The following is a 111,191-nucleotide window of genomic DNA, read 5'->3' as shown; positions in this document are numbered from 1 at the left end:
GACGCCTGCACCGTTCCAGGGCGAGCGCGAGCGCCACGGCGCAGTTCTGGGCGGACGTTGACCCGCTGCAGGAATTCTGGGCGGACGTGGGCCGTGAGGCATTCGCGCTGAACGGCATGAAGGCCGGGGAACTGCGGGCGCTGTATCTGGCCTGGGCGGAACAGGTGGGCGTCCGCCCCTACGCCATGAAGAAATGGGGGCAGGCCTGCGCGGCCGTCGGATTGGAAAACGTGAAGCGGGCGGGCGGCTTGCGCTTCTGGACGCTAAAAAACCCTGATCTGTTCCCCGTTGACGGGGCGGCCCAGGGTGCGGAAGCGGGGGGCAGTGGCGCAAGTGGCGCAACTGCACCTATTTCCAATTCCTTTCACGAGAAAACCCCTATAGAAAATTCTCCCTTAGAAGAATTGGAAAATAGCTCTGTTGCGCCACTTGCGCCACTCGCCCCGGCAAGCGGTGAACTGTGACCCTCTCAGAGCTGCGGGCGGCACTCGCCCAGGCGGGCGTTCACCTGGGATGCACAGAGGCCGGACGCCTGCGGTATGACGCGCCGGGGCCGCTGCCCGTGGCCTTGGTCGAAGGCATGAAGGCGCACCGCGCGGCCCTACTGCGGCAGGTCGAACAGGGCCGCACCGCTGACGGCCGGCTGAACGTGGCAGCCCTCGCGGCCCAGCGGGGGCACTGCGGATGCTGCGCCCGGTGGAACGGCCCAGATGCCTACGGGGACGGCCTGTGCAGCCTGGGCCGCGCCGCGCATGGCTGGCTGGACGGCAACCCCAGAGCGCCCGTGCTCACCGTTTCACACCACGCCTGCGCGGCCCAGGCTGGCAAGGGCTGGAAGGCCCGCACACATGGAGGGAATGACCATGCCTGAATGGATCTTGGAGACTCGCCCGCCCACCGTCAGCCGGGAACGCTGGCACACCCTGAGCACGCCCCAGCGCCACGCCGCCGTGCGCGGGTACTGGCGAGGCCTGAGCCTGAGCACACGGCAGATGTTGGCCCTCAAGGGCGACTGAAGGCCCCCAGCACGACGAAAAGCCCCCCAGTCTCGGGGGGCTTTCTCGCGTGGATTTTCGGCTTTCTACGGGGTGCCGCCGCGCGGATGATGTCTTTTGCTGTCATCCCCACTGGTCAGGCCCAGGTGCGGGCACGTCGACCGCCTGGGCGTGGGGAAGCGCGGCGCGTACCTCGCTGACCAGTTCGGGGGGGATGAAGTACGCGCGGCGCGTTCCTCCCCAGTCGACCAACTGGGCCGCGCCGCTCCAGTGCAGGTACAGGCGGGGCGCGGTGAGGCTGCCCGCCCGGACGGCTTCACGGTTGCCGCGCTGGCCTTCCACGATCAGCACGGGCGGCTGCGCGGCGGTCACGGCCTGCACTGCGGGCATGGGCTTCAGCGGGTGGTGTTCGCTCAGGAGTTCCCGCGCGATGACCTGCAGGGCGGGCGAGTCGCTGGGGGCGCTGAACGTGTGTAGGTGCGTGCCGCTGGGCGTGCTCAGGTGCACGTCGACTTCCGGCCCGCGTTCCTGCAGGCTGACCAGGAGGGGCACAGCGAAGGTCAGCGTGCGTCCGGCGTGGGTGCTGAAGTGCGCGAGGTCAGGACTGACGTGCACGGCGGTCAGGGTGGGGTGCATGGGCGTGTTCATGGTGTTCCTCCGGGTGGCTCAGTCGTTGAAGTAGGGCAAGAGGTCCGGCAGCAGCGCGTCCGGCACTGCGTAGGCAGGTGCGCCCGGACGCGCCCACAGGGACAGCACGCTCAGTTCACCGTGTGGCGCTGCGAGCAGCCATTGACTGGGCAGGAGCACAGCCCGCGTGCCTTCATCCAGGGTGAGCGTGTCCCCGCTGGTCAGTTCCAGGCTCAGGCGCTGCGGGGTGCTACCCGGCAGGATGCGTTCAACCCTGGGCAGGGCGGCGGGGGTGAAGGTTGATTCTTGGGTCATAGGTTCCTCGCAGTGGGGGGCCTGTCGCGGCCCCCCGGTGGGCGTTAGGCGGCGTGGGGGTGGGTGTAGGTCAGGAAGGCCCAGACGGCGCGGGCTTCCGCTTCCGTGAGGGCAGCGAGGCTGAACACGGGGCGGTCCAGGGCAGCCCCGGCGAAGGCGTAGTGCTCACCGCTGGGGACTCCGGCGCGGCCCATGAGGCGGTGCAGTTGGGCCGCGCGGGGCTTGCCGATCACGGGCGCGGGGGTGGGGGTGCGGTACTCGCTGACCAGTTCCACGCGGGCGGCGCGGTTCAGGATGCTCACGGCGTGCGCGACCGTGGCGGGCTGCCCGTCGACCTGGGCGGTCTGGTTGCCGTGCTGGTCAGCCGTGAGGGTCACGGTGTTCAGGGTGTCGCCCCAGTGCTCACCGTAGGGGCGGTGTTCGGTGGTGGTGTTCCAGGTGCGCGTGATGTTGCGGGGCTTGGTAGTCTGCATGTCGATTCCTTCCTGTCTTGGGTGGAGTCAGCCGGGGCGGTCATTTCTTCGCGGGAGTGCCGCCCCTTCTGCTGTCTTGAAATATATCAGTTTATGATCTAGTATGTCAACGGGTGATATACAGATGACTGGAATGAACGACCAAGTACGGCAGGCAGTCAGGGAACGCATGAAGGCCCAGGGCATGACCCAGACAGAGCTAGGGGACGCGGTGGGCATGGCCCAGCCAAACATTCAGCGCCTACTCGCTGGGCGCGTGGGTGCCGTCCCCGAAAGCTGGCAGAAAGTCCTAGACGCGCTGGGCCTCGAGCTGCAGGCCGTCCCCAAGCGGGAAGGCTAGGCCGTGGCACGGGCCAAAGCGAAGGCAGATCAGAAGGCCGGGAACGGGCGCGGCAGTATCGACCCGCTACCCAGCGGGAAGTACCGCTGGCGTATCACGGTGGGTCTGAAACCCGACGGGACGCCCATCCGCAAGACCGGCACGGCCCCCAGCGAGCGGGAAGCCTGGGCGGCCATGACTCAGGCCCAGGCGGACCACCTGCGCGGCGGCGTGGCTGCCCCGGACCGCGTGACGCTGCGCGAGTGGCTGGACAGGTGGCTTGAAGGCAAGCGGCCCAGCCTCGCGGCGAAGACACACCACAACTACCGCAAGCTGATCGACCTGCACATCTCCCCCACCCTGGGCCGGAAGCGGCTGCAGGAGGTGCGGCCCGCTGACCTGCGTGCGCTGTATACGGCCCTTGGGGCGGCTGGCCTGACCGACACGCAGCGGCAGACGCACAACATCTTGCACGGGGCCTTCAGTGAGGCACTACGGCTTGAGCTGGTCATGCGCGACCCGACCGCCGTAGTCCGGCCCCAGCCGGTCAGGCGGGACGCGCCCCAGGAAGAGAAGGCCCTGACTGCTGAAGAGGTTGCCGCGCTCCTGCCCGCGCTTCAGTCGAGCCGCTGGGGGCTGATCTTCGAATTCATGCTGCACACCGGCCTACGCCGTGGCGAGGCGTGCGGGCTGAAGTGGGCGCACGTCGACCTGGAAGCCGGGACAATCCGCATCACTGAGAACCTAGTCACGGTGGGCGGGAAGTCTCAGATCAGCACGCCCAAGACAGCGAAGAGTGCGCGGCGCGTGCACCTGTCCCGCGAGGCTCTGGACTGCCTGAACCGTCAGAAGGCCCTGCAGGACTTTGAACGGGCCGCACTCGCCCCTGGGCAGCCCGTGCCGGGGCACCCCAAGGGGTATGAGCGTAAGCGGGTGTGGAAAGACACCGGGTACGTGTTCACGGGCCTGTCTGGCGTGCCGTTCCTGCCGGACAAACTGAAGCGGTACCTCACGGCCTTCTGCACTCAGGCAGGCGTGCGGGAAGTCACGGTGCACGGGCTGCGGCACACGCACGCCTCGCTGATGCTGCGCCGGGGCGTGCCGCTGGAAGTGGTGAGTGAGAAGCTGGGGCACTCGCGGCCCAGCTTCACGGCTGACGTCTACCGGACGGTCTACCAGAGCGAGCATGAAGAGTGGGCCGTGAACCTGTCCGACCTGGTCAAGGCGCGGCCCAGGGTGGTGAATTAATCTCCGCCGCGTCAGGCACGCGTGACAACAAAAAAGGTAATAGTGAAGCTATGAAAAAATTTCTGGCCATCGCAGCGTTTCTGATGTTGGGAAATGCCATTGCCGCCGAACGGGTATCCGTATGCGCGAAATACCGCACAAATAGCGGATGGTCGAAGGGTTATAAGGTTGACGCGGTTCTTTACAAGGGAACCGAACTGAACCAAGCAACCAAAAGCTTCGATTACAGCGCTTTCTCTAGCTACGTAGTCATTTTCTGGTCAAAAACCAATGCGTCGATTATTGAGATGGATTTCCCTTGGCTCTCTGTGATCGGCAGTTCAGGCAAGGAGCGCGACGGAACCAAGTGGGAAATATCCAAGAGCACGACACTTTGCTATTGACGCCGGTTGGTCACGCGTTGGTCACGCGCCCCGCCGGGCGGACTCACAGAAAAACAGAACCCCGCGCTGAGCGGGGTTTTTTCTGGTGCACTCGCCGCGATTCGAACGCGGGGCCTGCCCCTTAGGAGGGGGCCGCTCTATCCAGCTGAGCTACGAGTGCGTGGGGCGCAACTGGCGGCTGGAAGTATAGCAGGGGCGCTGCGGAACGTTCACGCCCGCTCGGATGAGATAATCATGTAAGTCCGGTGTACCTATACTGGCTTGAGGTCCCTCATGACGAACGCTGTGTACACCATGACCGTCCGCGCCCTGGCTGGCGTGGTCTCTGAGCGGGCGGCTGAAACGATGGTGCGGTCGGTGCTGCGCGAGCAGAACCTGCTGCCGGAAACCGTGAGTGCCCAGGAGATGCAGCGCCTGCTCTCCGGGCCGCTGCTGTCGCGCCTGAGTGCCGTGATGCCGGCCGCCCGGGCGCGGCGGGAACTGCTGAGCCTGTCCGGCCAGATGGCCGAGAAATACCCCAAGGCCCCCACCCTGTTCATCGAGAGTGGTCCGCACGCCACCTGGGACGACCCGCAGGACACCGGCGGGTGGGATGACCTGGGCCTGGGTGCAGACGATTTCGAGTTCGACGATCCGGAGTTCGCGACCGGCCTGACCGGACGCTCGTACGACCTGGCCACCACGCTCGATCAGGACACCCTGATTCAGACGCTGGGCCGACTGGCGGGCGTGCAGGGCGTGATGGTCTGCCGCGCCAACGGCGAGGTGCTGCGCGTGCGGGCCGTGAAGGACGCCAACGGCCTGGCGGGTGTGGTGGCGGCCAGCGCCATGCTGTTCCAGAAGCGGGCGCTGCGGCTGCTGTCGGCCGACCTGGGCGGGCAGACCGTGTGCGTGTGCCCGCTCGGCGAGTACTGCGTGGCCGTGATCGCGAACTCGCAGGCGAACGTGGGCCGGCTGCTCGTGGAGCTGCAGCAGATCAAGGTGGCGGCGTGAACCTGCGCCGGGCAGGACTGGCCTGGGTCGTCACGGCGCTGCTGGGCGCGGCCGGCGCGCAGAACCTCACCGCGTACGGCGCGCTGGCCTCCAACCTGGACGGCGCGGTGCAGGCGCGCGCCCAGTCGGCCGAGGCGGCCCTGAACCGCCTGGACGCGGCGGGCAAGGCGCTGGATGACCTGGCCCCCACGCTGCGCAATCAGCAGATCGTCAGTGGCCTGCGGGACGCGCTGAGCCGCAGCCGCGCGGCCCTGGCCCGCACCCCGGCGGAACTGGAAGCGCAGGTGCAGCTGGCCCGCGGCCTGATGCGCAAGGCGCTGTACGACCAGAGTCTGGTGGCCCTGGGCGAGCAGCCCGCCAATGCCGACGCGCAGTTGCGGGTCCTGTCGCGTGAGTTCGGCCTGACGGGCGAGGCGGCGCAGGCCCTGGCCACCGACGCCCGGGCCGGCCGCCTGGAACGCACCGCGTGGCGGTTGCAGCGCGCGGCGGTGCAGAAGGTCAGCGCGTCCCTGCAGGCCACGCAGGCCACGCAGACGACCGCGTCGTACGTGAACCTGGCCCGCGCGACCGGGTGGTTCACGGTGGTGCAGGATTCCAGCAGCGCGGGCACCCTGAAACTCTCGCAGTTCGGGGACGCCCTGCGTCAGCTGACAGGGGGCGATACGGCGGCCCTGGGCACCTCGCTGACGACCCTGCGGCAGGGAACGCGGACCTTCGCGCAGGCGCTGACCACGCCACCCAGCGCGACCGGCACGCCCCCGGCGACCCCCGCACCAGCCCAGCCGAGCCCGCCCAGCACCAGCCAGAACCCGGCCACCACGCCGGGCACGGCAGGCACCGGGACCGGCAGCACCACGCCCCCCACCTCCGGGGCCGGGACCACGCGGTCCAGCGGGACCGAAGCGGTGTACGCCGCCCTGGGCCGCGCGCTGGCCGCCACCGGCCACGCGGATGGCGCCCGCGCCCGCACCGCGCTGCAGGAGGCGGCGACGCTGCTGGGCCGGACCGGCACGCCCCTGCGGGACACCACGGCATTCCAGGCGTTGCAGGGCGGACTGGAGTCCGCGCAGAACCGCGCCGCGCTGCGCCCCAGCGACGTGCAGGCCCTGATCTCCGGGCTGGCGAACGCCGAGCAGGCCGCGCAGGGCGAGCCGGTCAGCGCTCTGGACCGCACGTCGCTGGGAACGGCCGGCTGGTTCAGCGGCTGGCTGCGCGCCCTGGTGTTCCTGCTGCTGGGCCTGGGTGTGGCTGCCCCGCTGTACCTGCTGAACCTGGCGTTCGGGGGCCGTAACGTGTACTGGCGCGCCATCACGGGCGGGCTGATCCTCCTGCTGCTGCCGCTGTTCCTGGAGGGCGTGTTCGGCTTCCTGGGGGCCATCGGGGACGCCACGAGCGCCGGTGCGCTGGCCGGCCTGACCAACGTGACCCTCTCGCAGGGAGCGTACGCGCTGCCGTTCTGGGCGCTGCTGGCGGCCGGGGCGCTGGGCCTGCTCGCGTTCGGGTTCCGGGGGCTGTGCGTGCAGTTTGGCCTGATGGGCAGCGCGGGCGGCAGCGGTCACACCACCGTTCATCACACTGTGATTGACTGGGACGAGGACGTCTAATGGCCAGCTTGCACCGTTTACCTGTTCAGATGCTGGGGGACCTCGTGTCACCCCGCGCGCTGGAGCGCATTCTCCAGGAAGCCGCCCAGTCGCGCGGGTCCACGCTGGAACTGCTGGACGTGGCCGCACTCGAGGACATCCTCAAGAAGGAAGTCTTCAAACGACTGCAGCTGAGCGTACCCGCACCACTGGCGAAAAAACGCGTCTCCGAGGTGCTGGGCGAACTCATCAAGGCCACCCAGGAACGCATGCTGCCCGCGCAGGGCAGTCAGATCCCGGCGCTGGAGGAAGCCGCGCGGCGCTTCTCGCTGTACTTCGACTGGCCGGAAACGCAGCGCCTGCGCGGCGTGCTGACCGTCGCCCGGCAGGAGGAGAAAGACGGCCGGGACGTCGGGGATCTCGTCACCGAGGCGCAGAACCTGATCGACACCATGGACCGCCGCCTGCAGGAGGGCCTGATCGAGCAGGGGCAGGACCTCGCGGAACTGAAAGCGGCGTTCGAGCGGGTGCAGGGCATGGGCGGCAAGGACGTCCGCCGCCTGGACACCCTGATCAGCCAGATTGACGAGGCGCAGAAGCAGGGGACCCTGCTGCCCGGCGAGGTCGACCGCGCCCGGACCATCACCTTCAACCTCCGCAAGATGCTCGAATCGTCCGTCGTGCAGACCGTGCAGGCGGATCAGACCGTCATCCCGACCTCCGCCACGATCCTCGACCCGGACGCGCAGGCCCGCGTGCTGGCGCTGGAACAGGAACACGCCGCGCAGCAGCTGAGCCTGACCGAACGCGAATTCCTGCCCCTGCTGCACAGCCGACCGACCCTGCGCGAACAGCACGACCGCCTGCGCGGCCTGCAGGGCCAGGGCCAGCTGACCGCCGAACTCGTCGAGGAATGGCGCGCCCAGCTGAAAGTTGAGCGGGAACGCCTGCTCAGTGAACAGCGCGCCCAGCTGACCCAGCTGGAAACGGCACTCGCCCAGGCGACCGCCACGGCCGACATGCGCATCGCGCTGGACTCCGCCCGCCACCTGCTCGACAGCGGCAGCCTGGCCACCGACGAACTGCAGGAACTGCAGGGCATGCAGGCCGCCCTGGCCGCCGGCGTGAACGCCAGCGCGCAGCTCGAGGCGCAGCGGGAACTGCTGGACATCGAACGCTCGGCCCGCAACGTGCCCGGCGCCAGCGAGGCGCTCGCACCCATGATCGCGCAGGCCCGCACGGCCCTCACGCAGGGCGCCAGCATGGACCTCGCGGACCTGTGGACGCACCTGGAACGCCGCATGGGCGCCGCCGCGCAGGAACGCGAGGACTTCGACGCCCGCGCCGACCGGGTCGTGCGCGAGTACGACATGGTCCGCGGGCTGGCCGGGGAAACCACCCAGCGCCTGGGCCGCCTGGCCGACACCCTGCGCGCCCAGCGCCACCTGGGCCGCATGAGCGCCCAGGCCCGCGAACGCTACGAGCAGACCCTGCACGACGCCGAAGCGCTCCTCACCGAGGCGCACGCCGAGTACCGCGCCGCTCAGGAAGTGACCGCCACCTTCGGTCAGGACGCCCTGAGCGGCCTGCTGGACGTGTTCGACTTCCAGGACAGCACCGTCCCGGACACCGACCCCGGCCCGGCCATCGCGGCCCGCACCGACCCCTTCGGATTCGGCGGCAATGGTCCGGGACCCGCCAGCCCGTCGGCACCCGTCACGGCCCCGCCCACCCCAGCCCCCGCCGCGAACGCCTCGGCCCTGTTCGACACGCTCCTCTCCGGCGGCAGCGCCCCGACCCCCGCCGCCGCACCGGCTCCCGCGGCCACCCCGGCCACCCCCACCAGTCCGTTCGCCTTCAACCTGACCGCCCCAGCGGCCGAACCGGTGGAAACCTGGCTGTTCACGAACGGACAGATCCAGCACGGCGCGCACACCCTGGCCGCGCAGGGCATGGGCGCCCTGCTGCAACAGGCGAGCGCGCTGGGCCTGCAACGCCTGGACATGGGTGACGCCACGCACGTGTGGTCCGCGCGCAGCACCACGCCCGGCGAGTGGCGCCTGGGCCGCGCGCTGAACTGGACGGACCTCGACGAGCAGGTCGGCCCCTGGCTGGACACCGGCCAGAGCTAAACCCCACCCCTGATTTTCGGCCTTCACCCGACGTGAAGGCCGTTTCTCATGCGCGGTGCCGCGCGTCACTGTGTCCACTGTCAGAATGGGCGCATGTGGACTCTGGTGCTGAATTGCGGGTCGAGCAGCGTGAAGTTCGCGTTGCTCGACGTGCAGGGTGGGCAGGTGCGGCTGTCGGGGCTGGCGGAGCGGCTGGGGTCGGCGGGCGCGTCGGCGCGCCTTGAGGTGGACGGTGTGCGGCGCGCGGTGGATCTGCGGGGCGGCAGTTACGCGGAGGCGTTCGCGGTGATCGCGGGCGCGCTGGATGAAGTGGGCGTGCGCGCGGGGGTGGGCGCGGTGGGGCACCGGGTGGTGCACGGCGGGGAGCGCTTCAGTGCTCCGGCGCTGATCACGCCGGAGGTGCTGGCGGAGATCCGGGCGTGCGTGCCGCTGGCGCCGCTGCACAATCCGGCGAACATCGCGGGGATCGAGGCGGCGCAGGCGGCGTTCCCGGACGCGGCGCACGTGGCGGTGTTCGACACGGCGTTCCATCAGAGCATGCCGGAGGTCGCGTTCCGGTACGCGGTGCCGGGGGACTGGTACCGGCAGCACGGGGTGCGCCGGTATGGGTTTCACGGGACGAGTCACGCGTTCGTGGCGGCCCGCGCGGCTGATCTGCTGGGGCGGCCGATCTCGGAGTTGAATCTGGTGACGGCGCACCTGGGGAACGGGTGCAGCGTGTGCGCGGTGCAGGGTGGCCGCAGCGTGGATACCAGCATGGGCCTGACGCCGCTGGAGGGGCTGGTCATGGGCACCCGCAGCGGGGACGTGGACCCGGGCCTGCATGATTACATCGCGCGGCAGGCGGGCCTGAGCCTGTCGGAGGTGACGGCCGCGCTGAACCGCGAGAGTGGCCTGCTGGGCCTGTCGGGTCTGAGCAACGACATGCGTGAGCTGGAGGAAGCGGCGGGGCGTGGGCATCCGGGGGCGCGGCTGGCGCTGGACGTGTTCGTGCACCGTCTCGCCAAGCAGATGGCGGGGATGGCGGCGGCGATGGGCCGGTTGGATGGGCTGGTGTTCACGGGCGGCATCGGGGAGAACAGCGCCTGGGTGCGCGGCGCGGTGCTCGCGCGGCTGGCGGTGCTGGGCGCGCGGGTGGACGAGGCGGCGAACGCGGCGGCGGTGCGCGGGCAGTCGGGCGTGATCAGCGCGCCGGGCGCTCTGGCGGCGCTGGTCGTGAACACGAACGAGGAACTGATGATCGCGCAGCAGACCCAGGACCTGCTGGCCGAGCAGAAGGGAGCCCAGGCATGAAAACCCTCTTCGTCGCCCCGACCCGCAACGGCGTGGGCCTGAGCAGCACGGCGCTGGGCCTCACGCGGGCGCTGGAACGGCAGGGATTGAAGGTCGCGTTCCTGAAACCGATCGCGCAGACGCACGAGCTGAGCACCGACGACAGCGTGCATTTCGCGCGGGCGCTGGCGCACCTGAGCGTGCCCGACCCGATCGCGCTGGCGCTGGCCGAGGAGCAGCTCAGTCACGGGGGCGAGGAGGACCTGATGGAGAGCGTCGTGGCCCTCGCGCAGGAGGTCACGCAGGGTGGCGCGGACGTCCTGATCGCCGAGGGGCTGGCGCTGAACGAACGGAACACCTACGCCGGGGCGCTGAACGCCAGCCTCGCGCGGAACCTCCAGGCGGACACGGTCCTGGTGTCGAGTCTGGCGGGCGTCACGCCGGGCGAACTGGCGGACGAGCTGGAGATCGCCGCGCAGGCGTACCGGCGCAGCGACGGCTCGGGCCTCAGCGGGTACGTGCTGAACTTCGCCCCGCCGGGCCTGGACTACGGCACGCTGATGGCGGAGTTGCGCTCGCGCAGTCGCGTGCTGGCCAGCGGGGAGCTGCCGCTGCTGGGCGTGGTGTCGCAGTCGGCGGGCCTGAACGCGCCGCGCACGCTGGATATCGCCCGGCACCTGCGGGCCGACGTGGTGAACGAGGGCGAGGCCGCCGTGCGCCGCGTGACGAGCACCGTCGTGACGGCCCGCACCGTGCCGCGCATGGCGCACCTGTTCGTGCCGGGCGCGCTGGTCGTCACGCCCGGCGACCGAGAGGACGTCATCATGGCCGCCGCGCTGTCGCACCTCAGCGGCGTGCCGCTGGCGGGGCTGATGTTCACGTCCGGCAGCGGCCCCGAGGACAGCATCGAGCGGCTGTGCCGCGCCGCGCTGGGCAGCACCCTGCCGGTCCTGCGGGTGAACACGAACTCCTTCGAGACCGCCTCGCGCCTCTCGCGGCTGGACGCGCGCGTGCCGCACGACGACCCGCAGCGCATGGACCGCATGCTGGACTTCATCGCGGACCGGCTGGACACCGTGCCGCTCGGCACGCGCCTGCGCGCCCCGCTGAACGGCGAGCGCCGCCTGCCACCCAGCGCGTTCCGGTACGAACTCATCCAGAAGGCCCGCGCGGCCGCCAAACGCATCGTGCTGCCCGAGGGGGACGAGCCACGCACCGTGAAGGCCGCGATCCGCTGCGTCGAGAAGGGCATCGCGCGCCCCGTCCTGCTCGCCAAGCCCGAGCGGGTGCGGCAGGTGGCCGAGGGACAGGGCCTCACGCTGCCCGACGGGCTGGAAGTCCTCGACCCCGACACCGTCCGCGCGCTGTACGTCGCCCCGATGGTCGAACTGAGAAAGAGCAAGGGCCTGACCGCCCCGCAGGCCGAGGCGCAACTGGAGGACACCGTCGTCCTGGGCACCATGATGCTCGCGCTGGGCGAGGTGGACGGCCTCGTGTCCGGCGCGATCCACACGACCGCGAACACCGTGCGGCCCGCGCTGCAACTCATCAAGACCGCGCCCGGCTCGAAACTCGTCAGCAGCGTGTTCTTCATGCTGATGCCCGAACAGGTCCTCGTGTACGGCGACGCCGCCATCAACCCCAACCCGAACGCCGAGGAACTCGCCGACATCGCCATCCAGAGCGCCGACAGCGCCCGCGCGTTCGGCATCACCCCCCGGGTCGCCATGCTGTCCTACTCCACCGGGGAATCCGGCAGCGGCGAGGACGTCGAGAAGGTCAAGGCCGCCACCGCCCTGGTCCGCCAGCGCCGCCCGGACCTGCTGGTCGACGGCCCCATGCAGTACGACGCCGCCAGCGTCCTGTCGGTCGGGCAGCAGAAAGCCCCCGGCAGCCCCGTCGCGGGCCGCGCCACCGTGTTCATCTTCCCCGACCTGAACACCGGCAACACCACCTACAAGGCCGTGCAGCGCGCCGCTGGCGTCGTCGCCGTCGGCCCCATGCTCCAGGGCCTGCGTAAACCCGTCAACGACCTCAGTCGCGGCGCGCTCGTGGACGACATCGTGTACACCATCGCCCTGACCGCCATTCAGGCCACGCAGGTGGAAGGCACACTCTCGCCTTGACGGGGTCGTTCACTCGCCGGCGCACTGCCCGCCCCCTGGCTGATCAGGCTGGGGGTCAACTGTGGTGAGTCCTGCATCTGCGCGGCATCAGCGAGCCTCGCTGGTCGTCGCGCCCGGCGGGCTGCCGGGGTACGTGCTGGACGGCGTGCCGTATGGCCTGCCCCGTTCGCGTGATGTGGCGGCGCTGGCCGCGCGGCATGCCGGGGCGCTGGGGTTCCTGGAGTGGCATGACATCGCCGATTCAGCCGACCGGGCTGTGCAGGAGGGCCGTGCGGTGCGGGCGGCGCTGGTGGCCCGCGCGCTGACCGATCTGGCCGCCGGGGGTGAGCCCGACACGGCTGGGCTGGCGGCCCTGCGGGCCGATCTGCCGGGGGTGGGGGTAGTGCGCGTCCGGACGGACGGCAGCGCCGACAAGACCGACGGGCACCTGAGCCTGGGGTACCTGCTGGGTGACCGGCCGTATGCGCTGAACCTGCCGGACACGGCGGGGCATGAGGGGCTGGCGGAACGCGAGGCCATCCGCGTGGCGCTTACGCACGCGCGGGCGCTGGGCTTCACGGGCTTTCACGTGCAGAGTGACCACAAGTTCCACGTGCGGCGGTATGATGAGGACCTGATCCACCGGGGCCGCCGCAAGTCCGATTCGCTGGAACGGCTGGACGCGCTGGTGGACGATCTGGGGGGCGCGGTGACGTTCGAGTACGTGGGCACGCTGGATACCGACGCGCCGCACCGCATGGCGCTGCACGCGCGGGCGCTCGCCCGGCTGGACGGCGGGCTGCCACTGTCACGCGCGCAGGCGGTGGCGCTGCGCCGCGTGCACTTCGCCCTGAAGGCGGGCGGCTCGGTGCTGTACTGATCCCGGTCGACCTACCGGCGGGCGCTGAGCCAGAGCAGCAGGCTACCCGCGAGGACGGCGACGAGGTCGGGGGCGTACGCGGCGACGGCGCCAGGCAGCGCGCCTTTTTCGCCCATGACGTTGAAGACGCTGTACGTGGCGTAGTACGCGAAGGTCAGCATGAGGGCCCAGACGAAGCCGACGTTGCGGCCACTGCGGAAGCTGAACACGGCGAGGCTGACGCCGAAGAACGCCAGGGCAAGTGCGGCGAGGGGCGCGGCGAACTTCTGGTGCAGCGCGGTGAATTCGGCGGGCGCCTGGACGCCCTGGGTGCGGTAGGTGTTCACGCGTGCCCACAGGGTCGGGAGGGGGTCGTTGACGGGGCGGGCCTGCGCGGCGCTGCCGAGGTCGGTGCCGGTGTCCTGCAGGGGCAGGGTGCCTTCCCTGAAGCTGAGGATGGTGACGGGGCGGGCGTCCTGGTACGTGACGCGCTGTCCGTCTTTCAGCGTCAGGGTGGTGCTGCCGGGCACGAGGCGGCCCTCGCGGGCGGTGATGACCTCGCGGGGGGGGAGGCTGTCCTGCATGGTGACGATGCGCAGGTCGCGGAGTTCCCCGCCGGGGAGGATCTGGCCGATGCTGATGGCGCGGCCCAGTGCGTCGCGCAGGACGACGTTCTGCTCGCCGAGGCCGAGGACGCGGGGGTTGGCGAGGACGATCTGCCGCTGCACTTCCCCGATCTGCGTCTGCGCGCGGGGGACGAGGCCCTCGCCGAGCGCGAACGCGAGGGTGGTGACGGCAGCGGCGAGGATCAGGACGGGGCGGTAGAGGCGCGTGGCGGGAATCCCGGCGGCCAGGGCGCTCTTGATCTCGCTGTCGGCGGCCAGCCGGGAGAGGCCGAGCAGCACGGCGAACATCAGGGCGATGGGCAGGGCGCGCGCGGCGGCCTCGGGGACGTTCAGCGCGAGGAGGCGCGCGACGAGCAGGGGTGGGGCGCCCTTGGCGAGCAGCGGCGCGAGGTAGCGTTCCAGGCTGGCGACGACCAGCAGGGCGATCACGGCGGCCAGCGCGCCGAACAGCAGCGGCGCGATCTCCGCGAGGACGTACCGTTCGAAGGTCTTCAGGCGCGGCGCGGCTCGTGGGGCGCGCGGGGTGGCGGGGCGGGTCACCGGAGCCTCCAGGCCAGCGCCGCGGCGAGGATCAGGAACGCGATGTTCGGCGTCCAGGCGGCCAGGTCGGGCTGCACCGCCCCGGCGCGCGCCAGGCCGGGCATGGTCGTCCACAGGGCGTAGAAGCCCACCAGGAACACCAGCACGGCGCCGAACGCGGCGGCGCGGTTGCGCAGCAGCAGGCCCAGCGCCCCGGCGGCCAGCGCGAAGATGATGGGCGTGACGGGGTCGGCGGTGCGCTGAGCGACGGTGAACGCGGCCTCGCGTCGGTCGGTGCCGGGCAGGCCGGGGTCGGCGGCGCGCCCCCGCAGGACCGGGGTGGTGGTCTGTTCCACCTCGATGATGGCGGGGCGCAGGCGGTCGGTCTGCGGCACGGTGACCGGTCCGGTCAGGGCGCGGGGGGGCTGGCCGGGGCGGGTTTCCCAGGGCGCCAGCAGCGTCCAGGTGCGCGTGCGGGTGTTCCAGGTGCCGGTGCTGGCGGTCAGGATGGTCTGACCGCGCTGCACCATGACGCCCTGCAGCTGCGCCTCGTCGCTGCCGGGCGGCGTGATGACCTTCCCGGCGTAGTACAGCGCGCCGGGCGGGGCGTAGGTGTAGCGCAGCTGTTCGGGGGGTGGGGGGGTCATGTTGTACACGCCGTACCAGGTGTTCCACCAGCGGGCCATCCCCTGCGGCGCGAACTGGTTGGCGTTCGCGTACGTGACGGCCGCGACGAGCAGGAACGGCAGCGCGAGGGGCCACACCAGCCGCAGCGGCGGCACGCCCCCGGCGCTGATGGCCTTGAGTTCGTTGTCGCTCTGCATGCGTGCCAGCGCGAGCAGGATCGCGAAGGGCACGGCCAGCACGAGGCTGCGGTTCAGGAAGCTGGGCGCGAGGCTCAGGAAGGCGGCGGCGGCGGTGCCGAACGCGGGTTTGTACGTGATGAGGTTCGCGACGGTGCTGCTCAGGGCGTCCGTGAGTTGCAGCGCGAGGAACAGCGCGACGCCCGCCGCGTACCAGCGCGTGACCTCGGCCAGAACGAGGCGGATCAGGAGTGACGGCACGTGCCGGATTCTAGCGGGCCAGCATGAGGGCAGCGGACAGAGAAACCCGCCGCCCCTGGGTGGACGTCAGCCTGCCTGGGGTGGCTGGGTGCTGCTCCAGCCCTGCCGTTCGTGCCGCGCGAGGTGCTCGTGCAGCCGCAGGATGGCGGCGTTGCCGTGCGCGCCGCGGTCCTGGATGGCGCGGGTGGTGGCGGCGTCGAGGTACGCGAGGCGCAGGAGTTCGGTGCTGCTCAGGCCGTCGCGGGTGTGTTTCACGCCGCGTTCCCGGCGGATGGTGGCGCTGTCGGTGCCCAGGACGCTGCGGTTGCTGATGCTGCCCAGCTGCCCGTACACGTTCCCGGCGCCGCCGTGCCGGGCGACGGTGCTCATGAGTTCCCGGCGGGCGTGGGTGCTGTCCAGGCGCGCGGCCAGCCAGCGGCGCGCTTCGGGGTCCGGGTTGCGTTCGGCGATGCTCGCGGCGAGGCGCACGTCGCCCTGTAGCGCGCGGGCCAGCAGGTCCTGCGCCCGCCTGCGCCAGCGGCGGGCCTGGGTGGTGTCCAGCGCGAAGCACAGCGTGGTGAATGCGGGAACGCTCAGGGCGTCCTCCGGTCCGGCGCCGAAGTCGGCGGTGTCGGGGGTCAGGTCGTGCGTGGCGAGGGTGAGGCCGTGAGCATCTTCGGGGACGCCCAGCTGCGTCAGGGCCGCCGCCGCGTGGAGGAGGCCGTCCGCGCTGACAGGCAGCCGCACGGTGCCGAAATCGAGGGTCAGGGGCACGTTCTTCACAAGAAAAGTATAGCACGAATTATGCTTAAGACATAAAGACCGATGGGCGATCAGACGGTGAAGTGAGTAGGAAGTCGGGAGTGGGGAGTGGATCCGGTGGTCCACCCAGACCACCCGGCGGAAGGTTTTCGGAGGCGACAGCCTCCGCTGCCTTTTCCACTTCCTCCTCCCCACTCCCCACTTCCCAATTACACTGAGTGACACGCACAACCCGACGCCGCTCCCCCACGGAGGTTCCACCCATGACGGATGCCCATCGCCCTGACCGCTGGTCTGTTCCCGAGTCCGTGCTGCGCCGCCTGCGGAGCGACCCGGATGCGGATATCGAGGCGGCCCGCCGTGACCCGGACGCGTTCTGGCTGGCGCAGGCCCGGCAGTTCGAGTGGACGAAAACGCCCACGACGGGCCTGACCTGGAACCGCCCGCACATGCAGTGGTTCGCGGACGGCGAGACGAACATCACCCTGAGTGCCCTGGACCGCCACGCGCGGGGCGAGGCGCGGACGCGCGCGGCGCTGATCTGGCTGTCGGAGACCGAGGAGGCGCAGGTCATCACGTACGGCATGCTGCACGAACGGGTCGAGCGGGCCGCCGCTGGCCTGCGCGCGCTGGGCGTCAAGGCGGGCGACCGCGTGGTGATCTACCTGCCCCTGACCCCGGAGGGCGTGGTCGCCATGCTGGCCTGCGCGCGCCTGGGCGCGGTGCATTCGGTCGTGTACGCGGGCCTGGGCGTGGGCGCGCTGCGTGACCGCATCACGGACGCCGGGGCGCGCGTGGTCATCACGGCGGACGTCGGGTACCGGCGTGGGAAACTCGTGGACCTGTACGCCATCGCCTCGGAAGCCATCGCGGAACTGGGCGGCGTGGAGCACCTCGTGCTGTGGGAACGCATCAAGACGTATCAGCGGGAGCACGACGCCCGCACCGTCCCCTGGGAGAGCCTGTTCACGCACGGCCGTGCCGGGGCGGTACCCGTGAACGCTGAGCACCCGCTGTACGTGCTGTACACGTCCGGCAGCACCGGGAAACCCAAGGGGGTCATTCACACGCACGGCGGGTACATGGTCGCCAGCACCTACCACCTTGGGCAACTGTTCGACGTCCGGGCCGGGGACGTGTTCTTCTGCACCAGCGACATCGGCTGGATCGTCGGGCACAGTTACATCGTGTACGCGCCGCTGGCCGCCGGGGCGACCGTCCTCTTCCGCGAGGGCGCGCCGGACTTCCCGGACCCCGGCGTGTTCTGGCGCGCCGTCGAACGCTACGGCGTGAACGTGCTGTTCACCGCGCCCACCGCGCTTCGCCTGTTCATGAAACTCGGCCCCGACGTGCTGAAGGGGCACGACCTGAGCAGCCTGCGCGTGATCGCCTGCGCGGGCGAGGCCCTGAACCCGGAGGCGTGGCGCTGGGCGCAGCAGCACCTCGCCGGGGGGCTGGAGGAGGGCGCGCACGCGGTCGTCATCGACCACTGGTGGCAGACGGAACTGGGCGCGCCGATCCTGGGCACCCACCCGCGCTGGCCCGCCCGGCCCGGCTTCGTGGGCCGCCCCCTGGCGGGCGTGGACGCCGACGTGGTCGACGAGCAGGGACAGCGCCTCCCGGACGGCGTGCAGGGGCACCTCGTGCTGCGCCGCCCCACGCCCGGCATGATGCGCGGCATTCACGGCAACCCCGACAAGTACGCGCAGGTCTGGACCGAGAACCCCGCCGGGTACCTGTCCGGGGACCTCGCCGTGCGGGACGAGCGCGGGTACATCAGCATCCTGGGCCGCGCGGACGACGTGCTGAACGTCGCCGGGCACCGCATCGGCAGCGCCGACGTCGAGGACGCCCTGGTGTCCCACCCCGCCGTCGTGGAGGCCGCCGTGATCGGCGTTCCCGACGACCTGAAAGGCGAGAGCATCGTCGCGCACGTCATCCTCCGGCGCGGGTACGAGGATCAGGTGGGGCGGGGCCTGCGCGCCAGCATCAGCGAACACGTCCGGCGCGAACTCGGCCCCATCGCCACGCCCGGCGAGATCCGCGTCGTCACGGCGCTGCCCAAGACCCGCAGCGGGAAGATCATGCGCCGCGTCCTGCGCGCCCAGGCGCTCGGGCAGGACCCCGGCGACCTCACCACCCTGGAAAGCTAGGCGGGAACAGCAATAAAAAATCCGCCTCGTGGGCGGTGATGTCCAAAACTATAGCGCGGTATGCAGGGGCGGTCAAGGCTATTCATCCGAATCCGCCCTGCCCCGGTTCACGTGTTGGGGCCTTCGCGGCGCAGGATCTCCAGCCAGTTCCCGGCGACCAGCCACGGCAGGAACGCCAGCCCCGCCGAAACGATGTTCCAGAGCACCATCAGGACGCTGCCCCTCAGGCCTCCCGAGCTGGGAAAGAGGAGTTGCGGCACGCTCCACATGACGATCATGGGAAGCAGACCGCCCAGCAGGACCGCCACCATGACACCCATGGCCGCCCGAAGGCCCAGATCACGGCGGCCCAGCCACACGCCGTACGCGAAAATCAGGCCTGCCGCGAGGATGCCGGTACTCGCGCCCAGACTGCCCAGGTTCAGGGTGGTGTTCACACCTGCACGCTACGCGACCCGGACCGCCGGGGTTGCCGCACCTGCGGCACGCACAGGGCATCAACCAGGGGCTCAAAACGAAAAATCCGCCCTTCTCGGACGGTGATAGAAACAGGATAACGCGGTATGCGGCGCGCGTCAACTCATGCGCATATATCAGAAAAACGCGTGCAGCACGCCCCCCCAATCCATGCCCCACCGGGCGGTATGCAGCGATCATGGGGCGATCACGGCCCCCCACGTACCCTCTGGGCACATTACCCAGGAGGGCACACCCATGAAGACACTGCTGATCCGCGCCGCCACCCTCACCCTCAGCCTCGCCGCCCTGAACGGCACCCCCGCGCAGGCCCTGTGCGCCGCGCCGCCCGACCTGAACGGCACGTGGCGCGCCAACGACGGCGGCACGTACCACGTCCGGCAGATCGGCACGCAGGTCTGGTGGGTCGGCCTGAGCAGCGACGGTGGGAAAAGCTGGACGAACGTCTTCCACGGCACCCGCAGCGGCAACACCGTCACCGGCAGCTGGGCCGACACGCCCCGCGGCGCGGCGCGCAGCAGCGGCACCCTGACTCTGAAACTCAGCGGCGTGAACGCCGTCCTGGGCTTCAAACGCGCGGCCGCGACCGGCGGATTCGGCGGCAGCACGTGGTTCATGCCCTGCGACGACACCGTCCTGAACCCCAGCAACTGACCCCACCGGCGTCAAACGTTCGCTCCGCACCGACGCCCGCACGGCCCGGTGCGGTAGACTCGTCTGTCGCAGGCCCCCTCACCGTGAGGCGCAGGCCGTTTCGGCGGAACCCCCCAGACGCCCGGGGTGGAACCGACACCGTACAAGGAGCGTCACCATGCATAAAGTCGCCATCGTCGGCCGACCCAACGTCGGCAAGTCCAGCCTGTTCAACCGCCTCATCGGCCGCCGCGAGGCCGTCGTCGCCGACTTCCCCGGCGTGACCCGCGACGCCAAGGAAGGCCTGATGCTGTACCACAACCACCGCATCACCCTGATCGACACCGGGGGCCTCTGGAGCGGAGACGAGTGGGAAGAAGCCATCCGCCAGAAGGCCGAGTGGGCCATGGAAGGCGCGCAGGCCATCATCTTCGTCCTCGACCCCCGCGAAGGCCTCAGTGCCGCCGACTACGAGGTCACCGACTGGCTGCGCCGCCTCGGGAAACCCGTCATCATCGCCGCGAACAAGATCGACAGCCCCAAGCACGAGGTCTACATGGCCGAACTGTGGGGCCTGGGCTTCGGGGAACCCATCGCCATCAGCGCCGAGCACGCCCGCGGCCTCGACGACCTCATGGACCGCGTCCTGACGCACATGCCCGAGGACACCGAGGACGTCCCCGAAATCGCGCCCATCCGCATCAGCCTGATCGGCCGCCCCAACGTCGGCAAGAGCAGCCTCCTGAACGCCATCACCCAGACCGACCGCGCCATCGTCGCCGACCAGCCCGGCACCACCCGCGACAGCCTGGACGTCGAATGGGACTACGGCGGGCAGCGCTTCGTGCTCGTGGACACCGCCGGGATCCGCAAGAAACCCGACACCGCCATCGAGGACTACGCCATCCAGCGCTCCCAGGCCGCCATCGAACGCAGCGACCTGATCTGGCTGGTACTGAACGCCGGGGAACTCGGCGATCACGAACTGAAACTCGCGAACCTCGCGTACGACAGCGGCAAACCCGTCATCGTCGTCGTGAACAAATGGGACCTCGTGCCCGACGAGGAACTCAAACGCGTCGAGAAGGACCTCAACCAGAAACTCAACCACATCAGCTACGCGCCGCGCGTGTACACCAGCGCCATCAACGAGTACGGCATTCACGACATGCTCGCCGAAGCCATGAAACTCCACGAGAAATGGCAGAGCCGCATCCCCACCAGCGAACTCAACCGCTGGCTGGAAGTCTGGCAGATGCGCCAGGCCGTCCCGAACTTCCACGGGAAGAAACTCAAGATGTACTTCATGACCCAGGTCGAAACCGCGCCCCCCACGTTTGCGATCTTCTGCAACCGCGCCGACTTCGTCACCCGCGCGTACGAGGGCTTCCTGCAGAACCGCATCCGCGAGGACCTGCAACTCGCCGGGATTCCCGTCCGCCTGAAATGGAAGGAAAAAGGCCCCTACAAACGCGAGAAGAAAAACGAAACCGACGAATAACCACACAGCCCCCGCCCCGCGCGGGGGTTTTCCGTGATGCCCTGCCCCCCGACGCTATTTCTTGAGGTGGTCCTGAACCATCACGTACAGCGCACTCTGGAGGTCCACCATGTCGTCCAGTTTCAGGCCAGCATCCCTGAATTCCCGCAACAGGAAGGCGCAGCGGCATCCATAGTCATGAAGCAGGGCTCCCGGGGACGCCCGGTCCAGTGCTTCTGTCCGGTCGTACAGGTACTCAATCGCCTTCCCGCCGAAGCTGGGGCGGTAGAACGGGAACTTCTGCGGGTCGGCCAGAAACAGGAAATAGGAGGCCACGCTGGCCCGCGTCCCCAGACCGTTGAAATGCTTGGAGATGTCCGGGGAGATGCTGTCCAGCGCCGGGTCGATGGCCGCCCAGAACCGGTCGGCATTCCTGGGGCTCAGCGGTGCTGTCCAGATGGCGTCCAGCGCCTGACGGAAGGCGTGGGCGTCTGCGGCTGCCATCTGGTTCAGCCCATCCACGACACGCCAATCGAGAATGTCCAGGGTATTGCCCTGGTTGACGTCCACCTTCGTCGTCTCCCCCGCGCGGAAGGCTTGCAGATGCACTCTGATCTTCTCTGCGCCGGGAATCTTGTAGTTGCGTTCTCGACGGTGAATCTTCGCGTTGTGCTCCGGGATGGAGAGAAAATCCACCGCTGCCTCGAACCGCTTTCGCTGCATGTTGACCCCTTCTGGACCGAATGACGCTGACCACATCATTCTTTCAGCCGCAACGACAAAGAGACCGCTCACCTGTGGCAGGTCAGGTGCCTCTGTGCAGATTCAGCCCCAGGAAGGTGTTGAGGTTGCGGGACAGGGAGAGGGTTCCGGCGGGCTGCGCGGGATCGGTGAAGGTCAGCACGGCCAGTGTGCAGGGTTCGCCCGTCTCGCTGTGGCCCTCAGCGGCGGCGCGGGTCAGGACGTCGCTCAGGTCGCGGGCCAGCCGCGCGTAGCGTTCCGGCGTGAGGCGCAGCGTCAGGCGGTCCAGGTGGGCGGGGAAGGGCACGGGGATGGGGTCGGTCACGTCGTCCAGGGGCTCGGCAGGATGCTCCGTGTTCCCGAAGCCGACCACGTCCTCCTCGCCGTCGCGCATGAACGCCCAGCAGCGCTCGTACGCCGCCATGAACCGGCCCGTGAGGTCACGCAGGTCACCCCGCCCGTTGCCGTCCGGGTCCTGCGGGGGCAGCAGGTCGCTGGGCACCCGGAAGGTGCGGGCGCGCAGCTGGTAGTACACGCGTCCGGCCTCGCGCCGCTGCTCGAACAGCAGGCCCAGGGCCGCCAGTCGCCGCGCGTGGTGATGCACGAGATTCGCGGGCATGTCCACACGGGTCGCCACGTCGCTGGGCGAGGCGGGGCTCAGGAACAAACCCAGCAGGTGGGTGTCCTGCCGCAGGGCGCGGGCGGCGGGTTCGTCGGTGACGCGCAGGCTCTCCAGCTGGGTGGGTTCGGGCATGGGCGCAGCATGCCCCGAGAGGCTTTCAGTGCGCGACAGGCCCCGCTGAAACAGCGTTTGCAGACATGAAAAAACCCCTCCGGGTGGAGGGGTCTACTCTGGTGGAGCTGAGGGGATTCGAACCCCTGACCTTCTGAATGCCATTCAGACGCGCTCCCAACTGCGCCACAGCCCCTGATTGCCTCAGGGCTCAGGGAATGTATCACTCCGTGGGGCGCGTGTCCAGTGGGGGCGTGTGTGGGGTCGGTCCTGCGCGGTGGGGGTCGTCCGCGCTACGCTGTGGGGATGTCGGACGCATTGCTTACGCTGGAAATCGAGAAACTTGTAGCCGGGGGGCTGGGGCTGGCCCGGGACGAGTCCGGCGTGGTGCTGGTCCGGGGGGCGCTGCCGGGTGAGCAGGTCACGGCGCGGGTGCGCAGCGGGAAGGGCGTGCGTCAGGGCGTGACGGTGGAGGTGCTGCGCCGCAGCCCGGACCGCGTGGACGGCCCGGACCTGCCTACGGCGGATCTGGCGCACGCGAGTTACGAGGCGCAGCTGGGCTTCAAGCGGGCGTTCGTGGAGGAGGCCCTGAGCCGCATCGCGAAGGTGCGGCACGGGGTGGCGGCGACCGTGCCGAGCCCGCAGGCGTGGGGGTACCGGAATACCGCGCAGTACCTCGTGACGCCGCAGGGTCTGGCGTACCGTGAGCGGCGTGGCAGTGATCCGCTGGTGGTGCGCGCAGACCCGCTGGTGATGCCGCAGATTCAGGCGGTGCTGGACCGCATCGATCCGGAGCGGCTGGACCCGGCGACCGAGGTGGCGTTCCGCGCCAGTCGCCTGACGGGTGAGGTGGTGGCGGCGGTGATCGGTGCGGGGGAACCGAAGGCGTTCCTGCGGGCCAGTGATCACCTGATGGAGGCCGGGGTGGTGGGCGTGAGCCTGGCGCAGCCGGCGGGGCGGCGGTTCAGTGCGGGCGTGCGACTCATCGCGGGTGAGGGTGAGATCACCGAGCAGTTCGGGGAGGTGCAGGTGCGGGTGTCCGCGACGGGGTTCGCGCAGGTGAACCCGGAGGCGGCGGGGCTCGCGTACCGCCGGGCGACGCAGCTGGCCGGTGAGGGCGAGCACGCGGTGGACCTGTACGGCGGGGCGGGCGCGATCGGTCGTCATCTCGCGAAGCACTTCCGGCGGGTGACGGTGCTGGACTCGTCTGCGGAGGCGCTGGCGCGTGGGCGGCAGGACGTGGCGAACACCGGCGAGGGGAACGTCACGTTCCGCAACGGGGACGCGGCGCGCTTCAGTGAGCTGGGCACGGACGTGATCGTGGTGGACCCGCCCCGGGCGGGACTGGAGGAGGCGGCGCGGGATCACATTCACGCGAGCACGGCGGACCGGCTGGTGTACGTGTCGTGCGATCCGGCGACGTGGGCGCGGGACGTCGGCGATCTGGTGCGGCGCGGCTGGAAGCTGGGCGAGGTGGTCCCGCATGACTTCTACCCGCAGACGAGTCACGTGGAGATCGTGAGTGTCCTGAACCGCTGACGCGCCCGCCCCTGCTCGCCCTGCCCAGACCATCAGAGTGGCTGGGCGGGGCGACCTTCATGAAGCCCTTCGTGAGCGGACTCTGATCTGGGCTTCCCCCGCAGGCGGTAGGCTGCCGCGCGTGAAGGCGTTTCCCCTGCTGCTCTGTTCCGTTCTCCTGTGCGGCTGTCAGGACCGCGAGGCCCGCGCGGAGAACGCGGCGCTCCAGGCGCGCGTGACGGAACTGGAGGCGCAGGTGAAGGCCATGCAGGCCGAGCAGGAAACCGCCCTGCCGTCGGACGCGCAGAGCGTCACGGTGCGCGCGGCGGGGCAGACCTGCGCGAACGCCCTGACGCGCACGCTGGAAACGTTCCGGGAGGACAGCCTGGATGACCGCTACCCGTCGGCGGCGCAGACGCAGCTCCCGGCGGAGTGTGTGGACCTGCGCGTGAACTGGGTGGCGCGCAGCGAACGCGGGTACACGTTCACCGTGACGGACGACGCAGGGCGCGAACTGGCCCGCCAGAGCGGCGGAGCGACCCCTCCAGCCCCGGTCAGCGGAGGCTGAACGCGACTGGGTCGTTCCCGGTCTCCCCTTCCCGCAGGATCACGAAGGTGCTCACGCGGGTGCCCGTGAAGCCGATGATCAGCGCCCAGACGGTCGTCGGGTCGCGCTGGAAGGTGGCGCTGCGGATGTAGAACGTCTCGCCGTCCTGGGTCAGGGTGCGTTCACTGACCTGCTCGCGTTGCGCGCCGAAGGTCTGCACGCCCGCCTCGCGGTACGCGCGGAAGTCCGCCAGGGTGCCCCACTGCGCGCGGACCTCCGGCGTGAAGGCCTGCCACAGGGCGTCGAGTTTCACGGCGTAGAAGTCCGCCAGCAGGGCGCGGCCACGGGTCAGGGCGGTCTGTTCGGCGGCGACCCGGATGCTGGGAACCGCAGGGCGACTGGGGGCCTGGGGTGTGCCCTGGGCCAGGGCGGGGGTCGCCACCAGCAGGCAGAGGCTCAGGCCGACCCGGCGGCCCACGTTCTGGAAGGTGGCGTTCATGCTCCAGCGTACGCCCGGCCGGGCGGGACGCGCTGTCAGCGGGCGGACAGTTCCGGCAGCGTCTCGATCACGGCCGCCACGCCGTCCTCGTCGTTGCCCAGCGTGACCTCGTCGGCGGCGTTCAGGGCGTCGGGGTGGGCATGGGCCATCGCGACGCCGCACCCGGCCCAGGCGAGCATCTCGGCGTCGTTGGGCGCGTCCCCGAACGCCAGCACCTCGTCCTGACGGACACCCAGATGGGCGCACAGGCGTGACAGGCCCCAGGCCTTGCTGACGCCCGCCGCGAGGATCTCGATGAACGGCGCGCCGCTGTGCGTGACCGCCACTCCAGGATGGTCCAGCGCGCGGGCCTCGCGCAGCAGCTCGTCAGGGCTGAGTTCAGGGTGTCGGACGATCAGTTTCAGGCTGGGCGCGGCCAGCACGTCCGCAAGGGGCAGGGCCTGCATCTCGTGCGGGTGCCGCTTGTGGTCCTCGAAGTGCGCCAGTTCGGCGTACCCGGCCTGAGCGGCGAACACCTCGCCCCGCTCGCGGACCGACACGAACAGCAGCCCCCCGATCCGCTCGGTCAGGGCGGCCGCGACCGCCTGTTGGGCGAATGGCTCCACGTGAGCCTCGAACAGCGTCTCCCCGGTGCCCAGGTGCACGCCGTGCGCGCCGTTTCCGCACAGCGCCCAGCCGGTGAAGCCCGCCTGCGCCGCGATCAAGCCCAGACCACGCGGCTGCCGCGCCGTGACCGGCACCACCTCGATCCCGGCCGCGCGGGCCGCGTCCAGGGCCGCGCGGGTGCGGGCCCTCACCTGCAGGCCGGAGTCCAGCAGCGTGCCGTCCAGGTCCGTGGCGATCAGGCGAATCGACATGCCGGGCAGCCTACCAGTCGGCGTGCGTCCATCGGCTCAGGTCTCCAGTAGTGGCGCGTTCTCAAGCCCCAGCTGCGCCAAGCGTGTGGGCCACTGCTCGCGGGCCTGTGGATTGGTCACCATCGCCCACAGTTCAGTCAGTGGCGTGAGGGTCTGGCCGTTGCGCGTGACCGCCCAGGAATGGCCGGGTTGCGCGGCGGCCCAGGCTCCCTGCTTCAACGCGCTGAGCAGCACCCCGACCGCCAGCCAGGACACGAGCGCGTGCCGTTCGTCCCCGCCCACACCCTCATACTGCATCTGAGGGAAACGGGCCCGCAGGTGCGCGTTCAGATCAGCGCACACGCCGGGCAGGTCATGCAGGTTCAGGTGCCGCAGCGCCACGCGCAGGTCGTCGTTCTGCGCGAGTTGCTGCCAGTGGCTGGGCCAGTGCAGGTCGTTCAGTTCAGCCCAGGTCACGCCCGTCAGAGTCTTGCGCGCCCTGGGCTGATAGACCTTCTCCCCGAGCGCGTCTGCGTCCCGGAGAAGGTCGGTCGGGTGTTCGTCCCGGGGCTCGCGCGCGTCCGGCGCGGGCACGAGGTTCTCGGGAATGGTGAGAGCGCCCAGGCGGGTCCGCAGGGATGGATGGGACAGGCTGGCCTCGTGATCGGCGAGACGCTGGGACGTCCAGCCGCGCAGGCGCTCCGCCCACTCGCCGCGCAGAAAGATCCGGAATCCGTCCGCCAGCGGGACGCGGTACCCGGCCGCGGCCAGTGGGAGCACGTCCTGCTGAATGAAGGCGTCGAACAGCCACGCCTCGCGGGTGATGCGTTGCAACGCGGTCCGGGCTGCTTCGGGACCGGCGACCTGCTGCGCGGCGTGGTCGGCGGCCAGTTCCTGCGCGTGGTTCAGCCGGGCGCTCACCCGCAGGAACGCAGTGGCGATGGCGGTCATGGGCAGCGCGATCAGGTTGCCCAGCAGCAGGTACAGCACCGCGATGGTCGATACGCCCTGGGGGAGTAGCTCCACCAGGCGTTCCGGATTGCCCTGTCGGAGGCTGAGCGTGGTGCGGAACAGTCCACCGACCAGACCGGACAGCCGCCATGCCCGCGCCGAGTCGCCGCCGCCCAGATGGCCGAGTTCGTGCGCGACCACCGCGCGGACCTCTGGCTCCGGCAGGGACAGCAGCAGGGGCAGGCCCAGGCCCAGCGTCGAGCGGGCCCCACGCACTGACATGTACGCGTTCATGTCGGGCAGCAGTCGCACCTCGTCTGGCCGGTTCACCTGAAGTTGCCGGGCCACCTCGTCAATCAGGGACCGCAGGTCCGGCTGGTCGTTCAGGTTGATGACCTCCCCGAACGGTTTCGGGCGCCGTCTGGGGGCGGAAGTCCACAACAGGTGGAGCAGCAGTCCTGCTGGGAGGAGCAGCAGAAGCCAGCGGAACAGGGGGAGGAGGTCGGCCGTCCTGACCCACCAGATACACCAGAGCAGACCGGCGCACAGGGCAGCGAAATACACCCAGTACAGGGTCAGCAGGATCAGGGCCTGGCGGTAGTCACGGTTGATCCCGGGAGTGGCAGGTACGGCAGTCACGCCCTCACTCTAGAGACCACTGCAGCCCACTGTTGCCCCAGTTAACGCGCTTCCAGGATGACCACGGCCGACGCGTGTTCCTTGGTGTGCGTCAGGGTCAGGTGTGCCACCCAGCCGCGCTCGGCGAGTTCGGCGGCGATGTCGGGCGCGAAGCCCAGCACGGGCGGCGCGAACGGGAAGGGGCCGCCTGGGGTGCGGTCGCGCTGCACCCACACGTCCCGCCAGCCGTGGGGGCGCGGCCAGACCTTCTGGAAGGCTTCCTTCGCGGCGAAGCGCGCGGCGAGGCTGGGGGCGGGGTCGGTCAGGCGGGCGCAGTACTCCAGTTCGGTGGGCGCGAAGAGCTTCTCGGCGCGTTTCCCTTCACGCTCGAGCATGCGCCGGATGCGGCTGATCTCGATCAGGTCATGCCCCACGGCGACGATCATGAGGGTCAGCATAGCGGCTCGCCCGCGCCGCGCGCCCTATCCTGGGGCGCATGCCTGCCGTCGAGCCGCTGTTCCCGGACCTGCGCCTGCCGACCATCGCGGCGGCGCTGCGGGAGGCGCGGCCCGCGTGGGAGGCGCTGGGCGTGGCGCACGTGCGGGTGTTCGGGTCGGTGGCGCGCGGCGAGGCCGGGCCGGACAGTGACATCGACATCCTGATCGACTTCCGGCCCGGTCCGGCGCGGGGCCTGCTGGACCTGATGCGGGTGCGCGACCTTTTCGAGGACGTCCTGAAGCGCCGCGTGGACGTCATGACGCCCGGCGCGCTGCGCCCACCACTGCGGCGCGAGGTGCTGGAGGACGCCGTGGACGTCCTGGCGGTGCCGGAGCCTGCGCCGCGCTCGCACCGGCCGAAGCGGTGGCGCTGGCGGGTGTTCGACCTGCTGGGCACCGTCGACCGGATCGTGGCGTTCACGGACGGGCACTCCCTGACGACCTTCGAACGGGACGAGGTGGTGCGGGACGCCGTGCTGCACAACCTGACGCGGCTGGGCGAGACGACGAAGTTCATCCCGCAGAGCGTGCAGGACACCCACCCGGAGATTCCCTGGGTGCTGCTGCGCGACATTCGGAACACGGTCGCGCACGATTACTTCGGGATTGAGCCGGGCCTGATCTGGCACACGGCGCGCGTGGACCTCCCGGCGCTGCGGCCCGCGCTGCAGGCCTTGGCGGACGGCCACGAAGACACGCCCGGCGAATGACCGGGCGCGCTCTGATTCCTGGGGCAAGGTCGGTTACGCGCCCAGGGCTCGCAGGATCCGTCCGGCTTCCTCGGCGCCGCGTGGCGTGACGAAGTAGAACGCCAGTGCCAGGGCGATGTACACCGCGATCAGGAGCACGCCCTCGAACCAGGTGGTCTCGCCGTCCTTGGTGACGCTCGTGACGATCAGCGCGACGGCGATGATGGCGATGAGTTCCAGCGGGGAGCTGAACACGAGGTTCATGGGGTGCCCGAGCAGCGCCCCGATGAGGACCAGCAGCGGCGCGGTGAGCAGGGCGACCTGGATGGTGGCCCCCAGGCCGATGTTCACGGCGAGGTCCATCTGGCCCTTGCGGGCGAAGTACACGGCGGCGAGGTACTCGGCGAAGTTCCCGACGATGGCCAGCACGATGATCCCCAGGAAGAACTCGCTGAGACCCAGGGTGCTCGCGGTGGCTTCCAGCGCGCCGGAGAGCATCTCGGATTCCAGGGCGATCAGGGCGGTGCCGCCCAGCAGAACGCCCAGCGCGACCGGCAGCGACCAGGGTTTCTCCGGGCCGTGCCCGTGCCCGGCCTCGCCCTCGGGCGCGGCGAACACGTCCTTGTGGGTGACCAGGGTGTACACGAGGTTCAGGAGGTACACGACGATCAGCAGGATCGCCACGCCGATGCTCAGGCGCTCGTCGAGGTTCGCGCGGATGCCGGCCTCTGCGGCGAAGGCGGGGAGCTGCTCGGTGTAGTCGAAGATCGCCGGGAGGGTCAGGGTGATGACCGTCAGGAACAGCATGGCGGACAGCTGCCCGGCGTTCGCGGCGTTGAACTTCTGCCGCCCCCCGCCCTTCACGAAGCCCGCCGCGACGATGGCGAGGCCCAGACCCAGCAGCGCGTTCCCGATGATCGACCCGGTGATCTGTGCCTTGACGACCTGAGTGTTCCCGCTGATCAGGATGAAGATCGCGATGATGAGTTCCGCCATGTTCCCGAAGGTGACGTTCAGCAGGCCGCCGATGGTGGGTCCGGCGTGCACGGCGACGTGCTCGGTGGCCTTGCGCAGCCAGTCGGCCAGCGGCACAATCGCCAGCACGGCCGTGAAGAAGATCCACATGGGCGGGGCGTGCACGCCGTACTTCAGCAGCAGACTGACCGGGATGAACGCCAGCAGGGCTTTCATGAACATGAGCGCAGTGTAAGCGGGGGCTGCGGGCCGGGCCCCACGCAATCTTGAGGTCCCGGGCTGAAGTTCGGGGTTGAGGTTCGGCGCTACTGCCAGGGCAGCGCGGAGCGGGCCGACCAGTACTGTGCCGGAGGTTGCTTCAGGTCGCGCAGCGCGTCCGCCGGGAGGGTCAAGCGCAGCGCGGCGAGGTTCTGCGCCAGCTGCCCGGTGGTGCTCGCCCCGCTGAGCACCACGTCCGCCCAGGGCTGCGCCAGGACCGCCGCGAGGGCCACGGCGTCCGGCGTGACCCCGTGCTCGTGGGCCAGTTCGGCCAGGGGCGCGGGCACGTCGCCCTGACCGGTCAGGCCGTGGGCGGTCAGGCGGCCGTTCGCCACGCCCTCCTTCACGACGACCGTCCAGCCCGCCGCGTGCGCCTCGGCGAGGGCCGCACCCGCCGAGGATTCCAGCGCGTTCCAGGTGGCCTGCACCACGCTGAAGGGGTTCACGCCGTCCACCTGAGCCGCCAGCGCGCGGCGCAGCGTGTCCGCCTGCGCGGGGCCACTGGTGGACAGGCCCACCCGCACGCCCGACGCAGCCAGTTCCGCCAGTCGCCCCAGCACCCCGGCGTTCTCCAGTACGCCGGAGTCCAGCGTCGCCGAGTGGATCAGGTACGCGTCCGGCGCTCGCCCCAGCGCCGCCAGGGTCTCCGGCCACTGCCGGGTCAGCGTGGGGAGGTCGTGGGTCTTGACCTCGTGCGTCTGGGCGTCCACGCGCCAGTCCGCGACGTACGTGTACCCCCACTTGCTGCCCACCCGCATGTCCGCCTCCGGCCCGAGCCCGCGCGCGGTCAGCCAGTCGCCCAGGAACGCCTCTCCCAGCCCGTAACTGCGGGCCGTGTCGAAATACCGCACGCCCGCCGCCCAAGCCTCGTCCAGCACCGCCCACGCCTGCGCGCGCAGCCCATCCACGCTGCGGTCCGCGAGGTCCGCGCCGTGCCCCAGGTTGATGTACCCGGGCCGCCCCAGCGCGGCCAGTCCCAGCCCCAGTCGGGGCGCCTCAGCAGGAAGGAAGGTCATGCGTCCAGTCTGCCGCGCCGCAGCTCCTGCGCCAGCCGGTCATCCAGCGTGAGCCCCAGCCCCGCCGCCAGTTCCAGCGCCCAGTCGACCGCCGCCGCGTACCGGCGTTCCAGCTCGTCCAGCGGGCCGGTCAGCGCCGCGAAGCGCGCCAGGGCGTCTGGACTGAGTTCCTGCTCCGCGCGGCGGGTCGCGTTGCCCCAGTGCCCGGTCGCGCCCTCGTGAAGGCGTGCCAGTCGCAGCAGGCCACCCTCGACCCACCACAGCGTCTCATGGGCACGCAGCCGCTCACCGCGCGCCAGGACGTTCAGGCCCAGCACCAGCCAGTTCACGATTCGTTCCAGGGTGGCCTGCGCCTCGGCGGCCGGGTCGGGCGACCGGGCGGCCAGCGCGAGCAGGTGGCCCATCAGCTGCCCGCCTTTGTCCCGGACGCACATGGCTTCCGGGCGGACGTGCTGCGGCGTCCACGTCTCGACCTCAGGCAGGCGGGAGGCAGGGGCGACGTGCAGTTCCACGCGGCGCAGGCCGGGCAGCACCGCGACCGCCCCGCCGAACTCGGTCGTCAGGACCAGCAGGGGGTCGAGGTGCCCGCGCAGCCAGTCGGCGGCGTCCACGGCCGCGCCGGGCTTCAGGAACGCCCAGAACTCTAGTTCGCTGAACGCGTCCGCACGGCCCTGCGGCACGCTGCCGTACGCCGCCACGTGCGAGAAGCGCGCGTCGGCCCGCAGCGCGGCGCGCAGCCGGTCGTCCAGCCGCCGAAGCTCATCCAGGGCACCCTCGGTCATGCGTCCAGTCTGCCGCACCCGCTCAGGGGAGGATCGCCTCGGCCTCGATCTCCACGAGGTGCAGCGGGTCGATCAGCGCGGCGACCTGCACCATGGTCGTGGCGGGGCGGATGTCGCCGAAGACCTCGCCGTGCGCGAGGCCGATCTCCTCCCACTGGCGGATGTTCGTCACGTAGATGCGGGTGCGCACCACATCCTCCAGGCGCGCCCCGGCGGTTTCCAGGGCGCGGCGGATGATCCCGAGGATCGCGCGGGTCTGCTCGGCGGGGTCGCCCTCGCCGACGACCTCGCCGTTCACGGTGGCGGTCGTCCCGCTGACGTGCACCACGTTCCCGATCTTGACGGCGCGGGCGTAGCCGATCTTCGCTTCCCAGGGGCTGCCGCTGCTGATGTTCTGCCTCATGCCCCAGGGTAGGGGCGGGCCCGGCGCGTGGGCGGCGCACTCGTCTGCACGGGCGCTGTCACCGCGCGCGGCACAGCCGGAGCGGTTACCCCAGCGCCTTGACCTCGCCCTGCAGGGCGTCCAGTTCGGCGCGCAGTTCCCCGGAGCGGGTGTGGGCCGCGTCCAGCCGCGCCTGCTCCTGCCGGGTGAAGCGCGTGAAGGGACTGATCGCGTCGTGCAGGCGCGTGTCGGCGCGGTCCTGCTCGCGTTCGAACTCGCGCCGCACGATGCGCTCCAGGGCCTCGCGCAGTTCCGCCACGCGGTTTCGCAGCTGCCGGTGGGCCTGGATGCGTTTGTTCGGCAGGACGAACAGGCCCAGGCTGCCCAGCGTCAGGCCCGCCAGGATGCCCCCGGTGAAGTCCAGCGCGCTGGCGCCCACGAGCGCGCCGATGCCCGCACCGATCCCGACGCCGCCCGCTAGGCCGCCGATCACGCCCTTCATCGCGTCCTCCGCATCCCGCGAGAGGTTCCGGGCGAGTTCCTGCTCGGTCGTCGTCGCGAGGTGCTCGCGGGCCGACCCGGCGATGCCCTCGAGCAGCGCGGCGCGGTCGTACGAGAAGCGGGTGCGGGCCACCTCCTGGCTGGGCTGGCGGCGGATCAGGAACGCCTGCACGTCCTCCCAGAAGTGCAGGTTCGCCTCCACGAAGCGGTCGATCATCGTGCCGAACTGCCGGTCGATCGCCTCGGGCAGGTCCGCGACCGCCTCGCGCCGGAAGTCCTCCTCCAGCTCGCGGCTGTTCAGCAGGCCCCGCAGGTTCGAGAAACGCAGCCGCGCGTCGATGAAGCGGTCGGCGCGGACCTCGAACTCACTCAGGAGGCGCGCCACGCGGTTCAGCTGCCCGTCCAGTTCGCCCAGCATCGTCTCGCCGTGCGTGGCCCGCTGCGCCTCCAGATCGCCCAGGACGCGCAGGTCCTCAGTCAGGGTGGTGCGGGCCGCCTCGGCGCGGGCGGCCTCGCCGCTCAGGAGTTGCGAGACCGTGTTCAGTGGACTCAGGAGCTTCAGGCGGGTGCGTTCCGTCTCCGACAGGCGCTCCTGCAACAGGGTGCGCAGCGCCGCGAAGCCCGCGTCCCCGCCGCGCTGCTCCGCCCGTGCACTGATCAGCAGCACGGGTGGGGTCAGGCCCAGCACGCCGCGCGCGCCCGTCTCCACGAACGCGCGGACCTGCTCGCGCTGCTCGGAGGTTTCCAGCAGGTCGGCCTTGTTCACGACCATGATCACGCCACGCCCCCAGCGGGCCGCGAGCTCCAGGAACTGCCGTTCGGACTCCGTGAACGGCCGGTCCGCCGACGTCAGGAACAGCACGAGGTCCGCGCGCGGCAGGAAGCCCTCGGTCAGCGCCTGGTGCTGCCGGATGATCGCGTTCGTGCCCGGCGTGTCCACCAGCGCCACCCCCTCCAGGCTCTGTAAGGGATACGTCAGGCGACTCACGAAGGGATCGGCCGTGGGTTCCATCTGCCCCGGTTGCTCCCCGTGCACCAGCACGTAGATGCGGTCCGTGGTGGGCGTCACGCCCTCCGGCAGCACCGCCGCGCCCAGCAGGGCGTTCACGAAGGAACTCTTGCCCGCGTTGAACTCGCCCACGACCACCAGCAGGAACGCCTCGTCGAGATTCCGGAGCGCCTGCCGGGCGTGCGTGACCACCTCGGGCGGCGCGCCCTGCGCCTCCAGAAACCCCTGCACGTCCCCCAGAAGGCCCCGCTCACGCGACAGCAGTCCCTGCACCCGATCCGATACCAGCATGAGACGTAGCGTACGCGGCCGGACTGCCCACGACCTTCAGAAAATCCCCCCGGCACCTGCCATCTACCGCTGCCCCTGATGGGGGGCATCACGCCCCTGGCCAGGCAATGGGGGTATTTTTGAAAAAGTTCACAGTCTCGCTATCACGCGTGCCAGAAACTTGCAAGAGCGAATACGCGATATTTTCCACAATGACCTGGGGTCAGGCCCACCCGCCGACCGCCACAAGGAGAATCGACAGAATGATCCGTCACCTGCTTCCCGAACCGACCTCACGGCTGTCATACACATGAAGCCCCATCACACACGCCAGGGGTTTACCCTTCTGGAACTTCTGATCACCTTGGCCTTCCTGGGTATCTTGGCCAGTATTGCCGGCCTGACGTTGGTTCCCTGGATACAGAAACAACAGTTGCGTTCTGATCTGACCGATCTCACGGCCGACTTCAACTTGTACCGCACCAAAAGTATGAGCCAGGGCACGCCCTATTGCATCACTCTGGCCAGCAACCAGTACACCGTCAGCACTGGATGTGACAGTACAAAGACAGTGAAGACACAGGTCTTCCGTCGCGCACAGCTGCAACTGACGAACGTCGCCACGGTCTATGCCTTCAGCACCAAGGGCCTAGTCGAAGCGACCTCCTCAGGAGGAGCCAGGATGTCGAACACAACCATCGTGGGCAAACAGGGGACCAACAGTGGCACCGTTCTTGTCACCGCACTGGGCTTTGCGAGGTTGCTGTGAACCGAGACTCCGGGCTGACTATCGTCGAGATTCTGGTAGCCATCGTCATTGTCGGCGTGATCACCGTGGCGGTCATGCCGCTCCTGACCACATCCATGACCAGCAACTCTAGCTCACGCACCCGAACTCAGGCTGTCAGCGCCGCTGAAACATGGATGGAACGGTACCGCGACGGCCGTGAGCCTGTGCAGGCAGTGGGCAGTTGCACCGAAGGCAGCACCGACGTCATCACCTGCACCTATCCCAAAGACTTCAACTATGCCAACGACACGGCTATCACCTCACACGCGGCGGATGGAGCGTCCATGAATACGCAATTCCAGCCCTTCAAAACCGTCCTTGTGGCGACTCCAGTCAGCTCCGGCGTCAACATCACCCTCTGGGAGCTGAAAGTCACAGTCTCTTGGACCGAGAAGGAGGAAAAGAGTGTCACGGCATACACCCGCTTCACCCGCTAACACGCAGGGATTCACGCTGTTGGAGTTGCTGATTGCCGCTGCTCTAGCCTTGGTGATCCTGGGAACTGCGGGGGCCCTGCTCACCACCACCGCCAAAATTCAAACCATAGAACAGGAGCGCGTCCCACTGCAGGAAACCGTTCGCAGCAGCGTGGAAGTCATCGCGCAGGACCTGCGACAGGCGACCGGAACCCGCGTGCTGTACAGCGGGGCGAATCTGCCCAGTTCATTGCTGACTAACCTCACCACTTCACAGCAACTGAGCGTAACCATTGCAGACAACAAAGGGTACTTCACGATTCCCCAGCCTGGCGGTTACCCAAATAGCAAATCGTTTTCAAATAACGCAGTCACCGATGTCAACAGCCCCAACGCCGCTGGTAAGACCTGCGATAACCAGTTCATAGGAAATGATTGGGCTCTGGTCACCGTAGGCACATCCGTACGTTGGGTCAGGACTCACGCCACCAATCCATGCACCGGCAGTGATAAAAACGGAAACGGCAACGTCAAGCTACAGCACGCCGGCTATACACTTGACGATCTTTCCTGGTCTCCGGACAGTGCTATCATGAAAGTCAACGTCGTGCGCTACTACATCGGCACGGCCACATTAAACGGCTCAGGCGTACCTACTCTTTACCGGCAAGTGGATGACCAAGACCCGCAGGTTGTTGCCTACTACATCTCTGACCTTGCATTGGCCTACTCCCAGGATGGAATAAACTTCATCTCTACTCCTTCTGGCGTACCCCAAGCGGTGAGGATCACCCTCACTGGTCGTGAAACCAGGGCCCGAAAGGCAGGTACGCAACCCGCCACGTTCACAGTCACCAATACCGTCTCTATGCGGAGGGTTAACTTCAATGCCACGCCCTGAATCCACGATGCCGCGAACTGATGGCTTTGCGCTCGTCAGTGCCCTCACCGTCATGATCCTTGTTACTCTGATTACTTTCATGCTCGTCACAACTTCAACGAGTGAGCTGATGCAGACCAACTCCAGCCAGGGTCTGATGCGCGCCCGCGCCCTCGCTGAAGCCAGCGTAGCCGAATCGTATTCCACAGTCATGAACGACGGCGTGACGAAAGCCAATCAGGTACTGCTGCCCTACGTAGACACCTTCGCAGCCGGTAGCCAGGATGCCGCAACGACTGCCATCATCCCTACAGGTTCGTATAACACCGTCCTGTCACAACTCAACACCGTGGTACAGACCAGTACGTCTATCACCGCCCCAAACGCCATAGGCACTTCCAGCGGCACACTCACCTTCAAAAACTTCCGGGTGGATCTGGGAAGCTTCTCGAAGGCGGGCCAAACCTACTACGTCGACTACGTCCTCAATGGACAGGGGAACAGCGGCAGCTTCAAACGCAACATTGAAACCAGCGGCACCTTGCGCTTGATTTTGGGCCGCACCTACCTCAACCAGTACGTCCTGCTTGCTGATGACGGCGGCTTCACGGAAAGGAGTTGCATCACCAAGAATGGCAAGAAGTACTGCAGCGGAGGCGGCTACTTCGGGACCGGCTCAGTTTTCGACGGGCCGGTGCACTTCAACAAGAACCTGGCCCTGGCGGGCTCACCCGTCTTCCAGTACGGCCTGACCGTCGCGTCACCCACGACCTACATGTGGGACTGCCAAGCACAAGCCTGGGCCGTCACCACTGCCCAAAGCACAGACTGCGCCAAACCGGATTACGGCGGCTATGGCCAGCAGCATGTTAGTGACGCGGTAACGCTCCCCCCAAATGCCTTCTCCCAGGGTCGCGCCGCGCTGGGAGGCGATGAGAACAACCAGACTGCCCTCACCACCAAGGAGATCTGCCTGGCCACCGGGAAAGTTCAGAACTGCACTCCGACCAACGGTGTCTACGTACCCAACAGCAGTGGGACTGTGAGTGGCGGCATTTACATTCAAGGAAATGCTCAGGACGTTCAACTGTCTGTAGAAGGTCAAAATCAGGTCTACAGGATCACAGATGAAGCAGGTGTTGTCACAGTCATCAAGGTCAATGTGACCGCAAAGACGACGAGCGTTAAGACAGGCAGTGGACAGGTAGTTAACCTGACTGGCGTACCCAATGGGCAGTTTTACGTGAACGGCAATATTCAGTCACTGCGCGGCCCCGCACGCAATGGTTCTCTACCGAATCCAGCGCCCAGCACGCCAGACAGCTCTGTGGTGCCTCCAGCCATTGCCGAACAGACTCAGTTAAATGTAGCTTCTAGCGGGGACATTCGTATTCAAGGTGACCTCACCTATGAGAAGAACCCCAATCAGAATCCTGATGCGAAGAACGTGCTGGGGATTATCAGTGGCGGTGGACAAGTTCTCGTCGGGCAGGGCGCACCGAACGATGTGTATGTCATGGGCTCCATCCTGGCTGGAGCGACAGGTAAGGGTCTGAAAGTCGAGGGAATTGACGACGCCAAAGCCGTATACGGCTACCGTGGAAAAGTACATCTGCTGGGAAGTCTGGCAGAAGCGACGGACCAGTTGCGTGGTATTGGCAGCGTCACAGGTGGCCTGGTGAAGGGATACGACGACGACTTCAAATACGACAAGCGCTTCCTCAACGGTGGTGTCGTTCCCCCATACTTCCCGGCGACCACCAAGTTCGGTGTCACGGCTTTCATTCCACAGCAGAGAACCTGGGAAGAGAAATAAGCGGATGATTTCCGGAAGGAGAGGGAAACCTCTCCTTCCTTTTACTGCCTTCAATGCCCGGCGTGGAACATCGAACAGAGTCACTTATGCACACGTCTTCCGGTTCAGGCCGGTCAGCCACAGTTGATGCGGAGGTCGATTCATGCCCGCCACTTTGTTTTTCACTGTAGGTGGTAGCCTGTAGGGGTGACGTGGCTCAAGCCGGTGGAGATTGGTCAGGACGCGCAGGCGACCTACAACGAGTTCCTGCGTGATCTGGACGCGCGCCTGTCGGATCCGGGTACGGACCGCTTTGAGCTGGCGGCGGGGGTGCTCGCGGAGATCCTGTATGGGCGGCCTCTGGAGCAGCTGAGGGCGGAGGCGCCGCTGGCGGCACTGAACGTGGATGCGCGGAACGTGACGTTTGAGGCGGAGTACTACATGGCGACGGACGCGGAGGCGTTCACGCGGGTGAAGCCGCTGCTGTGGCTGTGGAAGAACGCGGACCTGACGCCGGTGGGGCAGAACCCGGTGCTGGGGATTCCGCTGCGGCGGGTGCTGGCCGGGCACGTGTTCCGGCGGGTGGGGCGGGATTTCAAGTGCTGGCAGAACGTGGAGTTCAGCGTCGGGTACAACATGGAGGTCGGGGACGACGTGGTCGTGCACCGGCACGTGCTGCTGGACGATATCGGTGGGATCGAGCTGCACGACAACGCGAGTATCAGCGATTACGTGAACGTGTACAGTCACACGCACAGCGTGCTGGACGGTCCGGACGTGACGTTGCGGCGCACGGTGATCGGGCGGGGCGCGCGGGTGACGTACCATTCGACGGTGCTGGCGGGCAGCGTGATCAGTGATGACGCGATGCTGGCGACGCACGCGCTGCTGCGTGGGGATATTCCGCCGCACGGGATCGCGATGGGCGTTCCGGCGCGCACGACGCGCTTCAAGGTGCGTGACCCCCAGGAACTGCACGTGGATTCGCGGTCATTCGTTCGCGTGCCGGACCGCAAGGCGAACCCGGAGTTCCCGGAGGCCACCCCGAACCAGACGCGCCTGCCGGAACAGGATGGGGCAGAGCGACCCCTGGTGACCGGGCAGGGCTGACGCCGAGCAGCACAGGAGGGGGCGACCAGGGTGGATTCCCGGTCGCCCCCTCTCCCCTGCCGGGCCCGGCTGCGCCCTTACAGCGTGGTGTGCTCGCCGGGTTTGAGGACGCGCACGTCCACGCCTCGTGCCTCGCCCTCACGCTGAAAGACGGTGGGGTCGCCGGTCAGCGGGGGGAAGGTGCCGTAGTGCATGGGAATCGCCACCCTGGGCTTGAGCAGGTCGAGGGTGCGGGCGGCTTCCTCGGGGCCCATGGTGTAGTGGTCCCCGATGGGCAGCAGGGCGGCGTCCAGGCCGCGCTGGCCGATCAGGCTCATGTCGCTGAACAGGGTGGTGTCGCCCGCGAAGTACACCCGTTGGCCGCCCAGTTCGATGATCAGGCCGGTGGGCATGCCGCCGTAGGTGCCGTCCGGGAAGGACGAGGAGTGCCACGCGGGCGTCAGGGTGACGCTGCCCCACGCGGCGTGGTACGTCCCGCCGATGTTCATGCCGACCGGCTGGGTCGCGCCGTGCTTCTGGGCATACCCGGCGATCTCGGCGGTGGCGATCAGGGGCACGCCGGCACGGGCGAAGTCCAGGGCGTTGCCCCAGTGGTCGCCGTGCGCGTGGCTGATCAGCACGGCGCTGAGCTTCCAGTCCAGCGCTACTTGCAGGGTGACGCTCGCCTGCGGGTTGCCCTCAATGAACGGGTCGATGAGCAGGCGGTGCTCACCGCTCTCGAGGAGGAAGGTGCTGTGGCCGATGAAGTGGATGTTCATGTCAAACCTCCGGTGAGCGTCAGCTTCACCCGCGCGGCGGGCTGGGAACTGTAGGCCGGGTGGCCTTCGTGTCCTCTGCCGTGGACGTCAGTGCGGGCACCGTGGGGTTCTCATGGCGTGCAGACCGTATAGTGGGCGCGACTTCGCCCGCCTCACCCGCCCTCAGCCGTTGAAAGGAGTCCCTACCCTGATGCCCCCGCTTGGACTCGATGTCCGGGACGTTCTGGACATCCTGCTGGTCACGTTCCTGGTGTATCAGGGGTACCTGCTCGTGTCCGGCACGCGCGCCGTGAACGTCGTGCGAGGCATTCTGGTGTTCGCGGCGGTGTGGGTGGCGGCGCAGCTGCTGAACCTGACCACCCTGTCGTACCTGCTCGGCCGGGCGGGCACAGTGGGGATCTTCGCGCTGATCGTGCTGTTCCAGCCGGAACTGCGCGCGGTGCTGGAACGCGTGGGGCGCCCGCGCGGGCGGGACACCGGGGCGAGCGGCGCGGCGCTGCAGGACCTCGCGCGGGCCATGGAGCGCCTCGCGGAACGGAAGACGGGCGCGCTGATCGCCATCGAGCGGCGCACTCCGCTGGGGGAGTACGCCGCGACGGGCGTGTCCCTGGACGCGCTGGTCAGCGTGCCGTTCCTCGAGGCGCTGTTCGCGCGGAACGCGCCGCTGCACGACGGGGGCGTGATCATCCAGGGCTCGCGGGTGATCGCGGCCGGGTGCCTGTTCCCGCTGCAGTCCAGTGACGGCACGTACCGCCGCTACGGCACGCGGCACCGCGCGGCGATCGGCCTGTCGGAACTGACAGACGCGGTGGTGCTGGTCGTCAGCGAGGAGCGCGGCAGCATGCGCGTGGCCCTTCAGGGGCGGCTGGGACCGGACCTGACCGGCGCGGAGTTGCGTGAGCACCTGCGGACGCTGGTGTACGATCCGGCCGGGTACCGTCCACCTGATGCGCGCACGGCGGATGAGACGCCGGACGCGGCCGAGTCCCACTCCACGGAGGGCCGCGCGTGAGGGCGGGCGGGACGCCGTGGCTGCGGCGCTGGCTGAGCCCCCGGTACGTCTGGTCGCGGGCGACGCACAATCTGCTGCTCAAGCTGCTGGCGCTGGCCGTGTCGGTCACCCTGTGGCTGGTGGCGACCGCGGATCGCCGCGCGAACGTCGAGCAGGGGTTCGACGTGCCGGTGGCGGTGCGCGACACGACCGGGAACGGGGAGGAGAAGCGCGCGACGAGCAACCTGAATCCGGCGTCGGTGCGGGTGATCCTCTCGGGGCGGCCCGAGCGGCTGCGGGATCTGCAGCCCGACAGTATCGAGGCGGTCGTGGACGTCACGGACGCGCCGGAGGGTAGTTTCACGCGGGTGGTGACGGTGACCGCGCCGGGCGGCACCACCCTGCAGCGCGTGACCCCCACGCGCGTGCAGGGGTTCGTGGACACGCAGGTGGCGCGCACGCTGCCCGTGACGCTCAGTGTGACCTCGCCGCCGGACTCGAGTCTGCCCCGCTATCAGGTCACGCCGGCCGAGGCGACCGTGACGGGCGCCGGTCAGGTCGTGGTGACGGTGGCGCGGCTGGTGACCAGCCCGGTTGCGCTGAACGCCAACGCTGAGCGGGAGGTGCCGCTGGTGGCGCTGGACGCGGCCGGGCAGCCGGTGACGGCCGTGACCATGCGGCCCAGCACCGTCACGGTCCGGCGACTGGATACCGGTGAGCTCCCGGTCAAGACCCTGCGGGTGGTTCTGAACGATCCCCCTCCGGGGCTGGAGGTCACGTCGGTCAGCGTGCAGCCGGGTACGGTGCGCGTGGTGGCGTCCCCGGAGCTGCTGGGGCGCCTGCGGGAGGTGGCGGGTCAGGTCACCTACCGTGAGGGCACGTACACGTCGCCGGTCCGCCTGACCATACCGGCCGGCGCGCAGGCGCTGGAGACCGTCAGTGTCCGCCTGACGGTCATCCGCCGGAGCCAACCTTAATGCACTGGGCGACCTGTGGGCAGCGGGCCGGTGGAAAGCGCGGCTGGCACACCGATCAGCCGACCGTCAGAAAGTGACCGGGGTGTCAGCTGTTCCGGAGCCAGGGGCGTATAGTCGACGTCATGATGTGGAGAAGCGGCCACATATCCGCGTGATCGCCCAGGTGCTGCCCCCGCCCCACGGCGTGGCCGCCTGGACCGGCTGGGAGGAGCGGGTGCGGCTGATGGTCAAGCCGCGCCGCTACGAACACGTGCTGCGCGTGGCGGAACTCGCCGCGCAGATCGCCCGCGCCAACGGCCTGGACGACATGCGCGCTTACGCCGCCGGGGTGCTGCACGACATCGCCCGCGACCTGCCCGACCATGAACTGCTGCGCCTCGCGCCGCCCGAATGCGACATCGACGCGGCGCACCCGCTGGCCCTGCACGGCCGCGCCGCCCGCACCCTGCTCGAACGCTGGGGGTACCAGGACCGCGTCGTGCTGGACGCCGTCGAGGACCACACCACCGGCCCGCGCGGCGGGAACCCGGTCGCGTCATGCGTGTACATCGCCGACGTGTCGGAACCCGGCCGGGGCGTGAACGCCGACATCCGCGAACTGGCCCTGACCGACCTGACCGCCGCGCTGGAACGCGCCATCGTCTCGAAGGTCACGTACCTCCAGGGACGCGGCATTCAGGTGCACCCCCGCACCCTGAAGGCCTACCACGCCCTGCCCTGCAACGCCCACCTCTCCTGCCCCACGTGACACTGTGACCCAATCCCCTGCACCCCGCATCGCCGGGCTGCGCGCCCTGCAGGCGTTCGGCCTCTCCCTCTCCGCCCTGTCCCTGGGGGGTTTTGCGCTGCTCAGCGGCGCCGGACCCACCGCCGCCGCCGCCGTCATGCCCGGACAGGCCCCCAGTTTCACCCTGCTGATCGCCGGGCGGGACATCGTGTACTGCTACTACCGCCAGCCCTGCAAGGACCAGGACCAGCGCACCGGACTGGCGCAGCCGCCCAACACCGACACCGTCATGGTCGTCAAGGTGCAGGGGACCACCGTGCACGCCCTGAACATCCCCCGCGACACGAACGTCGGCCCCTTCGACCGATATAGATCCGTGGCGCTGCAGAAGATCAACAGTCAGTACTTCGCGGGCGGCCCCGAGGCGCTCGTGAAGGCCGCCGAGACCATCACCGGTGAACACATCGACGCGCACGTGATCGTCCGCACCGACTACGTCGAGCGGGTCATCGACGCGCTGGGCGGCCTGGACGTCACGGTGCCCGAACCCGGCATCGAATGGATCGACAACGCCGCGGGCGTGAACCTGAAACTCGCGCCCGGCGCGCACCACCTGGACGGCAAGGACGGCGTGCTGTACCTGCGGGTCCGCAAGGGCTTCGGGGACGACTACGGCCGCATCGACCACCAGAAGCAGGCGCTGACGCAGCTGGCCGGGAAGCTCCGCACCCCGCAGGGTCTCGCGGCGCTCCCGACCATCCTGGGCGGCATCGGCAACGGCGTGGAGACCGACGTGAACCCCGCCACCATCGCCGCGCTGCGCCCCTACCTAGGCCAGATGAAACTCAGCTTCGCGACGCTGCCCACCGACGAGATCCCCGGCACGTTCAACCTCGCCGTGAACCGCGAACGCCTCGCGCAGGTGTGGGGCGACGTGCCCGCCACGCCCCCCAACCCGGACCTGAAGGTCATGGTCGTGGACGCCAGCGGCGAGAACCTCGGTCCGGCCCTGACCCGCGCCCTGAACGCCCTGGGGTACCGCGACGTGCAGGTCACCCCCGCCCCCCGCAGCGGCGAGGCCAGCCAGGTGTTCACGCAGCAGGACGTGTCCGACGCCGCGCAACTGGCCGACACCCTGAACCTCGCCCGGCTGCAGGGCGAACGCTTCCCGGTCAGTTCCGGCGAGGTCGGCATCCTGCTCGGCGCGGACGCCGCCGAGAGCCTCGCCGGACTGAAAGGCCTGGGCGCACCCACCACACCCGGACCCGCGAGCCCCTGACCCGCGAAATGAAGTCACGGCAGGGGCGTGTCCCGCCCCGCGCCCTGTAGACTGACCCATTGCAGCGCGCCCCGGCCCGCTCAGGCCACCCCAGGCCCGCCGCGCCGCGCGCCAGAACACCCACCGCCCCCACTCAACACCCGGAGCCCCCATGACCCCCGACACCAACACCATGAACCAGCTGCGCGCCATCGTGGACGCCGCCCGCGAACGCCGCGCCGAAGACGTCACCGTGCTCGACCTGACCGACGTCAGCAGCACCCTCGAGTACTTCGTGATCTGCACCGCCAGCGCCGGACTGCAGTTGAACGCCGTGCAGGAGAACATCCGCGAGAAAGCCCAGGCGACCGGCCTGCCCCGCCCCAGCGTCGAAGGCCCCAGCGAACGCTGGCTGCTCCTCGCGTTCGGCGGCAGCGTCGTCGTGCACATCATGACCAAGGACGCCCGCGAGTACTACGACCTCGAAGGCCTCTGGAGCGACGCGCGCGTCCTCGACTTCCCCGAACCCGAAGTCAAAGCCTGAGGATGTCATGACTCAGATCGGCCTCGGAAGACTATTTCCGAGGCCGATCTGATTGGACTTCCACGCTTAGTTGGATCGTCCAGTTCAACATAGTATTAAAGGTTGCATATGAGTTATCCAAATTCGGCAAAGCTCACTACTTCATTAAAACTACCCTTAAATCCGGCGATAGCAGCCGAATTGGATGACATCGCGAGCAAATTAACATCTCTTCGCCAATGATTCAAATATCTATGGCACGTAATTATAACTTATCGAGACATTCACGTTATTTAAGCCATCATATATAAGCGCTTCTAGTATTAAAAATTGTTTTTCTCCTATGTTTACGCACAGCAATACAAGCCTGCGGACCGATTGAGGGAACCAAAATGACAGATGACGTAAATAATTATATAGATAAATATGTATCTTCCTATCAAAATCGTGCTTACGATTTTGACAAAGACGAGATAATCAAATTGAAAAGCATATATGGCGATAATTTACCCAAATATTTAACAGCTGCTTATAAAATCAGCAAGCCATCTGCGGCCAGAATTTTAATGATTCTGCTTTTACATATGTATCCCCATTTAGCAGCTTCTTTAATTTATAAAGAATATGAATCATGCCCAGATGCCGAAAAAACTTGGTATATAACGATATTATCAGAAGTCAACTGCGCGCCAGCAATAAGAATGCTGGAGGCGATTGCCACAAAAGAGGCAAATGAAACAATAAGAGCAGAAGCCGTCCAGGAGCTCATGCACTATGGAGACAGGCAATCCATTAAAGCATTGGAGAAAGTTCGTGAAGAAGATAATGGTAGCAGTTTCGACGGTATCCCGATTTCACATTTAGCCGATGTGGCTTTGGAGATAATTCGGCAAAGAATCACCTCTTGAATCTATTTTCTGTGGTTTGACCGACCCTTAAATATTGAGGGATATATCGGCACTCTTCCGCAGGTCCCTTGAAGTGAGTAACCGTTCCGCTCCAGCTCAGTGAGCTTCCAACTCACGGTCACATCTACTGCTCTGACACGCCACTTCAACTCAGGTTTCCATCACTTGCGCGGCCTGGGCGATTCCGGCGGGCAGTTCGCGGGCCACGCGCTCCAGGGTGCGTCCGGCGGCGGCGCGGATCATCTTCTCGAAGGCCGCGCCGCCCCAGCCCTGCGCGTCCGGCGTGGCGAGGTGCGCGCGGAACTGGAACGCGAAGTGCAGCGCGCCCCCGTCCAGGCGGGCCTGCCCGGCGACCTCCACCCACGCGCGCTCGCCGCTGATGGGCTGCGGGGAGAGCGTCCCACCGTCCGGCGTGGGGGTCAGGACGCTGTGGAACGGCAGGTCCACCTCGCCCAGACCGGGCAGCGGCACGAGCAGTTCGCCACGCACGCCGCCTGCGTCGGCGCGCAGGTCGCGCAGGAAGCGCACGCGGGCCAGCGCGCGGGCCGGGTCGCGCACGAACGCCAGCGCCGCCGCGTCGCCCCCGGTCCAGGGCAGCGTGAAGTCCTGCGTCGCCTCGACGATCACGCGAGCACCGGAATCAGTCGACCCACTCGATCACCACGCGGTTCTCCGCCAGCGCCGCCTGCAACTCGGCGTCCCCGGCGCTGCGCAGCCGGGGCAGGTGCGCGAAGCGCGGCGTGGCGGACGCGAAGCCCAGGCGGACCACGACGTCGTCGCTGGCCTCGTCCTTCCCGATGCGCCACACGAGCTGCCCGCCCAGCGCGTCCAGCGCGCGCGCCAGTTCCGGCGAGGCGGACTCCAGTGCCCTGGAGTCCGGCAGCGGGTCGCCCGGCAGATCGGTCATGCCCGCCATTGTACGCGGCCCATCGCACGGCGTAGAACGGGTGGCATGACGAGCATCAGCTGGCGCGCCCTGGAAACCCACGTGGGCCTTGACGACCTGCCCGCCTTTCACCGCGCGTTCCTGACGTGGCGCGGCGTGGAGGGCGCGGAAGGCATGCCGCTGCGGCGCGTGCAACAGCGTGTGGAGGCGGAACTGAACCGCCTCGTGCAGGCCGGGCAGGCCACGCGGGACGGCGAGGACTGGCAGCTCCAGCCCGGCGCGCTGGACGGCTTCGACGCCGCCGCGCCGCACCTGGGCTGAGCCGGGTCAAGTGCAGCGTGCTCTATCCTGAAGGGATGACGTTCCCCTCCCCCACCCACCTCCGCAGGGGCCAGCCATGAGCCTGCGCATCCTGGGCGGCACCGCGAAGGGCCGCAGCCTGCAGGTGCCCGACAGCGCCCGGCCCAGCGGCGCGCGCGTCCGCAAGAGCCTGTTCGACCTGCTCGCCGCCCGCGCACCCGCCGGACGCTACCCGGAGTTCATCGACCTGCACGGTGGGAGCGGCGCGATCGGGCTGGAGGCCGCCAGTCGCGGGTACCGCGTGACGCTGGTCGAGAAGGACGCGCGCGCCGTGCGGGCACTGGAGACGAACGCCCGCGCGCTGGACCTGCGGGTGCGGATCGTGAAGGGGGACGCCGGGGCACTCCTGAAGCGCCTGGGGCAGTTCGACGTGGTGTTCAGCGACCCGCCGTACGAGGCGGACATCCCGAAACTGACCGCGCAGATTCTCGCCAGCGGCGTCCTCGCACCCGGCGGGCTGCTGGTGTGCCAGCATCCGGACCGGCTGCACCTGCCCGAGCACGCGGGCTTCACGCGGGAGGAACGCGAGTACGGCAGCAACACTTTGACGCTGTACTGGCACCCGGACGCCCCGGAACCGGACGCGGACGGCGACGATGACGGCGAAATCGGGTAAGGTGGCGGGGTTATGAACGCCGTTTTCCCGGGCTCGTTCGACCCGATCACCAGCGGGCACATGGACGTGCTGACGCGCGCCGCGCGAATCTTCGACCACGTGACCGTGACGGTCATGCACAACGCCCGCAAGCAGGGCCGCCACCTCTTCACGCTGGACGAACGCCTGGAGATCCTGCGCGAGGCGACCGCACACTTCCCGAACGTCAGCGTGGACTCCTTCGGGGGGCTGCTGGTGGACTACATGGCCCGGCAGGAGACCGGCAGCGTCATCGTGCGTGGCCTGCGCGCCGTGTCCGACTACGAGTACGAGCTGCAGATCGCGCACCTGAACCGCCAGATCGGGGACGCGGAGACGGTGTTCATCATGGCCGCCACCCGCTGGAGCTTCGTGAGCAGTTCCATGGTGCGCGAGATCGCCAGTTACGGCGGGAACGTCAGCGAGATGGTCCCCCGCGCCAGCGCCAGCGCCCTGCGCCGCAAGCACGCGGACGTGTACGCGGAACGCGAGGCGGAACTGCAGGCGCAGACCGCAGGCAGCTGAAGCAGAAGAACGCGCCGCCCCCAGCCTGAACCGGGGGCGGCGCGTCCATGTGGTTGGGTCAGTCCTGCTGCGCGGCGGCTTTCAGGGCCTCGGCCTTGTGGGTCTGTTCCCAGGGGAATTCGGGGCGGCCGAAGTGGCCGTACGCGGCGGTCTGCGCGTAGATCGGGCGGCGCAGGTCGAGTTCCGCGATGATCGCCTGGGGGCGCGCGTCGAAGTGCTCGGCGACGATCGTGGCGAGGCGGTCGTCGCTGACGGTGCCGGTGCCGTAGGTGTCGACGCGCAGGCTGACGGGGTTGGCGCGGCCGATGGCGTACGCGACCTCGACCAGCGCGCGCCGGGCGAGGCCAGCGGCGACGATGTTCTTGGCGATGAAGCGGGCGTAGTACGCCGCGCTGCGGTCCACCTTGGTGGGGTCCTTGCCGCTGAACGCGCCGCCACCGTGGGGCACGGCGCCGCCGTAGGTGTCCACGATGATCTTGCGCCCGGTCAGGCCGGTGTCGCCGTGGGGGCCGCCGATGACGAAGCGCCCCGACGGGTTGATGAAGTATTTCGTGCCTTCGGTGAGGTACTCGGCGGGGATCACGGCCCTGATCACGTGCTCGATCATGTCGGCGCGGATCTGTTCCTGGCTCACGTCCTCGCTGTGCTGGGTGCTGATGACGACGGTGTCGACCAGGGTTTCGGTGGCCTCGTGGGGTTCGCCGTCGCGGACGACCGTGACCTGCGCCTTCGCGTCGGGGCGCAGGTAGGGCAGCGTGCCGTCCTTGCGCAGCTGCGCGATGCGCCGCGTCAGCTTGTGCGCGAGGCTGATGGGCAGCGGCATGAGTTCCGGCGTCTCGTCGGTGGCGTAGCCGAACATCAGGCCCTGGTCGCCCGCGCCGACCATCGAGTGCGCGTTGCCGGGCTGGGCGCGCTGCTCTTCGGTCATGCCGCGCCACTCCTCGCTGTGGTTCACGCCGCCCGCGATCTCGGGGCTCTGCTCGTGCAGGCTGACCAGCACGGCGCTGTATTCGGCGTCGAAGCCGTAGTTCGCGCGGGTGTAGCCGACCTGCTTGACGGCGTCACGGACGGTCTTCTGGACGTCCACGTGGGCGGTCTCGGCGGTGACCTCGCCCGCCACGACGGCCATGCCGGTGGTGAGCAGCGTCTCCACCGCGACGCGACTGCCGGGTTCCTGGCGCAGGAACTCGTCGAGAATGCTGTCCGAGATGAAGTCGGCCAGCTTGTCGGGGTGCCCTTCGGACACCGATTCCGAGGTGTAGTACTTCCGCATGTTCGCTCCTTGCGTGCGGGGGGGCGTCTCACAGAACCACCTGGAGAGGGATGTCGCTGCGGTCCCTGCACGGCTCCCAGCGCCGGGAATGGCGCGCGGTTGCACCCAGCAGCGTACCGCAGGCCGCCATGAGGTGACAGGGGCGAACGCCACCGATGTCCAGCCTGCGCGGCCCGGCGAGGGGCACCCCGATTCCATGCGGGTCGAGTGTAGGGCCGGTCAACTGTGGGGCGGAGCTGACACTCGCCTGACCTGACCCCTAAGAATGAAGGGACATGAGCCACGTCGTTGTCATCGAAGACGAGGGGACGGTCCGGGACGTCCTGCGCTTTCACCTGGAGCGGGCGGGGCTACGGGTCACCGCGCTGGAGTCCGCCAGCGGGGCGCTGGACGTGCTGCCCGGCGCGGACGCCCTCGTGCTGGACTGGATGCTGCCCGGCGAGAGCGGCCTGAGCTTCCTGCGCCGCCTGCGGGCCGACGCGGAACTGCGCCGCATGCCGGTCCTGATGCTCACCGCCCGCGCCGCCGAGGCCGAACGGGTCGAGGGCCTGGAGTCCGGCGCGGACGACTACCTGACCAAGCCGTTCAGCGCGGCGGAACTCGTGGCGCGGGTGCGGGCGCTGCTGCGCCGCTCGCTGCCGGACGTGCCGGCCGTCATGACGAACGGCCCGCTGAGCGTGGACGTCGGCTCGGCCGAGGCGAAGGTGGGCGGGCGGCGCATGAACCTCACGCGGCGCGAGTTCGACCTGCTGGCCTTCATGACGCAGCACGTCGGGCGCGTGTACTCCCGCACGGAACTGCTCGACCGGGTGTGGGGCGCGGACTTCCTGGGCGGCGAGCGCACCGTGGACCAGCACGTCACGCAGCTGCGCGCCCACCTGGGCGACGACCCCGGTAAGCCGGGCTTCCTGGAGACGGTGCGCGGCAAGGGCTACCGCATGCGCCCCTGGACGGACGGCGCGTGACGGCCCCGGACGCCACCGGCAGCGCCGTGGAAGCGCCTGATCACTGGATCGACTCGCTGCCGCAGGCGGTTCTGCTGACGCGTGAGGGGCTGGTCACGCGCGTGAACGCCGCCGCCGCGCGCCTGTGGGGCGTCCCGCAGGAGCGCGCGTCGGGCCGCCCGGTGCTGGAGGTCGTGCGCCGCCACACCCTGGAGACCCTGCTGGAACGCGGCGGGGAGCTGGAACTGGAAGTCACGGGCCGCACGCTGCGCTGCACCGCCACCCGCGACGGCGCGTGCGGCGCGCTGATCGTCGAGGACGTCACCGAGCACCGCCGCCGCGAGGCGGAACTGCGCGAGGCGACGGCGGTGCTCTCGCACGAGTTCCGCACGCCCGTCGCGGCGCTGCGCGGCGTGCTGGAGGCCCTGGAGTACGACATGCCCCGCGACCTCGCGCAGAACTTCGTGCGGCAGGGCCTCCAGGAAACCGAGCGTCTCGCCCGGCTCGCGGAGGACCTCGCCGTGGGGTTCCGGCCCACCCGCGCCCGCACCCTGCCACTCGCGGAGGCCTTCGCGCGCGCCGAGCGGCTGCTGACCGCCGACCTGAACGCCCGCCGGGCCAGCGTCACGTTCGGGCAGGATCACCTCGTGCGGGCCGACCCGGACAAGCTGCTGCAGGTGCTGCTGAACCTCATCGAGAACGCCCTGAAGTACGGCCCGCCCGCCGCTCAGGTCGAGGTGCAGACCCATGAGCGCGGCACCTGGATCGAGGTGAGCGTCCTCGACCGGGGCACGCCCATTCCCGACACCGAGAGTCTGTTCAAGGCGCACACGCGGGGCCGCGCCGCGACCGGGCAGGGCAGCGGCATGGGCCTGTACATCGTCCGGAGCATCGTGCACGGCTGGGGCGGGCAGGCGTGGGCCGAGCGGCGCGGCGACGCGAACGCCTTCTGCTTCACCCTCCCCGGCGTGGGCGGGATCGGATAACGTCCTCTTCAGCTGACCGTTCCCTGACACTCCCCCGCCGTGCGGGGTGCTACGTTCAACACAGGAGTCCCCATGCGTGAAGCCCTCGAAAACGACCTGCGTGCCGTCCTGAACGGCGCACTGAACATGCTCGGCACCGTCGAGCGCATGCTCCCCGTTGCCGGGGACGTCCTGCTGCGCGAGAACGTCGAACGTCTCGCGGAGGTCAAGGCCCTCGACCGCGAGGTGGACGCCCAGGAAGCGCAGATCGAGGCCGAATGCCTGCGCATCATCGCGCTGCACCAGCCGGTCGCGCGGGACCTGCGGATGGTCGCCCTGATCCTCAAGAGCCTCAGCGACATCGAACGCATGGGCGACTACGTCGTGCACGTCGCCGAGGACGGCGCGGAACTCGCGCAGGCCCCCGCACTGAAACGCTACGTGAACCTCGCCCGGATGCTCGAACGGCTGGGCGAGATGAGCCAGAACCTCCGCACCGCCATCGCCGACCGCGACGTCGCCCGCGCCGAGGCGACCGTCCAGATGGACGACGAGGTCGACGACCTGTACGAGCAGATCCAGCGTGAACTCGTGACGTACATGCTCGAAGACCCCCGCAACATCAGCAAGGCGCTGATGCTCATGCGGGTGGGCCGCAGCCTGGAACGCGTCGGGGATCACATGGAGAACATCTCCGAACGCGTCCGCTACTGGGTGACCGGCCAACGCGAAGGCTGAACCCAGAAGACGCGACGCCGCCCTGCCGGGAACGGGGGGCGGTTTTTCATCGGTTAGGGCGTCTGCAACGGGTCATCGTCGGTCGCCTGTGAATAACCAAGGTGATTCAATAGTGGGGTGTATCCACTCCGCAGCCCCTGGTTGACCCTGTCCCATCTGATGCTGGCAGTCATGCTGGCAGTTGGTGTCCAGTTGGTCCTGTATGCAGTGGACGCCTCACCACCTGAAATCGCCGCGATCGGTGTCCTGACTATCCCATCCTTGATCGTCTCTTTACTCGTTCAACGATGGGTTCATTCAGTCGGCACAGGAAATCTCAGGCATCTGCCTGCTCGGGCGCGACTCGCCCATCAGATGTTGAAATGGTTGCCTGTCATCCCAGCGGTCTCGGTGCTCACTTTGGGCGTGGCGAGCTGGGTGACGCAGCTGCCCAACCTGCCAGCGCCGCCCACAGCCCTGCGCGCGGTTCTGGTAGTGATCTTGTCACCTGTCCTGCCGACGATCATCTACAGATTTTTCTGTGGTGCATTACGGGAATGGCTGGTTGATGCCACTGGCGTGCTGACCGGACTTGAGAAATACAGTTCATATCCGACGCGGGAGCGACTGCTGATCTGGTTGTCCTGGGGCAAATGGCTCTCTGTCATCGCGGCCATCAACTCGCTGGGCATGATCCTGCTCGTGGCTTTCGAAGTGACGGAGATGGAGGGCACCGCACTGGCACTGCTCTGGAATGGCTTGGCAGACGTTCTGATCGCCAGCATGCTGTGGATCGCCCACCGCTGCGTCAGCTTGCCCCTCTCCCCTGGAGGCGAGACGCCGGCTCCCGGTTTCACTGCCGCCTGACGCCTCACCCCCTATCCTGTACCTGTGAGAACGGCTGATGAGCGTCCGTGCGTGCTGGTGATCGTGGGGGGGAGCATGGCGGCGGTGAAGGCCCCGTCGGTGCTGCGCCGGTTGCGGGAGCGTGGCGCGGAGGTACGGGTGATTGCGTCCCGCTCGGCGCTGGCGTTCATCACGGAACTGAGCCTGAGCACGGCGGCGGACGGGCCGGTGGGGACGGACGCGCACTGGTTCGAGGCGCGGCCGGACGCGCTGCACCTGACGCACGCGCGGGTGGACGCAGCAGTGGTGGTGGGCGCGTCGGCGGAGTTGCTGGCCGGGGCGGCGCATGGGCACGCGGGGGATCTGGCGCTGGCGACGCTCCTGAGCGTGCGCGCCCCCGTATTATGGGTGCCCGCGATGAACGAGCTGATGTGGACGCACCCGGCGGTGCAGGCGAACGCGGACGTGCTGCGCGGCTGGGGGCACCGCTTCCTGGGGCCGGAGGTGGGGGCGTTCGGCACGCGCGGTGAGGGGCGCGGCGTGGGCCGCATGAGCGAGCCGGAGGACATCGCGGACGCCACGCTGGCCCTGCTGAACGGGGAGGCCTCCCCTGCTCCGGTGCGGGATCTGGCGGGCGTGCGGGTGGTCGTGTCGGCCGGTCCGACGCGGGAGTACCTGGACCCGGTGCGGTTCATCAGCAACCCGTCGAGCGGGAAGATGGGCTTCGCGGTCGCGGAGGCCGCCCGGGACCGGGGCGCGGACGTGACGCTCGTGACCGGCCCGGTGACGCTGCCGGATCCGGCGGGCGTGCGGGTGGTGCGGATCGAGTCGGCGCTGGAGTTGCGGGACGCGGTGGTGGACGCCGCGCAGGACGCAGGGATCGTGGTGATGACGGCGGCGGTCGCGGACTACCGCGCGGCCACGCAGAGCGGCGAGAAGCAGGCGAAGGTGGCGGGCGACGTGACGGTTCACCTGACGCCGAATCCGGACATCCTGGCGGAGCTGGGCCGCGAGAAGGGGGACCGGGTGCTGGTGGGCTTCGCGATGGAGACGCACGCGGGCGTGGAGCGCGCGGCGGGCAAGGCGCAGCGGAAGAACGCGGATTTCATCCTGCTGAACTACCCGACGCGGGAGGGCACGGCGTTCGGCGGGGACGACAATCAGGTGACCCTGGTCCGCGCGGACGGGTCGCATGAGGACTGGCCGCGCGTGAGCAAGCGCGAGGTGGCCGAGCGCCTGCTGACCGAGGCGGCACGCCTCCTCCCCACAGCCCGCTGAAGCTGTGTCTGCTCCTCCCCCTTGAGGGGGGAGGCCGGGTGGGGGTGAGCACGCAGTGAGGGGCTGGGTGGGGTTCTGCTCGTCGGGACGCCCGTCATTGAATTATGCAGTGCATATGCATATGCTGTGTGGAATGGCGGGTACGCTCAGCAAGGAACAACGTCAGAAACGCATTCAGGACATCATCGCCCGCGAAAGTGTCAGCACCCAGGGAGAACTCGTCGAGCGCCTCCAGGCCGAGGGCATCCGGGTCACTCAGGCGACCGTCAGTCGTGACATCAACGAGCTGCGGCTGGTGCGCCTTCCCGTCGGGAAGGGCCGCCACCGCTACGCCCTGGCGCAGACGGCGGGGCACGTGGGCGCGCAGGAGGAACTGGCGCGGCTCTTCCAGAATTTCGTGCATGACATCGACCGGGGCGAGAACATGCTCGTGATCCGCACGGCGGACGGGCACGCGACCGGCGTGGCGCTGGTGCTGGACCGGGTGCGGCGGGATGACATCATCGGGACGCTGGCGGGCGAGGACACGATCTTCGTGGTGGCGCGGACCACGGCGGACGCGGAGAACATCATGGAAGAGTTCCACGCGCTGATGCTGGGGTAAGTCTTGCGGTGAGTCGTAGACGAGGGTCGACCGAAGGGAGTGGCAATGAGAAACGGTCTTCAGGAGATGGAACCGCGCAGCGTCCAGAGCCCTTCCTGGACGCGCTTTCGGCGCGGTTATCCGGTGTGGTTCTGGATAACCGGGAATCGGATGAATCCGTGATGGGGACGCACGAACAGGCCCTGCTGACCGCCGCCGAGGCGTTCGCGGGGCCGTTCTACGCCGAACCGGGCCGGGCGTACCACACCGGGGCGCATGTGCGGGCGCTGCTGGAGGGGCGGGGGGTGTGGACGCCCGCGCTGGCGCTTGCCGCGTGGGGGCATGACCTGATCTACGATCCGCGCGCGGCGGACAACGAGGTGCGCAGCGCGGATGTGTTCGGGGCGTGGCTGGCCGCGCAGGGAGCGTCCGGGGAGCTTCAGGCGGAGGTGCGGGCGTTGATCCTCGCGACCCGGCACACCGTTCCCGTGACCACGCGGGCGGAGGCGCTGTTCGTAGACGCCGACCTGAGTGTCCTGGGGGCCGATCCGGAGGCGTTCGACGCGTACGACCGGGCCATCCACGTGGAGTACGCCCATGTGCCCGGGGACGCGTACCGTGCCGGGGGGGCGGCGGTCCTGCGGGGCTTCCTGAACCGTGAGCGGTTGTACCTCACGCCGGAGTTCGCGGAGTTGGAGGGGCAGGCGCGGGTCAATCTGGCGCGGGCACTGGATCGGCTGAGCTGATCTCGGGGCTGAGGCCCAGTTCCGCCATCACCTCGCGGGTGTGCTGCCCAGGTGTGGGGGGCGCGCGGCGCACGGGGAGGGCCTCGCCGCCGAAGCGCCAGGGGGGGCTGGTGACGGTCGTCTCGCCCAGGGTGGGGTGCGGGACGGGGACGGCGACGCCGCGCGCCTGCACGTGCGGGTCGTTGAAGACGTCGGACAGGTCGTTCACGGGGCCGCAGGGGACGCCCGCGACCTCCAGGCGGGTCATCAGGTCGGCGCGGGTGTGGCGGGCCAGAGCAGGCAGCAGCAGATGGTCGAGGTCGGCGCGGTGCGTGACGCGGCCCTCGTTCGTCGCGAAGCGGGCGTCCGCGCCCAGGTCAGGGTCGTCCAGCGCCGCGCAGAAGCGTCGCCACAGGGCGTCGTTGCCCACGGCGATGTTCACGAACCCGTCCGCGCAGGGGAAGGTGCCGTACGGGACGATGGACCGGTGGTCGTTCCCGGTGGGCACAGGGACTTCCCCGGTGGCGAGGTAACGGCCCACCTGCGAGGACCCCAGCGCGATCACGCTTTCGAGGAGGTTCACGTCCACCCGCGTGCCGCGTCCGGTGCGTTCACGGGCGTACAGCGCAGCGAGGATCGCCTGGGTGATCAGCGCGCCGCTGTACACGTCCGCGACCGCCACCCCGACCCGCAGGGGCTCGCCGCCCGCCTCGCCGTTGTAGCTCATGAGGCCGCCCATCCCCTGCGCGATGACGTCGTACCCGGCGCGGTCACGGTACGGGCCGCTCAGGCCGAAGCCCGTGATGCTGGCGTAGATCAGGCGGGGGTGCGCGGCGTGCAGGTCCTCCCAGCCCAGTCCCAGGCGCTCCAGCGTGCCGGGCCGGAAGTTCTCGACGAGCACGTCGCTGCCCGCGATCAGGCGGCGGGCGGCCTCCAGCCCCTCCCCAGCCTTGAGGTCCAGGGTGACGCTGCGCTTGTTGCGGTTCACGCTCAGGAAGTAACTGCTCTCGCGCGCCCCGTCCGGCCCGGTCTGGAAGGGGGGCCCCCAGGCGCGGGTGTCGTCCCCGCCGGGCGGTTCGACCTTGATCACGTCCGCGCCGAGGTCGCCGAGGAGCATGGTGCACAGCGGGCCGGTCAGGACGCGGGTGAAGTCCGCGACGCGCACGCCGCTCAGGGGCAGGTCTGGGGTCATGTGCCCGGATGCTAGCGCGGGCGTAGACTCCGGAAGTTCCAAGCTCTCCCCTCTCCCCCTTCTTCTGGAGGTTTCACCTGTGACACGGATTCCGTCTGTTTCGTTCACAACCCGGAACATCGCCGGGTTGCCAACTCCACGCCCGGAACCCGTTCTGCTCCTGCTCGCATCCGCTCGGATGGAACGGTGTGGGCACACCATTCCATCGGAGTCCGTATGACCACGCCACCTTCCCCGGCCCGCACCCACCTGGGTCGTCCGCGCAAGATTATCGACGGTCTGGAGAAACTCGTGGGCCGCGCGCCGTACGTCGCGGACCGGCGGGTGCCGGGGCTGCTGCATGCCCGCGTGGTGCTGTCGCCGTACCCGCACGCACGGATTCGCGGTGTGGACCGCGCAGCGGCGCTGGCCGCGCCGGGCGTGCACTCGGTGCTGCTGGGCGAGGACCTGAACGTGAAGCCCATGCACTCGCGGCCCAGCCTGCTGCTGGCGGGGGACACGGTGGTGTTCGCGGGGCAGCCGGTCGCGCTGATCCTGGCGGACACCGAGGCGCAGGCGGCGGACGCGGCGGCCCTGCTGGACGTGGACTACGAGGCGCTGGACGCCGTAGAGGACGCCGAGGCGGCCCTGGCGGGCGGGACGCTGGTGTGGCCGGAGGGCGTCCCGAAGGCCGACGGCGGCATGGCCGGACTGCACGGCGGCGAGGCGGGCGCGCAGGCGGCGCGCGAGCCGAGCAACGTGGACGAGGACCGCACCTTCGGGCGTGGGGACGTGGACGCGGCGCTGGCCGGGGCGGCGTTCACGGCGGGCGGGACGTTCCGGGTGGCGGGCGTGCATCAGGGGTACCTGGAGCCGCACGCGGTGGTCGCGGAGCCCGGCGCGCGGCCCGGCGAGGTCACGGTGTACACGAGCACGCAGGGGCAGTACGTGGTGCGCGGCGAGGTCGCGGGCGCGCTGGGGCTGCGCGAGCGGGACGTGCACGTGGTGCCGCTGACGGTGGGTGGGGGGTTCGGCGCGAAGTACGGGATCATGGACGCGCTGGTCGCGGCGGCGGCGCTGCACGCGCGGCAGCCGGTGCGGCTGGTCCTGACCCGCAGCGAGGACATGCTGACGACCATGCCCGCCCCGGCCATTCAGGTGACGCTGCGGCTCGGCGCGGACGCGGACGGGACCCTGACGGCCTTGGACGCGGACGTGCTGATCGAGAACGGGGCGTTCAGGTTCGGGCACGGGGGGATCATCGCGACGATGCTGGGCGGCCTGTACCGCTGCGAGAACGTGCGGGTGCGGGCCCGGGAGCTGCTGCTGAACCGCGCGCCGGTCGGGGCGTACCGCGCGCCGGGCGTGCCGCAGGCGCTGTTCGCGCTGGAGTCCGCCGTGGACGACCTGACCCGTCAGCTGGGCGCGGACCCGCTGGAGTGGCGACTGCGGCACGCCGTGCAGGCGGGCGACCCGATGGGCACCGGGCGGTCCTGGCCGGACATCGGGCTGCGCGACTGCCTGGAGGCCGCCCGCGCGCACCCGCTGTGGCAGTCGCGTCACGACCTGCCCAAGCATGAGGGCGTGGGGCTCGCGGTGGGCGGCTGGCCGGGGGCGTTCTCCCCGGCGGGCGCGGTGTGCCGCGTGGACACGGACGGCACGGTGCGGCTGCACGTAGGCAGCGTGGATATCAGCGGCGTGCATTCCAGCATGGTCCTGATCGCTGCCGAGACGCTGGGCGTCCACCCGGACGACGTGGAGATCGTGCAGGGCACGACGGACAGCGGGCCGTACGCACCGAACTCCGGCGGGTCGCAGGTGACGATCAGTCTGTCGGGCGCGGTGCTGGATGCCAGCACGCAGGTACGCGACCAGCTGCTGGACCTCGCGGCGCGGCATTTCGAGGCGCACCGGGACGACCTGGAACTCGCGGGGGGGCAGGTGCTGGTGCGGGGTATTCCGGACCGCGCCATTCCCATCGGGAAGCTGGCGGCGCAGGCGCAGCGCGCGCCGGGCGGGCCGGGCCCGTTGGTCGCCGAGGGGCGCGCGGCGCTGAAGGCAGGCGCGCCAGGATTCATCGCGCAGCTGGTGCACGCGCGGGTGGACCCCGGCACGGGCGCGGTGACGCTGCTGCGGTCGGTGGCGGCGCAGGACGTGGGCTTCGCGCTGAACCCGCTGCTGGTCGAGGGTCAGATTCACGGCGGCAGCGCGCAGGCGCTGGGCCTGGGGCTGCTGGAGGGTCTGGACTACGCGGGCGGCACGCTGGCGAATCCGAACTTCCTGGAGTACGCCTTCCCCACGAGTACGGACGTGCCGCCGCTGGAGGCGCTGCTGGTGCAGCGGCCCAGTGAGCATGGGCCGTTCGGCGCGCGGGTGGTGGGGGAGCCGCCGGTCACGGCGGGCGCGGCGGCGCTGGCGAACGCGGTGCGGGAGGCGGCGGGCGTGCGCGTGACCGAGCTGCCGGTGACGGCGGAGGCAGTGTGGCGGTTGCGGCAGGCGCAGGGTGGGGCCTGACCGGGGGACACTCCACCAAACGTGCCCTGACGGGTAAACCGGTTTAAGTTCTAAAGTTATGGTGTGGCTCATGTCCACGCCTGCCCCCTCCCCCACCGCGCCCGGTCAGGCCCCACCCGACCGGGTCACGCAGGCCACCCTGCTACTCCTGTCGGCCCTGACGGTCATGTCCGGCGCGACCATCGCCCCGGCGCTGCCCGCCATGCAGGCACACTTCGCGGACACCCCGAACGCCGCCCTGCTCGTGAAACTGGCCCTGACCATCCTGGGCATCGTCATCGCCGTCACTGCCCCGCTGTTCGGTGTGCTGGCCGACCGCTACGGCCGCCGCCCGGTGCTGCTCGCGGCGCTGGCGCTGTACGTGATCGGCGGCGGCAGCGGCCTGATCGCGCAGAGCCTCGGGCAGGTCCTGCTGGGGCGCATCGTCCTGGGCCTCGCCGTGGCGGGCACCATGACGGCCGCCGGGGCACTCGTGAACGACCTGTTCAGCGGCGCCGAGCGCGGCCGCTTCCTGAGTCAACAGGCGGCGTTCACCAGTTTCGGCGGCGCGGTCCTCCTTCCGCTGGGCGGCGTGCTGGCCGCCGTGGGCTGGCGCGCCCCGTTCTTCCTGTACCTCGCGGCGGCGCTGCTGCTCCCGCTGCTCCTGCGTCTCCCGCGCGGCATTCCCGGCGTCGCGCCGGACCTCACCGGCCCGGTGCAGGCTCCTCGCTGGGGCGCGGTCACGCTGGTGTACGCGCTGGCGCTGGGGTACATGGTCGTGTTCTACCTGATGCCCGCCCAGGGTCCCTTCCTGCTGCGCGCCCTGGACGCCAGCCCCGGTCTGACCGGCCTGATGCTGGGCAGCTCCACCCTGATGGCCGCCGTGACCTCACTGGTGTTCTCCCGCTTCGCCGGGCGGTTCGATCCGCGCCGCCTGGCGGGGCTGGGCATGGTCGTCGTGGCGCTGGGCTGGCTGCTGGTGTTCCGCGCGCCGGGCCTGGCGGTCGTGGAGGCGGGCCTGCTCGTGGCGGGCCTGGGCGGCGGGCTGATCTTCCCCAACCTGTACGCGTGGCTGGCGGACCTGACGCCGCCCGCGTGGCGGGGCCGTGTGACGGCGGGCATGAGCAGCGCCGTGTTCCTCGGGCAGTTCCTCAGCCCGCTGCTGCTGGCCGCGCCTGCCGGGCACGAGGCGCAGGGCTTCGCGGCGGGCGCGGCGCTGGCCGCCGGGATGGGCGCGCTGCTGCTGGTCCTGAGCGTGTGGGGCCGCCGCACCCCGGTCGCCCCGATACCCCAGCAGGGCTGACCGCAACCACAGGCAAGGCCATCAAAAAACCGCCCTCCGGCTGGGGGGCGGTTGCTGTGTCGGGGCTTCAGTCGGCGGCGCTGCCGTGGCTCTGCGCGTTCTGCGCTTCGCGGGCGGCCTTGGCTTTCGCCTCGATCTTCGCCTTGATCTTCTTCTGGGTGAATCCGGCCTCGCGTTCGCGCTGGTCGAGCACGCTGCGGATGAAGCGGATGTCGTCCTGAATGCCGGGAATCACGACCTGCTCGAGCGCGTTGACGCGGCGGCTGGTCTTCTTGATTTCCTCGCCGATGCGGCGCAGTTTCGTCTCGGTCGCGGCGACCTTGACGATCGCCTCGAGGACGCCGCCGAAGTCGGTGGCGGCCTGGATGGTGCGCGCGCCGACGTTGATCGGACTGAAGTTCGCCTGCGCGGCGCGTTCGGGCACGCTGATGCGCGGGACCTTCACGCCGTACAGGTTGTCGATCTGCATGTCGATCTGGTAGTCGCCGCTGCCGGCCAGCGAGAGGCTCTCGACGGCTTCGGGGCTGTCCCAGGCTTTCGCGCTGAAGAGGCTGGTGTACGCGCCCTTGCTGACGCCGCTGAGCTGCTCGCGCGCAGCGAGCGCGTCCTTGACGAGCGCGAAGAATTCGCCGATGAGGGCGTCACGCTTGCGCTTGAGGAGGTCCGCGCCGCCGGAGGCGGTCTTCAGGCTGGCCTTGCTGGCCAGCAGGGCGCTGCGGGTGGGGCTGATCTGTTCTGCCATGTGTGTTCACCTCCTGACGTTCTGGCGTTCATGGTCGGGGGTTGAAGGGCGCGCCGACTAGCGGCGGGGTCACCCTTCAGCCCCTCAGGGGGTTACTTGGTGGAGCGGCTGCCCTTCCACATCTCGTCCATCTTCGTGCCGTAGTACTTGTCGATGGAGTCCTTGCCGATGCGGGTCAGCTGGCTCTGGGGGAGTTTGCTCAGGATGCCCCACGCGACGGTCAGGCTGTCCTCGATGCTGCGGTCCTGGTCGCCCTGGCCGATGAAGTACGTCTCGAAGTCGTTGGCGAACTTCAGGTACAGCTTGTCGGTTTCGGTCAGCGCGTCTTCACCGGTGATGGCCACCAGTTTGCGCAGGTCCAGGCCGTTGGCGTACGCGGCGAACAGCTGGTCGCTGATGTTCTTGTGGTCGGCGCGGGTCTTGCCCTTGCCGATGCCGTTGCCCTGCAGGCGGGACAGCGAAGGCAGGGGGTTGATCGGGGGGAACACGCCCTTGGAGTTCAGGGTGCGGTCGACCACGATCTGACCTTCGGTGATGTAGCCGGTCAGGTCGGGGATGGGGTGGGTGATGTCGTCGTCGGGCATCGACAGGATCGGCACCTGGGTGACCGAGCCGGGCTTGCCGTCCACGACGCCCGCACGCTCGTACAGCGAGGCGAGGTCGGTGTACATGTAGCCGGGGAAGCCGCGGCGACCGGGGATCTCCTCGCGCGCGCCGCCGATTTCACGGAGGGCCTCGCAGTAGTTCGTCAGGTCGGTCAGGATCACCAGCACGTGGTAGCCGTGCTCGAAGGCCAGGTACTCGGCGGTGGTCAGGGCCATGCGGGGGGTCAGCAGACGCTCGACCGCGGGGTCGTCGGCCTTGTTCAGGAACAGCACGCTGCGGGCCAGAGCGCCGGTGCGTTCGAATTCCTGCGTGAAGAAGCTGACTTCGCGCTGGGTCAGGCCCATCGCGGCGAACACCACGGCGAAGTCACCCTCGTGGCCGGGCACCTTGGCCTGGCGGGCGATCTGCGCAGCGAGTTCGTTGTGCGGGAGGCCCGAGCCGCTGAAGATCGGCAGCTTCTGGCCGCGGATCAGGCTGGTCTGCACATCGATGGTGCTGATGCCGGTCTGGATGAACTCCTCGGGCTTGGCGCGCGCGGCGGGGTTCATGGGCTGGCCGTTGATGCTCAGGCGCTTCTCGGCGACCACGGCGGGCAGCCCGTCGATGGGGCGGCCCAAGCCGTCGAAGCGGCGGCCGATCATTTCCTTGCTGACGCCCAGGCGGGCCACGTCTTCGACGAGGCTGACGCTGGCGGTCGCGAGGTCCAGACCGCGGGTCTCTTCGAACACCTGAATGACGGCGTTCTGGTCGGTCACGGAGATGACCTGACCGCCGCGGAGCTTACCGCTCGCGTCCTTGATGTTCACGATGGCGCCGTACGCGAGGTCGCTGGCGGCATTCACGAACAGCAGAGGGCCGGAGATGTACGCGACGTCGTTGTATTCCTTCTGGAGGAGGGTCACGCTTTCACCGCCTTGAAGCTGCTGTCGAGCTCGCCGAGGACGCTGTCGGTGTACGCGGCGAAGTCACCTTCGGGCGTGTAGCGGGCGCGGGCGAGTCGCTCGATGATGGGGCTCTGGATGATGTCGTCGATGGTGCTGCCGTTCTTGAGGGCCACGTCGGCCTGGTCGTAGAACTTCAGGAACATGCGCATCAGACCGTAGTTCTTGGGCATGCTGGCGCTGGCGTCGACGGGGTCGAAGCCGTTCTGCTGCAGGAAGTCCTGGCGGAGCATGCGGCCGGTCTCGATGATCAGGCGCTCGTTGTCCTGCAGGGCGTCGGGGCCGACGAGCTGCACGACTTCCTGCAGCGCGGCCTCTTCCTGGAGGATCGTGCCGATGCGCTGGCGCAGTTCCGGGAAGTCCTCGCCGACGTTGGCGCGGTACCAGGAGTCCAGGATCGGGGTGAACAGGCTGTAGGAGCCGTTCCAGTTGATCGCGGGGAAGTGGCGGCGGCGGGCGAGGCCGGCGTCCAGACGCCAGAAGGCGCCGGTGATGCGCAGGGTGGCCTGCGTGACGGGCTCGGACATGTCGCCGCCCGCGGGGCTGACGGCGCCGATCACGGACACCGCGCCGTCTTCACCGGCGAGGGTCTTGACGGCCCCGGCGCGCTCGTAGAACGCGGCCAGCTTGGCGCCCAGGTAGGGCGGGTAGCCTTCTTCGGCGGGCATCTCTTCCAGGCGGGAAGAGATTTCACGAAGGGCCTCGGCCCAGCGGCTGGTGCTGTCGGCCATCAGGGAGACGCTGTAGCCCTGGTCGCGGAAGTACTCGGCCAGCGTGATGCCGGTGTAGACGCTCGCTTCGCGGGCGGCCACGGGCATGTTGGACGTGTTGGCGATCAGGATGGTGCGGTGCATCAGGGGCCCGCCGGTCTTGGGGTCTTCCAGTTCGGGGAATTCCACGAGCACGTCGGTCATCTCGTTGCCGCGTTCACCGCAGCCGACGTACACGACGATGTCGGCGTTGCCGTACTTCGCCACGGACTGCTGGGTCACGGTCTTGCCGGAACCGAAGGGGCCGGGGATGGCGGCGGCGCCACCCATGACCAGGGGGAACAGGACGTCCAGGATGCGCATGCCCGTGAGGAACGGCAGGCTGGGGTCGAGTTTCTTGGTGACGGGGCGCGGGGCGCGCACGGGCCAGTAGTGGGCCATGCGCAGCTCGGTGCCGTCTTCCAGTTTGGCGATGGTCTGGTCGATGTTGTACTGACCGGCCGGGGCGATCCACGCGATCTTGCCACCCTTGTCGGGGGGCGTCAGGACCTTGTGCGTGAAGCTGAACTCGGGCACGGTCCCCAGGATGGCGCTGCCGCCGATGGTGTCGCCGACCTGCACGCTGGGCGTGAAGTCCCACAGCTGGGTGCGGTCCAGGGAGGAGACCTCGATGCCGCGCGCGATGAAGTCGCCGCTGGCCTCGCGGATCTTGCCCAGGGGGCGCTGGATGCCGTCGTAGATGCCGTTGAGCATGCCGGGCCCCAGTTCGACGCTCAGGGGGAGGTTGGTGGTCACGACGGGTTCACCGACGGTCAGGCCGCTGGTGTCCTCGTATACCTGGACGAAGGCGGTGTTGCCGTCCAGTCGGATGATCTCGCCCACGAGGCGTTCATCGCCCACGCGGACGATGTCGTACATTTTCGCGCCGTACATCCCGTCCGCGATGACGGCGGGTCCGGCGATGCTCTTCACGACGCCGCTCTTGTTCTGCGTCATTACGTTCTCCTTCGGAGAGGTTGATGGTGGAAAGTGGATGGTTGACGGGTCAAGCGTTCAGTCCCTGAAAGTCCTGTGTACCATCATCCAGCTGCTCCCGACCATCAACTCCTTACAGTTTGATATCGAAGCCGATGGTGTCGCGCACCAGTTTGCCCATGTAGGCCTTCGCGTCGACGGTGTCCGGGTTGAACGCGTCGCGCAGGCTGGGGATGGGCAGCAGGATCGGCAGGTCCCGGCCGCGCATGACGCGGGCGGTGGCGGTGGCCGGGTCCGGGATCAGGCCGGTGTCGACGGCGACGAGGCCGTACTGACCTTCGGTGATCAGGCGTTCCAGGGTGGCGAGGGCCGTGTCGGGGGTGGCCTCGATCACGGCGGCTCCGGCGAGGCGGTAGCCGGTGGCGGTCTCGGCGTCACTCAGCACCGCGACGCGTTGCGTGTTGGGCTGGGTCATGCCTGCACCTCGCGGCGGATCTGGTCGGTGGGCAGGTCGTAGAACTTGCCACGCCCGATCAGGCGGAGTTTGGCGATCTCGATTTCCTTGCGGCGCAGGAAGTCCAGGATCACGCCGACACCTTCCGGGTCACCGGCCGCGACGTTGCGGGTGGCGGTGTCCAGGGCGGTGCGGGCGGCGACCTCGGCGTCTTCGAGGCCGGGGGCGTCGAGGATCGCGCTGACGTCACTCAGGCCGCCGGCGTCGCCGCCGCTCAGGCGGGCGTATCCGGCCGCGTCGAGCTTGCCGCCGGCGACGAACAGACTGGAGTCCAGGGGCTGTCCGGCGCCTGCGCGGGCGATCAGGGCGTTGGTGATGTCGATCTCGCGGCTGAGGTAGCGGCGCAGGCTGGTGTTGCGGGCCACGCTCAGCGCGTGACGGTAGTAGCCCTGGTCGAGCGCGACTTCCAGGTCCAGCATGCGGTTGCTGCTGGCGTAGGCCTGGACGGCGGCGCGCATCGCGGCGGCCAGCGGGTGGCCGCTCAGGGCGATGGCGGCCGCCGCGCCGGACAGGTCGGTGCTCTGTGCGGCGGCCTGCAGCGCGGCGGGTTTCAGGGTGCCGCCGGGGATCAGGTTCGCCAGGATCGCGTCGGTGCCGCGGCCGGTGATAATGCCACGGGCGACGGTCTTGAGGTTCACGAGGTCCCATTTCATGAGCAGGGCCTGGATTTCGCGTTTGGCGTCGCCGTCGGCGAAGCTCAGGACCTTGCGGGCGGTGTCGAACAGGTTGCGGCTCAAGGCCTGGTCCAGTTCGGCGAGGCCCGCCTGCTCGGTGGTGGTGTCGCGCAGGTTCGCGGCGAGGTCCGTTTCGGTCAGGACCCGCAGGAACTCCTGGTAGCTGCCCGCGGCGAGCGCCGAGTCAAGCGAGCGTCCGTCGAGCAGTTTGGTCCGCATGATGCGGACGCGCGTGTTGATGTAAGCGTAGTCGTCGGGCATGTCGGTCCTTACTCGGCCAGCAGTCGGCTGATCTGCGGGGCGAGGTCGCCGCGCACGCGGTTCAGTCGACCCACGAGCGTGTTCTGAATGCTGGCCTTGCCGCCCTTGCCGACCAGGCGCACGCCGGTCTTGATCTGCTCGTTGGCGCGCACGTCGAGGTGGCGGCCCAGCTGGGCCAGGGCCTGACGGACGGCGTCGTGCTCGGCGGGGGCCGCCTCGACCGCTTCGGCGTCGGGCAGCACCTGCAGGGCTTCCTGCAGGAGCTTGGCGACGATCATGGGGTACTCGGCGGTGGTGGTCACGGCGTGCAGGTACTGCTCGGAGACCGTGAACGCCTGCGACTGGAGGCTGTCGGCGGCGGCGAGACGCTGGGCGCTGCTGTCGAGGTCAGCGGCGCTGCGGGCGCGGACCAGTTCGGCCTGACGCGCGCCTTCCAGCTGGCGGGTGCGGGAGTCGATCAGGGCCTGGGCCTGTTCGTGGGCCTGGGCGACGATCTGCTCGGCGCGGCCCTGGGCTTCGGCGCGGATGCGCTCGATGTCCTGTTGGGCTTCGTTCTCGAGGAGCTTGTCGAGCGCCATATCAGTTCAGGATGAACAGCGCGAGGAAGCCGAAGATCACGAGGGTTTCGGGCAGCAGGAAGTACAGCAGCAGGCTGCCGGCCTTGCTGGGGTCCTCGGCGACGGCGCCGACCAGGCTGGAGCCGATGCGGGCCTGGGCGATGCCGGTGCCGATGGCGCCGAGGCCCAGGGCCAGGCCGGCGCCGACGGCGCGCAGACCCTGGTACAGACCGTCGTTGTTGGCGGCGCCGGCTTCAGCGGCGAGGCCGGTGCTGACGAGGGCGAAGGCGAGGGAGGCGAGGACGATCTTGTTGTACTTGGTCATGGTGAACACTCCTGGGTTATTTAACCTGCCCCTGGGCGGGGCTGAGGCGGCGAAGGGGGTTGTAGCGGGGGCTGGAGTCGGCGTTGAATCCGGTGGGGTTGAGGAACTCCACCATGTGAAGACGCAGCGGCTGCAGCACGTGGCCGATCAGGGTCAGTGCCAGCACCAGGAAGTGCAGGACCACGCCCAGCAGGATGCCGATGATGATGCCGAGGAACCCGATGTTCTCGTACAGACTCCAGCCGAGGTCGGTGCAGAGCTTGGCGAGAATCGCGGAGACGAGGCCCACGGCGAAGATACGGGCGTAGCTGACGACCGCGCCGCCCTGAGAGAGCAGTTCGATGGGCAGCAGCGGATAGTGCTTGATGACGCGCAGCCAGCCGACCACGAACGCGGCGAATCCGACGTACATGAGCAGCACGCGGGGGTCGCTGAAGTTCGTGAAGGCGCTGAAGTCCTTGCCCGCCTTGGTGGCGAAGGCCATCAGGATCAGGGCCCCGACGCCGCCGAACAGCGCGATGCCTTCCCAGGTGTGGACGGGGTCCTTGTGCTTGACGCCCTGCTGCACGCGGATGGCCCAGCCCCACAGAACCTGCAGGATGCCGAAGCACAGCGCGAAGACCAGCGCGACGTTGCTGAAGTACCCGGTTTCCAGGCGCGGGAAGACGATCGGGATCAGGCCGTAGTGCTTGACGCCTTCCTCGATCGGGTAGCGGACGCCGGTCCAGCTCCAGAGGCTGTTCAGCAGCTCCGGGTTGATGTAGAAGACGTGCAGGTGCTCCAGGAAGGTCCCGAAGAACTCGCCGGTCAGGACGCCCCACAGGATGGTCCAGGCGGCCATGACGTTCGTCACGAAGCCCAGGTCGCGCAGGGTCGCGGGGGGCACGTACGCGCCGAAGAAGCTGAGATCCCAGCCCTCGTTGCGTTTGGCCTTGCCGAGCAGCCACATGCCGAACCACAGGAACAGCAGGCCGTAGCCGATGTCGGCCATGATGATCCCGAAGAACAGCGGGAAGAACAGCGCCACGACCCAGGTGGGGTCGAAGGTGCCGTACTTGGGCGGCGTCATGAGGCCCATCACGGTCTGGAAGGGCTTGACGTACCCGTTGTTCTTCAGTTCGACCGGCACGAGGTGGTCGTGGTGGTCGTCGGCAGCGTGAAGTTCGTAGTTCACGGCGCTGCCGAAGCGGTCCAGGGCGCTCTTGAGGGCCGCGATCCGGTCCTCGGGCACGTAGCCCTGCAGCGCGAGGCTGTACTTGCCGCGTGCCGACACCGCCCGGACGTCATGGACGGCCACGCGGTCTTTCAGGGCGTCGCGGATGGCGTACAGCGCGGGAGCGTGCGCCTGGGCCAGGCGGTCGCGTTCGCTGTTCAGCTGCCCGAGTCCGGCGCTGCCGGCGCGGGCTACGCGGTCCATCTCGGCAGCGGCTTCACTCAGCGGCATGCCGTCGAAGCGGCCCGGCAGGCGCAGTTCGCCCAGACGGACCTTGCCCAGCGCGGCGCGCGCGACGTCGCGTTCGCTGCGGCGGGTAGCGATCAGTCCGACGCGGTTCTGCCCAACGGTCTCGGTGGCCAGGACGTAGCGGTCGGCCAGTTCGGCCTTCAGCGCGGCGTCCAGTTCGCCGAGGTTGTCGGCGGGCTGCAGCACGAAGGGCAGCAGGGCCACGCGCTGGCTGCGGTCCAGGGTGCCGGCCATGCGGCCCAGGGCGCGCACGGCGTCGCCGTAGGCGCTCTCGGCGTCCAGGTCGGCCTGGAGGTCCTGACGTTGACGGGCCAGGGCGGCGGTGGGCTGCGCGGCCTGTTCGATCAGGTCGGCCCAGCTGTCCGCAGCGGGAAGGGAGACGGGCGCGGGTCGGTAACTGCCGAGTTCCGCGAGGGTGCTTTCCGCGCGGGCGAGCAGACGCTCGTCCTCGCGGCGGCTCTGGGCGTCGGCGCCGGCGAGGCTGCCGGTGCTCAGCGGGCCGCCCGTGATGGGCTTGAGGTGCAGCACCCCCGCGTCCTGCAGCGCCGTAATGACCGCTTCACTGTCGCGTTTGCGCGTGGCGATCACGACCTGCTGCATGGGGTTGATCACGGGAGCACCGCCCTCATGATGGTGTCCACGGCCTCATCCAGTTTCGCCTGGGCGCGGGCGCGGATCGTCTGGGCCTGCGTCTGGGCCGAGACGCTGGCATCCTCGCGGACCTGCTGCACGTCGCGTGACAGCTGCTGGTCCTGCTGGGCCTGCATGGCTTTCACGCGGTTCTGCGCGTCGCGGAGGATGCTCGCGGCCTGCGCCTGGGCAGCGTCGATCGTTTCCTGCGCCTGCGCGCGGGCCGTTTCGATCTGCGCGTCCAGCGCCGCCTCGCGGCTGGCCAGTTCACTTAAGACTCGACTTGAGACGTCCAAAACTCACTCCTCCTTTCCCTTCGTGACTCAAGCACCCCGGTCAAGCGCCCCATGAACGTCATGGGGTGTGGCGGGGGTGCGGTGAGTTTTTCGGTGGCCCGACCCTGGTAATGGTGATGTCAGACTCGCCGAGCATCCTAACACACCGCCTTTATCGTTCAGGCAGGGCAAGCGTCCCTTCGCTTGACAACGCAAACCCCCCAGCGTAGGGACCGGGAGGCAAGTGCGCGGGATTTCACAGCGGTGTTCAGCTCGGGGGCCGTGGGGCTCATCCTCATGGCCCCCGAGGTCTGCGGTCAGTCGTTCCCGACGAACACCGGGGCGGCCAGCGGGCTCTGCGCTTCCTGGTACCCCTCTTCCTGGTGTTCGCTGAGGTCCACCCCGCGCACCTCCTGCTGCTGGGTCAGGCGCAGCGGGGTGATGAGCGCCGTGAGTTTCAGCAGGACGAAGGTGCCGGCGCCCGCCAGGGCCGCGGCGGCCAGCACGCCGATCAGCTGCTTGCCGACCTGCGCGGGGTTCCCGGCGAGCAGGCCCGTCCCGGCGGGGTTGATGGCCGGGCTGGCGAGCACGCCGGTCAGGAGCGTGCCCACGATCCCGGCGGTGCCGTGGCAGGCGAAGACGTCCAGCGCGTCGTCGGGCAGCAGGCGGTGCTTGTTGGCGACCAGGAACCACGAGACGGTGCTGGCGACCGCGCCGATCAGCAGCGCGCCGCCGGGCGTGACGAAGCCGCAGGCGGGCGTGATGGCGACCAGCCCGACGACCGCGCCGGTCGCGGCGCCGATGGCGGTGGGTTTCCCGCCGCGCAGCTGGTCCCACAGCAGCCACACGAGCAGCGCGGCGGCGGCGGCGGTGTTGGTGTTCAGCAGGGCGTACGCGGCGGTCTGCCCGGCGGCCAGGGCGCTGCCCGCGTTGAAGCCCAGCCAGCCGAACCACAGCAGGCCGGTGCCCAGCAGCACCAGCGGGACGTTGTGCGGCACACTGACCATGCGCGGGAAGCCCAGGCGCGGCCCGAGGACCAGCGCGGCGACGAGACCGCTGACGCCGGACGCGACCTCGACGACGGTGCCGCCCGCGAAGTCCAGCAGGCCCAGCTTGAACAGCCAGCCGTCACTGCTCCAGACCCAGTGGGCCAGCGGGGCGTAGATCAGCAGCACCCACAGCGTTCCGAACAGCACGAACGCCGGGAAGCGCATGCGCTCGACGACGCTGCCGCTGACGACCGCCAGGGTGATGACCGCGAAGAGGATCTGGAAGACCGCGAACAGCGGGGTGGGGATGGTGCCGGTCAGTTCACCGGCCATGTTCCCCAGGCCCGCGTGGCTCAGGCCGCCGATTAGGGCGTTCCCGCCGGGGCCGAAGGCCAGGGTGTAGCCGACGGCGACCCAGGCAACGCTGGCGATGCCCAGCGCGGCGAAGCTCATCATCATGGTGTTCAGGACGCTGCCCGCGCGGACCAGGCCGCCGTAGAAGATGGCGAGGCCGGGGGTCATCAGCAGGACTAGGGCCGAGCACAGCAGGATGAAGGCCGTGTCGGCGCCGCTGAAGGTGGGGGTCTGCGCGGCGGCGTTGCCGCCCAGCAGAGTCAGGAGGGGCCACGTGCGGCGCATCAGGGCTGGTCCGGGCTGAGTTTGGTCTCGGTGACGGGCGTCAGGGCGGCCGTGTCCTCCTCGCCGGTCCGGATGCGGATCACGCGTTCCATGGCCTGCACGAAGATCTTGCCGTCGCCGACCTCGCCGGTCCGCGCGCCCTTGCAGATGGCGTCGATGGCGGCCTGCACGAAGGGTTCGCTGACGACCATGCGGAACTCGACCTTGTCGTGGAATTCCACCATGACGCGGGTGCCGCGGTAGTGCTCCACGACGGACTGTTCGCCGCCGTGCCCGCTGACGCGCGAGAGGGTGATGCCGCTGATGCCCGCCTGAAAGAGGGCTTCCTTGACCTGCTGGACCCGTTCGGGCCGGACGACGGCCGTGACCAGTTTCATGCCCCGAGGGTACCGGGCCGTCAAGGCCAAAGTGCAGATTTGTCCAACATGAAGATCTACCCGTGCAGGAATCACGGGGTTGGTGCGCAGATTGTCATCTATCCAGACGTCATCTGGCCTTTCTGGGGTAGACAAAGTGCTGGCCCCCGGGGATGCGGTCGGGGGCCAGCGGACGTGGAGGGTCTTGTTTGGACTCAGGCCGGGTCAGGCCCCGTGGAGGTCAGAGGAAGGAGCAGAAGAGGTGACGCAGGGGGACTTCAGTCGCCGCCGACGAAGACGGGGGCACCCAGGCCGGTCTCGCTGTCGGAGTAGCCCTGCTCGCTGTGGGCGCTGACGTCGATCCCGGCGATCTCCTGGCTGACGGGAACGCGCAGCGGCATGACCAGCCCGACCAGTTTCAGCAGGATGAACGAGCCCAGCCCGGTCCAGGCGACGGCGGCGGCCACTCCGATGATCTGGATGACCATCTGCTCGCCGACGGGTTTGCCCGCTCCGGTCGTCCAGGCCAGCGCGCCGGTCAGCAGCGCGCCGACGATCCCGGCGACGCCATGGCAGGCGAAGACGTCCAGCGCGTCGTCGGCCTTCATGCGGGTCTTGAGCTGCACGGCAGCGAAGCTCGCGGCGGCGCCCAGCACGCCGACCAGCACCGAGGCCAGCGGGGAGACGAAGGCGCAGGCGGGGGTGATGGCGACCAGACCGACGACCAGTCCGGTGGCCGCGCCCACGGCGGTGGGTTTGCCAGTGCGCACACTTTCCAGGCCCAGCCAGGTGAGCATCGCGGCGGCGGGGGCGATCAGGGTGGTCATGAAGGCCAGCGCGGCGGTCTGGTTGGCGGCCAGGGCGCTGCCCGCGTTGAAGCCCATCCAGCCGAACCACAGCAGGCCCGCGCCTAGCAGCACGAAGGGGACGTTGTGGGGGACGTGCGCGGTCTTGGGGAAGCCGATGCGGGCGCCCAGCACGGACGCGGCGACCAGTCCGCTGACTCCGGCGGCGATGTGGATGACGGTGCCGCCCGCGAAGTCCAGCGCGCCCATCTTGAACAGCCAGCCGTCCGCGTTCCAGACCCAGTGGGCCAGCGGGGCGTAGATCAGCAGGCTCCAGAGACCGCCGAACAGCACGAAGGCCCCGAAGCGCATGCGCTCGATGACCGCACCGCTGATCAGGGCGACGGCGATGATCGCGAACATCGCCTGGAAGGCCGCGAAGATGTAGCTGGGGATGGTCCCGGTCAGCTGCCCGGCCAGGCCGCCAAAGCCGAAGTTGCTCAGGCCGCTGAAGAAGGCGTTCCCGCCGGGCGCGAACGCGATGGAGTACCCACCGAGCAGCCACAGCACGCCGACCAGCCCGATGCACACGACGCTCATCATCATGGTGTTCAGGACGCTCTGGGTGCGGCTCAGGCCGCCGTAGAAGAAGGCGAGGCCGGGGGTCATGAGGAGGACCAGCGCGGAGGCGACGATCATCCAGGCGGTGTCGCCGGTGTCGAGTTTGGGCGCCTCGGTCTGCGCGAGGGCCGCGCCGCCCAGCATCAGGGCCAGCGGAAGGGTCTTGCGGAGGTGGGTCATGGGTTCACTCCTGTGGGGGTGAGGCGGGTCTCGGTGACGGGGGTCAGGGCGGCGTTGTCGCGCTCGCCGGTGCGGATCCGCACGACCTGTTCGAGCGGCTGGACGAAGATCTTGCCGTCGCCGACCTCGCCGGTGCGGGCGCCGTGGCAGATGGCGTCGATGGCAGCCTGCACGAAGGGTTCGCTGACGGCCATGCGGACCTCGACCTTGTCGCGGAACTCGACCATCACGCGGGTGCCGCGGTAGTGCTCCACGATTTCCTGCTCGCCCCCGTGCCCGCTGACGCGTCCGAGGGTGATGCCGCTGATGCCCGCCTGGAAGAGGGCTTCCTTGACCTGCTGGACCCGTTCGGGCCTGATGACAGCCGTGACCAGTTTCATGGCGTCTCCTTTTTGCCGCGCAATTTGCAGTGACCGCATCCCTGCATGCCCCCAGCTTAGGAAGATGAGTGCAGAATGTCAAAATTTATTCGAACATTTGGCTAGATTCCCAAGGACAAACCGCAGTGAATCTGCGGGCAGGGGTACCAGCCCGGTACGAATCTGTGCAGCGTGCACCGCAAACCGCACACAACCCGCACGCGCCCCCCCACAACGCAGAGAGGAGAGGCCACCCGCTCGCCTCTCCCCTCCCCCACCCGCCGCGCCGCTAGATCAGCCGCCGGGAACGTCGCGCCGACCAGAAACGGTACACACCGACCACGATCACGACCAGCAGCAGGGCGGCCAGCAGAGGCGCGAACACCGCCAGCGCACTGAGCAGCAGACTCGTGCCGTCCTCCACCGAACTGACCACCGGGTTCCCCAGCCCCGCCGTCGTGGCCGTCGCCACCGGCCGCACCGCCGTGCGGGTCGCCTGCACCCCCCCCGCCACGATCAGACCCAGCGCCATGCTCAGCGCCGGAGGCACGTCCGCCACGCCCGACTGCGCCGCGAACAGCACCGCGCCCGCCGCCGCGTTCACCACCCCACCCGCCACGTGCAGCACGTGATCCACCCCCGGAATCTTGTCCCCCACGAAATCCAGCGCGCCGACCACCGCCACGCCCAGCAGCACCCACGGGTTCGCCAGCAGGTCGAACGGCGCGTTCAGCTGAATGATGTCCGCGCGGGACAGCAGCCCCACCAGCAGCAGCGGAATGAACGCGTTCAGGCCCGCCGCACCCGACAGACCCAGCGACGACAGCAGACCGGACAGGAGTTCCATACGCCCCCATTACGACCCGCGCCGCCCCCCGGTTGCCAGGGGGCGGCGTTGGGTGAACCCTGACGCAACAGGGTCAGGGGCAGTTCAGCGCAGGTAGGCGACCAGCAGGTTCACGCCGGCGCGCAGGTCGTCCACGTGCACGGCTTCCACGATGGTGTGGATGTAGCGGGTGGGGAGGCTGAGGGTCAGGGTGGGTACGCCCTCGCGGCTGCGCTGGATGGCCGCGCCGTCCGTGCCACCGAGCGCCAGGACCTCCAGCTGCGCGGGAATGCCGCGCTCCTGCGCCAGATCCCAGAACTGATCGACCAGCGGGCGGTGCGAGATCATGCTGGAGTCGAACACCTTGATGCCGATGCCCTGCCCCATGGTGGTCACGGCCTCATCCGGGCCGACGCCGGGCGTATCGACGGCCAGGGTGACGTCCAGTCCGATGCCGACGGTGGGTTGCACGCCGTACGCGGCGGTGATCGCGCCGCGCAGGCCGACCTCCTCCTGGGTGCTGAACACGGCGATCAGTTCGTGCCGGGGCGGGGCGTCCCGTAGGGCGCGCAGGGTCTCCAGGAGCAGGAACACGCTGGCGCGGTCGTCCATGGCCTTGCCGCACACCAGCCGCCCGACCTGCCGGGCCGTCTGGTCCAGGGTGACCATGTCGCCGATGCGCACCTGCGCGCGGACCTCCTCGGCATTCAGGCCCAGGTCGATGATGAACTCCTTCACCTCGGGGATCTTCTTGCGTTCCTCGGGAGTCGCGATGTGCACGGGTTTCCCGCCGGGCGTCATGATGCCCGGCAGCGCCCCGCCGCGCGCGTGGACCGTGACGTTCCGCGCGAAGAGATTGCGGGTATCGAACCCGCCCAGCGCCTGCACGCGCAGGTACCCGCGGTCGTCGATGAAGCGCACCAGGAAGCCGATCTCGTCCATGTGCGCGCTGATCATCACGCGCTCGGCCACCTCGCCCTTCTTCACGCGGGGCGCGCGGCGGGCGATGACGTTCCCCAGGGCGTCCACGCGGACCTCGTCGACCAGGCCGTCCAGTTCGGCCAGCACGAGGTCGCGCACGGCGTCCTCCTGCCCGGGGACGCCCGGCAGGTCCGACAGGCGCATCAGGAGGTCCAGGCGCAGGTCCGTCACGGTGGACGGGGCGGGGGCCGCGTCAGCCTTCTTCTGTTTTTTCGACACGCCCGCCAGTATGCGCCGACGTTAAAGGATTGTCCTGCGGGGTTCGCCCAACCGGGACGGCCTCTCCGTCCGCGGCAGGTTTCGGAGGTTTAGCCGGGGCGGGCGGTTTCGGGCGCAGGTCCGTTCCGTTGAACTGCCCCTGCGCCTCCGCCAGCCCGGACGTAGCCCAGACCTCGGCGGCGTTCGCCGCCAGGCGCACGAGTTCCGCCAGATCGGCCTTCTCCTCGTCACGCCAGCGGCTCAGCACCCAGTCCGGCACCTCCCAGCCCGCCGGTGGGCGCGAGATCCCGACCTTCACCCGCGCGAAGGCCTCGTGCCCCAGCAGCCGGATGATGTCCCGCACGCCGTTCTGCCCACCGTGCCGCCCGCCCATCCGCACGCGCAGCAGCCCGAACGGACTGTCCAGGTCGTCCTGCAGCACCAGCAGCGACTCGCCGCCCAGCTTGTAGAACGACATCAGCGGCGCCACCGCCTTCCCGGACGCGTTCATGAACGTCAGGGGCCGCACCAGCAGCACCTTCGCGCCCACCCCAGAGCCCAGACGGACCTCGGCGACCTCGGCGTCCCTGCCCTCCTTGCGCCAGGACGCCCCGGCGCGGCGGGCCAGTTCGTCCAGCACCAGCCAGCCCACGTTGTGCCGCGTCTGTGCGTACTGCGCGCCCGGATTGCCCAGGCCCACGATGATCTTCACGCTCATGCCGACTCCGGTGAACCGGGCTGGTCAGCCCGGTTCACCCGCGTGGATGCAAGAAGGAGCAGGGCGGATGCCGGGCGTGGAGTGAAACCACCGGAGCGGTCCCGGTGGTGGAACGAAACAGACGGAATCCCTGACATAACCCGGCTTACGCCTGGATGCCCCCCAGCAGTTCGCGCCACTTCGATTCGGTCTCGCGCACGCGGGCGTCGCCCTTCGCGCGGTTGTACCCGCCGCGGAACTCCGCGAAGCGGGTGTCGGTCTCGGCGAACAGCAGCCCCAGCGCCTGACGCACGTCCGTCAGGTTCCGTTCGGTCAGGGTGGTGTCCCTGGCGTCCAGCACCTCGTCCAGGGTGGCCATCAGGCCCGACAGGGGCCGCAGCCACTGGAACTGCGGGTGGTTCATCACCAGCGAGTACAGCTCGAACGGACCCTTCACGGGGCCGTTCATGAACTCGTACTCGCCCTTGGCGACGTCCAGCAACGCCGAGTGAAAGTGCCGCAGGGCCGGAACGAGCGCCGTGAGTTTCGCGCGCACGTCTGCGTCAGTGGGAGCGTCAGTCATACCCCCCAGCGTAGCAAGCAGCGCCAGAACCCCGCATGCCCCCGGATCTTCATGCCGCCCGCCCCGGTCCGTGTCAGGATGAGGCGCACCCACTCACCCACCGGGAGACCCCATGACGGACCCCCCGCCCCGCGACCCTGACCCGCGCGCCACCGGCCCGACCACGCCCCACGTGACCGTCGCGTTCCACCCGCCGCAGTACGCCCAGACGCTACCCACCGCGGCCCTGGCCCGGCTGGACGCGCGGCTGGCCCACCTGCATGCCCGCACCCCCGACGACGTGCTGCGCGCCACGCTGCGCGACGCGGCCCGCCTGCTGGGCGCCCACCTGACCTTCCGCGCCCCCGGACGGCGAGCCGACGCACACCCCTGGCAGCCGGACCGCGACCTGCTGGGCGTCAGCGTGCGCCGCGCCGCGCACCTGCTGCACCTGCGCCCCTCCGCTCAGCGCGATGCCCGCGCGCTGCGGGACGCCGTGACCCGCTGGCCCAGCGGCACCCTGCTGATCGCGCGCGGGGGCGTCATCCAGGCGCAGCTGAATCTCGCGTGCGACCTCGACCGCCTGGAGCTTGAGGACCTGCTGCGCGGCCCGGTCAGTCTGCGCGTCCATCGCCTGCGGCCCGGCGGTCAGCTGGACCAGTGGGCCACGCCCGACTGGCCCGCCCACTGACGCGGCGCCCGGTCTGCCCGGACGGGTCAGTTCAGCAGGGCGCCGCCCTCGCCGCCCAGTCCGGCCGCCGCGACGTCGAGCGGCGCCCCGGCCGTCAGGTGCGGGGTCCACATGCTCGCCGGGCCCGGGCGTCCCGTCAGGTACCCCTGCACGGCGCCGCACCCCAGGTTCCGCAGCGCCTGCATCTGCTCGGGGGTCTCCACGCCCTCGACGATCACGGTCAGGTTGAGACTGCGGCCCAGGCCGATCAGGGCGCCCACCACCCGCTGCTCGATGGGGGACTCCGCGATGCCCGTGATCAGTGAGCGGTCCAGTTTCAGTTCGTTCAGCGGCAGCTGCAGCAGCGTACTGACCGACGACTGCCCCGTCCCGAAGTCATCCAGCGACAGCTGCACGCCCAGCGCCTGCACCTGCGCCAGCTGCCGCGCCGCCCGCTGCAGGTCCTGCACCGTCAGGCGCTCGGTGATCTCCAGTTTCAGCTGACCGCCGTCCAGGCCGTGACGGCGCAGCGTGTCGTGAACGCGCTGCGTGAAGTCCTCCTGCGCGACCTCCAGCGCCGAGACGTTCACCGCGACCGGCACCCGCAGGCTCCACGCGGCCGCCTGACGGCACGCTTCGTCCAGCACCCAGGCCCCCAGGTCGCCGATCAGCCCGGCCTCCTCCGCCAGCGGCACGAACCGCGCCGGGGACACCAGACCCAGCTGCTGATCCGTCCAGCGCACCAGCGCCTCGAAGCCCAGCAGAGCGCCCGTCGCGGTGTCCACCTGCGGCTGGTAGTGCAGGTGCAGACCCCCGTCCTGCAGTGCGTGCCGCAGCCGGTTTTCCAGGTGCAGCTGGCCGTGCACCGCGGCGTCCATGGACTTCCGGAAGAACTGCACGCTGTTCTTGCCTTCCCGCTTGGCCTGGGTCATGGCCAGATCCGCCTGCCGCAGCAGGTTCGCCGGGAGGCTGCTGTCCGGCGGGCTGACCGCCACGCCCATGCTGCACCGCACGGTCACCGGCGTGCCGTCCACGTGGAACGGCGCGGCCAGCACGCCCTGCAGGCGGCGTGCCACGCCCGCCGCCTCAGAGCGCCCGCCGACATCGGGCAGCAGCACCACGAACTCGTCCCCGCCCAGGCGCGCCACGGTGTCCGAGGGCCGCACGTCCTCCTGAAGACGCTGAGCGACTTCGCGCAGCACGGCGTCTCCCACCGCGTGACCCAGCGTGTCGTTCACGCGGCGAAACCCGTCGAGGTTGATCGAGATGACCGCCAGCGCCCGCTCGTCACGGGCCAGGCGGCGCAGTTCCATCTGCAGCCGGTCGAGCATCAGCGTGCGGTTGGGCAGTCCGGTCAGCGCGTCATGCTGCGAGTCGTGCGCCAGCTGGGCCGCCAGCAGCCTCAGCTGCTCCTCGGTGCGCTTGCGGTCGCGGATGTCGCGGTCCTGCCCCAGGATCATCTCGCGCCCCCCGACGCTGACCAGGCTGCTGGCACTCTCGATGGGGAACACCGAGCCGTCCCGGTGCAGGTGGGAGCCCTCGCCGTGCACCTGCTGCTCCTCGCGGATCCAGGCGAGCAGGTCCGGGCCGTCCTCGACCATCATGGGGTACGGGTGCAGCAGATCGATGGACTGCCCGACCAGTTCGTGGCGTTCGTAGCCGTTCATGCGGCAGAACGCCTCGTTGCAGTCGACGATCCGCCACGGCACCTGGGGGTCGTTCGGGTCGATCAGCACGACGCCGTCCGCGGACCGTTCGAACAGCACCCGGAACCGGTCCTCGCTTTCCTGCCGGGCGCGGCGCTCGTCGCGTTCCCGCGTGACGTCCACGCCGGTCGCCACGACCAGGGCCACCCGGCCGCGTGCGTCCAGCAGCGCCGTGTTCGACCACAGGATGTACCGCAGGTGGCCCTCACGGGTGCGCCAGTGGTTCTCGTAGCGGTTCGGGAAGTCCCCGGCGGTCAGCGCCTCGAAGGTCGCCACGACGCCCTCGACCTCGGGTTCCGGCAGCACGAACGGCCACAGCACCTGCCCGCGCAGCTCCTCGAAGCTGTAGCCGGACAGCGCCTCGGCCGCCGCGTTGAACCTCACCACGCGCCCCTGTGGGTCCAGGACCACCACCAGGGTGTCCGTGATGCTCAGGACCGCTTCGGCCAGTCCCGCCCCACCGGGCTGAGTCGCAGACGCGATCGCGGCAGTCAGGCGGGTCAACATGCGGTCAGCGTACGGGGCGGCTCCTCACAGAACATTGACCCCCACCGACCGTGAACGCCCCTTAATCTGCGGGGCGGTCCCGCCGCAGCGCGCCGGTACTCCACAGCGCCCACGCGACCAGCACCGGCTGGAAGAACAGCCGCGCCAGCCGCTTGCGGTCGCTGTCCAGCCCGAAGGCACTCTGCCGCGACACGTACTGCGACACGTTCCCCGGGAAGATCGCCACGAAGAACGCCGCCAGCGCCAGCCCCACCCTGCGGCGCTGCACGCCGGAGAGCATCGCTGCGCCCAGCGCGATCTCGGCCACGCCGGACCCCAGCACCACGGCGTCCTTGTTCACCGGCAGCCAGGTGGGCACCTGCGCCTGAAATTCCTGCCGCTGCGCCGTCAGGTGGCCCACGCCGGCCAGGGTCATCAGCCCGCCCAGCAGCAGGCGCGCCGCGGCGCGGCGGGTTGAAGCAGAAGATCCGGAGGTCATCCCCTCACGGTAGTCAGGCGGCCGCCCCGGCACATGACAGGAAGCCCCCGCCCGCCTTGACCAAAGTCATGGGCACCGTGCCCGGGCGGCCCCAGGCTGAGGGCATGAGTGACGCGATCACCTCCCGCTGCGCGGGCGTCCGCGACGGCGCCTGCCTGGACGTCTGCCCCATGGCCTGCATTCACGACGCGGGGGATCAGTTCGTGATTCACCCGGACGAGTGCATCGACTGCGGCGCCTGCGCGGTCGTCTGCCCCGCGCAGGCCATCGTGGAGGGCCGCGAGGCGCCCGGCGCGCTGGCGTACGCCCGGACCGCGCTCGGCCTGACGCCCTGAGCCGCGCCGCCCGTGGCAGGATCGGACCCGTGATCCTCCCGGACGCCCTGCGAGTCTCGCCGCTGCTGCGTCATGCGGCGCCCGGAACGCTGGCGCAGCTGGCGGCGCTGGCCGCGCCGGTGGACCTGCGCCGGGGGACGTTTCTGTGGCACTGCGGCGACCCGGTGAGCACCGCGTTCATCCTGCTTCAGGGTGAAGTGCATCTCACGCGCCCCCAGGCAGGCGGGCGCAGCCTCAGCGTCCCCGTGAACGCGGCCGGGCACCTGCTGGGCCTCCGGGACGTCCTGGGGCAGGCGGCCACGTTCGCGGAGGACGCCGTGGGCAGCGCTCCGCGCAGTCAGCTGCTGGCACTCCCCGGCGCGTCCCTGCGCCAGTGGACGCTGCGTGACCCGCGTCTGGCGGACTCGGCCCTGACCCTGCTGGCCGCGCAGACCCGCAGCGCCGAGGCCCGCCTGGACCTGCTGAGCACGCCGGTGCACGCCCGGCTGATCGGGTACCTGCTGGCGCGCGGGCCGCACGTCCTGCCGACCAACTCGGCGCTGGCCGCGCAGCTGGGCACGGTGCCGGAACTCGTCAGCCGCCACCTGGGGGATCTGTACCGGCAGGGGCTCATCACCCTGCGCCGCCGGGAAGTGGTGGCGCTGGAGGAGGCGCAGTTGCGCCGCCGCCTGCCCGGTTAGTGGGCGATGCAGGCGCGGCCCCCACCGTCCGGCAGGGGCCGCGCCTGGGCAGGGCTGGGTTAGAGGGTGCCCTTGAGGGTCGTGGCGACCTTGAAGCGCACCTTCTTCCCGGCGGGAATGGTGATGCGCTCGCTGGTGCCGGGCCTGACGCCGGTGCGGGCGGCGGTCTGCGTGACGCTCAGGGTGCCCAGGCCGGGCATGCCGACGCTGCTGCCGCCGCGCAGGGCCTCGACGATGCAGTCGATGACGGTGGCGACGGCGTCCCCGGCCTGTTTCTTGTTCAGGCTGGTCTTGTCGGCGACCATGTCGATGATCTGGGTCTTGGCGATCTTCCCGGCCTCGGCTTTCGGGGCGGGTTTCGCCGCGCCTTTCCTGGCGGGGGCGGGTTTCTTCGCGGCGGGCTTGGTGCTCTTGGCCATACGTGCAACCTCCAAAGACTGAAGTGGGAACAGCGAGCGGCACAGGGCGAACGCGGTTGAATTGTGGGCTCAGCCGCACAGTAACACAGCTGCGCCGGGCGTCAAGAGGGGCTGGAGGTGCGCCCAGCGGGGGTGCAGCCCTCCCCTACCGCCGGTCGGCGTGGAACCACCTCGCACCGGGGAGCGCGGGCCGTTACCGCGGGTCCGCGCGCGGCCGGTCAGGGGCCCGCAGCGTGAGGGTCCGCGCGCGGCCGCTCAGAGCGTCGAACGTCCACAGGCGTCCGCGCAGCGGCTCGCCCACACCGCCCAGGACCTTCAGGGCCTCCAGCGCCATGAGCTGCCCGGTCAGGGCGGGGACCGGGCCGAGCACGCCGGCCTCGTCGCAGCTGAGGTCGTCGCCGGGGTCGGGGAACACGTCGCGCAGGCCCGCGTGGGGGCCGAACACGCTGACCATGCCCGTGGTGCCGCTGGCCGCGCCCCAGATCCATTCGCGGCCCTGCGCGGCGCAGGTGTCGGCGATCAGGTACCGCGTCTCGAAGTTGTCGGTGGCGTCCACGACGAGGGTCACGCCGTCCAGCAGCGCGGGCAGGGTGCCTGGCGTGACGCGCGGCGCGACCCGCACCTGCACGTGGGGATTGATGGTCTGGGCGCGCGCGGCGGCCAGTTCTGCCTTGGCGCGGCCCACGTCGGGCGTGGCGTACAGCGTCTGGCGGTGCAGGTTGCTGACGTCCACGTGGTCGTCATCCGCAACCGTCAGGGTGCCGACGCCCGCCCCGGCCAGACTGGCGATGACCGGGCTGCCCAGGCCTCCGGCGCCGACCACGAGCACGTGCGCGGCCTTCAGGCGGTCCTGCGCGCCGGCGTCCAGCCATTCGGGGACCAGAAGCGCCCGCGAGTAGCGGCGCAGTTCCGGGCGGGTCAGCGGGCCGGGCATGCGGGCAGTGTAGCGGGCGCGTGCGGGACGGGGCCGCTCTAGAATGCGCGGCGTATGCCTGACCTGCCTGCCCCGCTGCCGCCCGCACTCACGCTGCTCGTGACGGTGGCGGCGTTCCTGCTGGGGTCGCTGGTCAGTGGCGTGCTGTACTCGCGGGCGCGGGGCGCGGACATCCGTGACCGGGACCTGCCGGGCGGGAGCGGCACGTGGCGGCAGTTCGGGCGGGGCGCAGCGGTGCTGGTCACGGTGGGTGACATCCTCAAGGGCGTGCTGGCGGCCCTGCTGGCCCGCGCGCTCGTTCCGCAGGGCGGGGAGGCGCTGGCGGCCCTAGTGACGGGCGCGGTCGTGGCCGGGCACTGCTACCCCGCGTTCTTCGGCTTCCGGGGCGGCGGGGGCATCGCTCCGCTGCTGGGGGCGCTGCTGGTGTTCACGCCGGGCGTGCTGCTGGCGCTGCTGCTGACCGCGGCGGTCGTGATTCCCACCTACAAGGCCACCCTGCAGGCCCGGGTCAAACTGAACGCGGTGCCGTTCACGACGGCGGTCGCGGTGCCCGTGGGCCTGCTGGTGGGCGCCCTGACCGGCGGCTTCTGGCCGCTGCTGGCGGGTGGCGCGGTCATGGCGGTGCGGGCCGCGCACCTGCTGCGCCTGGAGCGCGCGTGACGGCGGCCCGGCGCGCGGCCCTGACGCTGGCGCTGCTGGGCGCGGCGCTGCCCGGCGGCGCGGCCGCCACGACCACCCTGGACGGCCGCACGCTGCGCCACGAGGGCGGCGGCACCTGGCAGCGGACCCTGCCGGACGCCCTGGGTCCGCTGAGCAGTCCCCTGGAGGTCGGGCCCACCGTGCTGATCGGTGCGGGCCCTGCGGTGTACGCGCTGGGCGCGGCGGGCGTCGTGACCGGCCGCGCGGACCTGCCGGGCATCGTGAGCAGCCTGGATGCGGGCGGCGGGATCGTCACGGTCAGCACGCTGCTGGGCGGGGTCACCGAGCGCTTCACGCTCAGCGTGCAGGGCGGAACGCTGGGCGTGCAGGAGCGGGTGGTGCTGCCGCCCGACCCGGTCGTGACCGGGCACCTGGCCAGCGTGGCGGATCAGGTGCCGCCGGCCGGACTGGCGGCAGCGGCGCGCCTTGATCCGCTCAATCCGTTTCTGGCGCTGCGGCTGGCGCAGGCTCAGCCGGACCCGTACGCGGCGCTGAGCCTAGTGCGGCGCAGCCTGAGCGGGCCGCTGCCGTTCCCGGCGTGGGTGCAGCTGGCCGCGCGGCTGGACGGCGCGGGGTTTCCGTCGGCGGCGGACCTGGCCCTGACGCAGGCGCAGGAGGACGCCGCGGCGCGCGGCCTGGACCCGGAGATCCCGGTGAACCGCGCGGCGCTGGGCGCGTACGGGAATCCCAGCGGGTACGTGGGCACGCTGCTCGCGCAGGGCCGCGTGGACCGCGCGGGCGTGTGGATGACGTACCTGCGGGACCTGCACCCCCGGTTCGAGGGCGGCGGGGCGCTGTACGAACGGTTCGCGCGGACGCTGGACGCCCAGGGCCGCGAGGGCGAGGCGGCCGAGTGGCGGCAGTTCGAGCGTTCCCTGCGGGTCGGCACGCTATACAACCTGGGCCTGGAGGGCCTCGGGGCCGTGCGGGACGCGGCGCGCCTGGCGAGTCTCGCGCTGGGCGTCAGTCTGCTCGCCGCGCTGCTGACCCTGGCGCTGCGGGCCTTTCCGGCGCAGGCGGACGATACCCGCGCCCTGGGTGGCCGGTACCGGTCGTGGGTGCAGCGGCCCCTGGCGCGGGCGCGGCGGGTGTTCGTGGCGTACGCGTCGCCCAGCGAGCGCCTGACCGTGACGCTGCTGGCGCTGGCGCTGCTGGCCACGCTGGGCGGCGTGCAGTGGGCGAACCTGGCGGGCGCGGCGCTGCGTTCGCCGGTGCTGTCGAGCGGCACGTACGGCGGAGGCTGGTGGGACGCGCAACTGGACGGCCTGAACCGTCGGCCCGGGCCGGACGCGACGCTGCTGACCGCGCTGGGCGCGCAGCTGGACGGCGAGGACACCCGCGCCCGCGAACTGTACGCCACGCTGCCGGACGCGTGCGCGCAGAACAATCTGGGCGTCATTGCCCGCGACCGTGGAGACGCTCCGCAGGCGCGCGAGCGGTTCCGGGCGGCGCTGGCGGCGCAGCCGGACCTGATGGCCGCCGCGTTCAACCTGGGCCTGAAGCCCGCGTCGCCCGAGGCGACGTTCCAGCAGACGCTGCGGCCCGACCAGCCGCGCCTGTGCTACCCGGACCAGCGCAGCCTGACCCGCGCGGTCACGGGGGACCTGAGCGTCACGCTGCGGGCGTCGATGCGCGACCCGCTGGCGCTGCTGGACCCGTCGCCGGGCGGGTCGGCGCGGCTGGGGCTGGCGCTGCTGGGCGTGGCGGGGCTCGCGGCCCTGCTGGTGCTGTCGCTGCTGCTGCCGCGCACGCCGCTGCCTGCGGACCGGTCGCGTCCGGGCGGATTCCGTCTGCTGGGCCTGCTGCTGCCGGGCGCGTCGCTGCTGGATTCCCCGTGGGGTGGGGTGCTGCTGGGCGCGTGGGGAGTGCTGGTGGCGGGGCTGCTGTCCCTGTCGGGCCTGGTGACCTTCACGGGCCTGCCGCTGGTGGGCACGCGGGCAGCGCTGCTGGGGGCGCTGGCGGGCACGTACGCGCTGAACACGCTGGCGTTCGTGCTGGCCGAGGTGCGGCACGCGCGCCGCGTGGCCCGCGAGCGGCTGGACCCCGGGACCTGACCCGGGACCTGAACTGGGGCCTGGGCGGCAGGGCGCGCGGGCGTACCGTCTGCGCGGCGCGGGCCTGTTAGCCTGCCGGGCATGATGTGGATTCCGTCTGTTCCGTTGACCGCGCAGCTCACCGGGCGGCCCACTTCACGCCCGGAACCTGCTCTGCTGAGGGTCGCGTCGGCGCGGGGGGCCTCGTGAGGCTGGTGGTGGGGGTGTCGGGTGGCAGCGGCATGCCGTACGCGGAGTCGATCCTGCGGGCGCTGCGTGACCTGGGGGTGGAGTCGCATCTGGTGGTCAGCAGCGGCGCCAAGCGCGTCATGACGGCTGAGGGGTCCGGGCCGCAGCTGGCGGACCTGACGGCGCTGGCGTCGGTCGTGCATGACGACCGGGATCTGGCGGCGGGCGTGGCGAGCGGGTCGTTCCGGACGGACGGGATGCTGGTGGTGCCGTGCAGCGCGGGGACGCTGGCGAAGGTCGCGCAGGGGTTCGCGGACAATCTGGTGGCGCGCGCGGCGCACGTGACGCTGAAGGAGCGGCGGCGGCTGGTGCTGGTGCTGCGTGAGGATCCGCTGCCGCGCCCGATGCTGCTGAACATGCTTGCCGCGCATGACGCGGGGGCGACCGTGATGACGGCCAGCGCGGGCTTCTATCACGCGCCGGGCAGCGTGGACGAGCTGCTGCATTTCGTGACGGCGCGGGTGCTGGATCAGTTCGGGCTGGACGTGCCGGGCTTCCGCCGCTGGCGCGACGGGGAAGGGTGAGGCCCGGGGGCGTGCGGGTCGCGGCGCTGATTCCGGCGGCGGGGTCGGGCACGCGGCTGGGGCTGGGGCCGAAGGCGTTCGTGGAGGTCGCGGGCCGCAGCCTGCTGGGCCGCAGCGCGGCGGCGCTGGCCCCGCACGTGGACGAGGTGCTGGTGGCGCTCCCGGCGGGCCTGGACCTGCCGGAGGACGTTCCGGCGCGCGCCGTGACGGGCGGCGACACGCGGCAGGCGAGCGTGCGGGCGCTGCTGCGCGCCACGCGGGCGGACGTGGTGCTGGTGCATGACGCGGCGCGGCCCTTCCTGCCGGGCGCGGTGGTGGGCGCCGTGATCGCGGCGGCGCGTGAGGTGGGCGCGGCGACGGCGGCGCTGCCGGTGGCGGACACCCTGGTGCGGGCCGGGCCGGGCGGCGACTGTGGCACCCTCTGGGGCACCCTCACCCCGCGCGAGGGGCTGTGGGCGGTGCAGACCCCGCAGGGGTTCCGGCGTGACCTGCTGCTCGCCGCGCACGAGGCCGCGCTGACCGACGGGTTCGCGGCGACGGACGACGCGGGCCTGATCGCCCGGACGGGCGGCGCGGTGCGGCTGGTGCCGGGGGACGCGCGGCTGTTCAAGGTGACCACGCCCGGCGACCTGGCCCTGGCGCAGGCGCTGGCCCCGGTGTGGGACGCGCAGGTGTGGGAGACCGACCCGGTGTGGGATGCTGGGGGGGCATGAGCGACCCTGCTGCCGTCACGTACTTCGCGCCCGCCAAGGTGAACCTGGGCCTCAGTGTCCGGGACCTGCGTTCGGACGGGTACCACGAACTGCACTCGCTGATGGTGCCCCTGAGCGTCGGGGACGACCTGGAGATCGCCCCCTCCGACACGCTGACCCTGCGCGTCGAGGGCGCGGACCTGCCCACCGACGAGGGCAATCTGGTGTTCCGCGCGGCCCGGGCGTACCTGGACGCGGCGGGGGTATCTGGCGGCGCGGCGATCACGCTGCACAAGCGACTGCCGCTCGCGTCGGGCCTGGGGGGCGGCAGCAGCGACGCGGCGACCACGCTGATGGCGCTGGCGCGGCTGTACCCGGCGGGCGTGGACCTGCCGGGCCTGGCGCTGCGGCTGGGCGCGGACGTGCCGTTCTTCCTGCTGGGCCGCGCGGCGGTCGCGTCGGGCGTCGGCGAGGTCCTGTCCCCCACCCCGGTGCCGCGCGTGGCGCTGGTGCTGCTCAACCCGGGCGTGGCGGTCAGTGCCCGCGACGCGTACGCCTGGCTGGACGCCGAGGAGGGCTTCACGCCCGCCCTGGATGTCGAGGCGATCCTGGCGGCCCTGTCGAACGGGCGGCCCGTTCCCTACCTGAACGCGCTGCAGGACCCGGTGGCGGCGCGCCACGCGCCCATCCGCGAGGCGCTGGCGGCCCTGACGGGCGCGGGGCTGCACTCGGCGCTGATGAGCGGGTCCGGCAGCACCTGCTTCGCGCTGGCGCGGGACGCCGCGCACGCGCACGACGCGGCGCAGCTGCTGGCGGCGCGGCATCCCGGCTGTTGGGTGCAGCCCGCGCAGGTGCTGGGCTGAATCTTCAGAAAGCGTCAGGTAAGTGACCGGTAAGGCGTGTGGGGTTAGCCTGCCGGTACCCCACGTGTGGTTCCTGACTCTTCGCCCCGTGGTGGCCAACGGAGCTTCAGCGTGACCCATTCGCCCACCCTGATCACCAATCCCACCCTGTTCGTCCCGACCGCTGCCTTCGAGCAGATCAGCACGCTGCCGCAGCGGCACACGCTGCCCGGCGCGGAACTCATGGTCTTTCAGTTCTCGAACGGGTACGGCGCGGCCGTGACCCGCCAGCTGTCCCGCCCGGAGGACAGCGCCTTCGAGTTCTGCGTGCTGGACTGCATGCAGCCCACGCCGCAGCCGTGCTTCTCGACGACGGTGGCGACCGCGTTCCTGTCGGGCCTGTCCCGCGAGGGCACCGAGGGGCTGCTGATGCTCACCGAGCGGCTGGGGCTGCACCCGCGGCGCGTGCAGGCGAACAGCAGCCTGCTGGACGAGGAATTCTGACCGGCATCTCCCAGACGGACTGAACGGCTTGAACTGACCGCGCGGCGGGGGCACCGATACCCCCGCCGCATGTTTTGGCACGGCCCGGCGGCGCGGGGCTATGCTGCGCGGGTCACATGAACACGAAAACGGTGGGTCCGCTGCGGCGGAAGGGGTCGTGGGGTCGCCGCGTGGCGACCGGCGCGCTGGGGACACTGCTGCTGCTGGGCGCGGCGGGCGGCGGGGCGTACGCGTGGCTGCGCCTGAGCAGCGAGCCGCAGCGCGCGGGGAACGTGGACCTGCCGGGCCTGGGCGGGAACGTGCAGGTCACGCGCGACGCGTGGGGCGTGCCGCACATCCGCGCGCAGACGGACGAGGACGCCGTGTTCGCGCTGGGCTTCGTGCACTGGCAGGACCGCGCGTGGCAGATGGACTTCCAGCGCCGGGTGGCGCAGGGCCGACTGGCGGAGGTGCTGGGCGAGGCCGCGCTGCCGCAGGACAAGTTCCTGCGCACCTGGGGCTTCCAGCGGGCCGCGCAGAGTGCCCTCCCTGCCCTGGACGGGCGGTCGCGCCGATTGATCGCGGCGTACACGGCGGGTGTGAACGCCGCGCAGGGACGCGGGAAGACCGCCCTGGAGTTCCGGATCCTGGGCTACACCCCGGAAGCCTGGCAGGACGTGGACACGGTGTCCTGGAGCAAGCTGATGGCCTTCGATCTGGGCGGCAACTATGACGACGAGGTGCTGAACGCGCACGTCGCGCGGCGGCTGGGCGCGGGCGGGCTGGACGAGGTCACGGCGCCGTACCCGGCGGGTGGCCCGACGATCCTCAGCGCGGACGAGGTGGGCGAGGAGAACGCCGCGCCGCAGATGGGCACCACCTCCGCTGCGCCCAACCTGCCGGATAGACCCGGTCTGCCGGAGGCGACGGTCGCGGCGCTGCGGGCGCACCTGCGGGCCGCCGAGGCGCTGGGCATGCAACAGGTTCCCGGAAAGGGCAGCAACGACTGGGTGATCGCCGGGTCACGCACCACGACCGGCAAGCCCATCCTGGCGGACGACCCGCACCTCGCGCTCACGGCGCCGATGCTGTGGTACCTCGCGGACGTGCAGGGTAGGGACCTGAAGGCCATCGGGGCGAGCATCCCGGGGCTCCCGGCCATCGTGATCGGCCGCAACGAGCGGGTCGCGTGGGGCGTGACGAACATGAACCCCGACGTGCAGGACCTGTACGTGGAACCCGAGGACGCGAAGCTCACCAGCCGCCCGGAGGTGATCAAGGTCAAGGGCAAAGAGGACGTGACGATCACCGTCCGCGAGAGCGCGCACGGGCCGGTCATCAGCGACAACGGGGGCGGCGGCCTGAACTTCGCGGACGCCGGGCCGCGCGTGGCGCTGAAGTGGACGGCGCTGCAACCGGGCGACACCACCATGGACGCCTTCCTGGGCCTGAACTACGCGCAGAACTGGACGGACTTCACGCGGGCGCTGTCCCGGTACGTGGGGCCCAGTCAGAACTTCGTGTACGCCGACGTGGACGGCAACACCGGGTACTACGCGCCGGGCCGCGTGCCCATCCGCGAGGGCTGGGACGGCAGCGTGCCCGTCCCCGGCGACGGCAGCCGCGAGTGGCGCGGGTACGTTCCGTTCGAGGCGCTGCCCCACACCTTCAACCCCGCCGACGGTCTGGTCGTCACCGCGAACAACAAGGTCGTCCCCGACGGGTACCCGTACCTGCTGGGCAACGCCCGCAACTGGGCCGAACCGTACCGCGCCCAGCGCATCACGGACCTGCTGACCGCCACGCCGAAACTGAGCGTGGCGGACGTGCAGCGCACCCAGCTGGACACCCACAGTCTCGTCTGGGACGACTTCCGCCCCATCCTGCTGGCCACGAAGCCCGGCAGTGACCGCGCCCGGCAGGCGCTGGGCACCCTGCAGGGCTGGGACGGCAACATGACCACCGGCAGCGTGGGTGCCCTGATCTTCGAGGCGTGGCTGATGAACCTGCAGGAGATGGCCCGCGACGAACTGAACGACGAGACCGTCCTGAACAGCCTGTCCGTCCTGAACCAGCTGCGCGGCGGCGGGGACCTGTGCGCGCGGGGCGGCCAGGGCGACTGCGCGGCCCTGCTGACCCGCACGCTGGACACCACGCTTGCTGACCTGCAGGCCCGCCTGGGAGACGACATGACCGGCTGGACGTACGGCCAGCTGCATCAGGTGGCCAGCAACCACCGCGCGTTCGGGAACGTGAAGGCCCTGGCGTGGCTGTTCAACCACCACGCCCCCACCCCCGGCGGCACGAACACCGTGAACGTCGCCCGCCCGCAGCACGGCACCTTCGCGCAGACGCACGGCGCCAGCTACCGCCAGATCGTGGACCTGGGCGACCCCGACCGCAGCCTGTACGTCGGCAGCCTGGGGCAGGCCGGCAGTCCCCTCGCGCCGCACGCGACCGACCAGATGAACCGCTGGATCGGCGGGCAGTACCTGCCCATGAGCACCAGGGCCGCCGACTGGGGAAACACGCAGACCCTCACCCTTCACCCGGCGGGCAAGTAGGTAGACTGCGGTATGGCCGAACCTCACCGCGTGCGCGACGCCCTGCGCGCCAGCATGACCGCCTGGGCCACCCTGACCGTCCGGGACGACCAGGCCCGCGTGACCCTCGCCCCCGACCTCGACGTGCTCGCCCCGCAGCTCGACGCGATCGACCCCGGCTGGAGCCTCACCTGGGCGTGCGACCACCCCGCGCCGCCCATCGTCCGCGCCCGCCTGAGCGTCCTGGGCGCCACCCGCGAGGGACTGGCCACCGCGCACACCCTGCCCGACGCCAAGCTGGCCGCACTGGCCGACCTCGCCCGCGCGTACGGCGTCACGCCCACCAGCGACCCCGTCTGGGTGGAGTACGACCCGGACGACGGCGCGAACACCAGCGAACTGGAAACCGACACGCCCACCCCACCCCCCACCATCGACCGCCCGCTACCCCCCCAGCCGCCCCGCGACCCGCAGATGGAAAAAGCCCGGCGGCACATCGAGGATCTGCTAGAGCAGCTGAAAGTCGCCGGGCGCGGCGGGGAGGCCGCCCGCATCCTCATGCGCGGCTACGGCGAGACGCTGGAAGAAAGCCGCGCCATCTACAAGGATCTCCACGCGCTCCTGAAAGGCTGACCCCATGCGTAAATTCATCGCTTTCGGAGACGTCCACGCCGACTTCGACCTCCTGTGGACCGCGCTGCGCGCCGCCAGCTGCGCCACCCTGGACGGCCTGCCCACCCCACCCGTCCAGGCCGGCATGTTCCAGGTCATCCTGATCGGCGACCTCGTGCACCCGAAGAACGACCGCGACTACGCCCGCCTGATCGGCCTGCCCCGCTTCGACCACAAGAACCCGGACCACCTGTTCCTCGCCGCGCGCGAACAGATCCGCCACCTGGAACGACTCAAGGCGTACCAGGACGCCGCGCCCCACGCCGTGCACATCATCCTCGGGAACCACGACGACGCCGTCCTGAACACCAGTTACGTGCTGGGCACCAGCGGCGGCATGGTCCACGTGGAATTCGACCCGGACCACGGCGGCCTGATCCTCCCCGAGCACCTCGCCGCGTGGATGCGCAGCTTCCCCCGCGAGATCCGCGTCGGCACCGTCCAGTTCGCGCACGTCTCCCCGCTGCCCGCCCACGCGCACTACGACGACCTGTTCTACGCCGACCACGCCCCCAAACGCTGGTTCCGCGAATCCCCCGAGTACGTCCGCCGGGCCGGACTCGACTACGGCGTGTACGGCCACACCCAGATCGACGGCGGCATTCTCCTCGACGAGGAGAACAGCCTCGCCATGATCGACGCGCTGCACTCCCGCGAGTACCTGGAACTGCTGCTCGACCCCGGCCAGGAACACCCCGTGAAGAACGTCCGCGCCGTCCCCTTCTGAACCACCCCGCCGCGGCCGCCAGCCCCCCCACGTTGACAACCGTGAAACGCGCCGCTATCCTTAACCCCGCTGCTTTTGCAGCCCCTTCAAGGCACGGTCCGGTAGTGTAGCGGTTAGCATATCTGCCTGTCACGCAGAAGGTCGCGGGTTCAAATCCCGTCCGGACCGCCAAGGAAGGCTAGGTAGCTCAGCTGGTAGAGCAAACGACTGAAAATCGTTGGGTCGCCGGTTCAAGTCCGGCCCTGGCCACCACCAATGAAGCCCCCACCTCAGCGGTGGGGGTTTTTCGTGCCCTCATGCGCGCGGGCGATGCTGGATGGCATGACGCCACAATTCACGCCTGAAGCCCTGCGCGCCGTCGCGGCGTTCCTGCCCGTCATGGCGGACCCGGCGTTCCGCTTCACGGACGGTCAGCCGCCTGCCGTGGTCCTGCCGAACGGCGGGGTGCAGATGCGCGGGTACGCGTACGATCCGCAGGTGGCGCGGCTGCTGGACACCCTGAACGCGTTCGGGTGGGTGTATGGGGACGAGCGGTTTCAGTGGCCGCAGTGGGCGCAGACGCCAGAGGCGCGAGCGCTGCGGGACGACCCGGCGGTGCTGGCCCGCGCGACCCCCGCGCAACTGGCGCGGCTGTTGACGGTGTTCGCGCGGCAGGAGCGGTTCAACGACGGCTCGCGCCTGGGCTTCTGGGAGTCCGGGCTGCTGCTGGGCATCCTGCGCCGCGCCGCGGCACTGGCGGAGGCGGCGGGCTGAGCCCTCTCCCCTGCCGGGGGCCTGCGCGCGTTTGTTCCGCGCCCCCTGGCGGTCATGCATGGAGTTGTGGATAATGCGCGGTTGAGGTCGCGCCTGCGGGTGCGGACTCCCACAACCGGGTGACCTGTGCTGTCACCCCAGGCCCGCGCCGTTCAGGGTGCGCGCCTGCCGGGAGGAAAGACATATGACGAACGTGACTGCCGAGGCCGACTGCGCGCCCCAGAACCCTGGTTTTGACCGCCGCTACGACGTGCAGGGCTTAGACGCCATCGACGTGGCGGTGCTGGGTACTTTCCCGCACGTGCGCGAGGACGACCCGGTGCGCTACCCGGGCGAGCCGATGCAGATCGAGATCGTGACGGACGAGTTCAGCCCGGTGTGCCCCTGGAGTGGCCTGCCGGACTTCGGCCGCCTGGAGATCCGGTACCTGCCGCGCGAGGCGTGCGTGGAACTCAAGAGCCTGAAGTACTACCTGACCAGCTACCGCTTCGTGGGCATCTACCACGAGCACGCGACCCGGCGGGTCCTGGCGGATCTGGTGAACCTCCTGAATCCGCTGAGCATGGAGATCCGCTGTGATTACGGCATGCGCGGCGGGCTGAACACGATCTGCACCGTGAAGTACGTCGCGCCCAACCACCAGCCCCAGGGGGCGTAAGCGGATGCCGTGGAAACTGAGTTCGGAGTTCACGTTCGATTCGGCGCACGTGATCACCGGCTACGACGGGCCGTGCGGGAGACTGCACGGGCACACGTACCGCGTCCGGATGGAACTCACCAGTGACCGGTTGCGCCCGAGCGCGCACGTGAAGCGGGCCATCATGGTCGCGGACTTCAAGACCCTCAAGTGGGCGAAGAAGGACATCGATGCCGGCGGTCTGGACCACGCATACCTGAACGACATCCCGGAACTCGGCGACGACACGACCGCCGAGGTTGTCGCCGCGTACATTCACCGCCACACCATGAAGCGCGTGCGCGCCGACCTGCCCGCGGGGGACGACGGCGCGGACCTGCGCCTCCACGTGACGCTCTGGGAGACACCCGACAGCTCCTGCGAGTACTGGGAGTGAGGGCATGAAATACCCCGTGTACGAGCGGTTCTACACCTGGCAGGGCGAGGGGGTGCACCTGGGCCGCGCGGCGTACTTCATCCGCCTGTACGGCTGCCCCCAGGCCTGCCCCTGGTGCGACAGCGCCGGAACGTGGCACCGCGACTACCGCCCCGACGGCGTGACCCTCATGGATGCCGCCGAGTTGGCCGAGGTGGTGCGCGCCGAGAGCCCCGACGGCGCAGTGGTGGTCATCACGGGAGGCGAGCCGATCCTGTTCGACCTCGCGCCCCTGACGGACGCCCTGCACGCCCTGGGCCGCCGCGTCCACATCGAGACGAGTGGCATCGCGCCCCTGCGCGGGGCGCTGGACTGGGTGACGCTGTCGCCCAAACCCTTCGGGCAGCTCCCGCTGCCCGATGTCGTGGCGCTAGCGGACGAGGTGAAGATCATCGTCCACGAACCGGGCGACCTTCAGGCCGGACTGGACACCCTGAGCGGCCTGCCGGACGGGGCGGTGATCTGGCTGCACCCCGAATGGAGCAAGGCCCGCGAGCGGGACCTAGGGGTGCTGAACGCGATCACACAGGCGGTCAAGGAGAACCCGTGCCTGCGGGCCGGGTACCAGATGCACAAGCTGTACCGCGCCGACGACCTCGACGCGCACAGCGACAAACGCCTCATCCCCTTGGGCGGGAACGCGGCACTCGGGTACTGATACGGACTCCGGTTGAAAGGTTTGCAAAAACTTTCAACCCGAGCGGAGCGAGCAGGAGAAAAACGGGTTCCGGGCGTGGAGTTGGCAACCCGGTGCTGTTCCGGGTTGTCAACGAAACAGACGGAATCCGTATGAGACGGGATGTGGGTTGTAGGCACTGCGGCCTGAACCACGCTGTTTCTCCTCCCCCTTGAGGGGGGAGGCTGGGTGGGGGTGAACCCCACCGGAGGTTGGACATGACGGAAGGGAAGAAGCGCGCGGTGGTGCTGCTGTCGGGCGGGCTGGATTCGAGCACGGTGCTGGGGATGGCGACCCGCGACGGGTACGCGTGCACGGCGCTGTCGTTCCGGTATGGGCAGCGGCACACGGTGGAACTGGAGCGGGCGGCGACGGTCGCGGCGCACTTCGGGGCAGCTCACCGGGTGATCGATATCAACATCGGGTCGTTCGGGGGGAGTGCCCTGACGGACGAGTCGATGGTGGTGCCGACGGACGGGACGGAAGATGGCGTGATTCCGCCGACGTACGTGCCGGGGCGGAACACGGTGTTCATCGCGGTGGGGCTGAGTCTCGCTGAAGCAATTGATGCGGAGCGGGTGTTCCTGGGGATCAACGCGGTGGATTACAGCGGGTACCCGGACTGCCGCCCGGAGTACCTCGCGGCGTACCAGACGCTGGCGGACCTGGCGACGAAGGCGGGCCTGGAGGGGCGCGGGGCGGTGCTGACGGCGCCGCTGGCGGAGTTGACGAAGGCGGACATCGTGCGCGAGGCGCTGGCAGTGGGCGTGCCGATCGACGTGACCTGGAGTTGCTACCAGGGGGGCGAGGAACCGTGCGGGGTGTGCGACTCGTGCCGCATCCGGGATAAGGCGCTGATCGAGGCGGGCCGACCCGACCTCGCCACCACCTACGCCCAGGCGCAGCTGTAATCACAGCAGGAAGAGGCGGGACGCCGGGGTTCTTCCCCACGCGTCCCGCCTCCTATTGATGGCGTTCCTTACAGCGGTTTCCGGCTCCATTGAAGGGCCAACAGCACCCCCTTCAACTCCACCTCCAACCGCCGATGCCGGCGGATTCTCGCTCCGCTCGTTTCAGGAAGACTGAGAAAACCCCTCAGTCTCCCTGAAAGCCGCTGTCAGAGGATGCTCTTGACGACCTTGCTGACGTTCTGGACGCTGAAGCCGAACTTCTCGAACAGGACGCTGGCGGGCGCGCTGGCGCCGAAGGTGTCCATGCCGATGACGGCGCCGTCCGTGCCGACCCATTCGTACCAGGGGCTCTTGGCGGCGGCCTCGATGGCGACGCGTTTCACGCCGGGGGTGAGGACGCTGTCGCGGTAGCTGCGGTCCTGGGTGCGGAAGACTTCCATGCAGGGCATGCTGACCACGCGCGCCTGGATGCCCTCGGCGGCCAGGGCCTCGGCGGAGTCCAGGGCGAGGCTGACCTCGCTGCCGGAGGCGATCAGGATGACCTGCGCGCCGTCGGCGTCGCGGACGACGTAGGCGCCCTTCTTCACGCCCGCGTGGTTGCGGGGCAGGATCGGGAGGTCCTGGCGGGTCAGGGCCAGGGCGGTGGGGCCCTTGTCGTACTCGAGGGCCATCTGCCACGCGGCGGACGTCTCGTTGGCGTCGGCGGGGCGGATCACGTGGGCGCCGGGCACGGCGCGGAGCATGGCGATCTGCTCGATGGGCTGGTGGGTGGGGCCGTCCTCGCCCAGGCCGATGCTGTCGTGCGTGAGGACGTACGTGACGGGCTGCATCTGGATGGCGCTGAGGCGGAAGGCGGGCTTGAGGTAGTCCGCGAACACCAGGAACGTGCCGACCATGGGGTGCAGGCCGCCGTAGAGGCTCAGGCCGTTCGCGGCGGCGGCCATACCGAATTCGCGCACGCCGAACAGGACGTTGCGTCCGGCCATGCTGCCGCTCTGCATCTCGCCGCCGTCCTTGATGGTGGTCTTCGTGCTGCCGCTCAGGTCGGCTGAGCCGCCCATCAGGCCGGGGAGGACCTTCGCCAGGGCGTTGATGACTTCACCGCTGGCGTTGCGGGTGGCGACGCCCTTGCCGCCGACCTCGTAACTGGGCAGCGCGTCGGCGAGGTTCGCGGGCAGTTCACGCTTCAGCATCGCGTCCACCTCGGCGGCCAGTTCGGGGTGCGCGGCGCGGTAGCCGTCCATCAGGGCGTTCCACTCGGCTTCCAGTTTCGCGCCGCGTTCACGGGCGTCCATGTGCGCCTTGACTTCCTCGGGCACGGTGAAGGCGGGGTAGTCCCAGCCGAGGGCGGTCTTGGTGGCGGCGACGCCCTCGGCGCCCAGGGGTTCGCCGTGGGCCTTGCTGGTCCCGGCCTTGGGGCTGGCGAAGCCGATCACGGTGCGGACCTGGATCAGGGTGGGGCGGTCGCTGGTCTGCGCTTCCTTCACGGCGGCGCGGATCTGGTCGAGATCGTTGCCGTCGGCGACCTTCAGGACGTTCCAGCCGTACGCGACGTAGCGGGCGGCGACGTCGTCGCTCTCGGCCTTGAAGGTGGCGGTGTCGAGCTGCACCTGGTTGTCGTCGTGCAGCCAGATGAGTTTGTTCAGGCGCAGGTGCCCGGCCAGCGCGGCGGCCTCGTGGTTCACGCCTTCCTGCAGGTCACCGTCGCCGAGGATGGCGTAGGTGTGGTTGTCGAAGATGGGGAACTCGGGGCGGTTGTAGCGCGCGGCGAGGTGCGCCTCGGCCATGGCCATGCCGACGGTCATCGCGGCGCCCTGGCCGAGGGGGCCGGTGGTGGCGTCGAGGCCGGGGGTGTGGAAGAACTCGGGGTGGCCGGGGGTCTTGCTGCCCCACTGGCGGAAGTTCTTCAGTTCGTCCAGCGAGAGGTCGTACCCGGTGAGGTGCAGCAGGCTGTAGATCAGCATGCTGGCGTGCCCGGCGGACAGCACGAAGCGGTCACGACCGGGCCATTCGGGGTGAACGGGGTTGAAGCGCAGGTAGTCCTGCCAGACGACGTACGCCATGGGCGCGGCGCCCAGGGGCGCGCCGGGGTGGCCGCTGTTGGCGGCCTGCACGCCGTCGATGCTCAGGGTGCGGATGGTGTTGACGCTCAGCTGTGGGATGTCGCTGGACATGCCGTCATCCTACCCCGAGAAGAGTATGTGTACCGTGTACACTTTTTGGCTCTTTCTAGACGCGCCCCCGAACCGGCGCGGGAACAGCCCCACAGAGAAGCGCTCCCGGCGACGCGGGAGCGGGGAACAGTCGGGGTCTGGGCCATCCGTCCTGGGGAGCAGGCGCACCATCGGCACCTCCATTCCGGTGACAACAGAATACGCCCCAGGCAGAATATATGCAAGTCCTTCCGTGAATACCTGCTGAGTCGACATGCACCCACCCTTGAATCTCCCTTCATTCCAGGTAGGCCAGATGACGTACCCGCCCGATTCGCGCCGCGCCCACACGCCAGCGCACAGTGAACACATGATCACCCGCTCCCCTGAACCGGCCGACGCCTACGCGGCCGCCCTGCTCCTCAACAGCACCCAGGAACCCCATTTCCACACCACGGCTGCCCGGCTGCGCACCACCTGGGAACGCCACCCCACCCGCATACTTGTTGTCGGTGAGCCCGGCCAGCCGCGCGGCCTTCTCACGCTGTGGGCGCCGGAATTCCACCCCACCCACCTGTGGATCGGCCTCCACCTGCACCCCGACCACCGCGCCGACGACACCGCCCCCACGCTGATGCACGCCGCCCGCGACGCCGCCCGCGCCCAGGGACTCACCCACCTGTGGCTGAGTGTCCGCGAGGACTACCTGAGTACCGCCCCCGATCTACCCACCCTGGGCCTGCACGAGGTTCACCGCACCTTCGGCGGCGGATTGCACCTGCGCGGATGGACGGATCCTACCCTCGACCTCCGCCAGGAACTGGAGGCGCGGGGCTACCACTTCACGCCCGCCCAGCCACACGCCGACGACCCCAGACTGCACGACCTGTACGCCCGCACCCGCGACCACAAGGTCACGGCGGCGCCGACCATCCCCGAAGCGTCACCCACCCTGACGGGCGAGGACAGCCTCTGGGACGCCGCGTACCTCGCATGGCACGGCGAGACCCTCGTCGGCCTCTCCCTGCCGGAACGCTCTCGACTGGACGCCTGGAACGCTGTCCTGACAGTCACCCCCGAGCACCGCCGCCAGGGCGTGGGCCGCGCCCTGCTGGCCCTGACGGCCCGCGCCCTCCAGAACCAGGGGATCACGTTCCTGAACACCGCTGGCAGCGCCGCGGACAGGGCGTACCTGCGCGCCCTGCGGCAGGTCGGCGCGAACATCGAACCCGACTGGATCGCCTGGGAGGGTTCATGCTGATAACCATGCCCACCCTGCGCCCGTTCCGCGCTGCCGATGCCTCAGCCGTCGCCCGCCTCGTGACCGAGGGGGTACGCGGCCACTGGACCTACGCACCAGAACACTTCCGTGAGGCGCAGCCCGGCACCCGCCCCACCCGTCTCGTTGCCGAGCAGGGCGGCGTGGTGGTCGCCACCGCGCGCCTCGCACCGTTCGGCGAAGGCGTGCCGGACGCGCTGCGACTGGACATCGCCGGGGACGGGGCATCCTTCACGCCGCTGCTGCTGGCGCAGCTGGCCGAGGGGCCCGCCGGATTCCGGCGCGTGCTGGGCGTCACCCGCGAGGACTTCACCGAGGTGATGACCTTCTTCCACGCAGCGGGCTTCCGGAACGCGTGGCAGTCCTGGGGCGCGCACCTCGACCTGACGACCTTCGACCCCGCCCCCTTCGAGCCGGTGCAGGAGCGGCTGTTCCTGGCCGGGTACGAACCCGAACGCCTCGGGCCGGACGCCCCGGATGCCGACTGGGACACCCTCTTCGCCCTGCACCAGACCGGCGTGCGGGACCAGCCGCGCAACCCCACGACCACCCCGGACCCCCTCTCGCGGGACGGCCTGCGCGACGTCATCCGGCGGGAGGAGGCCGCGTTCGTCACGCGCTGGCGCGGGCAGATCGTCGCCCTGACCCGCCTCACCCCACGCGGACACGAGGTGGACAGCGAGGGCACCGTCACCCACCCCGATCACCGCCGCCGGGGCGTCATGACCGCCCTGAAAGCCCACGCGCTCACCTGGGCGCAGGGGGCGGGGCACACGCACGCCGGGACGGGCGGCACCGTCCTGAACCTCCCCATGCTGCGCGTGAACACCCGCCTGGGCTACCGCGTGGAACGCATGTGGATCACCTGGGAGAAGGACCTCTGATTCGGAAGGCACCACGCAGATCAGCACCCGGAGCAGGAACGGTTCGGGCATAGTGCCCGGATGAAACACGTCCTGCCCCTGATCGCCCTCGCCACGCTCACGGCCTGCCACAGATTCGCTCCGGCTCCCTTCGGCGGTCTGGGCACCGCCACGACCGTCTCGCAGGAAGCGCTGGATCAGTGCCGCACGGTGTCCTGGACGATGCGAATCCTGGACGCCAGCACGAAGGAGGACGTCAGTGCCAGCCTGCGCTACCGTCTGCTGGAGGACGGAGTCATCCGGGAGGCCGATCGGGCGTTCGGGCCGGTCGTCATCTCCACGACGGCGCCACTGTTTCAGCTCGTGATCTCGCAGTTGCCCTCCAACGACGGAGACATCGTCAACGCCTTCACCTGCGAGAGGACGGGCGAACGCGTCGAGACGCCCGCCCAGCCCCGGCAACTTGGAGGCAACAGAGCCACCGTCACGTACACGTCAACCGGCGGATTGCAGGTCCGCTGACCACACCGAGGTTCTGACAGCGGTTTCCAGTTCCACCCCAGGGCCGACAAGCACGCCCTTCAACTCCACCTCCGACCGCTTCATTGACAGCTTCTCGCTCCGCTCGGTTCAGGTGCTGAGGGTTTCCCTTGACACCTCTGAACACCGCTGTGAAACCTGCAGTTCACGGATTTTTCTCAGGCCCCCTCCCCTGCCCCCATGCGAGGGCCGCGCCGAGCAGCAGCACGGCCGCGCTGACGCCCAGGCCCAGGCGCAGGCCGCCTGCGCGGTCGGCGAGCAGGCCGGTCAGGAGGGGCCCGGCGACCTGCCCGGCGGCGAACAGGACCGTGAAGGCCGCGATGCCGCGCGCCCAGGCGTGCTCGGGCAGGGTGCGGCGGGTGATCAGGGTGGTGAACGCCACGACCGCCAGGAAACTCCCGCCGAACAGCGCGCCGGACAGCAGCAGCGCGGGGGGAGTGGTGCCCAGCAGGGGCAGGGCGGCCCCGGCGGCCAGCGTGAGCATCTGCGCGGTCATGGCGCGCGCGCCGCGCAGGCGGGCGGTGACGGGCGCCCACACGAAGGGGTGCAGGACGACGCTGAGGCCCAGCAGCGCCCAGAACGGCGTGATCCACGCCTGCGCGCCCGTACCCTTCAGGAACGCCACGATGAACGTCATGTACGCGATGTACCCGATGCCGAAACAGGTGTACGCGGCGAGCGTCCACGCCAGTGGGCGCAGCGACACGGCAGGGGTGCGGGCGGGGGCACTGGCGGCGTGGGTGGGCAGGCGGCGCAGCGCGGGGGCGCTCAGGGGGATGCACGCCAGCGCCGCCAGACCCAGCGCCAGCCACGCGCCGCGCCATCCGTGCATCAGCAGTGGGGGCAGCAGCGCCGCCGACAGCAGCATCCCGATCCCGGCCCCGCCGTAGAACACGCCCAGCAGCAGCGGGCTGCGTTCCGGGTGTGCGCGCGTGGCGAGCGCCGCCAGCCCGCCGCCACTGACGAACACCAGCGCGCCCCCCACCCCGGACAGGAAGCGCAGGGTCAGCAGCGGCACGCTCAGGCCGGTCGCGGCGCAGGCCAGCAGCGTCAGCGCCGTCAGGAGCATCGCCCCCGTGAACACGCGCGACAGGCCAGCGCGGCGGATCAGGGGCGCGGCGATCAGCGCGCCCAGCAGGTACCCCAGGGCGTTCGCGGCGTTCATCGCGCCGGACAGCGTGAAACTCCAGCCCAGATCCTCGCGCATGGTCGGCAGCAGCAGCGCGTACGCGAACCGCGCGAACCCCAGCGCGACCGCGCCCCCCAGCGACAGGCGCAACAGATCCAGCAGCGCCCCCCGCAGGCCGGGCTCGGCGCGGGTCACGGGGCGCGCGGCGTCCGGTTCCCTGGGCGTCCGGCACCGCACTGGACCCCCAGTCCATCTCCCGCCGCGCGCCTCTGCTGCATCTCGCTCTGTTTTACAGCTTGATAAGTCCGCTCGGGTGGCCTCGGGCGAGGCCACCGCAGTATTTAGTTCAGCATCCGGCCGCCGGTGCCGCCCTGCTGGGACAGGAGCGCCTCGGCCTTGCGCATATGTTCCTGCAGGGTGACATGCCAGTCGTCGCTGTCGGGCGTGTGCGCCAGCGCCTGCTGCGCGTGCGCGTACGCGGCGGCGGGGTTCGGGAAGCCCTGCTGGGCCATGACGTCGGCCGCCATCTGGTGCGCGGTGACCCAGTCGCGGCTCTCGGGCGCGGCCTCGCGGATCACGCGGTCGTAGTGTTCGAGCGCCTCGTCCAGCTGGAAGTAGTCCAGCGCGACGCTGCCCAGCACGAGACTGGCGGGAATCACGGCGCCCTGCGCGAGGGCCTGCTCGGCCTCCAGCTGCGCCTCCTGCAGGCGGCCCAGGCGGTAGTCGCACTCGGCGATGTCGGCCAGGACCTCCGGCTGGTAGGGGTACTCGGGGTCGGCCAGCACGGCCTCGAGTTTCTCGCGGGCGTCCACGGGCCGGTCGAGGTCCAGCAGGGCGACGCCCAGTTCGTGGTTCGCGTAGGGCCGGTCGGCGTCCGTGGCGAGCTTCAGGGCCTGCTCGAAGGCGTTCAGGGCGTCCTCCTGGCGGCCCAGGTGGGTCAGCACCTGACCGCGCACCAGCGCGACGCCGTAGCTGGGGTCGCCGTGCTGCGCTTCCAGGCGGGCGGCCTCGCGGATCATGTCGTGCGCGGCGTCCGGCTGGCCCAGGTTCAGCAGGGCCTGCGCGCGCAGGTAGTGCCACGTGGCGAGGTTCAGTCCGGCATCCTCGGCGTCGTGCGTGCCGGGGCGGGTGGGGTACAGCAGGCGCGCCTGATCCAGGGTGTTCTTCGCCGCCTCGGGCTGCCCCAGTTGCAGTTGCAGCGCCGCCTGTTCCTGCAGCATCACGGCGCGGTTCAGGCCCTGCGCGAGGTGCGCGGCCTCGCCGTACAGGTTCGCGGCGTCGGCAGTCTGGCCCAGGCCCTCGTTCGCCTCGGCCTCCCAGGACCGCAGGCGCCAGCGCAGGTGCACGGGCAGGTCGGACGCCGGGAGGTGGATGTCCAGTGCCGCCTGCCCCTCGTCCATCAGGACCAGGGCGCACAGCGCGTGGAAGCGCGCCAGCGGGTCGGCCGCCTCGCGGACCGCTGCGCTGGGCGGCGCAGCGTCGGGGCCGCGGGTGCGGGCGTCGAGTTCCGCCATGAGCGCCTGGTACAGCGGGTCCTCGCGCAGGGCGGGGTCGATGGTGCGGGCCTCGCGCAGCGCGGCGCCCAGGTCGGTGGTGGCGGCGTCGCCGTACAGGGCGTGCAGGCTGCCGAGCAGGAGGGTCAGGCGGGCGCGTTCGGGTTTGTGGGCTTCGCGGGTGGCGGCGTCCAGGACGCCGAACGCCTGCTCGTAGTCGCCTCCGGCGAGCGCCTCGCACACTTGCTGCCAGGTGGTGGCCACGTCAATCATTCCCCGTCAGGATACGGCACGCGCGTCCACAGGGGCGGACTGCCTGCACCTTTGGTCGCTTGCCTGCCGCGCGGGCCTGGGATGTCATGGGGGGATGAGACGACGTGGAGCGTGGGGGACCGTGGCGGGCGGCGTGCTGGCGCTGGTGCTGCTGGCGGCGCTGGGCGTGTGGGGCGTGTCGTGGTGGTCGGGCGCGCGGGCGCAGGTCGTGCCGTACGCGGAGTTCCGGTCGCTGCTGGAAGCCGGGCAGGTGGCGCGGGTGGTGGCGCGGGTGGTGGTGCGGGGCGAGACGGCGACCGTGACGCTGAAACAGGGCATGCCCGTGCAGGTCCTGACGCCGGGCGGCCCGTCGACGCGGGAGGTGCGGGTGCGCGTGACGCGTGAGCTGGCCGCGCCCGATGCCAGCCTGATTCCCCTCATGCAGGAGCGGAATGTGGACCTGCGCTTCGAGCAGCCCACCCAGTGGCTGGGGATCCTGCTGAACTTCCTGCCGGTGCTGCTGCTGGTGGGCTGGACGGCGGCTGTGGCGGCGCTGCTGGTGGGGCTGGGGTGGTGGGCTGCGCGGCGCGTGAAGGTTGCCAATCCCTAAAGCGCAGGTGTGCGGCGGGACAATTTCACACACCTTGAGTCTGGTACACTCAACTTCAGCGGGGGCTCGCCCCCCACCTCGCCCCATTCACCCTCTTCTCTCCCTCCGGAGGACCTGTTCTTGAAACGGCTCAATCCCTGGCTGATCGTCCTGTTCGTCCTGGCCCTGTTCCTGATGTTCTCGCAGGCTCCCCTGAGCGGGCGCTCCAGCGTGAACTACACCCAATTCAAGTCCCTGCTGGAAGGCGGGCAGGTCGAGCGCGTCATCGTCCGCGAGAACAACGCGAACGTGACCCTCAAGCAACCCACCTCCGTCGAGGTGAACACCGCCAGCGGCCCGCAGAAGCGTGACATCAAGGACTTCAGTGTGCGCCTGCCCAGCGGACTGGCCACGCCCGACACCAACCTGATCAGTCAGATGGAACGGCAGAGCGTGGACCTGCGCTTCGAGCAGCCCAGCCAGTGGCTGGGGATCCTGCTGAACTTCCTCCCGATCATCCTGCTGTTCGGCATGATGTACTTCTTCTTCATGCGCGCTCAGGGCGGCCAGAGCGGCGTCATGCAGTTCGGGCAGAGCAAGGCCAAGAAGTACGGCAAGGAAAACCGCGTGCCCACCAAGTTCACCGACGTGGCCGGGCACGAGGAGGCCAAGCGGGAACTCGTGGAGGTCGTGGACTTCCTGAAGAACCCCGGCAAGTACCACCAGATCGGCGCGGAAATCCCCAAGGGCGTGCTGCTCGTCGGCCCTCCCGGAACGGGTAAGACCCTGCTGGCCCGCGCGATCGCCGGTGAAGCGGATGTGCCCTTCTTCAGCGTGAGTGCCTCGGAATTCATGGAGATGTTCGTGGGGGTCGGCGCCAGCCGCGTCCGCACGCTGTTCGAGGACGCCCGCAAGAGCGCACCCGCGATCATGTTCATCGACGAGATCGACTCCATCGGCCGTAAGCGTGGCGCAGGCATCGGTGGCGGGCACGACGAGCGCGAGCAGACCCTCAACCAGATCCTGTCGGAAATGGACGGCTTCGACAAGAGCAGCAGTGTCATCGTGCTGGGCGCCACCAACCGCCCCGACGTCCTCGACCCGGCCCTGCTGCGCCCCGGCCGCTTCGACCGTCAGGTGACCATCGACCTGCCGAACCTCAAGGAGCGCGAGGCGATCCTGAAGGTCCACCTGCGCAACAAACCCCTGGCGGGCGGCGTGGACGTCAACGAGGTCGCCAAGAGCACCCCGTACTTCAGCGGCGCCGACCTGAAGAACGTCACGAACGAGGCCGCGCTGGAAGCCGCCCGCGTCGGCAAGACCCAGATCGACATGAGCGACTTCTACCGCGCGCTCGACAAGATCACCCTGGGCCTCGAGAACGGCAGCCTGACGATCAGCGATCAGGAGAAGAAGGCCATCGCCTATCACGAGGCCGGGCACGCCGTCACCGCCGCCGTCATCCCCGGCAGCGACAAGCTCCAGAAGGTCAGCATCATCCCGCGCGGCCGCGCGCTGGGTGCCGCGTTCTACCTGCCCGAAGAGCAGGTCCTGATGAGCAAGGAACGCCTCGAGAACCAGCTGATCGTCGCGCTGGGGGGCCGCGCCGCCGAGGAAGTCTTCATGGGCAGCGTGACCAGCGGCGCAGCGGACGACTTCCGCAAGGCCACGAACATCGCCCGCAAGATGGTCCTCGAGTGGGGCATGGGCGACAACTTCAAGAACATGGCCCTCACCACCGACAGCGGCCCCGTGTTCCTGGGCGAGGACATGGCCAAACCCAAGGCGTTCAGCGAGCACACCAGCCAGCTGGTCGACGAGGACGTCAAGCGCATCCTGACCCGCGCGTTCGAACGCGCCCGTGAACTCGTCACCGAGTACCAGCAGGCCATGCACGAGGTCGCCGACGCCCTCCTGACGCAGGAACTCATCACCGGCGACGTGGTGCGCGAGGCCGTGAGCCGCGTGGGCGGCCAGACCCAGCCCATGCCGCAGACCACCGCCTGAGTCCTCCTTCTTCAGACCGCTCCCGACCTCACGGGGGCGGTTTTGCATGCAGTGGACAGCGCCTGTCCTTGAGGCCGTGGGCACCCAACAGCCTGAGGGTCGAGCCGACTCTGCGGCCGTCCTCCTCCCCTGCCCACGCGGGGCGCCCGTTCGGCGAGGGTTGGGGGGCAGGTGATCGTCTGGCTTGCGCCTCTCATGGCAGCAGCCAGCGGTCCTGAGGGTGACCCTCCTCTGAATCGAGCGTCGCGAGCACCTGAACAGGTCAGCGGTGCTCCACGCCAGCGAGAGGCCAGCCCCACGCCCCTCGGCGACGCTGGAGGCGGCTGCTGATCTCGCTGCCACGTCGCCGGGTTCCCCTCTCCCCTGACCTGCCATTCGTCCCCACTGCGCCAAAAGGGTGCCGCCCCCGGTCGGCGGGGGCGGCGTGGCTTCAGCTGGGGTCACTGGAGACTGATGTGCACTTCGTTGCCGTGCTGGTCCTGCGCGTCGATCAGCGGGCCGGGGTAGGGGCTGGCCTCGATCAGCAGGCGCAGGGCGTCGAGGGTGAACCCGGCGCTTTCCAGCGCGGCCTGCCCGTGGGGCGGAATCAGGCGGTCGAGGTGCGGGGCGAGGCTGACGGGGATGTTCGCGTTGTACTCGTCGCCGTGCTGACTTTCCACCCTGATGCGCAGGATGCGGGGGCCGGGGGGCATGGGGGGATGGGGCATGCTGGGGTGGTGCATGTCGGGGTGGTGCATGTCGAGGTGGTGGCCGTGCAGTTCACGTTCGACCTGACCGGTGATGTTCTCGACCATGCTGTCAATTCCTCCGGTGATGCGGTCCACGAGGCCGTCCAGTCCGCGGACGCGCTGTCCGCCGATGATGACCTGGGGGCGGCGGGGGGGCTGGGGTGCGCCGGGCGGGGTGGGGCCGGACTCGCGCAGGCCACGCAGGAGCATCAGGTGCTCGGCGACCTGGGCGCTGTCGAGTTCCTCGCGGCCCAGCAGCGCAGAGATCAGTTCGCGGTCGCTGTCGGTCAGGGCCAGTTTGGGGCTCAGAGCGGCCAGCAGCGGTCCGGCGTCCTCCAGGGTCAGTTTGCCGGCGCGGACGAGGTCCAGGATGCGGCGGATCTTTTCTTTCATCGTGGGCCTCCGAGCAGGGCGCGCTGCACGCGGGCGTGGTGGGCTTCGGCTTCGAGGGTGCGGTCCAGGGTGGCCTGCCGGTGGGCGCGGGTGGGGTCGGGGCGGAGCAGGCTGGTCAGGTACGTGTGGGTGCGGACCCGCAGGGCGCGCAGGCTGGGCAGCTGAAGGGCGGTGGGGACGTGCAGGGCGGTCATGCGGTCACGACCTTCAGGCTGCCCGCGGTGACCTGGCAGTGCAGTTGGGCGTCGCCGCTGCCGATCTGGCCGGTGTGGCGGGTGTTCAGGAAGCCGCCGCTCTTGCCGGTGGGGAAGTCGGCCCTGAAGGAACCCATGGTGAGGTGCGCGTCGACGTGGACGCTGCTGCCGGGCTGGAGGTGCAGGCGGACGTTCCCGGCGTTCACCTCGACGCGGTGGTGGCCGCCGGTGAGCAGGCCGCTCCATTTCAGGTTGCCGCCGTTGACGCTGGCGGTCAGGGTGCGGGCGCCGCTGAGGCTGAGGTTGCCGCCGTTGACGGTGACGGTGGTGGGGCCGCTCATCTCGGCGGCGTTCAGGTTGCCGCCGTTCACGTCGGCGTGCAGGCTCTCGGCGCGGCCCATGCGGACGTTGCCGCCGTTCACCTGGGCGTGCAGGCCTCCGGCGAGGTCCGGCAGGGTCAGGTTCCCGCCGTTCACTTCGGTCTGCACGTGCCCGGGGGTGAAGGGCAGGGTCAGGATCGCCTTGAGGCTGTGGTTGTGCGGCTGGGTGCGGCCGGGGATGCGGGCGACCCGCCAGCCCTGAGGGGTGTGGTCGAGGCTCAGGTAACCGTCCTCGCTGGCGGACAGGTGCGGGGTGCTCAGGGCGGGGTCGACCAGGACGGTCAGGCTGTAGCCCTTGATGAGCAGGTGCAGGTCGCGGGCGGCGTCGCCGGGCGCGGCGCTGTGGACGAGGGTGGTGGTCGGCTGGGGCTGGGTGTGTGGGAGGTCCTGGGTGTCCTCCAGCAGGCCCTGCGCTTCTTCGGGGGTGAGTTTGCCTTCGGCCACCAGACGCTGAACGTGGGCGTGGAATTCGCTTGCGGGATGCGGATCATTCATGCTGCCCTCCTGGGTCATATAGAAACATCAACCTGCGCGATTGTCAATTTAAGGTTTACAGATCTTTAAAAGGATCCCCTCCGCCGTGATCACTTACGTTCGATATCTGCCCACCCAAAGGAGGTTTTCCGATCTTTATGGACTGGCACCAGGCAAGCCCACACCCTCCGAAAACAAGCCCGGCACTCAGCGATTAGTAAACCGGGCTTTACACCCACCGACCAGGGCCGCCGCGCCCTATGCTCTGGGGCATGACCCTGCCCGACCTCACGCCCGCGCAGCGCACCGAGCTGGAACTGCTCGCCCGCGGCAAACAGGACAAGAGCCGCACCATGCGCGACCTGAAACAACCCGAAACGCCCGAGGCCGCGCACGCCCTGCTGCTGCGCGCCGGACTGTGGACCGACGCCCGCACCCCCTACGCCGACCGGCTGGGCGCCGCCCTGAACCCAGTGACGCTGGACGTGCCGCCCTTCGTGCCCCAGGAGCGGCTGGACCTGACGCACCTGGACACCTTCGCCATCGACGATGAGGGCAACCGCGACCCGGACGACGCCGTGGGCATCGAGGCGCTGCCCGGCGGCCTGACGCGCCTGTGGGTGCACGTCGCGGACGTGGCCGCGCTGGCCCCCGCCGACAGCCCGCTGGATCTGGAGGCCCGCGCGCGCGGCGCGACCCTGTACCTTCCGGACCGCACGATCGGCATGCTGCCCGACGCGCTGGTCGAGCAGGCGGGCCTGGGTCTGCACGACACCAGCCCCGCGCTGAGCATCAGCCTGGACCTCGACGAGGACGGCAACGCCGACGCCGTGGACGTGCAGCTGACCACCGTGCGCGTGCAGCGCCTGACGTACACGCAGGCGCAGGAGCGGCTGGACGCAGGTCAGGAGCCGTTCGTGACGCTGGCCCGACTGGCCGCCGCGAGCCGCGAGCTGCGCGTGCAGGAGGGCGCCCTGAGCATCGACCTGCCCGAGGTCCGCGTGAAGGCCAACGAGGCGGGCGCGACCGTCACGCCGCTCCCCAAGCCGGAGATGCGGCTGGTGGTGCAGGAGTGCATGACGCTGGCCGGGTGGGGCGCCGCGATCTACGCGGACGACCACTCGATTGCCCTGCCGTTCGCCACGCAGGACCCACCCCACCGCGAGGTGCGCGGCGACACCCTGCCCGCGCAGTGGGCGCGGCGGCGCACGCTGGCCCGCACCCGCTTCCAGCCCGCGCCGGGACCGCACGCCGGGATGGGCCTGGACCTGTACACGCAGGCGACCAGCCCCATGCGCCGCTACCTGGATCTGGTCGTGCACCAGCAGCTGCGCGCGCATCTGGCCGGGCAGGACGGCCTGAGCGGGAAGGAGGTCGCGGCGCGCGTGGCGCAGGCGCAGATGAACGCGGACGCCACCCGGCAGGCCGAGCGCCTGAGCCGCAGGCACCACACCCTGCGGTTCATCGCCGCGCAGCCCGGGCGGGAGTGGGAGGCGGTGGTGGTGGACCGCCGGGGGCCGCAGGCGACGCTGCTGATCCCGGATCTGGCGTTCGACCTGCCGCTGAGCACGCCCGCCGCGCCCGGTACGACGCTGCGCGTGCAGCTGGGAGACGTGAACCTGCCGAACCTGACCCTGCGGGCACGAGTGGTCACCACCTGATCGCCTGCGGGCTCAGCGCATCTGAGTGTCTCCAACGCATGCATAAAATCACACCCAGCAAATTAGGCAATAGCTAAAAATAGCGTGATAGACGCACAATCTTCTTCCCGAAACCTGATTCATCTTTCATTCATCCGTCGCCCGGCGTGACTACACTGCCAGTCATGTCCGCCGCGAGCACCCTCCCCTGCGACATCGTGTCCCTCCGCATGAGCCACTGCCGGGCCGAACACGCCGCGCGTGAAGCGCAGTACCACCTCGCCGTGCTGCACTACCGCACCTGCCTGGAAGCCGCCGAACGGCGCGAGGACTGCCTCGCTGTGGAATTCTTCGCCCTGAAACTCGCCGGCTGCTACGACCAGATGGGCCTGAGCAGCAAGGCCGCCAGCTTCCGCGCCCTGGCCGGCAGCGGCGACACTCCCCTGATCGGCTGACCGCCGCCCACACCGCCGCCCGCCCCACCCGGCTCCGGGCGGCGTCAGCCCATCCTCAGCTTTCCGCGGCACACTCGGGCCATGACGCCTCTCCTGCGCCGCGCCCTGCTGCCCCTTGCCCTGCTGTCCGGCGCCCTGCTTCCCGGTGCCGCCCACGCCGCCACTCTCGACCTGAAGCCCGGCCAGAGCGGTCAACTGGGACACAGCACCGTCACGCTGCTGCGCACACAGGACAGCCGCTGCCCGATGAACGCCCGCTGCATCCAGGCGGGGGAGCTCGTCGCGACCATCCTGGTGCGCGAGGGCCAGCGCGTGCGCCTGCTGCGCCTGAAACTGCCCGAGACTGCGGCCAGCACGGCAGCCCTGCACATCAGCGGCGCGACCGCGAACATGGCCGGGCAGCGCCTGCCCCTGAGCGTGACCTTCAGCGACGGCGACTGACCCTCCGCCGAATTGCGGGTGCGGGCCGCACCGGATTTCCTTACAGTGGACCTGTGAGAACCCGCACCCTGATCCTGAGCGTCACCCTGGCCCTGAGTGGCGCCGCGTCCGCCCTGACGCTCTCCAAACCGGCGGTGTACACCGTGCCCGGCGCGGACTCGCACCTCGCGGCGTTCCTGCCCGGCGGTCAGGTCGCCGTGGACGCCGACAACGCCGTGCTGATCCTCGACCAGAACCTCAAGACCGTGCGCGGCTGGTACGGTCTGCAGGGCGTCGTCGGCGCCCTGAGCGCCAGTCCGGACGGCACGCGCGTGGCCGCCCTGAGCCGCGACCGCTGGGTCGTGTGGGACGCCCGCACCGGCCAGGAGGTCCGCAGCGGCACACCCGCCTACGACGCCACGCTGGCCTTCGCGGCGGACGGCGCGCTGCTGATGCTGAACGACGGCACCCTGACCCGGGTGGACCTGGGCAGCGGCCAGACAACCGACCTGCTGGGAGACGGCGAGGCGTACGACGTGCGCGTCAGCGCGGACGGCACCCTGGCCGCCGTGATCTACGAGGACCGCGTGGACCTCGTGACCCTCGCCGACTCGAAGGTCGTCGCCAGCGGCGAGGTCGGCGAGGACTGGGACGGCCTGGAAGCCACCTTCAGCCCCGACGGGCAGGTCGCCGTGATCCGCACCGGCACCGGGACGCTGATCCTGCGCGCCGGGCAGGCCACCGAGGTCGAGGGCGGGGAGGACCTGAGCCTGGACGGCAGCGTGGTGTTCCTGAACGCCGCGCAGTTCCTGTACGCCGAGTACGGCGAGGGGCAGCTGTTCGACGCGCAGACCGGCGAGGCGGTCGGCGACCCCGTGGAACTGGACAGTTTCGACACGCTGATCGGCGGGCCGGACGGGCAGGTGCTCAGCCTGGGCAGCAGCGTGGGCCGCCTGAGCGTGGACGCGCTGGACGCCCCGGCGCGCCCGCTGGTGAAGCTACCCAGCGGCAACGCCTGGAGCGGGGCGTTCATCGGCGGGGTGCCGCACGCGGGCCTGGGCGAGTTCATCAACCTGAAGACCGGCAAGGCCCTGAACGTCGGCAACCGCGACCGGCTGTACGCCACCGAAACCCAGGGTCAGCAGGTGTGGACCCTGAACGCGGGCGGCAGCGTGAACGTGTACCGCGCGGGCAAGATCGTGAAGGTCGCCACGCTGGGCACCAAGGTCGAGTACGAGACCCTCCACACCTCCCCCGACGGCCGGTACGCCGCGGTCAGCGGGTATGAGGGACTGGCGCTGCTGGACGGACAGACCGCCAGGGTCGTCAAGCAGTTCACGGCGGCCCAGCTGAAGGTCGAGGACATTCACGACGCGCTGCCCACCCCGGACGGCAAGGCCATCCTGATCATCCCGCACGAGGGCAACCCCCTGCGCCTGGACGTCGCCAGCGGCAAGACGCAGGTCGCAGTGAAACTGCCCGCCGACGCGTCCAGCACAGAGTTCCAGCAGAGTCGGGGCGGTACGCTGGCTGTCTCGTACTCCGTGGACGACGCGGCGTTCGTGGCCCTGGTCAAGCCCGGCGCGACCACGCCGTTCAAGACCCTGACCTTCACCTCGGATGTCCGCACCCTGCGCTTCAGCCCGGACGGCAAGCTGCTGGCGGCGCTCAGCAACGACGCCCAGAACGCCCTGCACGTGTTCGACACGGCCAGCGGCGCGCTGCTGGCCCGCACGGGGCAGTTCAGTCTGCGCACCGGCCTGCTGACTTGGTCGGACAGCGGCGCGCAGTTGCTGGTCGGCGCCGGGCAGCTGGGCCAGCCGGGCAGCGTCAGCGTGTACGACGTGCGGCGCTGACCCTCACAGCATTCAAAACAGTGGGGGCGTGCTGCTGGCCCCTCCAGGCAACTGGAAACTCCTGCCCGCATCAGCAGAGGCGGCCCCGGACTGACGGGCCGCCTCTGCACGCCATGGCCCGGGTCGTGGGTTCATCGTAATGACGCGTTGTAGCGGTGAATGAACATCCATACCAGGAGTT

The 111,191-nt window shown here is 69.8% G+C and carries 117 protein-coding genes and 4 tRNA genes (1 of these 121 running past the window's edge); 69 read left to right on the top strand and 52 right to left on the bottom strand.

The window, feature by feature from the left end; genetic code table 11:
* The 3 genes in view from IEY69_RS14880 to IEY69_RS14870 are tightly spaced (each overlapping or abutting the next) and all read left to right on the top strand, a layout consistent with a single transcriptional unit that may run on beyond the window.
* Positions 1-464 carry the 3' portion of a phage/plasmid primase, P4 family gene (locus IEY69_RS14880; RefSeq protein WP_189073922.1) on the top strand. Its footprint begins 2,197 nt before the window's first position, so the window shows 464 of its 2,661 coding nt (coding positions 2,198-2,661); its start codon lies off the left edge, out of view; its stop codon occupies positions 462-464.
* Entirely contained in the window at positions 461-871 is a 411-nt protein-coding gene (locus IEY69_RS14875) for a hypothetical protein (RefSeq protein WP_189073921.1), read from the top strand. The genes IEY69_RS14880 and IEY69_RS14875 overlap by 4 nt, the downstream gene beginning before the upstream one ends.
* Positions 864-1,016, top strand: coding sequence for a hypothetical protein (locus IEY69_RS14870; protein ID WP_189073920.1), 153 nt, complete (start codon positions 864-866; stop codon positions 1,014-1,016). The genes IEY69_RS14875 and IEY69_RS14870 overlap by 8 nt, the downstream gene beginning before the upstream one ends.
* A gap of 102 nt (positions 1,017-1,118) precedes the next feature.
* Here the strand turns inward: IEY69_RS14870 and IEY69_RS14865 are convergent, their stop codons facing one another.
* The 3 genes from IEY69_RS14865 to IEY69_RS14855 are packed head-to-tail and all read right to left on the bottom strand — an operon-like array spanning position 1,119 to position 2,410.
* Positions 1,119-1,643, bottom strand: coding sequence for a hypothetical protein (locus IEY69_RS14865; protein ID WP_189073919.1), 525 nt, complete (start codon positions 1,641-1,643; stop codon positions 1,119-1,121).
* A gap of 18 nt (positions 1,644-1,661) precedes the next feature.
* Complete coding sequence (locus IEY69_RS14860; RefSeq protein WP_189073918.1) at positions 1,662-1,937, bottom strand: hypothetical protein; 276 nt, start codon at positions 1,935-1,937, stop codon at positions 1,662-1,664.
* A gap of 44 nt (positions 1,938-1,981) precedes the next feature.
* Positions 1,982-2,410: a hypothetical protein gene (locus IEY69_RS14855; protein WP_189073917.1), complete on the bottom strand. Its 429-nt coding sequence runs from the start codon at positions 2,408-2,410 to the stop codon at positions 1,982-1,984.
* A gap of 103 nt (positions 2,411-2,513) precedes the next feature.
* Here IEY69_RS14855 and IEY69_RS14850 point away from each other — a divergent pair, with 103 nt between their 5' ends.
* The 3 genes from IEY69_RS14850 to IEY69_RS14840 are packed head-to-tail and all read left to right on the top strand — an operon-like array spanning position 2,514 to position 4,360.
* On the top strand, positions 2,514-2,750 hold the full coding sequence (locus tag IEY69_RS14850; RefSeq protein ID WP_308425465.1) for a helix-turn-helix domain-containing protein: 237 nt from the start codon (positions 2,514-2,516) through the stop codon (positions 2,748-2,750).
* A 3-nt stretch (positions 2,751-2,753) separates the two neighbouring features.
* Positions 2,754-3,977 carry a tyrosine-type recombinase/integrase gene (locus IEY69_RS14845; RefSeq protein WP_189073915.1) on the top strand — a complete coding sequence of 408 codons (1,224 nt, stop codon included), beginning with the start codon at positions 2,754-2,756 and terminating at the stop codon, positions 3,975-3,977.
* Between the two features lie 50 nt (positions 3,978-4,027).
* Entirely contained in the window at positions 4,028-4,360 is a 333-nt protein-coding gene (locus IEY69_RS14840) for a hypothetical protein (protein ID WP_189066015.1), read from the top strand.
* Between the two features lie 83 nt (positions 4,361-4,443).
* Here IEY69_RS14840 and IEY69_RS14835 read toward each other — a convergent pair.
* Positions 4,444-4,520, bottom strand: a tRNA-Arg gene (locus tag IEY69_RS14835).
* 113 nt (positions 4,521-4,633) lie between these two features.
* On the opposite strand from IEY69_RS14835, the gene IEY69_RS14830 reads away from it, so the two are divergent.
* The 6 genes from IEY69_RS14830 (at position 4,634) to IEY69_RS14805 (ending at position 13,325) form a co-directional block, all read left to right on the top strand.
* Positions 4,634-5,353: a roadblock/LC7 domain-containing protein gene (locus IEY69_RS14830; protein ID WP_189073914.1), complete on the top strand. Its 720-nt coding sequence runs from the start codon at positions 4,634-4,636 to the stop codon at positions 5,351-5,353.
* Positions 5,350-6,957: a hypothetical protein gene (locus tag IEY69_RS14825; protein ID WP_229783996.1), complete on the top strand. Its 1,608-nt coding sequence runs from the start codon at positions 5,350-5,352 to the stop codon at positions 6,955-6,957. Before IEY69_RS14830 ends, IEY69_RS14825 begins: the two co-directional genes overlap by 4 nt.
* Positions 6,957-9,068 (top strand): coiled-coil domain-containing protein, encoded by a 2,112-nt coding sequence (locus IEY69_RS14820; RefSeq protein ID WP_189073913.1) that lies wholly within the window; start codon positions 6,957-6,959, stop codon positions 9,066-9,068. The genes IEY69_RS14825 and IEY69_RS14820 overlap by 1 nt, the downstream gene beginning before the upstream one ends.
* A 93-nt stretch (positions 9,069-9,161) precedes the next feature.
* Positions 9,162-10,361, top strand: coding sequence for an acetate kinase (locus IEY69_RS14815; RefSeq protein ID WP_189073912.1), 1,200 nt, complete (start codon positions 9,162-9,164; stop codon positions 10,359-10,361).
* Positions 10,358-12,466, top strand: coding sequence for a phosphate acetyltransferase (pta, locus tag IEY69_RS14810; protein WP_189073911.1), 2,109 nt, complete (start codon positions 10,358-10,360; stop codon positions 12,464-12,466). The genes IEY69_RS14815 and pta overlap by 4 nt, the downstream gene beginning before the upstream one ends.
* Positions 12,467-12,530: 64 nt before the next feature.
* Positions 12,531-13,325 carry a hypothetical protein gene (locus tag IEY69_RS14805; RefSeq protein ID WP_189073910.1) on the top strand — a complete coding sequence of 265 codons (795 nt, stop codon included), beginning with the start codon at positions 12,531-12,533 and terminating at the stop codon, positions 13,323-13,325.
* An 11-nt stretch (positions 13,326-13,336) separates the two neighbouring features.
* On the opposite strand, the gene IEY69_RS14800 is transcribed toward IEY69_RS14805, so the two are convergent.
* The 3 genes from IEY69_RS14800 to ddrC all read right to left on the bottom strand — a co-directional run bounded on the left by IEY69_RS14800 (position 13,337) and on the right by ddrC (position 16,275).
* On the bottom strand, positions 13,337-14,425 hold the full coding sequence (locus IEY69_RS14800; RefSeq protein WP_189073942.1) for an LptF/LptG family permease: 1,089 nt from the start codon (positions 14,423-14,425) through the stop codon (positions 13,337-13,339).
* A gap of 41 nt (positions 14,426-14,466) precedes the next feature.
* Positions 14,467-15,513, bottom strand: a complete 1,047-nt coding sequence (locus tag IEY69_RS14795; RefSeq protein ID WP_229783995.1) for an LptF/LptG family permease — start codon at positions 15,511-15,513, stop codon at positions 14,467-14,469.
* A gap of 66 nt (positions 15,514-15,579) precedes the next feature.
* Positions 15,580-16,275 carry a DNA damage response protein DdrC gene (gene ddrC / locus IEY69_RS14790; protein ID WP_189073909.1) on the bottom strand — a complete coding sequence of 232 codons (696 nt, stop codon included), beginning with the start codon at positions 16,273-16,275 and terminating at the stop codon, positions 15,580-15,582.
* A gap of 242 nt (positions 16,276-16,517) precedes the next feature.
* Between ddrC and IEY69_RS14785 the strand changes: the two genes are divergently transcribed.
* Positions 16,518-18,407, top strand: a complete 1,890-nt coding sequence (locus IEY69_RS14785) for an acetate--CoA ligase (protein WP_189073908.1) — start codon at positions 16,518-16,520, stop codon at positions 18,405-18,407.
* Between the two features lie 107 nt (positions 18,408-18,514).
* Here IEY69_RS14785 and IEY69_RS14780 read toward each other — a convergent pair whose 3' ends face one another.
* On the bottom strand, positions 18,515-18,844 hold the full coding sequence (locus IEY69_RS14780) for a hypothetical protein (RefSeq protein ID WP_189073907.1): 330 nt from the start codon (positions 18,842-18,844) through the stop codon (positions 18,515-18,517).
* Positions 18,845-19,121: 277 nt separating this feature from the next.
* Here IEY69_RS14780 and IEY69_RS14775 point away from each other — a divergent pair, with 277 nt between their 5' ends.
* Together IEY69_RS14775 and der are read left to right on the top strand one after the other, a co-directional pair.
* On the top strand, positions 19,122-19,538 hold the full coding sequence (locus IEY69_RS14775) for a hypothetical protein (protein ID WP_189073906.1): 417 nt from the start codon (positions 19,122-19,124) through the stop codon (positions 19,536-19,538).
* A gap of 157 nt (positions 19,539-19,695) precedes the next feature.
* Entirely contained in the window at positions 19,696-21,018 is a 1,323-nt protein-coding gene (gene der, locus IEY69_RS14770) for a ribosome biogenesis GTPase Der (protein WP_189073905.1), read from the top strand.
* Positions 21,019-21,072: 54 nt separating this feature from the next.
* Here der and IEY69_RS14765 read toward each other — a convergent pair whose 3' ends face one another.
* The 3 genes from IEY69_RS14765 to IEY69_RS14755 form a co-directional block, all read right to left on the bottom strand.
* The gene (locus tag IEY69_RS14765) at positions 21,073-21,720 is read right to left on the bottom strand and encodes a hypothetical protein (RefSeq protein WP_189073904.1); all 648 of its coding nucleotides are present in this window, start codon (positions 21,718-21,720) and stop codon (positions 21,073-21,075) included.
* A gap of 82 nt (positions 21,721-21,802) precedes the next feature.
* On the bottom strand, positions 21,803-22,492 hold the full coding sequence (locus IEY69_RS14760; protein WP_189073903.1) for a winged helix-turn-helix domain-containing protein: 690 nt from the start codon (positions 22,490-22,492) through the stop codon (positions 21,803-21,805).
* 99 nt (positions 22,493-22,591) lie between these two features.
* Positions 22,592-22,667, bottom strand: a tRNA-Ala gene (locus tag IEY69_RS14755).
* Positions 22,668-22,777: 110 nt separating this feature from the next.
* Between IEY69_RS14755 and IEY69_RS14750 the strand changes: the two genes are divergently transcribed.
* Positions 22,778-24,010 (top strand): class I SAM-dependent RNA methyltransferase, encoded by a 1,233-nt coding sequence (locus IEY69_RS14750; RefSeq protein ID WP_189073902.1) that lies wholly within the window; start codon positions 22,778-22,780, stop codon positions 24,008-24,010.
* A gap of 121 nt (positions 24,011-24,131) precedes the next feature.
* A complete protein-coding gene (locus IEY69_RS14745; protein ID WP_229783994.1) occupies positions 24,132-24,557 on the top strand; it encodes a hypothetical protein in 426 nt (141 codons plus the stop codon).
* Here IEY69_RS14745 and IEY69_RS14740 read toward each other — a convergent pair.
* Genes IEY69_RS14740 through IEY69_RS14725 form a run of 4 tightly spaced genes read right to left on the bottom strand, consistent with a single transcriptional unit; the run spans position 24,544 to position 27,886 of the window.
* Positions 24,544-25,035, bottom strand: a complete 492-nt coding sequence (locus tag IEY69_RS14740) for a hypothetical protein (protein WP_189073901.1) — start codon at positions 25,033-25,035, stop codon at positions 24,544-24,546. The two genes, IEY69_RS14745 and IEY69_RS14740, sit on opposite strands and share 14 nt — an antisense overlap.
* Positions 25,036-25,070: 35 nt before the next feature.
* Entirely contained in the window at positions 25,071-25,892 is an 822-nt protein-coding gene (locus tag IEY69_RS14735; RefSeq protein WP_189073900.1) for a Cof-type HAD-IIB family hydrolase, read from the bottom strand.
* A gap of 36 nt (positions 25,893-25,928) precedes the next feature.
* Positions 25,929-27,461, bottom strand: coding sequence for a M48 family metalloprotease (locus tag IEY69_RS14730; RefSeq protein ID WP_189073899.1), 1,533 nt, complete (start codon positions 27,459-27,461; stop codon positions 25,929-25,931).
* 41 nt (positions 27,462-27,502) lie between these two features.
* On the bottom strand, positions 27,503-27,886 hold the full coding sequence (locus tag IEY69_RS14725) for a 4'-phosphopantetheinyl transferase superfamily protein (protein ID WP_189073898.1): 384 nt from the start codon (positions 27,884-27,886) through the stop codon (positions 27,503-27,505).
* Positions 27,887-27,936: 50 nt separating this feature from the next.
* On the opposite strand from IEY69_RS14725, the gene IEY69_RS14720 reads away from it, so the two are divergent.
* Positions 27,937-28,647, top strand: a complete 711-nt coding sequence (locus tag IEY69_RS14720) for a HepT-like ribonuclease domain-containing protein (protein WP_189073897.1) — start codon at positions 27,937-27,939, stop codon at positions 28,645-28,647.
* A 33-nt stretch (positions 28,648-28,680) separates the two neighbouring features.
* Here IEY69_RS14720 and cax read toward each other — a convergent pair whose 3' ends face one another.
* The 5 genes from cax to IEY69_RS14695 form a co-directional block, all read right to left on the bottom strand.
* The gene (cax, locus tag IEY69_RS14715; protein ID WP_189073896.1) at positions 28,681-29,823 is read right to left on the bottom strand and encodes a calcium/proton exchanger; all 1,143 of its coding nucleotides are present in this window, start codon (positions 29,821-29,823) and stop codon (positions 28,681-28,683) included.
* 83 nt (positions 29,824-29,906) lie between these two features.
* On the bottom strand, positions 29,907-30,875 hold the full coding sequence (locus IEY69_RS14710; protein WP_189073895.1) for an aldo/keto reductase: 969 nt from the start codon (positions 30,873-30,875) through the stop codon (positions 29,907-29,909).
* Positions 30,872-31,657, bottom strand: a complete 786-nt coding sequence (locus IEY69_RS14705) for a hypothetical protein (RefSeq protein WP_189073894.1) — start codon at positions 31,655-31,657, stop codon at positions 30,872-30,874. The genes IEY69_RS14710 and IEY69_RS14705 overlap by 4 nt, the downstream gene beginning before the upstream one ends.
* 22 nt (positions 31,658-31,679) lie before the next feature.
* Positions 31,680-32,060, bottom strand: a complete 381-nt coding sequence (locus IEY69_RS14700; protein ID WP_189073893.1) for a RidA family protein — start codon at positions 32,058-32,060, stop codon at positions 31,680-31,682.
* A gap of 85 nt (positions 32,061-32,145) precedes the next feature.
* Positions 32,146-33,840 carry a dynamin family protein gene (locus IEY69_RS14695; protein WP_189073892.1) on the bottom strand — a complete coding sequence of 565 codons (1,695 nt, stop codon included), beginning with the start codon at positions 33,838-33,840 and terminating at the stop codon, positions 32,146-32,148.
* 289 nt (positions 33,841-34,129) lie between these two features.
* Between IEY69_RS14695 and IEY69_RS14690 the strand changes: the two genes are divergently transcribed.
* The 5 genes from IEY69_RS14690 to IEY69_RS14670 all read left to right on the top strand — a co-directional run bounded on the left by IEY69_RS14690 (position 34,130) and on the right by IEY69_RS14670 (position 38,810).
* On the top strand, positions 34,130-34,588 hold the full coding sequence (locus tag IEY69_RS14690; protein ID WP_189073891.1) for a pilus assembly FimT family protein: 459 nt from the start codon (positions 34,130-34,132) through the stop codon (positions 34,586-34,588).
* A complete protein-coding gene (locus tag IEY69_RS14685; protein ID WP_189073890.1) occupies positions 34,585-35,046 on the top strand; it encodes a type II secretion system protein in 462 nt (153 codons plus the stop codon). Before IEY69_RS14690 ends, IEY69_RS14685 begins: the two co-directional genes overlap by 4 nt.
* The gene (locus IEY69_RS14680) at positions 35,015-35,926 is read left to right on the top strand and encodes a prepilin-type N-terminal cleavage/methylation domain-containing protein (RefSeq protein ID WP_268243872.1); all 912 of its coding nucleotides are present in this window, start codon (positions 35,015-35,017) and stop codon (positions 35,924-35,926) included. The genes IEY69_RS14685 and IEY69_RS14680 overlap by 32 nt, the downstream gene beginning before the upstream one ends.
* Before the next feature lie 7 nt (positions 35,927-35,933).
* Complete coding sequence (locus IEY69_RS14675) at positions 35,934-37,721, top strand: DUF4900 domain-containing protein (RefSeq protein WP_189073888.1); 1,788 nt, start codon at positions 35,934-35,936, stop codon at positions 37,719-37,721.
* Positions 37,722-37,907: 186 nt separating this feature from the next.
* Positions 37,908-38,810: an acyltransferase gene (locus IEY69_RS14670; RefSeq protein ID WP_189073887.1), complete on the top strand. Its 903-nt coding sequence runs from the start codon at positions 37,908-37,910 to the stop codon at positions 38,808-38,810.
* A gap of 77 nt (positions 38,811-38,887) precedes the next feature.
* On the opposite strand, the gene IEY69_RS14665 is transcribed toward IEY69_RS14670, so the two are convergent.
* Positions 38,888-39,568, bottom strand: coding sequence for a metal-dependent hydrolase (locus tag IEY69_RS14665; protein ID WP_189073886.1), 681 nt, complete (start codon positions 39,566-39,568; stop codon positions 38,888-38,890).
* A 190-nt stretch (positions 39,569-39,758) separates the two neighbouring features.
* Here IEY69_RS14665 and cdaA point away from each other — a divergent pair, with 190 nt between their 5' ends.
* The 6 genes from cdaA to IEY69_RS14635 all read left to right on the top strand — a co-directional run bounded on the left by cdaA (position 39,759) and on the right by IEY69_RS14635 (position 44,952).
* Entirely contained in the window at positions 39,759-40,580 is an 822-nt protein-coding gene (gene cdaA, locus IEY69_RS14660; RefSeq protein ID WP_229783993.1) for a diadenylate cyclase CdaA, read from the top strand.
* A complete protein-coding gene (locus IEY69_RS14655) occupies positions 40,577-41,536 on the top strand; it encodes a CdaR family protein (protein WP_189073885.1) in 960 nt (319 codons plus the stop codon). The genes cdaA and IEY69_RS14655 overlap by 4 nt, the downstream gene beginning before the upstream one ends.
* A 223-nt stretch (positions 41,537-41,759) precedes the next feature.
* Positions 41,760-42,284, top strand: coding sequence for a bis(5'-nucleosyl)-tetraphosphatase (symmetrical) YqeK (gene yqeK, locus IEY69_RS14650; RefSeq protein WP_189073939.1), 525 nt, complete (start codon positions 41,760-41,762; stop codon positions 42,282-42,284).
* 4 nt (positions 42,285-42,288) lie between these two features.
* Positions 42,289-43,542 (top strand): LCP family protein, encoded by a 1,254-nt coding sequence (locus IEY69_RS14645; protein WP_189073884.1) that lies wholly within the window; start codon positions 42,289-42,291, stop codon positions 43,540-43,542.
* A gap of 151 nt (positions 43,543-43,693) precedes the next feature.
* On the top strand, positions 43,694-44,065 hold the full coding sequence (rsfS, locus tag IEY69_RS14640) for a ribosome silencing factor (protein ID WP_189073883.1): 372 nt from the start codon (positions 43,694-43,696) through the stop codon (positions 44,063-44,065).
* A 371-nt stretch (positions 44,066-44,436) separates the two neighbouring features.
* Entirely contained in the window at positions 44,437-44,952 is a 516-nt protein-coding gene (locus IEY69_RS14635; protein ID WP_189073882.1) for a hypothetical protein, read from the top strand.
* 150 nt (positions 44,953-45,102) lie between these two features.
* On the opposite strand, the gene IEY69_RS14630 is transcribed toward IEY69_RS14635, so the two are convergent.
* Positions 45,103-45,579, bottom strand: coding sequence for a DUF3809 domain-containing protein (locus tag IEY69_RS14630; RefSeq protein ID WP_189073881.1), 477 nt, complete (start codon positions 45,577-45,579; stop codon positions 45,103-45,105).
* 13 nt (positions 45,580-45,592) lie between these two features.
* On the bottom strand, positions 45,593-45,859 hold the full coding sequence (locus IEY69_RS14625; RefSeq protein ID WP_189073880.1) for a DUF3248 domain-containing protein: 267 nt from the start codon (positions 45,857-45,859) through the stop codon (positions 45,593-45,595).
* Between the two features lie 45 nt (positions 45,860-45,904).
* Here IEY69_RS14625 and IEY69_RS14620 point away from each other — a divergent pair, with 45 nt between their 5' ends.
* The 3 genes from IEY69_RS14620 (at position 45,905) to coaD (ending at position 47,357) form a co-directional block, all read left to right on the top strand.
* On the top strand, positions 45,905-46,159 hold the full coding sequence (locus IEY69_RS14620; RefSeq protein ID WP_189073879.1) for a hypothetical protein: 255 nt from the start codon (positions 45,905-45,907) through the stop codon (positions 46,157-46,159).
* Between the two features lie 76 nt (positions 46,160-46,235).
* Complete coding sequence (locus tag IEY69_RS14615; RefSeq protein WP_189073878.1) at positions 46,236-46,814, top strand: RsmD family RNA methyltransferase; 579 nt, start codon at positions 46,236-46,238, stop codon at positions 46,812-46,814.
* A gap of 12 nt (positions 46,815-46,826) precedes the next feature.
* Positions 46,827-47,357 (top strand): pantetheine-phosphate adenylyltransferase, encoded by a 531-nt coding sequence (coaD, locus tag IEY69_RS14610; protein WP_189073877.1) that lies wholly within the window; start codon positions 46,827-46,829, stop codon positions 47,355-47,357.
* A 58-nt stretch (positions 47,358-47,415) separates the two neighbouring features.
* Here the strand turns inward: coaD and metK are convergent, their stop codons facing one another.
* Positions 47,416-48,630, bottom strand: a complete 1,215-nt coding sequence (gene metK / locus IEY69_RS14605; RefSeq protein ID WP_189073876.1) for a methionine adenosyltransferase — start codon at positions 48,628-48,630, stop codon at positions 47,416-47,418.
* 275 nt (positions 48,631-48,905) lie between these two features.
* Between metK and IEY69_RS14600 the strand changes: the two genes are divergently transcribed.
* The 7 genes from IEY69_RS14600 to IEY69_RS14570 all read left to right on the top strand — a co-directional run bounded on the left by IEY69_RS14600 (position 48,906) and on the right by IEY69_RS14570 (position 54,709).
* Positions 48,906-49,595: a winged helix-turn-helix domain-containing protein gene (locus IEY69_RS14600; protein ID WP_189073875.1), complete on the top strand. Its 690-nt coding sequence runs from the start codon at positions 48,906-48,908 to the stop codon at positions 49,593-49,595.
* Positions 49,592-50,560, top strand: a complete 969-nt coding sequence (locus IEY69_RS14595; RefSeq protein WP_229783990.1) for a sensor histidine kinase — start codon at positions 49,592-49,594, stop codon at positions 50,558-50,560. The genes IEY69_RS14600 and IEY69_RS14595 overlap by 4 nt, the downstream gene beginning before the upstream one ends.
* A gap of 72 nt (positions 50,561-50,632) precedes the next feature.
* A complete protein-coding gene (gene phoU / locus IEY69_RS14590; RefSeq protein ID WP_119674111.1) occupies positions 50,633-51,277 on the top strand; it encodes a phosphate signaling complex protein PhoU in 645 nt (214 codons plus the stop codon).
* A 141-nt stretch (positions 51,278-51,418) separates the two neighbouring features.
* The gene (locus tag IEY69_RS14585) at positions 51,419-52,123 is read left to right on the top strand and encodes a hypothetical protein (protein ID WP_189073874.1); all 705 of its coding nucleotides are present in this window, start codon (positions 51,419-51,421) and stop codon (positions 52,121-52,123) included.
* 24 nt (positions 52,124-52,147) lie between these two features.
* A complete protein-coding gene (gene coaBC / locus IEY69_RS14580; protein ID WP_268243871.1) occupies positions 52,148-53,380 on the top strand; it encodes a bifunctional phosphopantothenoylcysteine decarboxylase/phosphopantothenate--cysteine ligase CoaBC in 1,233 nt (410 codons plus the stop codon).
* Positions 53,381-53,513: 133 nt separating this feature from the next.
* A complete protein-coding gene (gene argR, locus IEY69_RS14575) occupies positions 53,514-53,984 on the top strand; it encodes an arginine repressor (RefSeq protein WP_189073873.1) in 471 nt (156 codons plus the stop codon).
* A gap of 161 nt (positions 53,985-54,145) precedes the next feature.
* Positions 54,146-54,709: an HD domain-containing protein gene (locus IEY69_RS14570; RefSeq protein WP_189073936.1), complete on the top strand. Its 564-nt coding sequence runs from the start codon at positions 54,146-54,148 to the stop codon at positions 54,707-54,709.
* Here the strand turns inward: IEY69_RS14570 and IEY69_RS14565 are convergent.
* On the bottom strand, positions 54,675-55,880 hold the full coding sequence (locus tag IEY69_RS14565) for a CaiB/BaiF CoA transferase family protein (RefSeq protein ID WP_189073872.1): 1,206 nt from the start codon (positions 55,878-55,880) through the stop codon (positions 54,675-54,677). The two genes, IEY69_RS14570 and IEY69_RS14565, sit on opposite strands and share 35 nt — an antisense overlap.
* 216 nt (positions 55,881-56,096) lie before the next feature.
* Between IEY69_RS14565 and IEY69_RS14560 the strand changes: the two genes are divergently transcribed.
* Positions 56,097-58,373, top strand: a complete 2,277-nt coding sequence (locus tag IEY69_RS14560; RefSeq protein ID WP_189073871.1) for a xanthine dehydrogenase family protein molybdopterin-binding subunit — start codon at positions 56,097-56,099, stop codon at positions 58,371-58,373.
* Between the two features lie 70 nt (positions 58,374-58,443).
* Positions 58,444-59,655 carry an MFS transporter gene (locus IEY69_RS14555; RefSeq protein ID WP_189073870.1) on the top strand — a complete coding sequence of 404 codons (1,212 nt, stop codon included), beginning with the start codon at positions 58,444-58,446 and terminating at the stop codon, positions 59,653-59,655.
* 67 nt (positions 59,656-59,722) lie between these two features.
* Here IEY69_RS14555 and IEY69_RS14550 read toward each other — a convergent pair whose 3' ends face one another.
* The 17 genes from IEY69_RS14550 to IEY69_RS14470 form a co-directional block, all read right to left on the bottom strand.
* Positions 59,723-60,397 (bottom strand): V-type ATP synthase subunit D, encoded by a 675-nt coding sequence (locus IEY69_RS14550; RefSeq protein ID WP_160980777.1) that lies wholly within the window; start codon positions 60,395-60,397, stop codon positions 59,723-59,725.
* A 92-nt stretch (positions 60,398-60,489) separates the two neighbouring features.
* Positions 60,490-61,905 (bottom strand): V-type ATP synthase subunit B, encoded by a 1,416-nt coding sequence (locus tag IEY69_RS14545; RefSeq protein WP_189073869.1) that lies wholly within the window; start codon positions 61,903-61,905, stop codon positions 60,490-60,492.
* Positions 61,902-63,650: a V-type ATP synthase subunit A gene (locus tag IEY69_RS14540; protein WP_189073868.1), complete on the bottom strand. Its 1,749-nt coding sequence runs from the start codon at positions 63,648-63,650 to the stop codon at positions 61,902-61,904. Before IEY69_RS14540 ends, IEY69_RS14545 begins: the two co-directional genes overlap by 4 nt.
* Before the next feature lie 112 nt (positions 63,651-63,762).
* Positions 63,763-64,104, bottom strand: a complete 342-nt coding sequence (locus tag IEY69_RS14535; RefSeq protein WP_058974473.1) for a V-type ATP synthase subunit F — start codon at positions 64,102-64,104, stop codon at positions 63,763-63,765.
* Positions 64,101-65,078: a V0D/AC39 family V-type ATPase subunit gene (locus IEY69_RS14530; protein WP_189073867.1), complete on the bottom strand. Its 978-nt coding sequence runs from the start codon at positions 65,076-65,078 to the stop codon at positions 64,101-64,103. The genes IEY69_RS14535 and IEY69_RS14530 overlap by 4 nt, the downstream gene beginning before the upstream one ends.
* 8 nt (positions 65,079-65,086) lie before the next feature.
* Positions 65,087-65,656, bottom strand: a complete 570-nt coding sequence (locus tag IEY69_RS14525) for a V-type ATP synthase subunit E (protein ID WP_189073866.1) — start codon at positions 65,654-65,656, stop codon at positions 65,087-65,089.
* Position 65,657: 1 nt separating this feature from the next.
* Entirely contained in the window at positions 65,658-65,960 is a 303-nt protein-coding gene (locus IEY69_RS14520) for an ATP synthase subunit C-like protein (RefSeq protein WP_046845058.1), read from the bottom strand.
* Between the two features lie 16 nt (positions 65,961-65,976).
* Complete coding sequence (locus IEY69_RS14515) at positions 65,977-68,034, bottom strand: V-type ATP synthase subunit I (RefSeq protein ID WP_189073865.1); 2,058 nt, start codon at positions 68,032-68,034, stop codon at positions 65,977-65,979.
* Complete coding sequence (locus IEY69_RS14510) at positions 68,031-68,348, bottom strand: V-type ATPase subunit subunit G family protein (RefSeq protein ID WP_189073864.1); 318 nt, start codon at positions 68,346-68,348, stop codon at positions 68,031-68,033. Before IEY69_RS14510 ends, IEY69_RS14515 begins: the two co-directional genes overlap by 4 nt.
* Positions 68,349-68,644: 296 nt before the next feature.
* Entirely contained in the window at positions 68,645-69,955 is a 1,311-nt protein-coding gene (locus IEY69_RS14505) for an ammonium transporter (protein WP_189073863.1), read from the bottom strand.
* On the bottom strand, positions 69,955-70,332 hold the full coding sequence (locus IEY69_RS14500; protein WP_189073862.1) for a P-II family nitrogen regulator: 378 nt from the start codon (positions 70,330-70,332) through the stop codon (positions 69,955-69,957). Before IEY69_RS14500 ends, IEY69_RS14505 begins: the two co-directional genes overlap by 1 nt.
* 257 nt (positions 70,333-70,589) lie before the next feature.
* Complete coding sequence (locus IEY69_RS14495; RefSeq protein ID WP_189073861.1) at positions 70,590-71,897, bottom strand: ammonium transporter; 1,308 nt, start codon at positions 71,895-71,897, stop codon at positions 70,590-70,592.
* On the bottom strand, positions 71,894-72,277 hold the full coding sequence (locus tag IEY69_RS14490) for a P-II family nitrogen regulator (protein WP_189073860.1): 384 nt from the start codon (positions 72,275-72,277) through the stop codon (positions 71,894-71,896). The genes IEY69_RS14495 and IEY69_RS14490 overlap by 4 nt, the downstream gene beginning before the upstream one ends.
* A 268-nt stretch (positions 72,278-72,545) precedes the next feature.
* Positions 72,546-73,103 carry a DUF4126 domain-containing protein gene (locus IEY69_RS14485; RefSeq protein WP_189073859.1) on the bottom strand — a complete coding sequence of 186 codons (558 nt, stop codon included), beginning with the start codon at positions 73,101-73,103 and terminating at the stop codon, positions 72,546-72,548.
* Between the two features lie 84 nt (positions 73,104-73,187).
* On the bottom strand, positions 73,188-74,282 hold the full coding sequence (locus IEY69_RS14480) for a M42 family metallopeptidase (RefSeq protein WP_229783988.1): 1,095 nt from the start codon (positions 74,280-74,282) through the stop codon (positions 73,188-73,190).
* Positions 74,257-74,973, bottom strand: a complete 717-nt coding sequence (gene pth, locus IEY69_RS14475; RefSeq protein WP_189073934.1) for an aminoacyl-tRNA hydrolase — start codon at positions 74,971-74,973, stop codon at positions 74,257-74,259. The genes IEY69_RS14480 and pth overlap by 26 nt, the downstream gene beginning before the upstream one ends.
* Before the next feature lie 151 nt (positions 74,974-75,124).
* Positions 75,125-75,541, bottom strand: coding sequence for a hypothetical protein (locus IEY69_RS14470; protein WP_189073858.1), 417 nt, complete (start codon positions 75,539-75,541; stop codon positions 75,125-75,127).
* A 112-nt stretch (positions 75,542-75,653) separates the two neighbouring features.
* Between IEY69_RS14470 and IEY69_RS14465 the strand changes: the two genes are divergently transcribed.
* On the top strand, positions 75,654-76,211 hold the full coding sequence (locus IEY69_RS14465; protein WP_189073857.1) for a hypothetical protein: 558 nt from the start codon (positions 75,654-75,656) through the stop codon (positions 76,209-76,211).
* Between the two features lie 26 nt (positions 76,212-76,237).
* Here the strand turns inward: IEY69_RS14465 and IEY69_RS14460 are convergent, their stop codons facing one another.
* A complete protein-coding gene (locus IEY69_RS14460) occupies positions 76,238-78,403 on the bottom strand; it encodes a putative bifunctional diguanylate cyclase/phosphodiesterase (RefSeq protein ID WP_189073856.1) in 2,166 nt (721 codons plus the stop codon).
* Between the two features lie 61 nt (positions 78,404-78,464).
* A complete protein-coding gene (locus tag IEY69_RS14455) occupies positions 78,465-78,881 on the bottom strand; it encodes a DoxX family protein (RefSeq protein ID WP_189073855.1) in 417 nt (138 codons plus the stop codon).
* Between the two features lie 104 nt (positions 78,882-78,985).
* Between IEY69_RS14455 and IEY69_RS14450 the strand changes: the two genes are divergently transcribed.
* Together IEY69_RS14450 and IEY69_RS14445 are read left to right on the top strand one after the other, a co-directional pair.
* Positions 78,986-79,216 (top strand): ferredoxin family protein, encoded by a 231-nt coding sequence (locus IEY69_RS14450; protein ID WP_189073854.1) that lies wholly within the window; start codon positions 78,986-78,988, stop codon positions 79,214-79,216.
* A 29-nt stretch (positions 79,217-79,245) separates the two neighbouring features.
* The gene (locus tag IEY69_RS14445) at positions 79,246-79,896 is read left to right on the top strand and encodes a Crp/Fnr family transcriptional regulator (protein ID WP_229783987.1); all 651 of its coding nucleotides are present in this window, start codon (positions 79,246-79,248) and stop codon (positions 79,894-79,896) included.
* Positions 79,897-79,955: 59 nt separating this feature from the next.
* Here IEY69_RS14445 and IEY69_RS14440 read toward each other — a convergent pair whose 3' ends face one another.
* Both IEY69_RS14440 and IEY69_RS14435 read right to left on the bottom strand, forming a co-directional pair.
* Complete coding sequence (locus tag IEY69_RS14440; RefSeq protein ID WP_189073853.1) at positions 79,956-80,315, bottom strand: HU family DNA-binding protein; 360 nt, start codon at positions 80,313-80,315, stop codon at positions 79,956-79,958.
* A gap of 193 nt (positions 80,316-80,508) precedes the next feature.
* On the bottom strand, positions 80,509-81,249 hold the full coding sequence (locus IEY69_RS14435) for a HesA/MoeB/ThiF family protein (RefSeq protein WP_189073852.1): 741 nt from the start codon (positions 81,247-81,249) through the stop codon (positions 80,509-80,511).
* A 54-nt stretch (positions 81,250-81,303) separates the two neighbouring features.
* Between IEY69_RS14435 and IEY69_RS14430 the strand changes: the two genes are divergently transcribed.
* The 16 genes from IEY69_RS14430 (at position 81,304) to queC (ending at position 94,165) form a co-directional block, all read left to right on the top strand.
* The gene (locus IEY69_RS14430) at positions 81,304-81,909 is read left to right on the top strand and encodes a glycerol-3-phosphate acyltransferase (protein WP_189073851.1); all 606 of its coding nucleotides are present in this window, start codon (positions 81,304-81,306) and stop codon (positions 81,907-81,909) included.
* Complete coding sequence (locus tag IEY69_RS14425; protein WP_229783985.1) at positions 81,906-84,002, top strand: hypothetical protein; 2,097 nt, start codon at positions 81,906-81,908, stop codon at positions 84,000-84,002. Before IEY69_RS14430 ends, IEY69_RS14425 begins: the two co-directional genes overlap by 4 nt.
* A 185-nt stretch (positions 84,003-84,187) precedes the next feature.
* Positions 84,188-84,754 carry a UbiX family flavin prenyltransferase gene (locus IEY69_RS14420; protein ID WP_189073850.1) on the top strand — a complete coding sequence of 189 codons (567 nt, stop codon included), beginning with the start codon at positions 84,188-84,190 and terminating at the stop codon, positions 84,752-84,754.
* Positions 84,751-85,467 (top strand): 2-C-methyl-D-erythritol 4-phosphate cytidylyltransferase, encoded by a 717-nt coding sequence (gene ispD / locus IEY69_RS14415; protein WP_229783984.1) that lies wholly within the window; start codon positions 84,751-84,753, stop codon positions 85,465-85,467. Before IEY69_RS14420 ends, ispD begins: the two co-directional genes overlap by 4 nt.
* Positions 85,464-86,309, top strand: coding sequence for a 4-(cytidine 5'-diphospho)-2-C-methyl-D-erythritol kinase (locus IEY69_RS14410; RefSeq protein WP_189073849.1), 846 nt, complete (start codon positions 85,464-85,466; stop codon positions 86,307-86,309). Before ispD ends, IEY69_RS14410 begins: the two co-directional genes overlap by 4 nt.
* A gap of 111 nt (positions 86,310-86,420) precedes the next feature.
* The gene (locus IEY69_RS14405; RefSeq protein ID WP_189073848.1) at positions 86,421-86,792 is read left to right on the top strand and encodes a hypothetical protein; all 372 of its coding nucleotides are present in this window, start codon (positions 86,421-86,423) and stop codon (positions 86,790-86,792) included.
* A gap of 116 nt (positions 86,793-86,908) precedes the next feature.
* A complete protein-coding gene (locus IEY69_RS14400; RefSeq protein WP_189073847.1) occupies positions 86,909-89,335 on the top strand; it encodes a penicillin acylase family protein in 2,427 nt (808 codons plus the stop codon).
* Between the two features lie 12 nt (positions 89,336-89,347).
* Positions 89,348-89,947 carry a single-stranded DNA-binding protein gene (locus IEY69_RS14395; protein ID WP_189073846.1) on the top strand — a complete coding sequence of 200 codons (600 nt, stop codon included), beginning with the start codon at positions 89,348-89,350 and terminating at the stop codon, positions 89,945-89,947.
* 4 nt (positions 89,948-89,951) lie between these two features.
* On the top strand, positions 89,952-90,713 hold the full coding sequence (locus IEY69_RS14390) for a metallophosphoesterase (protein ID WP_189073845.1): 762 nt from the start codon (positions 89,952-89,954) through the stop codon (positions 90,711-90,713).
* Positions 90,714-90,808: 95 nt separating this feature from the next.
* A tRNA-Asp gene (locus IEY69_RS14385) sits at positions 90,809-90,884 on the top strand.
* A 5-nt stretch (positions 90,885-90,889) separates the two neighbouring features.
* Positions 90,890-90,965 (top strand) — tRNA-Phe (locus IEY69_RS14380).
* Between the two features lie 69 nt (positions 90,966-91,034).
* Positions 91,035-91,466, top strand: a complete 432-nt coding sequence (locus tag IEY69_RS14375; protein ID WP_189073844.1) for a DUF6508 domain-containing protein — start codon at positions 91,035-91,037, stop codon at positions 91,464-91,466.
* 184 nt (positions 91,467-91,650) lie between these two features.
* Complete coding sequence (queF, locus tag IEY69_RS14370) at positions 91,651-92,124, top strand: preQ(1) synthase (protein ID WP_189073843.1); 474 nt, start codon at positions 91,651-91,653, stop codon at positions 92,122-92,124.
* Positions 92,125-92,128: 4 nt separating this feature from the next.
* Complete coding sequence (locus IEY69_RS14365) at positions 92,129-92,539, top strand: 6-pyruvoyl trahydropterin synthase family protein (protein ID WP_189073842.1); 411 nt, start codon at positions 92,129-92,131, stop codon at positions 92,537-92,539.
* A 4-nt stretch (positions 92,540-92,543) separates the two neighbouring features.
* A complete protein-coding gene (locus IEY69_RS14360) occupies positions 92,544-93,236 on the top strand; it encodes a 7-carboxy-7-deazaguanine synthase QueE (protein ID WP_189073841.1) in 693 nt (230 codons plus the stop codon).
* 236 nt (positions 93,237-93,472) lie between these two features.
* Positions 93,473-94,165 (top strand): 7-cyano-7-deazaguanine synthase QueC, encoded by a 693-nt coding sequence (gene queC, locus IEY69_RS14355; protein WP_189073840.1) that lies wholly within the window; start codon positions 93,473-93,475, stop codon positions 94,163-94,165.
* A 206-nt stretch (positions 94,166-94,371) separates the two neighbouring features.
* Here the strand turns inward: queC and tkt are convergent, their stop codons facing one another.
* The gene (gene tkt / locus IEY69_RS14350; protein ID WP_189073839.1) at positions 94,372-96,339 is read right to left on the bottom strand and encodes a transketolase; all 1,968 of its coding nucleotides are present in this window, start codon (positions 96,337-96,339) and stop codon (positions 94,372-94,374) included.
* Between the two features lie 349 nt (positions 96,340-96,688).
* On the opposite strand from tkt, the gene IEY69_RS14345 reads away from it, so the two are divergent.
* The 3 genes from IEY69_RS14345 to IEY69_RS14335 are packed head-to-tail and all read left to right on the top strand — an operon-like array spanning position 96,689 to position 98,982.
* On the top strand, positions 96,689-97,579 hold the full coding sequence (locus tag IEY69_RS14345) for a GNAT family N-acetyltransferase (RefSeq protein WP_189073838.1): 891 nt from the start codon (positions 96,689-96,691) through the stop codon (positions 97,577-97,579).
* 5 nt (positions 97,580-97,584) lie between these two features.
* On the top strand, positions 97,585-98,481 hold the full coding sequence (locus IEY69_RS14340; protein ID WP_229783981.1) for a GNAT family N-acetyltransferase: 897 nt from the start codon (positions 97,585-97,587) through the stop codon (positions 98,479-98,481).
* A gap of 60 nt (positions 98,482-98,541) precedes the next feature.
* Entirely contained in the window at positions 98,542-98,982 is a 441-nt protein-coding gene (locus tag IEY69_RS14335; protein WP_189073836.1) for a hypothetical protein, read from the top strand.
* A gap of 163 nt (positions 98,983-99,145) precedes the next feature.
* Here IEY69_RS14335 and IEY69_RS14330 read toward each other — a convergent pair whose 3' ends face one another.
* Positions 99,146-100,324 carry a YbfB/YjiJ family MFS transporter gene (locus IEY69_RS14330; protein ID WP_189073835.1) on the bottom strand — a complete coding sequence of 393 codons (1,179 nt, stop codon included), beginning with the start codon at positions 100,322-100,324 and terminating at the stop codon, positions 99,146-99,148.
* 146 nt (positions 100,325-100,470) lie between these two features.
* Positions 100,471-101,895, bottom strand: coding sequence for a tetratricopeptide repeat protein (locus IEY69_RS14325; protein ID WP_189073834.1), 1,425 nt, complete (start codon positions 101,893-101,895; stop codon positions 100,471-100,473).
* 94 nt (positions 101,896-101,989) lie between these two features.
* Here IEY69_RS14325 and IEY69_RS14320 point away from each other — a divergent pair, with 94 nt between their 5' ends.
* Positions 101,990-102,484, top strand: coding sequence for an ATP-dependent metallopeptidase FtsH/Yme1/Tma family protein (locus IEY69_RS14320; protein WP_189073833.1), 495 nt, complete (start codon positions 101,990-101,992; stop codon positions 102,482-102,484).
* A gap of 120 nt (positions 102,485-102,604) precedes the next feature.
* A complete protein-coding gene (gene ftsH, locus IEY69_RS14315; RefSeq protein ID WP_189073832.1) occupies positions 102,605-104,470 on the top strand; it encodes an ATP-dependent zinc metalloprotease FtsH in 1,866 nt (621 codons plus the stop codon).
* Between the two features lie 440 nt (positions 104,471-104,910).
* On the opposite strand, the gene IEY69_RS14310 is transcribed toward ftsH, so the two are convergent.
* The 3 genes from IEY69_RS14310 to IEY69_RS14300 are packed head-to-tail and all read right to left on the bottom strand — an operon-like array spanning position 104,911 to position 106,660.
* Entirely contained in the window at positions 104,911-105,591 is a 681-nt protein-coding gene (locus IEY69_RS14310) for an SHOCT-like domain-containing protein (RefSeq protein WP_189073831.1), read from the bottom strand.
* Entirely contained in the window at positions 105,588-105,785 is a 198-nt protein-coding gene (locus tag IEY69_RS14305; RefSeq protein WP_189073830.1) for a hypothetical protein, read from the bottom strand. Before IEY69_RS14305 ends, IEY69_RS14310 begins: the two co-directional genes overlap by 4 nt.
* Positions 105,782-106,660 (bottom strand): DUF4097 family beta strand repeat-containing protein, encoded by an 879-nt coding sequence (locus tag IEY69_RS14300; protein ID WP_189073829.1) that lies wholly within the window; start codon positions 106,658-106,660, stop codon positions 105,782-105,784. Before IEY69_RS14300 ends, IEY69_RS14305 begins: the two co-directional genes overlap by 4 nt.
* Positions 106,661-106,911: 251 nt before the next feature.
* On the opposite strand from IEY69_RS14300, the gene IEY69_RS14295 reads away from it, so the two are divergent.
* The 4 genes from IEY69_RS14295 (at position 106,912) to IEY69_RS14280 (ending at position 111,010) form a co-directional block, all read left to right on the top strand.
* Positions 106,912-108,300 (top strand): RNB domain-containing ribonuclease, encoded by a 1,389-nt coding sequence (locus IEY69_RS14295; protein WP_189073828.1) that lies wholly within the window; start codon positions 106,912-106,914, stop codon positions 108,298-108,300.
* Positions 108,301-108,464: 164 nt separating this feature from the next.
* Complete coding sequence (locus IEY69_RS14290) at positions 108,465-108,734, top strand: hypothetical protein (RefSeq protein ID WP_189073827.1); 270 nt, start codon at positions 108,465-108,467, stop codon at positions 108,732-108,734.
* Positions 108,735-108,815: 81 nt separating this feature from the next.
* A complete protein-coding gene (locus IEY69_RS14285; RefSeq protein ID WP_189073826.1) occupies positions 108,816-109,175 on the top strand; it encodes a hypothetical protein in 360 nt (119 codons plus the stop codon).
* Positions 109,176-109,228: 53 nt separating this feature from the next.
* Positions 109,229-111,010 carry a WD40 repeat domain-containing protein gene (locus IEY69_RS14280; protein ID WP_189073825.1) on the top strand — a complete coding sequence of 594 codons (1,782 nt, stop codon included), beginning with the start codon at positions 109,229-109,231 and terminating at the stop codon, positions 111,008-111,010.
* Positions 111,011-111,191: the final 181 nt, after the last annotated feature.

The sequence above is a fragment of the Deinococcus sedimenti genome, from assembly GCF_014648135.1.
Taxonomy (GTDB): domain Bacteria; phylum Deinococcota; class Deinococci; order Deinococcales; family Deinococcaceae; genus Deinococcus; species Deinococcus sedimenti.
This window is presented reverse-complemented; position numbering and strand designations above follow the sequence as displayed.

Coding starts and splice junctions, on each gene's coding strand:
- IEY69_RS14870 (WP_189073920.1), top strand. CDS start 864: ATGCCTGAATGGATCTTGGAGACTCGCCCGCCCACCGTCAGCCGGGAA.
- IEY69_RS14865 (WP_189073919.1), bottom strand. CDS start 1,643: ATGAACACGCCCATGCACCCCACCCTGACCGCCGTGCACGTCAGTCCT.
- IEY69_RS14860 (WP_189073918.1), bottom strand. CDS start 1,937: ATGACCCAAGAATCAACCTTCACCCCCGCCGCCCTGCCCAGGGTTGAA.
- IEY69_RS14855 (WP_189073917.1), bottom strand. CDS start 2,410: ATGCAGACTACCAAGCCCCGCAACATCACGCGCACCTGGAACACCACC.
- IEY69_RS14850 (WP_308425465.1), top strand. CDS start 2,514: ATGTCAACGGGTGATATACAGATGACTGGAATGAACGACCAAGTACGG.
- IEY69_RS14840 (WP_189066015.1), top strand. CDS start 4,028: ATGAAAAAATTTCTGGCCATCGCAGCGTTTCTGATGTTGGGAAATGCC.
- IEY69_RS14830 (WP_189073914.1), top strand. CDS start 4,634: ATGACGAACGCTGTGTACACCATGACCGTCCGCGCCCTGGCTGGCGTG.
- IEY69_RS14820 (WP_189073913.1), top strand. CDS start 6,957: ATGGCCAGCTTGCACCGTTTACCTGTTCAGATGCTGGGGGACCTCGTG.
- IEY69_RS14815 (WP_189073912.1), top strand. CDS start 9,162: ATGTGGACTCTGGTGCTGAATTGCGGGTCGAGCAGCGTGAAGTTCGCG.
- pta (WP_189073911.1), top strand. CDS start 10,358: ATGAAAACCCTCTTCGTCGCCCCGACCCGCAACGGCGTGGGCCTGAGC.
- IEY69_RS14785 (WP_189073908.1), top strand. CDS start 16,518: ATGACGGATGCCCATCGCCCTGACCGCTGGTCTGTTCCCGAGTCCGTG.
- IEY69_RS14775 (WP_189073906.1), top strand. CDS start 19,122: ATGAAGACACTGCTGATCCGCGCCGCCACCCTCACCCTCAGCCTCGCC.
- der (WP_189073905.1), top strand. CDS start 19,696: ATGCATAAAGTCGCCATCGTCGGCCGACCCAACGTCGGCAAGTCCAGC.
- IEY69_RS14765 (WP_189073904.1), bottom strand. CDS start 21,720: ATGCAGCGAAAGCGGTTCGAGGCAGCGGTGGATTTTCTCTCCATCCCG.
- IEY69_RS14760 (WP_189073903.1), bottom strand. CDS start 22,492: ATGCCCGAACCCACCCAGCTGGAGAGCCTGCGCGTCACCGACGAACCC.
- IEY69_RS14750 (WP_189073902.1), top strand. CDS start 22,778: ATGTCGGACGCATTGCTTACGCTGGAAATCGAGAAACTTGTAGCCGGG.
- IEY69_RS14740 (WP_189073901.1), bottom strand. CDS start 25,035: ATGAACGCCACCTTCCAGAACGTGGGCCGCCGGGTCGGCCTGAGCCTC.
- IEY69_RS14735 (WP_189073900.1), bottom strand. CDS start 25,892: ATGTCGATTCGCCTGATCGCCACGGACCTGGACGGCACGCTGCTGGAC.
- IEY69_RS14725 (WP_189073898.1), bottom strand. CDS start 27,886: ATGATCGTCGCCGTGGGGCATGACCTGATCGAGATCAGCCGCATCCGG.
- IEY69_RS14720 (WP_189073897.1), top strand. CDS start 27,937: ATGCCTGCCGTCGAGCCGCTGTTCCCGGACCTGCGCCTGCCGACCATC.
- cax (WP_189073896.1), bottom strand. CDS start 29,823: ATGTTCATGAAAGCCCTGCTGGCGTTCATCCCGGTCAGTCTGCTGCTG.
- IEY69_RS14710 (WP_189073895.1), bottom strand. CDS start 30,875: ATGACCTTCCTTCCTGCTGAGGCGCCCCGACTGGGGCTGGGACTGGCC.
- IEY69_RS14705 (WP_189073894.1), bottom strand. CDS start 31,657: ATGACCGAGGGTGCCCTGGATGAGCTTCGGCGGCTGGACGACCGGCTG.
- IEY69_RS14700 (WP_189073893.1), bottom strand. CDS start 32,060: ATGAGGCAGAACATCAGCAGCGGCAGCCCCTGGGAAGCGAAGATCGGC.
- IEY69_RS14695 (WP_189073892.1), bottom strand. CDS start 33,840: ATGCTGGTATCGGATCGGGTGCAGGGACTGCTGTCGCGTGAGCGGGGC.
- IEY69_RS14690 (WP_189073891.1), top strand. CDS start 34,130: ATGAAGCCCCATCACACACGCCAGGGGTTTACCCTTCTGGAACTTCTG.
- IEY69_RS14675 (WP_189073888.1), top strand. CDS start 35,934: ATGCCGCGAACTGATGGCTTTGCGCTCGTCAGTGCCCTCACCGTCATG.
- IEY69_RS14665 (WP_189073886.1), bottom strand. CDS start 39,568: ATGAACATCCACTTCATCGGCCACAGCACCTTCCTCCTCGAGAGCGGT.
- cdaA (WP_229783993.1), top strand. CDS start 39,759: ATGCCCCCGCTTGGACTCGATGTCCGGGACGTTCTGGACATCCTGCTG.
- yqeK (WP_189073939.1), top strand. CDS start 41,760: ATGGTCAAGCCGCGCCGCTACGAACACGTGCTGCGCGTGGCGGAACTC.
- rsfS (WP_189073883.1), top strand. CDS start 43,694: ATGACCCCCGACACCAACACCATGAACCAGCTGCGCGCCATCGTGGAC.
- IEY69_RS14635 (WP_189073882.1), top strand. CDS start 44,437: ATGACAGATGACGTAAATAATTATATAGATAAATATGTATCTTCCTAT.
- IEY69_RS14625 (WP_189073880.1), bottom strand. CDS start 45,859: ATGACCGATCTGCCGGGCGACCCGCTGCCGGACTCCAGGGCACTGGAG.
- IEY69_RS14620 (WP_189073879.1), top strand. CDS start 45,905: ATGACGAGCATCAGCTGGCGCGCCCTGGAAACCCACGTGGGCCTTGAC.
- IEY69_RS14615 (WP_189073878.1), top strand. CDS start 46,236: ATGAGCCTGCGCATCCTGGGCGGCACCGCGAAGGGCCGCAGCCTGCAG.
- coaD (WP_189073877.1), top strand. CDS start 46,827: ATGAACGCCGTTTTCCCGGGCTCGTTCGACCCGATCACCAGCGGGCAC.
- metK (WP_189073876.1), bottom strand. CDS start 48,630: ATGCGGAAGTACTACACCTCGGAATCGGTGTCCGAAGGGCACCCCGAC.
- IEY69_RS14600 (WP_189073875.1), top strand. CDS start 48,906: ATGAGCCACGTCGTTGTCATCGAAGACGAGGGGACGGTCCGGGACGTC.
- phoU (WP_119674111.1), top strand. CDS start 50,633: ATGCGTGAAGCCCTCGAAAACGACCTGCGTGCCGTCCTGAACGGCGCA.
- argR (WP_189073873.1), top strand. CDS start 53,514: ATGGCGGGTACGCTCAGCAAGGAACAACGTCAGAAACGCATTCAGGAC.
- IEY69_RS14570 (WP_189073936.1), top strand. CDS start 54,146: ATGGGGACGCACGAACAGGCCCTGCTGACCGCCGCCGAGGCGTTCGCG.
- IEY69_RS14565 (WP_189073872.1), bottom strand. CDS start 55,880: ATGACCCCAGACCTGCCCCTGAGCGGCGTGCGCGTCGCGGACTTCACC.
- IEY69_RS14560 (WP_189073871.1), top strand. CDS start 56,097: ATGACCACGCCACCTTCCCCGGCCCGCACCCACCTGGGTCGTCCGCGC.
- IEY69_RS14555 (WP_189073870.1), top strand. CDS start 58,444: ATGTCCACGCCTGCCCCCTCCCCCACCGCGCCCGGTCAGGCCCCACCC.
- IEY69_RS14550 (WP_160980777.1), bottom strand. CDS start 60,397: ATGGCAGAACAGATCAGCCCCACCCGCAGCGCCCTGCTGGCCAGCAAG.
- IEY69_RS14540 (WP_189073868.1), bottom strand. CDS start 63,650: ATGACGCAGAACAAGAGCGGCGTCGTGAAGAGCATCGCCGGACCCGCC.
- IEY69_RS14535 (WP_058974473.1), bottom strand. CDS start 64,104: ATGACCCAGCCCAACACGCAACGCGTCGCGGTGCTGAGTGACGCCGAG.
- IEY69_RS14530 (WP_189073867.1), bottom strand. CDS start 65,078: ATGCCCGACGACTACGCTTACATCAACACGCGCGTCCGCATCATGCGG.
- IEY69_RS14525 (WP_189073866.1), bottom strand. CDS start 65,656: ATGGCGCTCGACAAGCTCCTCGAGAACGAAGCCCAACAGGACATCGAG.
- IEY69_RS14520 (WP_046845058.1), bottom strand. CDS start 65,960: ATGACCAAGTACAACAAGATCGTCCTCGCCTCCCTCGCCTTCGCCCTC.
- IEY69_RS14505 (WP_189073863.1), bottom strand. CDS start 69,955: ATGCGCCGCACGTGGCCCCTCCTGACTCTGCTGGGCGGCAACGCCGCC.
- IEY69_RS14500 (WP_189073862.1), bottom strand. CDS start 70,332: ATGAAACTGGTCACGGCCGTCGTCCGGCCCGAACGGGTCCAGCAGGTC.
- IEY69_RS14495 (WP_189073861.1), bottom strand. CDS start 71,897: ATGACCCACCTCCGCAAGACCCTTCCGCTGGCCCTGATGCTGGGCGGC.
- IEY69_RS14490 (WP_189073860.1), bottom strand. CDS start 72,277: ATGAAACTGGTCACGGCTGTCATCAGGCCCGAACGGGTCCAGCAGGTC.
- IEY69_RS14485 (WP_189073859.1), bottom strand. CDS start 73,103: ATGGAACTCCTGTCCGGTCTGCTGTCGTCGCTGGGTCTGTCGGGTGCG.
- IEY69_RS14470 (WP_189073858.1), bottom strand. CDS start 75,541: ATGACTGACGCTCCCACTGACGCAGACGTGCGCGCGAAACTCACGGCG.
- IEY69_RS14465 (WP_189073857.1), top strand. CDS start 75,654: ATGACGGACCCCCCGCCCCGCGACCCTGACCCGCGCGCCACCGGCCCG.
- IEY69_RS14460 (WP_189073856.1), bottom strand. CDS start 78,403: ATGTTGACCCGCCTGACTGCCGCGATCGCGTCTGCGACTCAGCCCGGT.
- IEY69_RS14455 (WP_189073855.1), bottom strand. CDS start 78,881: ATGACCTCCGGATCTTCTGCTTCAACCCGCCGCGCCGCGGCGCGCCTG.
- IEY69_RS14450 (WP_189073854.1), top strand. CDS start 78,986: ATGAGTGACGCGATCACCTCCCGCTGCGCGGGCGTCCGCGACGGCGCC.
- IEY69_RS14440 (WP_189073853.1), bottom strand. CDS start 80,315: ATGGCCAAGAGCACCAAGCCCGCCGCGAAGAAACCCGCCCCCGCCAGG.
- IEY69_RS14435 (WP_189073852.1), bottom strand. CDS start 81,249: ATGCCCGGCCCGCTGACCCGCCCGGAACTGCGCCGCTACTCGCGGGCG.
- IEY69_RS14430 (WP_189073851.1), top strand. CDS start 81,304: ATGCCTGACCTGCCTGCCCCGCTGCCGCCCGCACTCACGCTGCTCGTG.
- IEY69_RS14410 (WP_189073849.1), top strand. CDS start 85,464: ATGAGCGACCCTGCTGCCGTCACGTACTTCGCGCCCGCCAAGGTGAAC.
- IEY69_RS14400 (WP_189073847.1), top strand. CDS start 86,909: ATGAACACGAAAACGGTGGGTCCGCTGCGGCGGAAGGGGTCGTGGGGT.
- IEY69_RS14395 (WP_189073846.1), top strand. CDS start 89,348: ATGGCCGAACCTCACCGCGTGCGCGACGCCCTGCGCGCCAGCATGACC.
- IEY69_RS14390 (WP_189073845.1), top strand. CDS start 89,952: ATGCGTAAATTCATCGCTTTCGGAGACGTCCACGCCGACTTCGACCTC.
- IEY69_RS14375 (WP_189073844.1), top strand. CDS start 91,035: ATGACGCCACAATTCACGCCTGAAGCCCTGCGCGCCGTCGCGGCGTTC.
- queF (WP_189073843.1), top strand. CDS start 91,651: ATGACGAACGTGACTGCCGAGGCCGACTGCGCGCCCCAGAACCCTGGT.
- IEY69_RS14365 (WP_189073842.1), top strand. CDS start 92,129: ATGCCGTGGAAACTGAGTTCGGAGTTCACGTTCGATTCGGCGCACGTG.
- IEY69_RS14360 (WP_189073841.1), top strand. CDS start 92,544: ATGAAATACCCCGTGTACGAGCGGTTCTACACCTGGCAGGGCGAGGGG.
- queC (WP_189073840.1), top strand. CDS start 93,473: ATGACGGAAGGGAAGAAGCGCGCGGTGGTGCTGCTGTCGGGCGGGCTG.
- tkt (WP_189073839.1), bottom strand. CDS start 96,339: ATGTCCAGCGACATCCCACAGCTGAGCGTCAACACCATCCGCACCCTG.
- IEY69_RS14345 (WP_189073838.1), top strand. CDS start 96,689: ATGATCACCCGCTCCCCTGAACCGGCCGACGCCTACGCGGCCGCCCTG.
- IEY69_RS14340 (WP_229783981.1), top strand. CDS start 97,585: ATGCCCACCCTGCGCCCGTTCCGCGCTGCCGATGCCTCAGCCGTCGCC.
- IEY69_RS14335 (WP_189073836.1), top strand. CDS start 98,542: ATGAAACACGTCCTGCCCCTGATCGCCCTCGCCACGCTCACGGCCTGC.
- IEY69_RS14325 (WP_189073834.1), bottom strand. CDS start 101,895: ATGATTGACGTGGCCACCACCTGGCAGCAAGTGTGCGAGGCGCTCGCC.
- IEY69_RS14320 (WP_189073833.1), top strand. CDS start 101,990: ATGAGACGACGTGGAGCGTGGGGGACCGTGGCGGGCGGCGTGCTGGCG.
- IEY69_RS14310 (WP_189073831.1), bottom strand. CDS start 105,591: ATGAAAGAAAAGATCCGCCGCATCCTGGACCTCGTCCGCGCCGGCAAA.
- IEY69_RS14305 (WP_189073830.1), bottom strand. CDS start 105,785: ATGACCGCCCTGCACGTCCCCACCGCCCTTCAGCTGCCCAGCCTGCGC.
- IEY69_RS14300 (WP_189073829.1), bottom strand. CDS start 106,660: ATGAATGATCCGCATCCCGCAAGCGAATTCCACGCCCACGTTCAGCGT.
- IEY69_RS14295 (WP_189073828.1), top strand. CDS start 106,912: ATGACCCTGCCCGACCTCACGCCCGCGCAGCGCACCGAGCTGGAACTG.
- IEY69_RS14290 (WP_189073827.1), top strand. CDS start 108,465: ATGTCCGCCGCGAGCACCCTCCCCTGCGACATCGTGTCCCTCCGCATG.
- IEY69_RS14285 (WP_189073826.1), top strand. CDS start 108,816: ATGACGCCTCTCCTGCGCCGCGCCCTGCTGCCCCTTGCCCTGCTGTCC.